The sequence below is a fragment of the Corynebacterium sp. genome, from assembly GCF_030538285.1.
Lineage (GTDB): Bacteria > Actinomycetota > Actinomycetes > Mycobacteriales > Mycobacteriaceae > Corynebacterium.
The window spans coordinates 1-114,161 of the sequence record NZ_JAUNUG010000004.1; the positions used below are offsets into that span (position 1 = coordinate 1).

107 protein-coding genes and 1 pseudogene are annotated in these 114,161 nt (G+C 66.1%); 75 read left to right on the top strand and 33 right to left on the bottom strand.

The genetic code is table 11. The features are described from left to right. The 6 genes and pseudogenes from Q4G50_RS02225 to Q4G50_RS02250 all read left to right on the top strand — a co-directional run. Window positions 1-125, top strand: a pseudogene (locus Q4G50_RS02225) (endopeptidase); the annotation flags it as partial. A 181-nt stretch (window positions 126-306) separates the two neighbouring features. Continuing rightward, window positions 307-1,326: an NlpC/P60 family protein gene (locus Q4G50_RS02230; RefSeq protein ID WP_368660620.1), complete on the top strand. Its 1,020-nt coding sequence runs from the start codon at window positions 307-309 to the stop codon at window positions 1,324-1,326. 14 nt (window positions 1,327-1,340) lie between these two features. Beyond that, window positions 1,341-2,429, top strand: a complete 1,089-nt coding sequence (locus tag Q4G50_RS02235) for a glycosyltransferase family 4 protein (protein WP_303376014.1) — start codon at window positions 1,341-1,343, stop codon at window positions 2,427-2,429. Continuing rightward, on the top strand, window positions 2,430-3,332 hold the full coding sequence (locus tag Q4G50_RS02240; RefSeq protein ID WP_303376015.1) for an ROK family protein: 903 nt from the start codon (window positions 2,430-2,432) through the stop codon (window positions 3,330-3,332). Window positions 3,333-3,335: 3 nt separating this feature from the next. After that, window positions 3,336-4,076, top strand: a complete 741-nt coding sequence (locus Q4G50_RS02245) for a 1-acyl-sn-glycerol-3-phosphate acyltransferase (RefSeq protein ID WP_303376016.1) — start codon at window positions 3,336-3,338, stop codon at window positions 4,074-4,076. A gap of 69 nt (window positions 4,077-4,145) precedes the next feature. Beyond that, window positions 4,146-5,315: an acyltransferase family protein gene (locus Q4G50_RS02250; protein WP_303376017.1), complete on the top strand. Its 1,170-nt coding sequence runs from the start codon at window positions 4,146-4,148 to the stop codon at window positions 5,313-5,315. On the opposite strand, the gene Q4G50_RS02255 is transcribed toward Q4G50_RS02250, so the two are convergent. Next, a complete protein-coding gene (locus tag Q4G50_RS02255) occupies window positions 5,243-6,415 on the bottom strand; it encodes a glycosyltransferase 87 family protein (protein ID WP_303376018.1) in 1,173 nt (390 codons plus the stop codon). The genes Q4G50_RS02250 and Q4G50_RS02255 overlap by 73 nt on opposite strands. Before the next feature lie 63 nt (window positions 6,416-6,478). On the opposite strand from Q4G50_RS02255, the gene Q4G50_RS02260 reads away from it, so the two are divergent. Together Q4G50_RS02260 and Q4G50_RS02265 are read left to right on the top strand one after the other, a co-directional pair. After that, complete coding sequence (locus Q4G50_RS02260; protein ID WP_303376019.1) at window positions 6,479-6,988, top strand: polyadenylate-specific 3'-exoribonuclease AS; 510 nt, start codon at window positions 6,479-6,481, stop codon at window positions 6,986-6,988. A 23-nt stretch (window positions 6,989-7,011) separates the two neighbouring features. Further along, window positions 7,012-8,400, top strand: a complete 1,389-nt coding sequence (locus Q4G50_RS02265) for a class II 3-deoxy-7-phosphoheptulonate synthase (protein WP_303376020.1) — start codon at window positions 7,012-7,014, stop codon at window positions 8,398-8,400. A 69-nt stretch (window positions 8,401-8,469) separates the two neighbouring features. Here Q4G50_RS02265 and pknB read toward each other — a convergent pair whose 3' ends face one another. Further along, window positions 8,470-10,590 carry a Stk1 family PASTA domain-containing Ser/Thr kinase gene (pknB, locus tag Q4G50_RS02270; RefSeq protein WP_303376021.1) on the bottom strand — a complete coding sequence of 707 codons (2,121 nt, stop codon included), beginning with the start codon at window positions 10,588-10,590 and terminating at the stop codon, window positions 8,470-8,472. Between the two features lie 62 nt (window positions 10,591-10,652). Between pknB and Q4G50_RS02275 the strand changes: the two genes are divergently transcribed. Beyond that, window positions 10,653-11,021: an Rv2175c family DNA-binding protein gene (locus Q4G50_RS02275; protein ID WP_368660621.1), complete on the top strand. Its 369-nt coding sequence runs from the start codon at window positions 10,653-10,655 to the stop codon at window positions 11,019-11,021. On the opposite strand, the gene Q4G50_RS02280 is transcribed toward Q4G50_RS02275, so the two are convergent. The 3 genes from Q4G50_RS02280 to Q4G50_RS02290 are packed head-to-tail and all read right to left on the bottom strand — an operon-like array spanning window position 10,924 to window position 14,131. Next, window positions 10,924-12,429, bottom strand: a complete 1,506-nt coding sequence (locus Q4G50_RS02280; protein WP_303376022.1) for an alpha-(1->6)-mannopyranosyltransferase A — start codon at window positions 12,427-12,429, stop codon at window positions 10,924-10,926. The genes Q4G50_RS02275 and Q4G50_RS02280 overlap by 98 nt on opposite strands. A gap of 4 nt (window positions 12,430-12,433) precedes the next feature. Then, window positions 12,434-13,525, bottom strand: coding sequence for a polyprenyl synthetase family protein (locus Q4G50_RS02285; protein ID WP_303376023.1), 1,092 nt, complete (start codon window positions 13,523-13,525; stop codon window positions 12,434-12,436). A gap of 30 nt (window positions 13,526-13,555) precedes the next feature. After that, complete coding sequence (locus tag Q4G50_RS02290; protein WP_303376024.1) at window positions 13,556-14,131, bottom strand: GNAT family N-acetyltransferase; 576 nt, start codon at window positions 14,129-14,131, stop codon at window positions 13,556-13,558. 203 nt (window positions 14,132-14,334) lie between these two features. On the opposite strand from Q4G50_RS02290, the gene Q4G50_RS02295 reads away from it, so the two are divergent. The 23 genes from Q4G50_RS02295 to Q4G50_RS02405 all read left to right on the top strand — a co-directional run bounded on the left by Q4G50_RS02295 (window position 14,335) and on the right by Q4G50_RS02405 (window position 40,212). Next, window positions 14,335-14,766, top strand: coding sequence for an SAV_6107 family HEPN domain-containing protein (locus Q4G50_RS02295; protein ID WP_303376025.1), 432 nt, complete (start codon window positions 14,335-14,337; stop codon window positions 14,764-14,766). A gap of 84 nt (window positions 14,767-14,850) precedes the next feature. After that, window positions 14,851-15,237 (top strand): DUF3040 domain-containing protein, encoded by a 387-nt coding sequence (locus Q4G50_RS02300; protein WP_303376026.1) that lies wholly within the window; start codon window positions 14,851-14,853, stop codon window positions 15,235-15,237. A gap of 366 nt (window positions 15,238-15,603) precedes the next feature. Continuing rightward, the gene (mraZ, locus tag Q4G50_RS02305) at window positions 15,604-16,038 is read left to right on the top strand and encodes a division/cell wall cluster transcriptional repressor MraZ (RefSeq protein ID WP_303376027.1); all 435 of its coding nucleotides are present in this window, start codon (window positions 15,604-15,606) and stop codon (window positions 16,036-16,038) included. Window positions 16,039-16,194: 156 nt separating this feature from the next. Beyond that, on the top strand, window positions 16,195-17,208 hold the full coding sequence (gene rsmH, locus Q4G50_RS02310) for a 16S rRNA (cytosine(1402)-N(4))-methyltransferase RsmH (protein ID WP_303376028.1): 1,014 nt from the start codon (window positions 16,195-16,197) through the stop codon (window positions 17,206-17,208). Next, window positions 17,205-17,972 (top strand): hypothetical protein, encoded by a 768-nt coding sequence (locus Q4G50_RS02315; protein WP_303376029.1) that lies wholly within the window; start codon window positions 17,205-17,207, stop codon window positions 17,970-17,972. Before rsmH ends, Q4G50_RS02315 begins: the two co-directional genes overlap by 4 nt. A gap of 151 nt (window positions 17,973-18,123) precedes the next feature. After that, complete coding sequence (locus Q4G50_RS02320; protein ID WP_303376118.1) at window positions 18,124-19,983, top strand: penicillin-binding protein 2; 1,860 nt, start codon at window positions 18,124-18,126, stop codon at window positions 19,981-19,983. Window positions 19,984-20,006: 23 nt separating this feature from the next. After that, window positions 20,007-21,488 carry a UDP-N-acetylmuramoyl-L-alanyl-D-glutamate--2,6-diaminopimelate ligase gene (locus Q4G50_RS02325; RefSeq protein ID WP_303376030.1) on the top strand — a complete coding sequence of 494 codons (1,482 nt, stop codon included), beginning with the start codon at window positions 20,007-20,009 and terminating at the stop codon, window positions 21,486-21,488. After that, window positions 21,485-22,972: a UDP-N-acetylmuramoyl-tripeptide--D-alanyl-D-alanine ligase gene (gene murF / locus Q4G50_RS02330; protein ID WP_303376031.1), complete on the top strand. Its 1,488-nt coding sequence runs from the start codon at window positions 21,485-21,487 to the stop codon at window positions 22,970-22,972. The genes Q4G50_RS02325 and murF overlap by 4 nt, the downstream gene beginning before the upstream one ends. Before the next feature lie 13 nt (window positions 22,973-22,985). Next, window positions 22,986-24,095, top strand: coding sequence for a phospho-N-acetylmuramoyl-pentapeptide-transferase (gene mraY / locus Q4G50_RS02335; protein WP_303376032.1), 1,110 nt, complete (start codon window positions 22,986-22,988; stop codon window positions 24,093-24,095). Beyond that, entirely contained in the window at window positions 24,092-25,423 is a 1,332-nt protein-coding gene (gene murD / locus Q4G50_RS02340; protein ID WP_303376033.1) for a UDP-N-acetylmuramoyl-L-alanine--D-glutamate ligase, read from the top strand. Before mraY ends, murD begins: the two co-directional genes overlap by 4 nt. After that, a complete protein-coding gene (locus Q4G50_RS02345; protein ID WP_303376034.1) occupies window positions 25,420-26,763 on the top strand; it encodes an FtsW/RodA/SpoVE family cell cycle protein in 1,344 nt (447 codons plus the stop codon). Before murD ends, Q4G50_RS02345 begins: the two co-directional genes overlap by 4 nt. Before the next feature lie 3 nt (window positions 26,764-26,766). Beyond that, complete coding sequence (gene murG, locus Q4G50_RS02350) at window positions 26,767-27,852, top strand: undecaprenyldiphospho-muramoylpentapeptide beta-N-acetylglucosaminyltransferase (RefSeq protein WP_303376035.1); 1,086 nt, start codon at window positions 26,767-26,769, stop codon at window positions 27,850-27,852. Next, the gene (gene murC, locus Q4G50_RS02355) at window positions 27,852-29,270 is read left to right on the top strand and encodes a UDP-N-acetylmuramate--L-alanine ligase (protein ID WP_303376036.1); all 1,419 of its coding nucleotides are present in this window, start codon (window positions 27,852-27,854) and stop codon (window positions 29,268-29,270) included. The genes murG and murC overlap by 1 nt, the downstream gene beginning before the upstream one ends. Beyond that, entirely contained in the window at window positions 29,271-29,930 is a 660-nt protein-coding gene (locus Q4G50_RS02360; RefSeq protein ID WP_303376037.1) for a cell division protein FtsQ/DivIB, read from the top strand. A gap of 122 nt (window positions 29,931-30,052) precedes the next feature. Beyond that, window positions 30,053-31,198 carry a cell division protein FtsZ gene (gene ftsZ, locus Q4G50_RS02365; RefSeq protein ID WP_303376038.1) on the top strand — a complete coding sequence of 382 codons (1,146 nt, stop codon included), beginning with the start codon at window positions 30,053-30,055 and terminating at the stop codon, window positions 31,196-31,198. Between the two features lie 10 nt (window positions 31,199-31,208). Continuing rightward, window positions 31,209-31,934, top strand: a complete 726-nt coding sequence (gene pgeF, locus Q4G50_RS02370) for a peptidoglycan editing factor PgeF (protein WP_303376039.1) — start codon at window positions 31,209-31,211, stop codon at window positions 31,932-31,934. After that, on the top strand, window positions 31,931-32,593 hold the full coding sequence (locus Q4G50_RS02375; RefSeq protein WP_303376040.1) for a YggS family pyridoxal phosphate-dependent enzyme: 663 nt from the start codon (window positions 31,931-31,933) through the stop codon (window positions 32,591-32,593). Before pgeF ends, Q4G50_RS02375 begins: the two co-directional genes overlap by 4 nt. 57 nt (window positions 32,594-32,650) lie before the next feature. After that, complete coding sequence (locus Q4G50_RS02380) at window positions 32,651-33,130, top strand: cell division protein SepF (RefSeq protein ID WP_303376041.1); 480 nt, start codon at window positions 32,651-32,653, stop codon at window positions 33,128-33,130. 89 nt (window positions 33,131-33,219) lie between these two features. Then, window positions 33,220-33,513 (top strand): YggT family protein, encoded by a 294-nt coding sequence (locus tag Q4G50_RS02385; protein WP_303376042.1) that lies wholly within the window; start codon window positions 33,220-33,222, stop codon window positions 33,511-33,513. Between the two features lie 169 nt (window positions 33,514-33,682). Next, complete coding sequence (locus Q4G50_RS02390; protein ID WP_303376043.1) at window positions 33,683-34,606, top strand: DivIVA domain-containing protein; 924 nt, start codon at window positions 33,683-33,685, stop codon at window positions 34,604-34,606. A gap of 256 nt (window positions 34,607-34,862) precedes the next feature. Beyond that, entirely contained in the window at window positions 34,863-38,030 is a 3,168-nt protein-coding gene (ileS, locus tag Q4G50_RS02395) for an isoleucine--tRNA ligase (protein ID WP_303376044.1), read from the top strand. Continuing rightward, window positions 38,030-38,839: a DMT family transporter gene (locus Q4G50_RS02400; protein WP_303376045.1), complete on the top strand. Its 810-nt coding sequence runs from the start codon at window positions 38,030-38,032 to the stop codon at window positions 38,837-38,839. The genes ileS and Q4G50_RS02400 overlap by 1 nt, the downstream gene beginning before the upstream one ends. Further along, entirely contained in the window at window positions 38,836-40,212 is a 1,377-nt protein-coding gene (locus Q4G50_RS02405; protein ID WP_303376046.1) for a DNA polymerase IV, read from the top strand. The genes Q4G50_RS02400 and Q4G50_RS02405 overlap by 4 nt, the downstream gene beginning before the upstream one ends. Here the strand turns inward: Q4G50_RS02405 and Q4G50_RS02410 are convergent. Both Q4G50_RS02410 and Q4G50_RS02415 read right to left on the bottom strand, forming a co-directional pair. Beyond that, entirely contained in the window at window positions 40,209-41,618 is a 1,410-nt protein-coding gene (locus tag Q4G50_RS02410) for an HNH endonuclease signature motif containing protein (RefSeq protein WP_303376119.1), read from the bottom strand. The genes Q4G50_RS02405 and Q4G50_RS02410 overlap by 4 nt on opposite strands. A gap of 94 nt (window positions 41,619-41,712) precedes the next feature. Further along, entirely contained in the window at window positions 41,713-42,630 is a 918-nt protein-coding gene (locus tag Q4G50_RS02415; RefSeq protein ID WP_303376047.1) for an asparaginase, read from the bottom strand. Window positions 42,631-42,720: 90 nt separating this feature from the next. On the opposite strand from Q4G50_RS02415, the gene Q4G50_RS02420 reads away from it, so the two are divergent. Continuing rightward, a complete protein-coding gene (locus Q4G50_RS02420) occupies window positions 42,721-43,308 on the top strand; it encodes a hypothetical protein (protein WP_303376048.1) in 588 nt (195 codons plus the stop codon). On the opposite strand, the gene Q4G50_RS02425 is transcribed toward Q4G50_RS02420, so the two are convergent. Then, the gene (locus Q4G50_RS02425) at window positions 43,309-44,970 is read right to left on the bottom strand and encodes an ABC-F family ATP-binding cassette domain-containing protein (RefSeq protein WP_303376049.1); all 1,662 of its coding nucleotides are present in this window, start codon (window positions 44,968-44,970) and stop codon (window positions 43,309-43,311) included. Window positions 44,971-44,979: 9 nt separating this feature from the next. Next, window positions 44,980-45,912: a hypothetical protein gene (locus tag Q4G50_RS02430; protein WP_303376050.1), complete on the bottom strand. Its 933-nt coding sequence runs from the start codon at window positions 45,910-45,912 to the stop codon at window positions 44,980-44,982. Window positions 45,913-45,972: 60 nt separating this feature from the next. On the opposite strand from Q4G50_RS02430, the gene lspA reads away from it, so the two are divergent. Genes lspA through Q4G50_RS02450 form a run of 4 tightly spaced genes read left to right on the top strand, consistent with a single transcriptional unit; the run spans window position 45,973 to window position 48,505 of the window. After that, window positions 45,973-46,473, top strand: a complete 501-nt coding sequence (gene lspA, locus Q4G50_RS02435) for a signal peptidase II (RefSeq protein WP_303376120.1) — start codon at window positions 45,973-45,975, stop codon at window positions 46,471-46,473. Continuing rightward, window positions 46,470-47,393 carry an RluA family pseudouridine synthase gene (locus Q4G50_RS02440; RefSeq protein WP_303376051.1) on the top strand — a complete coding sequence of 308 codons (924 nt, stop codon included), beginning with the start codon at window positions 46,470-46,472 and terminating at the stop codon, window positions 47,391-47,393. Before lspA ends, Q4G50_RS02440 begins: the two co-directional genes overlap by 4 nt. After that, entirely contained in the window at window positions 47,390-47,947 is a 558-nt protein-coding gene (locus tag Q4G50_RS02445) for a hypothetical protein (RefSeq protein ID WP_303376052.1), read from the top strand. The genes Q4G50_RS02440 and Q4G50_RS02445 overlap by 4 nt, the downstream gene beginning before the upstream one ends. A gap of 9 nt (window positions 47,948-47,956) precedes the next feature. Further along, window positions 47,957-48,505: a GNAT family N-acetyltransferase gene (locus Q4G50_RS02450; RefSeq protein ID WP_303376053.1), complete on the top strand. Its 549-nt coding sequence runs from the start codon at window positions 47,957-47,959 to the stop codon at window positions 48,503-48,505. Here Q4G50_RS02450 and rarD read toward each other — a convergent pair. After that, window positions 48,444-49,319: an EamA family transporter RarD gene (gene rarD / locus Q4G50_RS02455; RefSeq protein WP_303376054.1), complete on the bottom strand. Its 876-nt coding sequence runs from the start codon at window positions 49,317-49,319 to the stop codon at window positions 48,444-48,446. The genes Q4G50_RS02450 and rarD overlap by 62 nt on opposite strands. 75 nt (window positions 49,320-49,394) lie before the next feature. Between rarD and dnaE the strand changes: the two genes are divergently transcribed. Together dnaE and Q4G50_RS02465 are read left to right on the top strand one after the other, a co-directional pair. Then, the gene (dnaE, locus tag Q4G50_RS02460) at window positions 49,395-52,955 is read left to right on the top strand and encodes a DNA polymerase III subunit alpha (RefSeq protein WP_303376055.1); all 3,561 of its coding nucleotides are present in this window, start codon (window positions 49,395-49,397) and stop codon (window positions 52,953-52,955) included. A gap of 28 nt (window positions 52,956-52,983) precedes the next feature. Beyond that, window positions 52,984-54,180 (top strand): cobalamin-independent methionine synthase II family protein, encoded by a 1,197-nt coding sequence (locus tag Q4G50_RS02465; RefSeq protein ID WP_303376056.1) that lies wholly within the window; start codon window positions 52,984-52,986, stop codon window positions 54,178-54,180. Between the two features lie 48 nt (window positions 54,181-54,228). On the opposite strand, the gene Q4G50_RS02470 is transcribed toward Q4G50_RS02465, so the two are convergent. After that, window positions 54,229-54,573 carry a hypothetical protein gene (locus Q4G50_RS02470; RefSeq protein WP_303376057.1) on the bottom strand — a complete coding sequence of 115 codons (345 nt, stop codon included), beginning with the start codon at window positions 54,571-54,573 and terminating at the stop codon, window positions 54,229-54,231. A 67-nt stretch (window positions 54,574-54,640) separates the two neighbouring features. Beyond that, on the bottom strand, window positions 54,641-56,275 hold the full coding sequence (locus Q4G50_RS02475) for a choice-of-anchor I family protein (protein ID WP_303376058.1): 1,635 nt from the start codon (window positions 56,273-56,275) through the stop codon (window positions 54,641-54,643). Between the two features lie 156 nt (window positions 56,276-56,431). On the opposite strand from Q4G50_RS02475, the gene ilvA reads away from it, so the two are divergent. After that, on the top strand, window positions 56,432-57,727 hold the full coding sequence (gene ilvA, locus Q4G50_RS02480) for a threonine ammonia-lyase IlvA (protein ID WP_303376059.1): 1,296 nt from the start codon (window positions 56,432-56,434) through the stop codon (window positions 57,725-57,727). A gap of 24 nt (window positions 57,728-57,751) precedes the next feature. Here the strand turns inward: ilvA and Q4G50_RS02485 are convergent, their stop codons facing one another. The 4 genes from Q4G50_RS02485 to treZ all read right to left on the bottom strand — a co-directional run bounded on the left by Q4G50_RS02485 (window position 57,752) and on the right by treZ (window position 61,828). Further along, window positions 57,752-58,528 (bottom strand): hypothetical protein, encoded by a 777-nt coding sequence (locus Q4G50_RS02485; protein ID WP_303376060.1) that lies wholly within the window; start codon window positions 58,526-58,528, stop codon window positions 57,752-57,754. Window positions 58,529-58,703: 175 nt separating this feature from the next. Next, entirely contained in the window at window positions 58,704-59,417 is a 714-nt protein-coding gene (locus Q4G50_RS02490) for an AAA family ATPase (protein ID WP_303376061.1), read from the bottom strand. Then, window positions 59,414-60,109, bottom strand: a complete 696-nt coding sequence (locus Q4G50_RS02495; RefSeq protein ID WP_303376062.1) for an AAA family ATPase — start codon at window positions 60,107-60,109, stop codon at window positions 59,414-59,416. Before Q4G50_RS02495 ends, Q4G50_RS02490 begins: the two co-directional genes overlap by 4 nt. After that, window positions 60,110-61,828 carry a malto-oligosyltrehalose trehalohydrolase gene (gene treZ / locus Q4G50_RS02500; RefSeq protein ID WP_303376063.1) on the bottom strand — a complete coding sequence of 573 codons (1,719 nt, stop codon included), beginning with the start codon at window positions 61,826-61,828 and terminating at the stop codon, window positions 60,110-60,112. It lies immediately after the preceding gene. 41 nt (window positions 61,829-61,869) lie between these two features. Here treZ and Q4G50_RS02505 point away from each other — a divergent pair, with 41 nt between their 5' ends. Genes Q4G50_RS02505 through Q4G50_RS02515 form a run of 3 tightly spaced genes read left to right on the top strand, consistent with a single transcriptional unit; the run spans window position 61,870 to window position 63,111 of the window. Next, window positions 61,870-62,502 carry a YigZ family protein gene (locus tag Q4G50_RS02505; protein ID WP_303376064.1) on the top strand — a complete coding sequence of 211 codons (633 nt, stop codon included), beginning with the start codon at window positions 61,870-61,872 and terminating at the stop codon, window positions 62,500-62,502. A 10-nt stretch (window positions 62,503-62,512) separates the two neighbouring features. Continuing rightward, on the top strand, window positions 62,513-62,746 hold the full coding sequence (locus Q4G50_RS02510) for a hypothetical protein (protein ID WP_303376065.1): 234 nt from the start codon (window positions 62,513-62,515) through the stop codon (window positions 62,744-62,746). A 2-nt stretch (window positions 62,747-62,748) separates the two neighbouring features. Further along, on the top strand, window positions 62,749-63,111 hold the full coding sequence (locus tag Q4G50_RS02515; RefSeq protein WP_303376066.1) for an RNA-binding S4 domain-containing protein: 363 nt from the start codon (window positions 62,749-62,751) through the stop codon (window positions 63,109-63,111). On the opposite strand, the gene Q4G50_RS02520 is transcribed toward Q4G50_RS02515, so the two are convergent. The 8 genes from Q4G50_RS02520 to Q4G50_RS02555 form a co-directional block, all read right to left on the bottom strand. After that, window positions 63,108-63,890: a PrsW family intramembrane metalloprotease gene (locus tag Q4G50_RS02520; protein ID WP_303376067.1), complete on the bottom strand. Its 783-nt coding sequence runs from the start codon at window positions 63,888-63,890 to the stop codon at window positions 63,108-63,110. The two genes, Q4G50_RS02515 and Q4G50_RS02520, sit on opposite strands and share 4 nt — an antisense overlap. Next, complete coding sequence (locus Q4G50_RS02525; protein ID WP_303376068.1) at window positions 63,887-64,435, bottom strand: hypothetical protein; 549 nt, start codon at window positions 64,433-64,435, stop codon at window positions 63,887-63,889. The genes Q4G50_RS02520 and Q4G50_RS02525 overlap by 4 nt, the downstream gene beginning before the upstream one ends. Before the next feature lie 47 nt (window positions 64,436-64,482). After that, the gene (locus tag Q4G50_RS02530) at window positions 64,483-65,472 is read right to left on the bottom strand and encodes an LLM class flavin-dependent oxidoreductase (RefSeq protein ID WP_303376069.1); all 990 of its coding nucleotides are present in this window, start codon (window positions 65,470-65,472) and stop codon (window positions 64,483-64,485) included. A 34-nt stretch (window positions 65,473-65,506) separates the two neighbouring features. Then, window positions 65,507-65,632 (bottom strand): hypothetical protein, encoded by a 126-nt coding sequence (locus Q4G50_RS02535; protein WP_303376070.1) that lies wholly within the window; start codon window positions 65,630-65,632, stop codon window positions 65,507-65,509. A 47-nt stretch (window positions 65,633-65,679) separates the two neighbouring features. Continuing rightward, entirely contained in the window at window positions 65,680-66,687 is a 1,008-nt protein-coding gene (locus Q4G50_RS02540; protein WP_303376071.1) for a GTP pyrophosphokinase family protein, read from the bottom strand. Continuing rightward, window positions 66,680-69,169: a malto-oligosyltrehalose synthase gene (treY, locus tag Q4G50_RS02545; protein ID WP_303376072.1), complete on the bottom strand. Its 2,490-nt coding sequence runs from the start codon at window positions 69,167-69,169 to the stop codon at window positions 66,680-66,682. The genes Q4G50_RS02540 and treY overlap by 8 nt, the downstream gene beginning before the upstream one ends. A gap of 46 nt (window positions 69,170-69,215) precedes the next feature. After that, complete coding sequence (locus Q4G50_RS02550) at window positions 69,216-69,767, bottom strand: hypothetical protein (protein WP_303376073.1); 552 nt, start codon at window positions 69,765-69,767, stop codon at window positions 69,216-69,218. A gap of 68 nt (window positions 69,768-69,835) precedes the next feature. Continuing rightward, complete coding sequence (locus tag Q4G50_RS02555; RefSeq protein ID WP_303376074.1) at window positions 69,836-70,864, bottom strand: hypothetical protein; 1,029 nt, start codon at window positions 70,862-70,864, stop codon at window positions 69,836-69,838. Between the two features lie 68 nt (window positions 70,865-70,932). Between Q4G50_RS02555 and Q4G50_RS02560 the strand changes: the two genes are divergently transcribed. Beyond that, window positions 70,933-71,289: a helix-turn-helix domain-containing protein gene (locus Q4G50_RS02560; protein WP_303376075.1), complete on the top strand. Its 357-nt coding sequence runs from the start codon at window positions 70,933-70,935 to the stop codon at window positions 71,287-71,289. Window positions 71,290-71,292: 3 nt separating this feature from the next. Here the strand turns inward: Q4G50_RS02560 and glgX are convergent, their stop codons facing one another. Further along, window positions 71,293-73,746, bottom strand: a complete 2,454-nt coding sequence (glgX, locus tag Q4G50_RS02565) for a glycogen debranching protein GlgX (protein ID WP_303376076.1) — start codon at window positions 73,744-73,746, stop codon at window positions 71,293-71,295. Between the two features lie 39 nt (window positions 73,747-73,785). After that, window positions 73,786-74,322, bottom strand: coding sequence for a TetR family transcriptional regulator (locus Q4G50_RS02570; protein WP_303376077.1), 537 nt, complete (start codon window positions 74,320-74,322; stop codon window positions 73,786-73,788). Between the two features lie 92 nt (window positions 74,323-74,414). On the opposite strand from Q4G50_RS02570, the gene Q4G50_RS02575 reads away from it, so the two are divergent. The 3 genes from Q4G50_RS02575 to nadC are packed head-to-tail and all read left to right on the top strand — an operon-like array spanning window position 74,415 to window position 76,423. Next, the gene (locus Q4G50_RS02575) at window positions 74,415-75,056 is read left to right on the top strand and encodes a hypothetical protein (protein ID WP_303376078.1); all 642 of its coding nucleotides are present in this window, start codon (window positions 74,415-74,417) and stop codon (window positions 75,054-75,056) included. Further along, on the top strand, window positions 75,057-75,551 hold the full coding sequence (locus tag Q4G50_RS02580; protein ID WP_303376079.1) for a hypothetical protein: 495 nt from the start codon (window positions 75,057-75,059) through the stop codon (window positions 75,549-75,551). Then, window positions 75,548-76,423, top strand: a complete 876-nt coding sequence (gene nadC, locus Q4G50_RS02585) for a carboxylating nicotinate-nucleotide diphosphorylase (protein ID WP_303376080.1) — start codon at window positions 75,548-75,550, stop codon at window positions 76,421-76,423. Before Q4G50_RS02580 ends, nadC begins: the two co-directional genes overlap by 4 nt. Here the strand turns inward: nadC and Q4G50_RS02590 are convergent, their stop codons facing one another. Continuing rightward, window positions 76,424-77,500, bottom strand: a complete 1,077-nt coding sequence (locus Q4G50_RS02590) for a YbjN domain-containing protein (RefSeq protein ID WP_303376081.1) — start codon at window positions 77,498-77,500, stop codon at window positions 76,424-76,426. 82 nt (window positions 77,501-77,582) lie between these two features. Here Q4G50_RS02590 and hisD point away from each other — a divergent pair, with 82 nt between their 5' ends. The 14 genes from hisD (at window position 77,583) to pyk (ending at window position 89,275) form a co-directional block, all read left to right on the top strand. Further along, entirely contained in the window at window positions 77,583-78,887 is a 1,305-nt protein-coding gene (gene hisD, locus Q4G50_RS02595) for a histidinol dehydrogenase (protein WP_303376082.1), read from the top strand. Then, entirely contained in the window at window positions 78,888-79,994 is a 1,107-nt protein-coding gene (locus tag Q4G50_RS02600; RefSeq protein ID WP_303376083.1) for a histidinol-phosphate transaminase, read from the top strand. Further along, a complete protein-coding gene (gene hisB / locus Q4G50_RS02605) occupies window positions 79,987-80,589 on the top strand; it encodes an imidazoleglycerol-phosphate dehydratase HisB (RefSeq protein ID WP_303376084.1) in 603 nt (200 codons plus the stop codon). The genes Q4G50_RS02600 and hisB overlap by 8 nt, the downstream gene beginning before the upstream one ends. 4 nt (window positions 80,590-80,593) lie before the next feature. Next, entirely contained in the window at window positions 80,594-80,770 is a 177-nt protein-coding gene (locus tag Q4G50_RS02610; RefSeq protein ID WP_303376085.1) for a hypothetical protein, read from the top strand. A gap of 24 nt (window positions 80,771-80,794) precedes the next feature. Next, window positions 80,795-82,027 carry an MFS transporter gene (locus Q4G50_RS02615; protein ID WP_303376121.1) on the top strand — a complete coding sequence of 411 codons (1,233 nt, stop codon included), beginning with the start codon at window positions 80,795-80,797 and terminating at the stop codon, window positions 82,025-82,027. 107 nt (window positions 82,028-82,134) lie between these two features. Continuing rightward, a complete protein-coding gene (hisH, locus tag Q4G50_RS02620) occupies window positions 82,135-82,770 on the top strand; it encodes an imidazole glycerol phosphate synthase subunit HisH (protein ID WP_303376086.1) in 636 nt (211 codons plus the stop codon). An 18-nt stretch (window positions 82,771-82,788) separates the two neighbouring features. After that, on the top strand, window positions 82,789-83,529 hold the full coding sequence (priA, locus tag Q4G50_RS02625) for a bifunctional 1-(5-phosphoribosyl)-5-((5-phosphoribosylamino)methylideneamino)imidazole-4-carboxamide isomerase/phosphoribosylanthranilate isomerase PriA (RefSeq protein WP_303376087.1): 741 nt from the start codon (window positions 82,789-82,791) through the stop codon (window positions 83,527-83,529). Next, on the top strand, window positions 83,529-84,320 hold the full coding sequence (locus tag Q4G50_RS02630) for an inositol monophosphatase (RefSeq protein WP_303376088.1): 792 nt from the start codon (window positions 83,529-83,531) through the stop codon (window positions 84,318-84,320). The genes priA and Q4G50_RS02630 overlap by 1 nt, the downstream gene beginning before the upstream one ends. Window positions 84,321-84,336: 16 nt before the next feature. Beyond that, window positions 84,337-85,101, top strand: a complete 765-nt coding sequence (gene hisF, locus Q4G50_RS02635) for an imidazole glycerol phosphate synthase subunit HisF (RefSeq protein WP_303376089.1) — start codon at window positions 84,337-84,339, stop codon at window positions 85,099-85,101. Continuing rightward, a complete protein-coding gene (gene hisI, locus Q4G50_RS02640) occupies window positions 85,098-85,451 on the top strand; it encodes a phosphoribosyl-AMP cyclohydrolase (protein WP_303376090.1) in 354 nt (117 codons plus the stop codon). The genes hisF and hisI overlap by 4 nt, the downstream gene beginning before the upstream one ends. Window positions 85,452-85,453: 2 nt before the next feature. Then, entirely contained in the window at window positions 85,454-86,071 is a 618-nt protein-coding gene (locus Q4G50_RS02645; protein ID WP_303376091.1) for a TIGR02234 family membrane protein, read from the top strand. A gap of 57 nt (window positions 86,072-86,128) precedes the next feature. Further along, the gene (locus Q4G50_RS02650; RefSeq protein ID WP_303376092.1) at window positions 86,129-86,944 is read left to right on the top strand and encodes an indole-3-glycerol-phosphate synthase; all 816 of its coding nucleotides are present in this window, start codon (window positions 86,129-86,131) and stop codon (window positions 86,942-86,944) included. Window positions 86,945-86,967: 23 nt separating this feature from the next. After that, window positions 86,968-87,825, top strand: a complete 858-nt coding sequence (lgt, locus tag Q4G50_RS02655; protein ID WP_303376093.1) for a prolipoprotein diacylglyceryl transferase — start codon at window positions 86,968-86,970, stop codon at window positions 87,823-87,825. A gap of 10 nt (window positions 87,826-87,835) precedes the next feature. Then, a complete protein-coding gene (pyk, locus tag Q4G50_RS02660; protein ID WP_303376094.1) occupies window positions 87,836-89,275 on the top strand; it encodes a pyruvate kinase in 1,440 nt (479 codons plus the stop codon). A 68-nt stretch (window positions 89,276-89,343) separates the two neighbouring features. Here pyk and Q4G50_RS02665 read toward each other — a convergent pair whose 3' ends face one another. From Q4G50_RS02665 to Q4G50_RS02680, 4 genes are all read right to left on the bottom strand, one after another. Then, window positions 89,344-91,728, bottom strand: coding sequence for a glycogen/starch/alpha-glucan phosphorylase (locus Q4G50_RS02665; protein ID WP_303376095.1), 2,385 nt, complete (start codon window positions 91,726-91,728; stop codon window positions 89,344-89,346). Between the two features lie 99 nt (window positions 91,729-91,827). Then, window positions 91,828-93,081, bottom strand: a complete 1,254-nt coding sequence (locus Q4G50_RS02670) for an amidohydrolase (RefSeq protein ID WP_303376096.1) — start codon at window positions 93,079-93,081, stop codon at window positions 91,828-91,830. Window positions 93,082-93,117: 36 nt separating this feature from the next. Next, window positions 93,118-94,446, bottom strand: a complete 1,329-nt coding sequence (locus tag Q4G50_RS02675) for an HNH endonuclease (protein WP_303376097.1) — start codon at window positions 94,444-94,446, stop codon at window positions 93,118-93,120. Window positions 94,447-94,563: 117 nt separating this feature from the next. Beyond that, window positions 94,564-95,889: a DUF4921 family protein gene (locus Q4G50_RS02680; RefSeq protein ID WP_303376098.1), complete on the bottom strand. Its 1,326-nt coding sequence runs from the start codon at window positions 95,887-95,889 to the stop codon at window positions 94,564-94,566. A gap of 30 nt (window positions 95,890-95,919) precedes the next feature. Between Q4G50_RS02680 and Q4G50_RS02685 the strand changes: the two genes are divergently transcribed. Then, window positions 95,920-96,300, top strand: coding sequence for a hypothetical protein (locus Q4G50_RS02685; RefSeq protein WP_303376099.1), 381 nt, complete (start codon window positions 95,920-95,922; stop codon window positions 96,298-96,300). Here Q4G50_RS02685 and Q4G50_RS02690 read toward each other — a convergent pair. After that, window positions 96,270-97,358 carry a glycerate kinase gene (locus Q4G50_RS02690; protein ID WP_303376100.1) on the bottom strand — a complete coding sequence of 363 codons (1,089 nt, stop codon included), beginning with the start codon at window positions 97,356-97,358 and terminating at the stop codon, window positions 96,270-96,272. The genes Q4G50_RS02685 and Q4G50_RS02690 overlap by 31 nt on opposite strands. A gap of 141 nt (window positions 97,359-97,499) precedes the next feature. On the opposite strand from Q4G50_RS02690, the gene gdhA reads away from it, so the two are divergent. From gdhA to mutM, 5 genes are all read left to right on the top strand, one after another. Further along, window positions 97,500-98,843, top strand: coding sequence for an NADP-specific glutamate dehydrogenase (gene gdhA / locus Q4G50_RS02695; RefSeq protein WP_303376101.1), 1,344 nt, complete (start codon window positions 97,500-97,502; stop codon window positions 98,841-98,843). 63 nt (window positions 98,844-98,906) lie between these two features. Further along, a complete protein-coding gene (locus tag Q4G50_RS02700) occupies window positions 98,907-99,611 on the top strand; it encodes a DivIVA domain-containing protein (RefSeq protein ID WP_303376102.1) in 705 nt (234 codons plus the stop codon). 13 nt (window positions 99,612-99,624) lie between these two features. Then, a complete protein-coding gene (locus Q4G50_RS02705) occupies window positions 99,625-100,131 on the top strand; it encodes a DUF177 domain-containing protein (RefSeq protein ID WP_303376103.1) in 507 nt (168 codons plus the stop codon). Further along, entirely contained in the window at window positions 100,128-100,880 is a 753-nt protein-coding gene (gene rnc / locus Q4G50_RS02710; protein WP_303376104.1) for a ribonuclease III, read from the top strand. Before Q4G50_RS02705 ends, rnc begins: the two co-directional genes overlap by 4 nt. After that, window positions 100,864-101,670 (top strand): bifunctional DNA-formamidopyrimidine glycosylase/DNA-(apurinic or apyrimidinic site) lyase, encoded by an 807-nt coding sequence (gene mutM, locus Q4G50_RS02715; RefSeq protein ID WP_303376105.1) that lies wholly within the window; start codon window positions 100,864-100,866, stop codon window positions 101,668-101,670. The genes rnc and mutM overlap by 17 nt, the downstream gene beginning before the upstream one ends. Here the strand turns inward: mutM and Q4G50_RS02720 are convergent. Further along, window positions 101,667-102,212, bottom strand: a complete 546-nt coding sequence (locus Q4G50_RS02720) for a TetR/AcrR family transcriptional regulator (RefSeq protein ID WP_303376106.1) — start codon at window positions 102,210-102,212, stop codon at window positions 101,667-101,669. The genes mutM and Q4G50_RS02720 overlap by 4 nt on opposite strands. A 71-nt stretch (window positions 102,213-102,283) precedes the next feature. Here Q4G50_RS02720 and Q4G50_RS02725 point away from each other — a divergent pair, with 71 nt between their 5' ends. The 8 genes from Q4G50_RS02725 (at window position 102,284) to Q4G50_RS02760 (ending at window position 114,150) form a co-directional block, all read left to right on the top strand. Then, window positions 102,284-103,210, top strand: coding sequence for an NAD-dependent epimerase/dehydratase family protein (locus tag Q4G50_RS02725; RefSeq protein WP_303376107.1), 927 nt, complete (start codon window positions 102,284-102,286; stop codon window positions 103,208-103,210). A 52-nt stretch (window positions 103,211-103,262) separates the two neighbouring features. Continuing rightward, entirely contained in the window at window positions 103,263-104,735 is a 1,473-nt protein-coding gene (locus Q4G50_RS02730; protein WP_303376108.1) for a sodium:alanine symporter family protein, read from the top strand. Beyond that, window positions 104,732-105,013, top strand: a complete 282-nt coding sequence (locus tag Q4G50_RS02735; protein WP_303376109.1) for an acylphosphatase — start codon at window positions 104,732-104,734, stop codon at window positions 105,011-105,013. The genes Q4G50_RS02730 and Q4G50_RS02735 overlap by 4 nt, the downstream gene beginning before the upstream one ends. A 4-nt stretch (window positions 105,014-105,017) precedes the next feature. Continuing rightward, window positions 105,018-108,449 carry a chromosome segregation protein SMC gene (gene smc / locus Q4G50_RS02740; RefSeq protein ID WP_303376110.1) on the top strand — a complete coding sequence of 1,144 codons (3,432 nt, stop codon included), beginning with the start codon at window positions 105,018-105,020 and terminating at the stop codon, window positions 108,447-108,449. A 210-nt stretch (window positions 108,450-108,659) separates the two neighbouring features. Next, on the top strand, window positions 108,660-110,420 hold the full coding sequence (gene ftsY / locus Q4G50_RS02745) for a signal recognition particle-docking protein FtsY (RefSeq protein WP_303376111.1): 1,761 nt from the start codon (window positions 108,660-108,662) through the stop codon (window positions 110,418-110,420). A 151-nt stretch (window positions 110,421-110,571) separates the two neighbouring features. Then, a complete protein-coding gene (locus tag Q4G50_RS02750) occupies window positions 110,572-111,831 on the top strand; it encodes an ammonium transporter (RefSeq protein ID WP_303376112.1) in 1,260 nt (419 codons plus the stop codon). Next, window positions 111,828-112,166, top strand: a complete 339-nt coding sequence (locus Q4G50_RS02755) for a P-II family nitrogen regulator (protein WP_303376113.1) — start codon at window positions 111,828-111,830, stop codon at window positions 112,164-112,166. The genes Q4G50_RS02750 and Q4G50_RS02755 overlap by 4 nt, the downstream gene beginning before the upstream one ends. Continuing rightward, window positions 112,150-114,150: a [protein-PII] uridylyltransferase gene (locus Q4G50_RS02760; protein ID WP_303376114.1), complete on the top strand. Its 2,001-nt coding sequence runs from the start codon at window positions 112,150-112,152 to the stop codon at window positions 114,148-114,150. The genes Q4G50_RS02755 and Q4G50_RS02760 overlap by 17 nt, the downstream gene beginning before the upstream one ends. Window positions 114,151-114,161 lie beyond the last annotated feature (11 nt).

Sequence of the window (114,161 nt, forward strand, 5' to 3'; positions counted from 1 at the left end):
GTGGCGCCTCCCACGTCGGCATCTACGTCGGCAACGGCATGATCATCGACGCCCTGAACTCCGGCACCCCGGTCGGCGAGCGTCCGCTGCACTTCCAGCCGATCCACTCTGCAGTCCGCTTCTAAGCAACTGCCGCCGAAAGCCCATCCCATACTGGGTGGGCTTTTGCAGTTTTTCCGCCTGCTCAAACCACAGTAGTCACAATGGTCACTAATGGTGTCCAGGATGTTTACTCAGTTGTTGTTAAGGGTCTATAGTTGTCGGTGGCTATACTCCGGCCACCGTTTTTTTCGCGAAAGAGTGACCTTGCGTTTTCTTCCTGGTGTGACCCGCTCCCTCCGTATCACCGCCGCCAGCGTGCTCGGCGCGGCCTTTGTCGGTTCCACAATCCTCGCGCCGCAGGCCGTGGCCGTTGATGTGGAAGAGCTCATCGCCTCCATGGAGGAGGTCTCCCACGAGGCCACCGCCAAGAGCGAGGAAGTTAAACAGCTGGAACTGGACATCGAGGTTGGCCAGGGCCGCATTGATGAGCTGAAGTCTGAGGCCGATCAGGCACGAGACAGGGCCGAGCGGGCCCGCGCAGACCAGCGCGCCTTCCAGCTGGAGGTCAACGATCTCGCTGGCGCGAAGTACCGTGCCCTCATGGTCGACCCCGTCACCAACGCGATCGCCGCTGCCAACCCGCAGAATGCCATCGACCGCACCGCCTACCTGGCGACGCTGACGCGGAACACTGAACGGGCCGTCGATAAGCTCGCGGAAGCGACCGCCGACGCTGGACGTGCCCACAACGATGCCTCCCGCAAGGTGGCCGAGGCCAACTTCAAGCAGTCCCAACTGGAGAAGCAGCACCAGCTGCTCGCCCTGGAGCAGGAGGAACTGCAGTCGCAGATCCGGGCGATTGAGGAGCAGGTCGCCACCCTCGATCCCGCGGCGCGTGCCCTGTGGGAGAACAAGAACAATCCGCTGGCGCCGATCTCGTTGACCGGTGACGGGGCTGTGGGGGCCGCGCTGAGCAAGCTCGGCTCCCCGTATGGCTGGGGCGCCACCGGCCCGAACCAGTTCGACTGCTCGGGCCTGATGGTGTGGGCCTACCAGCAGCAGGGCAAGAGCATTCCGCGCACCTCGCAGGCGCAGCTGGCGGGTGGCACCCCGGTGTCGCGCGCTGAGCTGCAGCCGGGTGACATCGTCGGCTACTACCCGGGCGTGACGCACGTAGGAATGTACATCGGTAACGGCCAGCTGGTGCACGCCTCTGATTACGGCATTCCGGTGCAGGTGGTCTCCGTGGACTCCATGCCGTGGGCGGGCGCGGTCCGCTACTAGTACGATTCGGACTCATGTCCCGGACCCTGCTGGTCACCAATGACTTCCCTCCGACGGTCGGGGGGATTCAGTCGTATCTGCGCGATTTCCTGGCGGTGCTCGACCCGGAGGAGGTCGTGGTGTTCGCCTCCACCCAGGACGCTGTGGCTGCCGCCGAGTTCGATGCTCAGGCCCCCTACCGTGTCATCCGTTGGCCGCGCCACGTCATGCTGCCCACGCCGACGACCGCGGCGGCGATGGGGCAGATCATCCGGGAGCTGGATGTCAACACCGTGTGGTTCGGGGCAGCCGCCCCCCTGGCGCTGATGGCCCGGGTGGCGCGGGAGGCGGGTGCCACCCGCATCATCGCCAGCACCCATGGCCATGAAGTGGGCTGGTCCATGCTGCCGGGCGCGCGGCAGGCACTGCGGCGTATCGGGGATCACGCCGACATCATCACCTATATCTCGGATTACACGCTCCGGCGGATCCGTCGCGCTTTCGGCCCCGGGCCTGAGTTTTGCCATCTGCCCTCCGGCGTTGATGTCGAGTGGTTCCGTCCCGTCCCGCGCCCCGCCGGCCCGCCCACCGTCATCTGCATTTCGCGGTTGGTGCCACGCAAAGGCCAGGACATGCTCATCCAGGCCTGGCCGCGCGTTCTGCAACATCACCCGGAGGCCCGCCTGATCATCGTCGGTTCAGGTTCCTATGAGCGGCGTTTGCGTAAGTTGGCGGCCCCGCTTGCCGACGCCGTCGTCTTCACCGGCCCGCTACCCACCACCGAACTGCGGGACCGTCTCGCCTCGGCCGATGTCTTCGCCATGCCCGCCCGCACTCGCGGCGGTGGGCTTGACGTGGAGGGCCTTGGCATCGTCTACCTGGAGGCGCAGGCATGTGGGGTGCCCGTTATCGCCGGCGATTCGGGTGGCGCACCGGAGACCGTCACCGCGGAGACGGGCATCGTCGTCGACGGCCGGGACCTCGACGATCTCACCGCCGCGTTGCTCACGCTTCTCGACGACCCGCAGCAAGCCGCCGACATGGGGGAGGCGGGGCGTCGATACGCGGTCGGCGAGTGGTCCTGGGACCTCATGGGCCAACGGCTAAGGGATATACTTCTTTAAATGAATACGGTGGGTTTCGATATCGGCGGTACACAATGCCGCGCGGCCGTGGTCGACGCGGCGGGTCACGTCCTGGATCGCCGGGCGGTGCCCACCCCAGGAACCGTCCACGAGTTGGACGACACCATCGCCGGGATGCTCGCTGACCTGTGCACCACCCATGACATCGACGCGGTTGGCCTGGCGGTCGCCGGATTTCTTGACTCCGAGCGTGAGATCGTCCGCTTCGCCCCGCACCTGCCGTGGCGCGACGCCCCGGTCCGTCGGGATCTCTCGCAGCGACTGGGACTGCCGGTGGTCCTGGAACATGACGCCAACTCCGCCGCCTGGGGTGAATACCGTTTCGGCTCCGCCCGCGATGCCGATACGTGGGTGTTTTTCGCGGTCGGCACCGGCATCGGCGCGGCGCTCATGATCAACGGACAGCTTTTCCGTGGGGCGCACGGCACCGCCCCGGAATTCGGGCATCTCACCGTCGTCCCCGGGGGGCGCGTGTGCTCGTGCGGGAAAGCCGGTTGCCTCGAGCGCTACGCCTCCGGCACCGCCCTGGCAGACACGGCCTTCGAAAATGGTTTGCCCGCGGGGCTCAGCGGCCAGGCGATCATGTCCCTGGCCCGCTCCGGCGATGAGCGGGCGCGAGCGGTACTTGATGATTTTGCCCGCTGGCTGGGCCAGGGCCTGGCGATGGTCACGGACGTGCTTGACCCGGAGCTCATCGTCCTCGGTGGGGGAGTGGTCGCCGACGCTGATCTCTTCCTGCCCGCCGCCTGCGCCACGCTGGGGCAGCGTGTGGTGGGTGCCGGGCATCGCCCGTTGCCGGTCGTGGGAACCGCAAAGCTGGGGGCCGACGCGGGTATGATCGGCGTGGCAGATTTAGCCCGCACCGAGACGCAAGGGGAATGAGCGATGGAAAAAAAGTGGTACTGGCTGTACAAGAACGTCCTCATCGGTCCCTTCCTCCGCGTGTGGAACCGGCCGGTCATTGAGGGTGTGGAGCACATTCCGGCGGAGGGCGCGGCCATCGTCGCCTCCACCCACCAGGCCGTCATGGACTCATTCTTCTTCCCGCTCATGAGCCCGCGTCGGATCACCTTCCCGGCGAAATCCGAGTACTTCACCGCCCCCGGCCTGAAGGGGCGCCTGCAGAAGTGGTTCTTCACCTCCATCGGTCAGATCCCGGTGGACCGTGGTTCCGCGAACGCCGGTGACGCTACCCTCAACGCCGCCCGCACCGTGCTCGGCCGCGGCGATGTGCTGGGCATCTACCCGGAAGGCACCCGCTCCCCGGATGGGCGGATCTATAAGGGGCGCACCGGCATGGCGCGCATCGCCCTGGCCACTGATGCCCCGATCGTGCCTGTCGCCATGATCGGTTCGCGTGACGCCAACCCGATCGGCACGTGGATCCCGCGGCCGGCGAAGGTGCGTATGAACGTCGGCGAGGCCATCGACGGCCGCGCCTATGTCGAGTCCCTGGGCATCGACCCGGATTCCCGCGATGCCGCGCGCCCGCTCACCGACCACGTCATGGCGGTGCTCACTGAGCTGTCGGGTGAGCCCTACGTGGATATGTATGCCTCCGAGGTGAAGGATTCCCTGACTGCAGGCCGCGGTTGGCCTGCCGGCGCAGAGCCAACCCTTGGTTAATTGCCAGGTCACCTATATAATCGAGCGCTGGGTTAAAAACCGCTGCGCGAACGGGATGAGGTGAGGCACGTGTCAGCACCTGTCATCTCTGCGCCGAAAGCCCGCATGCGCTGGCCAGATGTGGCCAAGGGCCTGTCGATTATCGGAGTTGTTCTGCTGCATGTCAGTCTCGCCGTACCCGAGGGTATGGAGACGGTGGCGGCGAACATCAACCGCATCCTCGACCCCCTGCGCATGCCCCTGTTCTTCATGGTGAGCGGGTTCTTCTCCGCGAAGGTGTTCGGTTTCACATTCCGGCAGCTGTTCCTGCGTCGCCTGTGGTTTTTCCTGGTGCCATATCTGCTGTGGGTGCCCATCGAACTGTGGTTCAAATTCCGCGAGTGGCAGATTTTTGACGGCAAAGAGATGCCGGGGCTGGGTACCTATCTCGCGCACATTATTGAGGGCCGGAACATGTACTGGTTCCTCTATGCCCTCGTACTGTTCAACATCGTGCTGTGGGCCACCCGGAAACTGCCCTGGTGGGCGGGGATTCTCGTGGGTTTCGCACCGTTGCTCATCCTGCCTTTGCACACTGATCAGCACATGATCGGCAAGGCGGTGTTGTACCTGCCGGCTTTCCTGCTGGGTGCGCATTTCCGCCGGCACATCCGGCATTTCGCGGAGACGGCGACCAGCCTGCGTCACCTCACCCGCGCGACGATCCTGTATGCCGCCGGTTTCACCGTGGCGGCCGTGTGGGCGTGGTGGAACACCGTGAATGATGTGTTATTGCCCTGGCCCCTGCCTTTCGCCGAGACCGTCGGCTACATCGATCTGCGTCTGCTGGTCAACTCCGTGGTGCAGTTGCTCATGCTGCCGATGGCGGTGTTGGTGGCGGTGCTGCTGGGCCGGACCCCAATCGTGGCCGATGTGCTGGCCTTCCTCGGCCGCCACACCCTGGTCATTTACCTGGGCCATCCCATCGCCCTGACGGTGCTGTACCACTACAACATGCGCGAGTGGCAGCTGCCGATTGCCCGCGGTGCGGAGAACATGCTCCATGACACCGCGCTGTGGATGGTCGCCGGTCTGCTCATTTCCGCGATCGGCTCCTATGGTCTGTGGTTGATCACCCGCGTCCCGTACTTGCGGTGGTCGATCATGCCCCCGCTGGTGGAGGGTGCTTATCGACGTCCCGCCAGCACCCGCGGCGAGATCGTCGCCGCGACGACCACCACGAGTGTCACCACGAGATAGCTCGTGCCGATGATCTGGGCCCACCAGGCCCAGTCGTGTTCGGCGCCGTGCGAATGCGGGAGGGTCCAGTGCGGGGCGATAAACGCTGCCGCTGCGACCACAGCCCCGAGGACGCGGTAGCCGCCGGCCAGCAGCGTGATCGCGATGGGAACCAACCACACCCAGTGGTGGGACCAGGAGATGGGGGAGCACACCAGCGCCACGGTCGACGCCAGCAGCACGGTGGCCAGCATCGTCTCAGCCCGCCACATGGCCCACACGATCAGGCCCAGCGCCACGAGAATCAGGCCCAGCCACAGCAGGGAATCGGCCCGCTCTCCGGGTTCGGCCAGGCGGGTGAGCACACCGCGGATCGACTGGTTGGAGGCATAAGCCTCCCCGCCGATGCGCCCGGTGTCCGCCAGGGTGCCAAACCAGTATGTCCACGAGTTCCCCCAGCTGAGCAGGGCGGCCAGCAGTGTGAAACCTACCCCGGAGACAAACGTCACGGCCGCGTCGCGCCAGCGGCGCCGGACCAGGAAGACGAGGATGAACACCGCCGGGGTGAGTTTGATGGCGGCGGCGAAACCGATGAGCACACCACGGGGCAGCCTCGTGCGGCGGGTCAGGGTGTCTGCCAGCACCAAGGCCATGAGGACGATGTTGATCTGCCCGAATGCGAGGGTCTCCCGTACCGACTCAGTCAGCAGCGCTAGAGGAAGAAGCCAGGTGGCGAGGGTGCGGCGGTCGGCGTCGATAAGCAGCGGCGCCGCATGGCGCAGGACGATGCCGATGCACCACCACAGCAATACCACGGAACCCAGCGTCCATAACACCAGACCAACCGTGTACGGCAGGACCGCCAGGGGAATAGACAACATCGCCGCCAGCGGGGGATAGGTGAACGGCAGGACGATGTCATCGGCCTTACCCACCACATAATCCTGTGTGTACAGGTTCTCCCCGGCCAGGAAAGCCTGTGCCCCCTTGCGGTAGACATCGAGGTCAGTGGCGTAGCGGAAGCCAGTCTCCAGATCAATGAGCCACGGCAGGGTAGCACCGACCGCAGCGAGCAGAGACAGGACCGTCAACACACGGCGGGTAGCAGGAGGGATGTTCACCGCAGAGAGTCTAATGAGCACCTGGTCACAGGTATCGTCAGGGGGGCGGGTTAGTCTGGTCACGTGCGCTACTTCTACGACACCGAGTTCATCGAGGACGGGGAGACCATCGAACTGGTCTCCATCGGCATCGTCGCTGAGGACGGCCGCGAATACTACGCGGTGTCGACCGATTTCGATTCCTCCCGGGCCAACGCCTGGGTCCGTGACAACGTCCTGGACAAACTGCCCAACCCCGGGGCCGACGTGTGGCGTTCCCGCGAAACCATCCGTACCGAAGTACTCGAGTTCCTCACCTCCCGGGACGGAGACGTCGAGCTGTGGGCCTGGGTCGGTGCCTACGACCACGTCGTCCTGGCCCAGCTGTGGGGCGATATGGCGGGCCTGCCGCGCGCCATCCCGCGCTACACCCGTGAGCTCAAGCAGTACTGGGAGATGGCCGGGAAACCGCGTCTACCGAAGAGCCCGGATTCCTCCCATGACGCGCTTGTCGACGCCCGTCACAACCTCGAGAAATTCCGCATCTGCACCCGCGAGTTGCCCCTGGGACGGGGGAATAGGGTCGAGATGTAGACACCCGTGCTATGAATACGGGTATGAGTTGGACTGTTGACATCCCCAAAGAGGTTCTCCCCGACCTGCCGCCGCTTCCCACCGGCCTGCAGGAGCGGTTCGAGGACGTAATTTCCCGCGAGGCGAAGCAGCAGCCCAGCTGGGACCGTAACCAGGCGGAGACCGTCCGCAAGATCCTCGAGTCGGTGCCCCCGACCGTGGTCGCGCCGGAGGTCACCGAGTTGAAGAAGCAGCTTGCTGACGTCGCGCTGGGCAAGGCCTTCCTCATGCAGGGCGGTGACTGCGCCGAGACCTTCGAGTCGAACACTGAGCCGCACATCCGCTCCAACATCAAGACGCTGCTGCAGATGGCGGTCGTCCTCACCTACGGCGCCTCCACCCCCGTGGTCAAGCTGGCCCGTATCGCCGGCCAGTACGCTAAGCCGCGTTCCCAGGACCTCGACGAGAACGGCCTACCGAACTACCGCGGTGACATCGTCAACGGTGTCGAGCCGACCCCGGAGGCCCGCCGCCACGACCCGGCCCGCATGATCCGCGCCTACGCGAACTCCTCCGCCGCCATGAACCTGGTGCGCGCCCTCGTCTCCTCCGGCACCGCGGACCTCAACCGCGTCCACGAGTGGAACCGCGAGTTCGTCGCGCAGTCCCCGGCCGGCGCCCGCTACGAGGCCCTCGCCGAGGAGATCGAGCGTGGCCTGCGCTTCATGGACGCCTGCGGAGTCCACGACGACTCCCTGCGCACCTCCGACATCTTCTGCTCCCATGAGGCCCTGCTCGTCGACTACGAGCGGGCCATGCTACGTCTCCACGAGGACGAGGACGGCGAGACCCGCCTCTACGACCTCTCCGCCCACCAACTGTGGATCGGCGAGCGCACCCGCGGCATCGAGGACTTCCACGTCAACTTCGCCGCGCTGATCGCCAACCCCATCGGCATCAAGATCGGCCCGTCCATCACCCCGGAGGAGGCCGTCGCCTACGCCGCGAAGCTCGACCCCAACAAGGAGCCGGGCCGTCTGACCATGGTGGCGCGCATGGGCCACGATAAGGTCCGCACCGCACTGCCACCGGTCGTCGAGGCCGTTGAGGCCGCCGGACACAAGGTCATCTGGCAGTCCGACCCGATGCACGGCAACACCTTCACCGCCTCCAACGGCTACAAGACCCGCCACTTCGACAAGGTCATCGACGAAGTCCAGGGCTTCTTCGAGGTCCACCGCCAGCTGGGCACCCACCCGGGCGGTATCCACATCGAGCTCACGGGTGAGGATGTCACCGAGTGCCTCGGCGGCGCCATGGACATCACCGACGTGGACCTGCCGGGCCGCTACGAGTCCGCCTGCGACCCGCGCCTGAACACCCAGCAGTCCCTCGAGTTGGCGTTCCTGGTTGCGGAGATGCTCCGCAACTAGTTCCCCGCTTATCGACGCCGCCTTCCCCTCCACGGGGAGGCGGCGTCTGGCGTTGCGCTGAAGGGGTGCCTAGGTGGTGAGGCGGACTGTGGAGTCGATGCGGGCGTCGTCGCCGGCTTCGGGGCGCTGGCGGGTGACTACTGCGCCGTCGGTGCCGCCGCGGGCTTTGAGCCCGACGGCTTCAAGGGCCTCACTGGCCTGTTCGGTGGTCATGCCGACCACGCTGGGGATGGTGACGCGCCCGGCGAGGGTGAGGGTGATCTCGGCGTCCTCGGGGTCGATGGTTTCACCGGCGGAGGGGCTGGTGCGGACCACGGTGTAGGGGCTGGCGCCCACGGCGCTGCGGTCGCGGCGGGTGTCGTCGACGGTGAACCCGGCGTCGGTGAGGGTGGCGGTTGCCTGTTCCTCGGTCATTCCCTCGACGTCAGGGACGGTCAGGCCGCTGTTGACCACGAGGGTGACTTCGCTGCCGCGGGTGAGGGTGGTGCCGGGATCGGGGGAGATGTCGAGGATCTGGTTGGCGGGGACGTCGGCGTCGAAACGCCGCTCTATGTTGGCGATGGACAGTCCCAGCTCTGCGAGACGGGCTTCGGCGGTCGCCAGGTCGGAACCCACGACGGAGGGGACCTGGATGGGCTCGGGCCCCCGGGAGAGATGCACGGTGACGGTGGTGCCGATCTTCACGGCTTCCCCGGCAGCGGGATCGGTTTCGGCGACGCGTCCCTCGGCGACGTCCTCTGACCAGACGGGGTCTCCGGTGGCGACTTTAAGGGTGCGGTCCTCGGCTGCGGCCTGGTAGGCGAGGACATCCATGCCGTGGGGCTCTGGCACGGTGGGGCGGCCCTGGGAGACGAGGACTGTTACCTCGTTGCCGCGGACGGTCTTTTCGCCGTCAGCGGGTTCAGTGCCTGCGCTGTGATCGGCGGGGACGTCGTCGTGGTAGATGATCTGGGTGACGGGCTGGAAACCGGCCTCCTCGACGGAGGTGATGGCGGTGGCCCGGTCCATGCCGAGTACCTGGGGGATTTCGCCGTAGCGGCCCGATCCGAACCACCAGGCGCCTACGGCGATGGCGGCGGTGAGTAGAGCAACCACCACCAGCCAGGCCACCAGCCCCACTCTGGAGCGGTTGCTCACGGGCGGGTCAGCGGGCTCGGCGGGTTCCTCCGCGGGAAGGCGGGCGGGGACGGGGGCCGGGGGTTCTGGTTGGAGTGCCTCGTGGACGCGGGTCTCAGTGGGGGAGGGCTCTGTGACCTCCGTGACCATGGTGGGCGGGCCGACCAGGTCGGTGATGTCGGTAGGCACGGCGGCCGCGCGGGTGGCTGCGGAGTTCTCCGGGACGGGGACGGTGAAGGCGGGGAGTTCCAGTTCACCGGCGACGTCGTCAAGCGCGGCCAGGAACTCGGCGGCATCCGTGAAGCGATCCTCCGGATCGCGGGAGGTGGCGGTGGCGACGAGGGCGTCGATAAGCGGGGGAACGCCGGAAATACGCGAACTCGGGGCGGGAACATCATCCCGCAGACGCGCATAAGCGTGGTCGAGGGCGTCGTCGCCGGAAAACGGGGTGACGCCGGTGAGGAGCTCGAACAGTACGATGCCCGCGGAGTAGACATCCGAGGCGGGCGTGATGTCGGAGCCGTCGACCTGTTCGGGGGACAGGTAGGCGGCGGTGCCGACAATCTGGGAGGTGGTGGTCGCAGCGGTGGCCGCGCGCACCAGGCCGAAGTCCGCGAGCTTAACGCGGTGATCGGCGTTGATGAGCACATTGTCCGGCTTGATGTCGCGGTGCACCAGCCCGTTGGAGTGGGCGACGGACAGGCCGGTAAGCACCGAGCGCATCACCGCGGCGGCGGCATGCGGCGGCATGGGCCCACGTTCAGCGAGTAGCTCCCGCAGGGTGCCGCCGGTGATCAGCTCCATGATGAGGAACAGGTGGTCACCGTCGGAACCGAAGTCGTAGACATTGACCAGGTTAGGGTGATTGAGCTGGGCCATGGCGCGCGCTTCCCGGCGGAAACGCTGCCGGAAGACGGGGTCTGCGATGTACTTCTCATCGAGCACCTTGGCGGCCACCGCGCGGCCCAGCCGGAGGTCCACGCAGCGCCAGACCATGGACATTCCGCCGCGCGCGATCGGGTGATCGATGCGGTAACGGTCCTCGAGGAGGTCTCCCACTGCCAGTTGAGCCATGGGTTCAGTATGGTCCACTCGCGGGTGCACATGCCAACGCTGGCGGTAGAGTGGACGCCGTGATTGACAATGACATCCCCCTGGAGACCTTGCTCGCCGACGAACCCATGCTGACCCTGCCGGAGACGGCGGACCGTCTCGGTGTGGTGATCACTCGCGTCCACGACCTGCTCAGCGCGAATAAACTCATCGCCTACGTCATCGACGGCAAGCGCCACGTCCCGGAGGCGCTGTTCCACGAGGGATCGGATTCGACCGGCAAGTTCGTGCCCGGACTGATCACCTTGCTTTCCGACGGTGGCTACACCGACGAGGAGATCCTGCGCTACCTGTTCACCGCGGATGAGACTCTGCCGGGGCGGCCGGTGGATGCGTTGCACGGCCAGCTGGCGCGTGAGGTGCTGCGTCGCGCGCAGGCGATGGCGGTGTGAACATCCACGAGGTGAGCACCCAGGCCAGGACGAACACGCCGGCCATCCACCACGTGTTGTAGAGCTGGTGGTTGCCTGATCCTGTGAAGGACAAGGTGACCACGATGGAGGCGCCGACAGCCAGGCGCTGCACCCAGCCGGGCGGGCGCACCGTGCCGACGAGGGTGATCACCGAGGCGTAGTACCAGGGCAGCGTCACTGAGTTGAATACGAAAGCCACCTGGTAGGCCACGGCGCTTCCTGCGATGGCGCGCCGGGAATTCTGGCGGAACAGCCACCACACGACGACCAGGCCGGCCAGCATGGCCACCATCGAGATGCTGCGCAGCGCTCCGAGCGCCTGGTTGTACTCGAAGCTGGGGTCCAAGACCTGCACCACCCACGTCACCCAACTGGCGAGCAGGGAGGGCAGTGCCAGGGGATTGATCACCTTCGAGTTGCCGGAAATCTCGGACAGCCAACCCCACGAGGAGCCCGACAGCCACGTCACGGCGGCGACCACCCCGAGGGTCTCCACCAGGCCGATGAACCCGGTGAGCAGGAATGCCAGGACCCGGTGCATGCGACGGGAGTAGTGGTGGGTGGCCAGCCACACGACAAACGGCAGCGCGATGGCGGCGGTCGCTTTGAGGGAGACTGCGACGGCGATGAGCGCCACGCCCAGTACGAAGCGCTTACGCAGGCAGGCGAGTAGGCCGATGCTGACCAACCCCACCATGACCGATTCGTTGTGCATGCCGCCGATCATGTGGAGGATCATCACGGGATTGGCCACACCCAGCCACAGGGCGAAGGCAGGATCCCCGCCGAGCTCGCGCGCGATGCGGGGTACCGCCCAGGCGATGGCCACGAATCCCGCTACGGAAATCAGTTTGTAAACCAACACCCCGGCGGTGACGTTGTCGCCGACGAGCCGGGTGACCCCTTCGCCGATCCACAGGTGCAGTGGGCCGTAGGGGGTGGTGGTGTTGCGCCAGTCGTGGGAGACCTCCAACAGGAAGGGGCCGGGGTTGACGGCCGCGCCCTGCGTGTACGGGTCGAAACCGTCGCGCAGCATTGCGCCTTGCATCAGGTAGGAGTAGACGTCGCGGGAGAGCATCGGGGCGGCCAGGAGGAGCGGAATCGTCCAGGCCCACAGGGCTTTCTGTACCCGCTTCTCGACGCCCACCTCCCCCCGCAGCACGTGCCGTCGCCCGAGGATGACCCATCCGGCGAGCAGCAGCAGGATGCCACACCAGATGACCACGTTGGAGATACCCGCCCCGCGCCCGTAGGCGAGGAAATCAAGGTTGAGCGCCTCCAGGACACCGCCGCGGTTGCGGGTGGCGCCGCCGCCGAAGGATCCGAGCAGTAGTAGCACGGAGCCGATGATGCCGAGGGGGAGCGCGCCGGGGATGCGGATGGTCATGGTCTTAAGCGCGGCGGGCGGTGGCGCGATAGGCCAGGTCGGTGAGGGTGGCGGTGACCTCCGGCGACGTGCCAGCGGCGGCGAGGTGGGCGAGACCGGAGGTGGTCAGGGCGTCGATACGCTCCTCGATGGCTTCGACGGCGCCAGTCTCGGCGATGATCTGCGCCAGGCGGGCGATGGCTGTGGGGTCGGAGGTGGCGCCGATGCCGCGGCGGAGTTCGGCGGCGGCGGCCGGGTCGCGCTCGTCAGCACGCTGCAGGGCGGTGGCCAGCAGGACGGTGCGCTTGCCTTCCCGCAGATCATCACCTGCAGGCTTGCCAGTCACGGCGGGGTCACCGTAGACGCCGAGCTGGTCGTCGCGAAGCTGGAAAGCGATGCCGATGTCATGGCCGTAACCGCGGAAGGCGGCGATGGTGGCGTCGTCGGCGCCAGCGATGGCCGCGCCCAGGTGGAGGGGGCGTTCGATCGTGTAGGCGGCGGTTTTGAAGCGGTTCACGGAGTCAGCCAGCTCCACGTTTTCATCGGCGGAGGCCTCCAGGGCGATATCCAACAGCTGCCCGCCGATGACTTCCGTGCGCATTGCGCGCCACGGCTCGCGGGAGCGGCGCAGCGCGGCCTCGGACAATCTCGCGTCCTGGAGCATGTCTTCTGCCCACACCAGTGCCAGGTCGCCGACCAGAATGGCGACTGACTCACCGAAGTGTGCCGAGTCACCCGCCCAGGCCTGCCCGCGGTGATGCTTTTCGACGCTGCGGTGCACCGTCGGATTCCCGCGCCGCGTGTCTGAGGCGTCGATAATGTCATCGTGGATGAGGGCGCAGGCCTGGATGAACTCCAGCGACGCCGCGGCGCGGAGCATGGCGGCCGGGTCCTCGCCCGAATCCAGGCCGCCCCCGCCGACGAAACCGGCCCAGGCAAAGAGCGGGCGGATGCGCTTGCCACCGTCGAGGACGAAGGACTCCAGGTGGGAGACCGCCTCGGTGACCGGGGCGCCGATGGCCGCCACCTGGCTGTGTCGCCTGTCGATGAACCGGGCGAGTTCCGCGCGGGCTGCAGCGGGGATCTGGTCGAGAGTCGGGATCTGGGGGTTGCTCACGCTTACCCACGATACCCAGTGGGAGGGCTACTACTTCACCGTGGTGGCGCCGGGCAGGGGCAGGGGCAGCGACAGAACCGCGAAGGGGCGGCCGTCACCGTCGAAGTGAAAGTGCCGCAACTCGTCGGAAAAGCCCATCGACCGGTACAGACCGAAAGCGTTGTTGGCCTCATCGTCGACCTCGGGGGTGGAGAGCAGGGCATAGGCCGCCGGCGCCAGCCACAACAATTCGGTGAGAAGTAGCCGGCCGATACCGCGGCCCTGCTGATGCGGGCTGACGTGAATCTCCGCGACCTCAAAATAATCCCGCATGAGCATAAGTTGGCGGGTGTCGGGCCCGCCGGCCTCGCGGAAACCGCGTCGGACCTGGCGGTCCCACCACATGTCCGGGGCCCCGATATACCCATAAGCGATACCGAGGACCTCGTCCTGTTCGAGGGCGGCAAGGGCGGTGAACCCGGGTTGCATGATCTCTTGACGCCATACATTGATCCGACCTGCGCGAATGCTCGGGTCGTAGCCCATCGCCTCGATATAGAGGTCGACGAGCTGCGGGGCCAGCACGGCGAATTCTGGTCCGGACAACCGGCGGATCTCCAACGTCACACCACCACTGAACCAGAAACGTGCTACCCGGGTATATGCCGGAGGGGAGAGTCTTTCGAACGTCGGGGCTGGTGTGTGGGAGAAAGTGCAGGAAGGGTATTGACGTGATCGAATGGCTGTTCTATAGTTGGGTTGTGGTGTTCGAGGCTGGTTCTACAGTGAGGGCATCGCAGGCGGAGACGAGTGGAAAGGAGTTGGCTCCGATGGCACAGATCATTTCAGCAACGACCAGGTTCGCAGGATCGGGCGCAGGCACGCGGCAGGCCGACTTCCTCTCCCGGGCGCGGGCCCTACTTGCGCAGGCGGTGGAGCATCGGGCGGCGGGGCGGTGGGACCTCGCGCTGGAGGCGGCTTTCCAGGCGGCGCTACGCACCGCGGGCGCGCGCATCGCCATGTCTTCGGTGTCCTCCCGGCGCCGGCGTCCCACTAGTGCGTGGGACCAGCTGCGATTGGTGGATGAGGCTGGCGAGCGGTGGGCGGACACCTTCGTGCAGTACTCCCGACTGCGGTCCCGGGTGTCTTCCGGGCTGGAGCTGGATGTGGACCATGTAGTGGTCAGCCGGGTACTTGACCTTGCCGGTGAGTTCCTCGCAGAGGTGGAGGGGGAGGTTGGTTGGTTCCCGGCTGCGGCTTAGGTTGGCATTGCCGGGAACAATCCCGTTAGTCTGGGCGTTAAAACAGTAGATAGCTAAAACGCCCAGCGATATCCGGGAGGAAATGTGTCGCTTTCAGAGCAGGAGCAGAAGATGCTCCGGGAGATTGAGCAGTCTCTCCTAGCGGATGACCCTAAGTTCGGGGCGTCCGTCGTCGGCGACCACGGTTCCGGCACCCCAGGACTGACTCTGCGGGGCATCGCATTGGTCGTCGTCGGCCTTCTCATGCTCGTCGGCGGTGTGGCCCTGGCGCAGCAAAGCCTGTGGTTCATCGCGCTGAGTGTGGTGGGATTCCTGGTGATGTTCGGCTCCGGAGTGTGGATGCTACGCGGTGGCGGGTCGGCCTCCGCACCGCAGAAGCCACGTCGCTCCTCCAAGGAACGCAACTCCGATCCCTCTTCCATGGGTAGCCGCATGGAGGAGAGCTTCCGCCGCCGCTTCGAGGAGCGTTAGCCCTCACTTTTTCCAGAACAACCCGTCACCTGATACAGGCGGCGGGTTGTTGGCGATTCTGGGGTGCTCCGTTACTCCCCACTTCTCCCCACCCTGGCCCCCTCGTGGGTGTCCGGTTGGGTAAAAGTCCAGGAAGGTGGCTGGCTTACTACGTTTTGTGACGCGCCGATCCGGGCCAGGGCCCCACTTTCTTTTTGCCCGTTAACCTGCATGTTTTAGGCCCGGGTGGGGATGGTGGGGCGAATGGGGGTTGTCGGTGGGGCAAAGTGGGGTATTGTGGGGCGCAGCGGTGGAGGTGTTCCATCGTGAGAACTGAATTAGGTCTGAAAAGATCCGTGGCGTCGAGACAAGGAAGGTGGACCCGGGATGTTTCTCGGTACCTACACTCCGAAGCTCGACGACAAGGGTCGGCTGACACTGCCGGCGAAGTTCCGCGATGAACTGGCCGGCGGGTTGATGGTCACGAAGGGGCAGGACCACAGTCTTGCGGTCTATCCCCGGGATGAGTTCGCTGAGCGCGTCCGCAAGGCCGCGGCGGTGTCCCGCACCAACCCTCAGGCGCGTGCCTTCATCCGAAATCTGGCTGCCAGTGCGGATGAGCAGCGTCCCGACGGGAACGGGCGTATCACCCTTTCGGCCGGGCACCGCGAGTATGCGGGCCTGACCAAGGAATGTGTCGTCATCGGATCTGTGGATTTTCTCGAGATCTGGGATGCCGAATCCTGGGCCGCTTATCAGCAGGAGACAGAGGCCGCGTTCTCCGCGGCCGACGCAGAAGACGTCCTCGGCGGACTGCTCTGACCTTGAGTTTCCTCAAGGGTGGGGTGGGGTACGTGTAAGGACTCTGCCCGAGGTGATGCTCTGGTGTACTTCCCCGACATCAGATGAACACATCGGGCAGGGCCCTGTACGTGCCCTCCGCTGAGGGCCAATGACTATCTGAAAGGGGGCGCGCCCATGAGTGACATGAGCTTCGACATCACCGACAACCATGGCCACGTCCCCGTGCTGCGTGACCGGATGGCTGATTTGTTGGCGCCGGGCGTCGAGAAGCTCGGCCCGCGTGCGGTTATCGTCGACGGCACGCTCGGCGCTGGTGGGCACACCGAGCATTTCCTGCGCACGTTCCCGCAGGCGCATGTCATCGGCGTGGACCGTGACCCGCGTGCGCTGCGCGATGCCAGCGAGCGACTGGCTCCGTTCGGCGCGCGTTTCATCGGTGTGCAGACACGTTTCGACGGGGTGGGGGAGGTCATCGCCACGGGTGAGGGCCCCATCTTCGACCTGGCCCGCAGTCATGGCATTGCCGGCGCTCTCTTTGACCTCGGCGTCTCCTCGATGCAGCTGGACCAGGTGGAACGTGGTTTCGCCTATCGGACGGACGCCCCGCTGGATATGCGGATGGATCCGTCGACGACGAAGACGGCCGCCGACATCCTCAACACCTACAGCCACGGTGATCTGGCCCGCATCCTGAAGACTTATGGGGACGAGCGTTTCGCCGGGAAAATTGCTTCCGCGATTCTCCGGGAGCGGGACAAGGCTCCTTTTGATACCTCCGCCCGCCTGGTGGAACTGCTCTATGACACCATTCCCGCCGCCACCCGCCGCACCGGCGGGCACCCCGCGAAGCGCACGTTCCAGGCGCTGCGCGTCGAGGTCAACGCTGAGCTGGAGGCACTGGAGCAGGTCCTGCCCATCATTACGGAGCTGCTCGCCGAAGGTGGGCGTGCGGTGTTCATGAGCTACCAGTCTCTGGAAGATCGCATCGTCAAGCAGGCTTTCGCTGAGCTGACCACCTCTAAGACCCCGCCCGGTCTCCCCATGGATCTGCCGGGCACCGCCCCCCGTTTCGCCACGGTCACCCGTGGCGCTGAGAAGGCCACCGAGGCCGAGATCGAGGACAACCCGCGGGCCGCCCCGGTGAGGGTGCGCGCCGTCGAGAAGCTTCCGGAAGGACCCCGACCGTGACTCACACGACTACGCCGACGAAGAGGGAGCGCCGCATGGGTGCCAGCCGAGACTTCACCACCGGAACCGCCGTGCTGGAACGTGAGCAGATCACCCGTTCCTACGCCCCGCCGAAGCAGACGCCTCTGCCGAAGCGCCGCCCCAACCGATTGGGTTCGCGCCAGGTGGTCTCTGTCCGCGGTCGGCGCGTCGCGGAACTAAAGCAGACCCCGCTGCTGGCGAAGCTGTTCAGTATCTCGATCGTCCTGGCGATCGCCGGGGTGGCGGTGGCGATGTGGCTCGCCGGCCTGGCCACCCAGCAGACCTTCCAGATGCAGCTGCTGCAGTCGCAGGACAAGCAGCTGTCCAACCAGCTGGAGACCCTGAACCGGGATCTGGAGAATGTGCGCTCCTCCGCGGAGATCTCCCGCCGCGCCGGTGAACTGGGCATGGTGCTGCCGGCGCAGCCCGGAATTCTGGCTGTGCAGGAAAACGGCGACATCATCGAACAGCGATCGGCGGATCCGGCTGTGCGGCCTATTATTGATGTCAACGGTGCTCCGGTCCGACCGGGGCAGGCGTCGAGTGATCCGGACGCGATCGATGAGCTCGGAGACAACCTCGAGGCGGTGCCGCAGGGCAACCAGCTGCGGTCCCCGGAGGATGTCCTCCTGGATCCCGTGGCGCCGGCCGCCGAGCCGGGTGTGCTGCCGTACGCTCCTAATGTTGAGGACGCAGACACGATCGCAGAGCAAGCTCCGGCCCCGGAGAACAATGACAACTGACAGGTGAGGACGGCCAGTGACACGACCCGGCCCCGGTGGCGTGCGACATAGGACGGGACGAGGAGACTCGTCCCGCCGTTCGTCTTCCCGCGCCTACGCCGAAGCGCGCAACACCCGCCCCTCCCGCCCTGTGCGTGACCAGAAGTCCCTCATGGAGGGGCGTATGCGGATCGTGCTGGGCATTTTCCTGGTTATCGCGCTCGTTCTGGTCGGGCGCCTCGCGTGGGTGCAGGTGGTGTGGGGTCCGGATCTCGCGGCGAAGGCCCAGGAGCAGCGCGCCCGCGTCTACGTCGACCCGGCCCGCCGCGGTGACATCACCGACCGCTGGGGCAACCAGCTGGCTTACACCATGCAGGCCCGCAGTCTCACGGTCTCTCCGGTGCTGCTGCGCAGCGAACTCGCCCAGCAGCAGGACCTTCAGATGCGCGTGGAGGGCATGGCCCGCGCGGATATCGATGCTCAGCTCGACGGCCGCGTCGAGGACATCCTGGTGACCATGTCGGAGGAAATCCCCCGCATGATCGAGGATTCCGGTGCTATCACCGGGGAGGTCAGGTCACAGGACATCCTGGACAAGTTGCAGGCCGAGACCAGCTATGAGGTGCTCGTGCGCAACGTTGATCCGGATGTCGCGGCTGAGATCGCCTCCACCTTCCACGGCGTGGCCGCCGACCACCAGGACATCCGCCAGTACCCCAACGGGGCGATCGCGGAAAACGTCATCGGCAAGGTGTCCATGGATGGGCAGGGACAGTTCGGTTTCGAGGCCTCCGGCGATGCCACCCTGTCAGGTATTAACGGTCGTTCCACGGAGGATGTGTCCACGGATGGGCAGGTCATTCCGGGTACGCTTCGCGACGTCGTGCCCCCGGTCGACGGTGGTTCCGTCGAGCTCACCCTGGATCTGGATCTGCAGACCTATGTCCAGCAGTTGCTGGAGCAGGCGAAAGCCAACTCCCGGGCTGAATCCGCCGAGGCCGTGGTTCTCGACGTCGCGACGGGGCAGGTCCTGGCCATGGCCAACACGGACACCATTGACCCGAACGGCAACATTGAACGCCAGCTGCAGCAGGGCAAGGACTTCGAGAACCAGACCATCTCGCACCCCTTCGAGCCGGGTTCGGTGGCCAAGGTCATCACCGCTGCCGCCAGCATCGAGGAAGGGCTGACCACCCCGGATGAGGTCCACCAGGTGCCGGGCTCCATCCACATGTCGGGTGTCACCGTCAACGATGCGTGGGCGCACGACGAGGTGCCGTACACCACCACCGGTATTTTCGGTAAGTCCTCCAACGTGGGCACGCTCATGCTGGCCGCTCGCCTCGGCGAGGACACCTACGCCGATTATCTGCAGCGTTTCGGGGTGGGCCAGTCCACCGGTATTGAGCTGCCGAACGAATCCCCGGGCTTGCTCCCGGCGCGCGAGCAGTGGTCGGGCGGTACCTTCGCCAACTTGCCGATCGGCCAGGGCATGTCGTTCACCACTTTGCAGATGGCGTCGATCTACCAGGCGCTGGCCAACGGTGGGGAGCGCATTGAGCCCCGCATCATCGAGTCCGTCACCGGCGCCGACGGCGAGGTGACGCAAACCCCGGAGCCGGAGCGCACCCGTGTGGTCAGTGAGGAGACGGCCCGCACGGTCGTCGACATGTTCCGTGCCGTGACCCAGAACGATCCGGGTGGGTTGCAGATGGGCACCGGCCCCAACGGTGCGGTGCCGGGTTATCAGACCTCGGGTAAGACTGGTACCGCGCAGAAGGTTGACCCGAACACCGGTGCCTACTCCAACAGTGCGTACTGGATCACCTTCGCCGGTATCGCCCCGGCCGACGACCCGCGTTTCGTGGTGGCCGTCATGGTCGATGAACCCACTGCCGGTGTGGAGGAAGGCGGCGGGGGCGGTCAGTCCGCTGCGCCGCTGTTCCGCGACATCGCATCCTGGCTGCTCAACCGAGACAACATCCCGGCCTCCCCGCCCATGGAGGACATGCTCATCCTGCAGGCCCCCTGACCCCCTTAGGAGGGAAACGAACCATGACCACTTTGTCCCACCTCGCTGAGATCGCCGGGGGAGAGCTGGTCGGCGCCTTCGGGGTCGACCCGCAGATCACCTCCATCGAGCTGGATTCCGCCCGCCTGGCCGAGACCGGCGCGCTTTTTGCGGCGCTGCCCGGCACCCGCCGGCACGGCGCCGAGTTCGCTACCGACACCCCTGCCACGGCAATCCTCACTGACCGTGCCGGGCACGAATTGCTTATCGACGACACCCGCCCAGTCATCATCGTCGACGATGTTCGCGCGGTCCTCGGGCTTGTCGCCGCTGAGATCCACGGCCATCCCTCCCGCGAGCTGACCCTTCTGGGTGTGACGGGTACCTCCGGTAAAACCACCACGAGTTATCTCCTGGAGCAGGGGCTCATGGCTGCCGGGCATAAGGTCGGGTTGATCGGCACGACGGGTACGCGTATCGACGGCCGCCCCGTCCCCACCTCCCTGACCACCCCGGAGGCGCCGACCCTGCAGGGGTTGTTCGCGCAGATGCTGCGCGAGAAGGTCACTCACGTGGTCATGGAGGTCTCCTCCCACGCCCTGGAGCTGGGCCGGGTGACTGGTACGGAGTTCGATGTCGCCGGGTTCACTAATCTTTCCCAGGACCACCTGGATTTCCATCCCACCATGGAGGAGTACTTCGCGGCCAAGGCCCGCTTCTTCGACCCGGCCTCCCCGCTGGCCGCCGAAAAGTCAGTCATCTGCGTCGATGATGAATGGGGCCAGGCGATGGCGCAGCGCGCCGCCGGGCCTCTTACCGTGAGCACCCGGGGAGTCCAGGCTGATGTCAGCGCCGCGCAGGCGGAGCTGCAGCCCACCGGTGCGCAGTTGGTGGTCATGCATCTGCCGTCCGGCATGCTGGAAGCGAAGCTGCCGCTGCCGGGTGATTTCAACATCGCCAACGCCGCCCTGGCCACCGCCATGGCTTATGCCGCGGGGGTTGATCCCCGTGCCTTTGTCGGCGGCTTCGGCAACGTCGCTGTCCCCGGTCGTATGGAGCGTATCGACGAGGGCCAGGACTTCCTCGCCGTCGTCGATTACGCCCATAAGCCGGCGGCCGTGGCCGCCGTGCTTGATACCTTGCGCAGCCAGGTCAAGGGCCGTCTGGGGGTGGTGGTCGGCGCGGGCGGTGACCGCGACGCCAGCAAACGTCCGATCATGGGTGCGGAGGCTGCCCGCCGCGCCGACCTGGTCATCATCACCGACGACAACCCCCGCAGCGAGGTCCCGGAGACCATCCGGGCCGCCGTCCTAGCCGGAGCCGAGGACGCCGAAACCGACGCGGAGATCCGCGAGATCGGCGACCGCGCCGCCGCCATCGATGCCCTCATCGAGTGGGCGCAGGCCGGGGACGCCGTGGTCGTCGCCGGTAAGGGCCACGAGGTCGGCCAGCTCATCGACGGCGTTGACCACCACTTCGACGACCGAGAAGAAGTCCGCCGCGCACTGAAGGAGAAGAAGGCATGATCCCCCTGACACTCGCGCAGATCGCGGAGATCACCGGCGGTGAGCTGGTCGACGTCGATAAGCCGGAGACCCCGGTCACCGGTTTCGTCGAGTTCGACTCCCGCAAAATCACTCCGGGCGGGCTGTTCCTCGCCCTGCCGGGCGCGCGTGTCGACGGCCACGACTACGCCCGCACCGCCACCGAGGCCGGCGCGGTCGCGGTTCTTGCGGCCCGGCCGGTGGGGGTACCGGCGATCGTCGTGCAGCCGCATGGCCGCCATGACTCCAACGCCGACATCTACGCCCACGACACCGACGGCTCTGCCGCGGCCGTCGTCGCGGCCCTGGCCGCCCTGGCTCACGCGGCGGTCACGCGCCTGCCGGAGCTGACCGTCGTCGGCATCACCGGATCCGCCGGCAAGACCTCCACCAAGGACCTCGTGGCCTCTGTGCTGCGCCAGGCGGGGGAGACCGTCGCCCCGCCCGGCTCCTTCAACAATGAGATCGGCCACCCTTATACGGCGCTGCGGTGCGACGAGGACACCCGTTTCCTTGTCGCCGAGATGTCCGCCCGCGGCATTGGCCACATCGCCCATCTGGCCGAGTCGGTGCCGCCGCAGATCGGGGTGGTGCTCAATGTCGGCTCCGCCCACCTGGGGGAATTCGGTTCGCGGGAGAATATCGCCCAGGCCAAGGGTGAGCTCGTCGAGGCCCTGCCCACCGACGGCGTGGCTGTCCTCAACGCCGATGATCCTTTCGTCGCCGCCATGGCCCCGCGTACCCGGGCGCGCGTGGTCACCTACTCCGCGCAGCAGCGCGCCGACCTGTGGGCCGAGAACATCCGCCTCGACGATGTCGCCCGCGCCAGCTTCACCCTCCATGCCGGAGCAGAGCAGGCGGAGGTGACCTTGCAGGTCTTCGGCGAACACCAGGTGTCTAATGCGCTGGCCGCCGCTGCCGTCGGTCTGGAGGCTGGGCTGAACCTCGCCCAGGTGGCTGCTGGCCTGTCCACACACACCAACACCTCCGCCCACCGCATGGATGTGCAGACCCGCGCTGACGGGGTGACCATCATCAACGACGCCTACAACGCCAACCCGGATTCTATGAAGGCGGGCATCGCCGCGTTGGCGTACACCGCCGCGGCGCGTCGTCACGCGCGTGCCGTCGCGGTCCTCGGAGAGATGGGCGAGCTGGGGCCGGACGCGGTCGAGTCCCACCGGCAGCTCGGCGAGCAGCTGGGCCGCTACCGCGTGGACCACCTCATCGTGATGGGCGAGGGCGCCAACAGTCGCGCCATGGCCACCGAAGCCCGCAATCGGGGTATAACTACTGAGATCGCACACGACGTCGACGAGGCCACCCATCTCGTCGACACCGTGCTGCGCACCCGTCCCCTCGAGTACGGCGAGCCCGGCAACCCGGGCGATGTCGTTCTGGTCAAGGCCTCCAACGCGGTCGGACTGTGGCGGGTGGCGGAACAACTCATCGAGAAGGGTCAATAGGGGCGCATAAGACGTGACACAGATCATCATCGCAGGAATCGTCAGCTTCCTCGTCGCCATCTTCACCACCCCGGTCCTCATCCGGCGTTTCTCCGCCGAGGGCCTGGGCCAGGAGATCCGGGAGGACGGGCCGAAGTCCCACCTGCGCAAGCGCGGCACCCCGACGATGGGTGGTATCGCCATCATCGCCGGCATTGTCGTCGCCTACCTCGTCGTCGGTATCTATGGCCTTCTCATCGGCTCGGGAGGTTTCACCATCTCGGGACTCCTGGTGCTGGGCCTGACCCTGGGCCTGGGTGGCCTCGGTTTCGCGGATGACTTCATCAAGCTGTTCAAGGAGCGCAACCTCGGTCTGAATAAGACCGCCAAGCTCGTGGGCCAGCTGGTGCTGGCGATCGGTTTCGGCCTGCTCATCCTGTGGTTCCCGGATGATCAGGGGCTGACCCCGGGTTCCACGCACCTGTCGTTTGTGCGCGATATCGACACCTTTGACATTGCCTTCGGTGGTTCGATCATCGGCATCGTGGTGTTCCTGCTGTTCATGTACATCCTCATTGCCGCGTGGTCGAATGCCGTCAACCTCACCGACGGCCTTGACGGGCTCGCGGCGGGCACGACCGCCTTCGTCATGGGCGGTTATGCGCTGATCACGTTCTGGCAGTTCCGTAACTCCTGCACCCAGTCGGTGGAACCGGGCTGTTATGCCGTGCGCGACCCCCTGGATCTGGCGGTGCTGGCCGCCGCCGGACTGGGCGCCTGCCTGGGTTTCCTGTGGTGGAACGCCGCCCCGGCGAAGATCTTCATGGGTGACACCGGTTCCCTGGCTCTCGGCGGCCTGGTCGCCGGTCTGTCGGTGGCCTCGCGCACCGAGCTGCTCATGATCATCATCGGCGCCCTGTTCGTCATCGAGGCCGCCTCCGTGGTCATCCAGGTCATCGTCTTCCGCACCTCGGGCAAGCGTTTCTTCCGCATGGCGCCTTTCCATCACCATTTCGAAAACGGCGGCTGGCCGGAAACCACCGTCGTCATCCGCTTCTGGCTCATCGCCGCGATGGCCGTGATGTTGGGAGTGTCCGTCTTCTACGCTGAGTGGCTCAGTGCCACGGGAGTGAGTTTGAGATGATCCACGGAACCGCCCTGATCGCCGGCGCCGGAGTGTCCGGCCGGGGTATTGCCCGCCTGCTCGACGATCTCGGTGTGTCCGTGGTCGTCGCCGACGACAGCGGCGCGGGCATCCCCACCTCTGAGGTCCGGCAGCGCCTTTCCGAGTTCGAGGTGCTGGTCACCTCGCCCGGGTGGCGCCCCGACAATCCTTTGCTTATCGACGCCGCCGCCGCCGGCCTCGAGGTCATCGGCGATGTGGAGCTGTGCTACCGGCTGGATAGGGAAGGCGCGTTCGGCGCCCCGCGTAGGTGGCTGGTGGTCACCGGCACCAACGGCAAGACCACCACGACCGCCATGCTGGCGGCGATGATGCAGCAGATGACACCCCGCGCCCAGGCCGTGGGCAACATCGGCGTCTCTGTCGCCGATGCCTTGAGCGACCCTGAGCGGGTCGAGGTCCTCGTCGCCGAGCTTTCCTCTTTCCAGCTGCATTGGTCTACCGATCTGACCCCGGATGCCGGTGTGCTGCTCAACCTCGCTGAGGATCACATCGACTGGCACGGATCCTTTGTGGCTTATGCCGACGCCAAGGCCCGCGCCCTGCGCGGGCCGGTGGCCGTCGCCGGAATCGACGACCCGGAAGTGCGCGCGGTGTTGGCGCGGGCGGGCGTCGATAAGCATGTCGGATTCACCCTCGGGGAACCGGGCCTGGGGCAGTTCGGCGTGATCGGCGGGCAGTTGGTGGACAACACCGGCGACGCCCCCGTCATCCTGGCGCCTGTCGCGGGCATCCAGCCAACGGGCCCCGCCGGGGTGCTGGATGCCCTGGCCGCCGCGGCCATCGCCCGCAGTCAGGGCGCGCAGCCGGAGCACATCGCCGCCGCGCTTGCAGATTTCCAGGTCGATGGGCACCGCGGGCAGACCGTGGCGCAGGGTGGGGGAGTGGCGTGGGTGGATAACTCCAAGGCCACCAACCCGCACGCCGCCGATGCGGCACTGGCTGGCCTGGATAACGTCATCTGGATCGCCGGCGGCCAACTCAAGGGCGCCGACATAGTTCCCCTTATCCGTGATCACGCTCACCGCATGAAGGGCGTGGGACTCCTCGGGGTGGACGCGCCGCTGATCGCCGCAGCCCTGCGCGAGCACGCCCCCGACCTACCTGTCCACACCGCCACCACCACCGACCCGGCCGCTGCCATGGAGGAACTCGTCTCCTGGGCCGGCGACCTCGCCACCGAGGGCGACACCGTGCTGCTCGCCCCGGCGGCCGCCTCACTCGACATGTACACCGGAATGGCGCAACGCGGCGATATATTCGCTGCGGCCGCAGGAAGGCAGTCATGAGCACCACAACCGGCACTTTCACCCGCTGGCGGGCCGACTGGCACCGCATCCTCGACGCCCGCCCCGGTGTCGACTACTTCATGATCCGCTCCGTCGTCTTCCTCCTGGTGGGCATCGGCGCGGTGATGGTCATGTCCTCGACGATGACATGGTCCGTCCTCGAAGGCGCGACCGTGTGGAACCAGGCGCTACGCCAGTTCATGATGATCGCCGCCGGTCTCATCGCCTTCCTCATCGCGCTGCGCACCCGCCCCGAAACCATCCGCCGGCTGACCCCCTGGCTGCTGCTGGTCTCCTTGGTGCTGCTGGTGGCGGTGCTCATCCCGGGGATCGGCACCGGCCGTCTGGAGGTCGGCTCGCAGTCGTGGATCGTCCTCGGCCCGCTGCGTTTCCAGCCCTCCGAGCTGGCCAAGGTAGCTATCGCCGTGTGGGGCGCGTCCTACCTGGCGGATAAGCGCCACACCACCACGAACATTCGCAGCCCCTTCGTCATCTACACCGCCGTCGCCGCGGTGATGGGCGTGCTCATCGCCGCGCAGGGTGATATGGGTATGGCCGTCAACTTCGGCATCGTCGTCATGTTCACCCTGTTTTTCGCGGGCGTGGATTTCCGCCTCATTATCGCCGCCGGGCTGGCGGCCCTCGGCCTGCTCATCGCCCTGTTCCTCGGTGGCGGTTTCCGCTCCCAGCGCTTCCACGTCTACTTCGACGCCCTGTTCGGGCGATTCGATGACACCCGCGGCACCGCCTTCCAGTCCTATCAGGGCTTTTTATCGCTTGCCGACGGCTCAGTCGCCGGCGTCGGCGTAGGACAGTCCCGCGCCAAGTGGTTCTACCTGCCGGAAGCCAAAAATGACTTCATTTTCGCCATCATCGGCGAGGAACTGGGCCTGTGGGGCGGGGCGATGGTCATCGCGCTGTTCGCCGCCTTGGGCTACTTCGGTCTGCGCGCCGCCCTGCGCGCCCAGAACCAGTTCCAGGCCCTGTTGGCCGCGGCGCTGACCGCCGGTGTCGTCTCGCAGGCGTTCATCAACATCGGTTACGTCGTCGGACTGCTGCCCGTCACCGGTATCCAGCTGCCGATGATCTCGGCAGGCGGTACCTCGACCATCATCACCCTCGGCTCCATGGGACTGTTGGCTTCGGTGGCCCGCCACGAGCCGGAGGCGGTGTCCGCCATGGCCTCCTATGGCCGCCCGCTGTTTGACCGGATGTTCCTGTTGCCCGAACCCGCGGTGCGCCGGCCCTCCGTTCGGCGCGGTGCGGGTGAACGGTTCGGCGAGCCGGTCACTGGTAGCGTCAAGAGGAGAAATCGGCCCCACCACGACAGGAGACGGTGATCCATGTCCGCATCGAATAGGCCCTTGAGCGTCGTTGTGGCCGGCGGGGGTACCGCCGGCCACATCGAGCCCGCTCTGGCGGTCGCGGAGGCACTTGTGCAGCGGCACGGGGCGCACGTCACCGCCCTGGGCACCCCGCGGGGCCTGGAGCGCGATCTGGTGCCCGCCCGGGGCTTCGACCTGGAGCTCATCGCCCCGGTGCCCGTCCCGCGCCGCCCCAGCATGGACCTGCTCAAGCTGCCGTTTCGCATGGTGGCGGCGGTGCGTCAGGCCCGCGCGGTGCTGAAGAAGACTGAGGCCGATGCGCTCATCGGCTTCGGCGGTTATGTCTCCGCGCCTGCCTATCTGGCGGCCAAGTCCCTCGGCCTGCCATTCTTCGTACATGAGGCCAACGCCCGCGCTGGCCTGGCCAACAAGCTGGGCCAGCGCCTGGGAGCCACCAGCTTCAACGCGGTCGCAGGTTCCGGGATGCCCGGTGAGGTGGTGGGCATTCCGGTCCGCGCCGGTCTGCGTGATGCTGATCTCGCGGAGGCCCGCTCCCGCGCCCATGAGCTGTGGGGCTTAGACCCGCAGCGCAAGACCCTGCTGATCACCGGCGGTTCGCAGGGGGCGGTGAGCCTGAACAAGGCGGTCTCTGGGGCGCTGGAAGAGCTCACCCGCGATGTCCAGGTGCTGCACGCCTACGGCAAGCGCAATACTGCCCCCAGCCCGCACGAGCATTATGTGGCGTTGCCCTACATCGATGACATGGCCGCCGCCTATGCTGTTGCGGACCTCATCACCTGTCGTTCCGGTGCCATGACCGTTGCCGAGGTCACCGCCTCCGGTCTGCCGGCCGTATATGTTCCGCTACCGCACGGCAACGGGGAGCAGGCCCTCAACGCCAGCGACGTGGTCGCCGCGGGGGCCGCCCGCCTTGTCGATGATGCTGATCTTGATCCTGCTCGTCTGGTCGCGGAGGTCACCTCGATCCTCGGTGACGATGAGCGCCTGGCCGCCATGCGCGCCGCCGCCCGGGAGCACGCTGCGGGGGATACCGCCGCGCTGCTGGCCGACGCCGTCGCCGCTGTCCGTACTAAGGAGCGTTAATGTCCGTTGACCTAAGCCGCGTTCACCTCATCGGTATCGGCGGTTCCGGCATGTCCGGTGTGGCCCGTATCCTCCTCGACCGGGGTGCGGTGGTCACCGGTTCTGATGTCAAGGATTCCCGCCCGGTGCGCGCCCTGCGTTCCAACGGCGCGCACGTTGCGGTGGGGCATGACGCCGCCAACCTGGAGCTGGCGGGGGAGTTGCCGACCGTGGTCGTGGTCTCTTTTGCGGCTATCCCACAGGACAACCCGGAGCTGGTGCGGGCGAATGAGCTGGGTATCCCGGTGATCAGGCGCTCCGACCTGCTCGGTGAGCTCATGGAGGGCTACCGCCAGGTGCTCTTCGCCGGTACACACGGCAAGACGTCGACGACGTCGATGGCGGTGGCGGCGATGCAGACCGCGGGCATGGATCCGAGTTTCTCCATCGGCGGGCAGCTGAACCGTTCCGGTACTAATGCCCATCACGGCACGGGGGAGTGTTTCGTCGCGGAGGCTGACGAGTCGGATGCCTCCCTGCTGCGTTACCGCCCCGATATCGCCGTGGTGACCAACATTGAACCGGATCACCTTGACTATTTCGGCACGGCGCAGGCCTATCACCAGGTGTTCGATGACTTCGCCGATCAGGTCACCGACACCGGTCACCTGGTGGTCTGCCTGGATGACATTCATGCCGCCGCGCTCGGCGAGCGCGCCCGGAGCCGGGGTGTGAGCGTCTTCGGTTACGGCACCACCGACGCCGCCGCTCTGCACCCGGATATCCCGGTGGGGGCGGAGGTGTTGTCCACCGAGGTCACCGATGCCGGTTCCACGGCCGTGTTGCGTATCGACGACCGCGACATCACCGTTGTCCTGCAGATCCCCGGCCAGCACATGGTCCTTAACGGGGCGGCCGCGCTGTTCGCGGCGCACCTGGCCGGCGGTGACATTGAGCGCCTCGCGGAGGGGCTGAGTGATTTCAACGGCGTGCGCCGCCGTTTCGAGTACCGCGGTACCGGCGGTGGGGTGCGCGTCTTCGACGACTATGCCCATCACCCGACCGAGGTCACCGCTGTGTTGCAGGCTGCCCGCCAGAAGGTGGAGGCAGAGGGGGAGTCCGGGCGTGTCATCGTGGTTTTCCAGCCGCACCTGTATTCCCGGACGATTGAGTTCTCCGAGGAGTTCGCGGCGGCCCTGTCCCTGGCGGATGCCGCCGTTGTCCTCGACATTTTCGGCGCGCGCGAGAAGCCCGTCGAGGGGGTCAGCTCCCGCATCATCACCGATGCCATGACCACTGAGGTGGTCTATGAGCCGGACTTCTCCCACGCGCCTGAGGTCGTTGCTGGGCTGGCGCGTTCCGGTGACCTGGTGCTCACCATGGGTGCCGGCGATGTCACTTTGCTGGCCGGCGAGATTCTTACGGCGCTGGACAGGTAGATGTCACGGAAGAAGATTCTGTTGTCCGCGGCCGGCGTGCTGGCGGTGATCCTGCTGGCGCTTGGTGTGTTGTGGGCTTTCCCGATCCTGCGGGTCAACTCCTATGAGGTGAGCGGGAACGTCCACAGCCCCGAGGAGTACGTGGTGGAGGCCACGGGCGTCGAGCTGGGCGACAACCTGGTTCGCGTGGACGCCGGTTCCGCCGCCCAGGGAGTGGCGGAACTGCCGTGGGTGCGCAGCGCCACCGTCACCCGGCAGTGGCCGGGCACCCTGGGGGTGGAGGTCACCGAGCGCCAGGCGCTGATGTACAGCCGGGAGAGCGACGGTGAGCACCTCATCGACACCGAGGGGCGCCCGTTTGTCATCGACACGCCCCCGGAAGGCGCGATCGAGGTGACCGGGGCCTTGCGGGAGGACCCGGAGGCGTTGGACCTGGTGGCAGATGCGCTCATGGCGCTGCCGGAGCATGTCCGCGCGCTGATCGCGGAAGTGGAGGTGCCGGGGAAGAATGAGATCACCCTGCGCCTGCAGGATGGGCGGACGATCTTCTGGGGCGCGTCGGAAAGCAATCACGACAAGGCCCTGGCGATGCAGACCGTCATTCAACGGGAGGGCGGGCACTGGAATGTGTCCAATCCTGCCCTGGTGACCGTACGTTAAACCTCAGGTTGAGGGTATCGACACGCCCGAAAAATGTTCCCCGAAAACCTCCCGCGGTCACCCATGATGGAGACAACCTCGTTATAGATCACACACTTTCCTGAAAGGCGCGGCCAGAACCTATGACCTCACCGAACAACTACCTCGCCGTCATCAAGGTCGTCGGCGTCGGCGGCGGCGGAGTCAACGCCGTCAACCGCATGATCGAGGAGGGCCTCAAGGGTGTCGAGTTCGTCGCCATCAACACTGACTCCCAGGCCCTGCTCTTCTCCGACGCAGACACCAAGCTCGACATCGGCCGTGAGGCCACCCGTGGCCTGGGTGCCGGCGCCAACCCGGATGTCGGTCGCACCTCCGCCGAGGATCACAAGTCTGAGATCGAGGAGACCCTCAAGGGAGCCGACATGGTCTTCGTCACCGCCGGTGAGGGCGGTGGCACGGGTACGGGTGCCGCCCCGGTCGTCGCAGGCATCGCGAAGAAGCTCGGTGCGCTGACCGTCGGTGTCGTCACCAAGCCCTTCAAGTTCGAGGGCCCGCGCCGCACCCGCCAGGCCGAGGCCGGCATCGAGGAACTGCGCCAGGTCTGTGACACCCTGATCGTCATCCCCAACGACCGCCTGCTGCAGCTGGGGGATGCCTCCCTGTCGATGATGGAGGCGTTCCGCGCCGCCGATGAGGTCCTCCACAACGGTGTCCAGGGCATCACCAACCTCATTGTCACCCCGGGTGTCATCAACGTCGACTTCGCCGACGTCCGCTCCGTCATGTCCGACGCCGGCTCCGCCCTCATGGGCGTGGGCTCCTCGCGTGGCGACGACCGTGTCATGGCCGCCACCCTCCAGGCGATCAACTCCCCGCTGCTGGAATCCACCATGGAAGGTGCGAAGGGACTGCTGCTGTCGGTGGCGGGCGCCTCCGACCTGGGCCTCATGGAGGTCAACGAGGCGGCGACCATCGTTCAGGAGCAGGCCGACGAGGACGCCAACATCATCTTCGGCACGATCATCGACGACAACCTCGGCGACGAGGTCCGCGTCACCATCATCGCCACCGGTTTCGACGCCGCTAAAAACAACCCGCCGCAGTCCGTGACCAAGGAGCCCACCCCGTCCCCGATGGAGGAGCCCGCCCCGCGCGGCCACCTCTTCGAGGAGCGCACCGAGCAGGCCCCGGCCGAGGACACCCGCAGCGGTCTGTTCACCTCCTCCCGCACCCCGCGTCACTCCCGGGATGATGACGATCTCGATGTGCCTGACTTCCTGCGCTAGTCTCTAGGGCATGTCCCTAAGCAGCGCCAACGAGGTCACCCGCCCCGTCCGCATGGTCTTCACCAGCCGTGCGGGCGGGGCGTCCTCGTCCCCCTATGACTCCTTCAACCTCGCCGAGCACGTGGGCGATGACCCGGCGGATGTATCCGCCAACCGCGAGCGCCTGGCCCGGATCCTCGGGCTCGATCACATCGTGTGGATGGAGCAGATCCACTCGCCCCACGTCACGGTCGTCGACGGCCCGCAGGAGGCCGCAGTCGAGGCGAGCGATGCGCTGGTGACGACTCAGCGGGGCCTGGCCCTGGCGGTACTCGTCGCCGACTGCGTGCCGGTGCTGCTCGCCGATCACGTGCACGGCGTGGTGGCTGCCGCCCATGCCGGGCGGATGGGGGCGCGCAACGGCATTGTCACCCGCACCGTGGAAAAGATGATGGAGCTGGGTGCCACCCCGAATTCCATTCAGGTTCTGCTGGGCCCGGCCGCCGCGGGCCGTAACTATGAAGTGCCTGCGGCGATGGCCGCGGACGTCGAGAAGCATCTTCCTGGATCACGGACCACGACGAGCCAGAGAACAACCGGTATCGATGTCCGTGCCGGCCTGGTGCGCCAGCTTATGAGCCTGGGCGTGACCAGCATCGAGGCGGATCCCCGCTGCACGATCGAGGACGAGGACTTCTTCTCCTATCGGCGTGACGGTGTCACCGGCCGCCAGGCGGGGCTGGTGTGGCTGCCATGACGCGTATTGACGATCTGCGTGCCAACCTCGCCGCCGTCCGCTCGCGTATCGACGCCGCCGCCGGCGAGCGACATGTCAGGCTCCTGCCTGTCACCAAGTTCCACCCCGCCTCTGACCTGCAGCTGCTTCTGGAACTCGGGATCACTGACGTCGCGGAGAACCGCGAGCAGGAAGCCCGCGCCAAGGCCGCGGACGTCCCTGACATGCGCATTCACATGATCGGCCAGATTCAGACGAAGAAGGCCAACTCGGTGGCGCGGTGGGCTGCCGCTGTTCATTCCCTCGACTCGGTGCGCCTGGCGCAGGCGCTGGACCGCGGTGTCGCCCTTGCCCTGGAACGCGGCGACCGCAGCACCACTTTGCCCGTCTACCTCCAGCTCTCCGCCGACGGTGACACCGCCCGCGGGGGAGTGACGGAGGCAGATCTCCCTGAACTTATCGACGCCGTCCGCGCTAGCGAGAACCTCGAACTGCGAGGTCTCATGGTGGTGCCCCCGTTGGGGGTGGATCCCGTGCCAGTCTTCGCCCGGGCGCGTGAACTGGCCGCCGGAATGGAGCTGTCCGCCGGCATGTCCGCCGACATGGAAGACGCGATTGGGCAGGGCTCCGATATCGTGCGTGTCGGAACCGATGTCATGGGCCCACGGCCACTAGCGTAAAACCAAAGTCACCGACGATTACCCCGTACCAGCTGCACCAACGGGAGAGGAAACCAAATGTCTATCATCCGGAACGCCAAGGAGTTCTTCGGTCTCACTCCGATTGACATGGAGCACGAGGACGCCTACTACGACTATGACCGCGAGGAGCCCCGCTACCGTTCCAGCGGGTCCGCTGCCTACGCCCCCTCCCGCGACTACGAGCGTGACTACGACCGCGACTACGAGCGTGAGGAGCGCCCCCGCTACCAGCCGGCCCCCAAGATCGTGTCGGTGGAGGTCACCTCCTACAGCCAGGCCGCCCAGATCGGTGAGCCCTTCCGCGACGGCGACGCCGTGGTGTTCGACATGACCCGCATGGAGGCCGGCGACAACAAGCGCATCGTCGATTTCGCCGCTGGCCTGTGCTACGCCCTGCGCGGCAAGATGGTCAACGTGTCCAAGCACCTCGACACCGACCGCACCGTCTTCGCCATCACCCCCGAAGGGGCGGACTTCTCCCAGATTGAGCTGGAGCGCGCCGCGCAGCTGCGCTGACGCGCCGCGCAGCTGGACCAGGTAGGCACCCCGCCAATTCGGCGGGGTGCCTACCTATTTATGTGTCGGTGGCACTAGGCTCGGTGGACGTGAGTCTTCTCGGTACCGTCATTTACTTCGTCCTGCGGGTTTTCGTCCTCATTCTCATCGCGCGCATCGTGATCGAGATGATCCAGTCCTTCTCCCGCCATTTCCAGCCGCCGCGCTGGTTCATCTACATCGCCGAGCCGCTCTTCGTCATCACGGATCCGCCGGTGAAGGCGCTGCGAAAGGTGATTCCTCCCCTGAAAATGGGTGGCGTGGCGCTGGATATGTCGGTGATTGTCCTGTTTATCATTCTTATGGTGTTGCAGATGGTTGTAGTGTCTGTTTTCACTGCTTGAGTGGCCTCGCCGTTCAACCTCCGGTAAAGAATTAGAGTGTCCGTGGTCCTTTCCGCCCCACCCGGGGTTACACTTGACCAAGCACTCAAAGTACGATTAAAAGACATGCATGAATGCGGGTCACACCGCACTGGCCTACCGGGCCACCACACACTCGAAGGGAACGCCAATGCCGCTGACACCAGCTGATGTGCACAACGTCGCTTTCAGTAAGCCGCCGATCGGCAAGCGGGGTTACAACGAGGACGAGGTCGATCAGTTCCTCGACCTCGTCGAAGACACCCTCGCCCAGCTGCAGGACGACAACGACGACCTCCGCGCACGTCTTGAGGAGGGTGGCGCCCCCGCTGCCGCTAGCGGTGTGGACGAGGCCGCGCTCCGCAAGGAGATCGAGGAGAAGGTCCGTAAGGAGTACGAGGCCAAGCTGGCGGATGCCCGCAAGGCCACCGAAAAGGCCGAGAACGACGCCAAGGCCGCCCGCGCCGACCTGCAGAAGGCGAAGGCCGACCTGGACAACGCCCAGAAGCAGGCTGCCCAGCAGCCGCAGAAGGCTGCCGCAGTCGCCGCCGTCCCCGCGGATACCACCCCGGCCACCGCGGACACCCACATGCAGGCCGCCAAGGTCCTGGGCCTGGCACAGGAGATGGCCGACCGCCTCACCTCTGAGGCACAGGCTGAGTCCAAGTCCATGCTGGATGAGGCACGCACCGCAGCCGAGTCCCAGCTGGCCGACGCCGAGAAGCGCGCCGATCAGCAGGTCAACGAGGCTGACACCCGCGCCAAGTCCCTGGTCGCCGACGCTGAGAAGCGCGCCGAGGAGACCACCAACCAGGCGAACTCCCGCGCCGAGGCCCAGATCCGTCAGGCCGAGGAGAAGGCCGCTGCCCTGCAGGCAGACGCGGAGCGTAAGCACACCGAGATCATGGCGACCGTCAAGCAGCAGCAGACTGCCCTGGAGACCCGGATCGCGGAGCTGCGCACCTACGAGCGCGAGTATCGCACCCGCCTGAAGACTTTGCTGGAGTCCCAGCTGCAGGAGCTGGAGTCCCGCGGATCGGCCGCCCCGAGCGCCGACGCAGGCAAGCAGAACTAGCGTCACAGCCAAGAAACTCCCCGCTTCGGCGGGGAGTTTTTTCGCGTGTATAGTGTCAAGACGTAACGCGTTGATCCGGCCATCACCGGGGAGCATCCGGAAGAAAAGCGCACGCTGAGTAGAACCGGACGGGTGGGACCGTGACAGACCTTCACCACGAAAAGAAGTGGGGCACTGGTGAGTGCCCAAGCAGGGTGGTACCGCGCAACTGATGCGTCCCTGCAGTCGCAACCGTAACTCGTGAGTGAAGGAAAAAATGTCCGAGCAGAAGAAGACCGCCGTCGGTGGCGTCTACCCCAAGGTGGACATGACCGGCGGTTCCTCCCGTTTCCCCGACATGGAGCAGATCGTCCTCGACTACTGGAAGCAGGACGGCACGTTCCAGGCCTCGCTCGACCAGCGCGAGGGGTCCAAGGAGTACGTCTTCTACGACGGCCCGCCCTTCGCCAACGGCCTGCCGCACTACGGCCACCTGCTCACCGGCTACGTCAAGGACATCATCCCGCGTTTCCGCACCATGACCGGCCATCACGTGCCCCGCGTCTTCGGTTGGGACACCCACGGCCTGCCGGCGGAGCTGGAGGCAGAGAAGCAGCTCGGCATCACCGATAAGGGTCAGATCGAGGACATGGGTCTGGCAAAGTTCAATGAGTACTGCGCCGAGAGTGTGCTCCGCTACGCCAATGAGTGGGAGGAGTATGTCACCCGCCAGGCCCGCTGGGTGGACTTCGACAACGGCTACAAGACGATGGACCCGGGGTACATGGAGTCCGTCATCTGGGCCTTCAAGCAGCTCTACGACAAGGGCCTGATCTACCAGGGCTTCCGCGTCCTGCCCTACTCCTGGGCCGAGCACACCCCGCTGTCCAATCAGGAGACCCGCCTCGATGACTCCTACAAGATGCGCCAGGATCCGGCGCTGACCGTCACCTTCCCGGTGACCGGTGCCGTCGCCGGTTCGGCCGCGGAAAAGACCCTGGCCGCCCAGCCCCTGCTGGCCGACGCCGCTGCCCTCGCCTGGACCACTACCCCCTGGACCCTGCCCTCGAACCTGGCGCTCGCCGTCCACCCGGACGTCGACTACGCCCTGGTTCGCGCCGACAACGGTGTCTACCTCATGGCCGAACCGCTGGTGGGCACGCTGGCGAAGGAATTCGGTGAGCACGAGGTCGTAGAGAAGCTGTCCGGCGCCTCCCTGGAGGGGCTCCAGTACCAGCCGATGTTCGACTACTTCGCGGATGAGGACAACGCCTTCCAGATCATCCTCGCCGACTATGTCACCGTCGAGGACGGCACCGGTATCGTCCACCAGGCCCCGGCCTTCGGTGAGGACGATATGGAGTCCTGCAAGAAGTACGGCATCGGTGTGGTCATCCCCGTCGACATGGACGGCAAGTTCACCTCCCAGGTCCCGGAGTACGAAGGCCAGCTGGTCTTCGATGCGAACAAGGACATCATCCGTGATCTCAAGGAGCGCGGCCGCGTCCTGCGTCACCAGACCATCGAGCACTCCTACCCGCACTCCTGGCGTTCCGGGCAGCCTCTGATCTACATGGCGCTGCCGTCCTGGTTTGTGCGCGTCACCGAGATCCGCGACCGCATGGTGGAGATCAACCGCGAGGAGATCACCTGGCTGCCGGAGCACGTGCGCGACGGCCAGTTCGGCAAGTGGCTGGAAAACGCCCGCGACTGGAACATCTCCCGTTCCCGCTACTGGGGCTCGCCGATCCCGGTGTGGGTCTCCGACAACGACGAGTACCCGCGTGTCGACGTCTACGGCTCCCTCGACGAGCTGGAGGCCGACTTCGGCGTGCGCCCGACCTCCCTGCACCGCCCCTACATCGACGAGCTCACCCGCCCCAACCCGGACGATCCGACGGGCCAGTCCACCATGCGGCGTGTCCCGGACGTCCTCGACGTGTGGTTCGACTCCGGCTCCATGCCTTTCGCGCAGTTCCACTACCCCTTCGAGAACAAGGAGTTCTTCGAGGACCACAACCCGGCGGACTTCATCGTCGAGTACATCGGCCAGACCCGCGGCTGGTTCTACCTGCTGCACGTCCTGTCCGTGGCGCTGTTCGACCGTCCGGCGTTCAAGAAGGTCGTCGCCCACGGCATCGTGCTTGGCGACGACGGCCAGAAGATGTCCAAGTCCAAGGGCAACTACCCGAACGTCAACGAGGTCTTCGACCGCGACGGCTCCGACGCCATGCGCTGGTTCCTCATGTCCTCGCCGATCCTGCGTGGCGGCAACCTCATCGTCACCGAGCAGGGTATCCGCGATGGCGTGCGCCAGGCGCTGCTGCCGATCTGGAACGCCTACTCCTTCCTGCAGCTGTACTCCTCGAAGCCGGCTACCTGGTCCGTCGACTCCGAGGACGTGCTCGACCGCTACATCCTGGCGAAGCTGCACGACCTGGTGGGCACCGTCCGTGTTTCCCTGGACAACACCGACATCGCCGACGCCACCGACGCTGTCCGCCAGTTCGCCGATGCCCTGACCAACTGGTACGTGCGACGTTCCCGCGACCGTTTCTGGGCTGGTGACGACGAGCACCCGGAGGCATTCAACACCCTCTACACCGTGCTGGAGGTGCTCACCCGCGTCACCGCGCCGCTGCTGCCGATGACCTCCGAGGTCATCTGGCGGGGCCTGACCGGCGAGCGTTCCGTCCACCTGGCCGATTTCCCGGAAGCCGCCGACATCCCGGCTGACGCCGACCTGGTTGCCGCCATGGACGCCACCCGCGGTGTCTGCTCGGCTGCCTCCTCGGTGCGCAAGGCCCACAAGCTGCGCAACCGTCTGCCGTTGCCGCAGCTCACCGTCGCGCTGCCGGATTCTGGCCAGCTGGAGCCTTTCGCCGCGATCATCCGCGACGAGGTCAACGTCAAGGACATCGAGCTGACCTCGGATGTCGATTCGGTGGGCACCTTTGAGGTGGTCGTCAACGCCCGCGCGGCCGGCCCGCGCCTGGGCAAGGACGTCCAGCGCGTCATCAAGGCCGTCAAGGCCGGAAACTACGAACGTGTCGGCGACGCGGTCGTCGCCGACGGTATCGAGCTGCAGCCGGAGGAGTATACCGAGCGTCTGGTCGCCGCGAACCCGGAGTCCACCGCGCGTATCGACGGCCTCGACGGCCTCGTCGTCCTCGACATGGAGGTCACCGAGGAGCTGGAGGCCGAGGGCTGGGCAGCCGATGTCATCCGCGGCCTGCAGGATGCCCGCAAGGCCACCGGCCTGGAGGTCTCCGACCGCATCAACGTCCGCCTGTCCGTCCCGGAGGACAAGCTGGAGTGGGCGCAGCGTCACCGTGAGCTCATCGCCGGCGAGGTCCTGGCCCTGGAGCTGGACGTCACCACCGAGGACCTCGGCGAGGCACATGATGTGGTCAAGGGCGTGAAGGCGAACGTCGTCAAGCGTTGATGAACCTTCGTGCCCCGGCGGTGATGATCGCGTCAGGCGTGAGCCTGTACGCGGGAGCCGCCGTGGCGGTCGGGCTTTTCGACGTCCTACCGCCCGCCATCGTCGCCTGGTTCCGCATATCCGCGGCAGCCGTCATCCTGTTGGTGCTGGTCCGCCCACGTCTGCAGGATTTCCGCAGCGTGCCGGCCCTGGTATACGGCTTGGCAACGATGGGCATGAACATGGCCTTCTACGAGTCCATCGCCCGCCTGCCCCTGGGCACAGCCGTGGCGGTGGAGTTCCTCGGGCCCGTGCTCGTCGCCGCGCTGGGCTCCCGCTCGCTCCGTGACTGGGCCGCACTGGGCCTGGCCACCCTCGGTGTCGTGGTCATCTCCGGGGCGGTGTGGTCCACCGCGGCTGTCGGCCTCGGATTCGCCCTGCTGGCCGGTGGCCTGTGGGCGGTGTACATCCTCATCGGAACGCGCATCGCCACGAGCACTCCGCGCACGTCCATGACCACTGGTTTCACCATGGCCGCCGTGCTGGCCTTGCCTTTCATGGTGTGGTGGTGGCCGGCGGGCGTCGATAAGCCTGCAACGACCTTGTTGGGACTCGCACTCGGACTGGGTGTCCTGTCTGCCGTCATCCCGTACACCCTCGACCAAGTGGTCATGCGGATGGCCGGTTCCGCCTACTTCGCGCTGCTGCAGGCGTTGTTGCCGGTGGTCGCCGCGGTACTCGGAGCCGTGGTGCTGGGGCAGTGGCTGTCGGTGCCCGAGGTCATCGGCATCGTGCTGGTCGTGGCCGCGGTGGCCCTGAGGCGCCCATGACACGCTGGGTACTCCACATCGACATGGATGCGTTCTACGCCTCCGTCGAGCAGCTGACGCGCCCCACACTCCGCGGCCGCCCGGTGCTGGTGGCGGGCGTGTCAGGCAGGGGAGTGGTTGCCGGCGCCAGTTATGAGGCCCGGAAGTTCGGCGCCCGCTCCGCCATGCCCACCCACCAGGCCGCACGGCTCGTCGGCTTTTCCGCCGTACTCGTCGCCCCGCGGCGCCCCGTCTACGCCGCCGCCTCGCGTCGGGTCTTCCAGCTCATCGCCTCCCGCGTCGCGGTGGTCGAGCAACTCTCCATCGATGAGGCCTTCATGGAGCCCGAGGAACTCATCGGCGCCACCCCTGCCGAAGTACAGGAATGGGCCGATGAGCTGCGCCGCCTCATCCGGGAGGAAACTGGACTGCCCTCCTCCATCGGGGCGGGCACGGGCAAACAATTCGCCAAGATCGGTTCCGGGCGTGCGAAACCCGACGGGACGTTCATCATCCCCGGCGACAGACAGCTGGAGATCCTCCACCCCATGCCCGTCAACGAATTGTGGGGAGTGGGTCCTGTCACAGAGGCCAAGCTCGCACAAATCGGGGTGACAACCATCGGGGATCTCGCCGCGCTGAGCCTCCGGGAGGTGGAGATTTCCCTGGGAACCACCATCGGCCCGGCCCTGTGGCAGCTCGCCCACGGCATCGATGAACGGCCCGTGGAACCCCGCGCCGAGGCCAAATCCATCTCCGCCGAGTACACCTATCCCCGCGACCTGACGACCCACCCGGAGGTCGACGCCGCCATCACCCGCGCCGCGGAAGCCGCCCACCGTCGCCTGCTTATCGACGGCCGCGGCTCCCGCACCATCACCGTCAAACTCAAGATGGCGGATTTCCGGATCGAATCCCGCTCCCTGACCCTGCCCTATGCCACCGACAACCTGGAGACGTTGCAGGCCATGGCCTTCCGGCTGGCCCGCTACCCCGACCAGGTGGGGCCGATCCGCCTGGTGGGCGTCGGGTATTCCGGCCTGGAGACCGCCCGCCAGGACGTGCTCTTCCCGGAACTGGACCAGCAGGTGGTGGTGGCTGCGACGGATGATGATTTCGAAACCGGTGTTAGTGACCATGTTGCGGAACCCGTCGTGGAGGTCGCTCAGGAAGACCAGACGGGCTGGAAGGCAACCCAGGACGTGTACCACCCGGAGTTCGGCCACGGTTGGGTGCAGGGCACCGGGCACGGGATTGTGTCCGTCCGCTTCGAGACCCGCGCCACCGGCCCGGGCCGCACCCACACCTTCGATGTTGATGATCCCGAGCTGGTCCCAGCTGATCCGCTCGACAGCCTGGCTTGGGAGGAGTGGCTGGCAGAGCAGGATTTCTAAAAGGGTGGGGGATCATCGTCTTCTCCCGCGGGCTTCTTCCGCCCGATGATCGGTTCGCGCGGCGGGCGGGGTTCCGGCGCCGGCCGCGGCCGGTTCGCCTTTTCGTACTCCTCGAACTTTTCCACCGCGGCCCGGTCCGCCGCATACTGGCGGGCCCGCTCCTTACGCTGCGCGTAGGTGGTCACCCAGTTCTTCTGCCGGGGAGCCAGCGGGCCCTCCGCGAGATCCACCGCGTAGGTGCCGTCGGGGAAGTGCCAGTACACATCACCGGTCACCGGATCGAGCAGGTAGGTGGCCTGCTGGTCCGTCTTCCGGTTGTGATGGTGTCTGCATAACATCACCAAATTGTCCGGGCGGGTGGGTCCACCATCCTCGTAGTTGATCCGATGATCACCGTCGAGGTGCTGGGCCGGGCGGGTGCAGCCGGGCCAGCGGCATCCCCAGTCGCGGCCCAACACGAAGGCTCGGATGCGGAAGGTCATATCGTGGGCCGGGGTCTGTGCGTCCGCTGCCGCATCCATGTCGAGGATGCGGGAGGTCATCTCTTCCAGCAGCGCCGCAGACTTCTCGGTGAGGACGCCGGTGGTGGGGTGGTAGACAGGGGCACCGTCAACATCGCTGGCCTTGTACAGCAGTGTGTTCACCTTGATGTTCGTCGGCTCCACCAGCTGCATCACCATGGCCTTCGCCTGGGAAGTCTCCTTCGAGCTGGCAATCTGGGCGAGCGTGTCAGAGATGAGCGTGCCCGTGACCTGATCGACGGTGAGGGAGAAGTTCATCCGCCCGTCCTCCAGCGTCTCTGTGAACAAGGTTGCGGAAGTGTCATCCTCACTCGCCGGGGGCAGGTGGCGGAGGAATTCGGCCGGGTCATCGCACGGGACAGGGCCTTCTTCCTCCGGCTCCTCCTCTTTCCCCCACGGATCCGGATCGGGGGCCGCGGCTTCCTCTACGCTGCGGATGGTGTTGGTGACGGTGGAAGTGACCGCCCTGACGCTGGGCAACAGCTGCTGCGGGCGGGAGGGAGTGAAGCGCTCCATGAGGTCTTCGTCGAGGCAGCGCCAGAAATACGGGTCATCCTGCAGGGCAATCGGTGCGCCAGCCGCGGCCTTGGCGATGACACCCAGCATGTGCAGGTCGATGATCCAGGTCTCGCCGATGAGAGCCTTGAGCCGTGGCAACTTCTCCAGCGTGTCGAGAGAGAGGAAACGACGCGTGACAAGCCCCTTGGTGAAGGTGGTGTCCCGCTGGATCTGGGTGCACACCACGGTCCAGTCCTGCTCCGAGTCAACGTCTGCCAGCGGGTGCAGCGTGCGCCACAACGCGTACTCCGCCTCCACTAACGCGCGGCGCGCCGCCGAGTACTCACTGTGCGGATTCTCTACCGCCCACGATGCCGGCTGGGACATGGTGTTCACCCCCTCTCATCCTGTCGTCTGTGTGTTCGAAAATGACCCTAGAACACACCCCCGACATTGGGGGTGAAAAGCGGGGGTAGAGGGCTTAAATTAGCAGCTCAGCGACGTCGCTACCGGTCGCCAGTGCCACGATGAGCGCCATGCGCGCCTGCCCAGCCCGCAGATGCTGAGAGCTCAGCGCGCCACGCTCCGAGAGCGTCGCGCCGCCACCGGAACCGCCATAAGACAAAGAGACCTTCCCAGATGGCACACGGGAGGTGATGACCACCGGAATACCAGCATCCAGGGCGTCGGCGACACCGGCGCCCATCTCGGGGCCGATGTTGCCGGAACCCAAAGCCTCCACCACGATGCCGTGGGCGCTGGCGGTGACGGCGGCGTCGATAAGTAAACGATCCGCGCCGGGCCACGCGGCGAGCACCGGAACTTTCGTCCCCTCCAGGGAAGCGACCGGCATGCCGGCCGGACGGCGGACCTCGCGGGGCACGGTGGAGATGAAGGCATCGAGTTCGCTGGTGTGGCGTTTCACCGCGCCGCGCGCCGGGATGGTCCAGCCGCCGAAGGCGATGAGTACGCCCTGGCGACGGGTCAGCGGATCGGCGGCCAGGCGCAGCGCGTCGATGAGGTTGCCGGGGCCGTCGGACTCGCGGTGATCGAAGGAACGCTGCGCGCCGGTGAGCACGACCGGGCGCTCATCGGTGTGGAAACAGTCGAGGGCGAAAGCGGTGTCCTCCATCGAATCCGTACCGTGGGTGACCACCACGGCATCGATCGCAGGGTCGGCGAGGGTCTCATGGACCGCGGCGATCAGGCCGTCGAGCTCCCCGAGGGTGATCGCTGAAGAATCGAGGAGGGTGAGATCGCGGACGGTGACGTCGGCGGTGATGTGTTCGGAGACGGCGTCGATAAGCTGGCGTCCACTGATCGTGGGGCGGAGAGCACCGGAATCATCGGTGGTGCAGGCGATGGTGCCGCCGGTAGTGAGCAACGCGATACGGGTCATGGCTCCAGCGTGCCACAACAGCTGTTGTCACATCCCCCACACGTGTACCATCAATCCAGATACGCCCCCACTACAGGAGAGTTCTTTCCCGTGAAGCTGACCAAGATGACCGCCATCACCGCCGCACTCGGAGCAGCACTGGCCCTGACCGCCTGTGGCGACGGGGACGGCGACAACAACGGCACCACCACCGAGACCACCGCCGCCACCACCACGGAAACCACCGAGGCGGCGGCCGCCCCGGCGCTGCCCAGCGCCGATGACCTCAACGCCATCCTCACCAAGGCCACCGACCCGAACGTCCCGCTGGAGGAGAAGGTCAACACCGTCCAGGGCGGCGAGAACGCGCCGGAGCTCTTCGAGGTCATGGCCAACTCCCAGGCTGAGTCGGGCGCCCAGTTCCAGGTGGTCAACCCGGTGCTGCCGGGCTATACCCCGGATTCCGTGCTGGCCTCGGTCAACTTCACCCTCCCGGACTCTGAGGCCCAGCCGGCCGAGAACGTCGAGTTCATCTACGAGGATGACACCTGGAAGCTGTCCCAGTCCTGGGCCTGCACCCTGATCACCAACACGGTTGCACCGGAGCAGGTCCCGGCCATGTGCCACGAGTTCAACCCGGCCCCGGCCGAGGAGGCCCCTATCGAGGAAGCCCCGGCTGAAGAGGCCCCGGTCCAGTAACTAGTCGTCCCGGCGGCCCGGCAGGGAGAGCACCTGGCCGCGGCCGTCGGTACGCACCGCCCAGCGACGGCGGATCCACCGGTCATGGGTGGCCATAAGCACCGTGCCCGGGAATGTCGTCAACGCCTCCTCGAGTTCCTCCGCGAGGGCGAGGGAGAGGTGGTTGGTGGGTTCGTCGAGAAGCAGGATGTCCGGCGGTGACGCCAGGATGATGCCCAGCGACACACGGCGGCGCTGACCCAGCGACAGCTCACCCAGGGGGCGGGCGGCGGTCTCCTCGTTCATCAGCCCCATGTCCACCAGTGACGGGGATGTCGGCGGCACCTTCTCCGCGAAGATCTCCTCCGCAGTCTTACCCAGGTCGATCCACTCATCATCCTGGCTGAGACGGCCGATGACGACATCCTCCGGGATGCGCAGCTCGCCCGCGGTGATCTGCCATTTACCCTCCACCACCTTGAGGAACGTCGATTTGCCCGCCCCGTTCGGGCCTTCGATGAGCCAGTGCTCGCCGGGGTTGATCTTGATGCTCAGCGGGCCCAGCCGATCACCCACCCAGATCTCCTTGGCATACACCGCGGGCTCACCCAAAGAAGCGGAGGTGTGCTCGGGGATGCCGTGGAACTTCAGGCGGGCCGGCGGCTTCGGCAGCTCATCGCGCTCCAGGGCTTCGAGGCGGTTGCGGGCCGAGCGCAGGCGGTTGCCCACGGTCTTGGCCGCGCGGTCGGCGTAAAACTTGTCGGAGATGCGTGACTCCGATTTCGACGTCTGCTTGTGGAAGACGTCCTCCGCCGTCTGATCAGCAGCCTTCTCCAGGCGCACCCGTTCATGCTCCTGTGCGACGTAAAGTTCCTCCCATCGTCGGCGGGTGTCCTCGCGCCATTCGAGATAGTCGGTGAAAGAACCGGTGAAGACCTGCCCCTGGCGGGTTTCCTCCCCGCCGCCACCCTCATGGCCGAGTCCCGGGTCAAGGTCGACGAGGGAATCGGCGGCCTGGTCCAAAAAGTAGCGGTCGTGGCTGGCCACGAGTACCGGGCCGGTGAACTCCGCCAGTTCGCGGATGAGGAAGTCCACGCCGTCATCGTCGAGGTGGTTGGTGGGCTCATCGAGCACCATCGCATCCACCGGGCGCAGCAGGAGTGCTGCCAGGGTGAAGCGGCGACGCTGGCCACCGGACATATCGCCCAGCGTCGTCTCCAGGGGGACATTTGCCAGGCCGAGGCCCGCGAGCACCGTCGCGATACGGGAGTCCAGCTCCCACACGCCAGCCTGCTCGGCCATCGCCAGGGCCGCGTCGAAAGCCTCCGCGTAAGCGTCCGGGTCTTCCGCCATCTTCTCGGAGATCTCACCGATCTGCTTCTCGACGTCGCGCAACTCCGCCACCGCAGCATCAATCAGGGCCGAAGCCGGAGAGGTGAAAGGCAGCTGCGTTTCCTGCTCGATGAACCCGGTGGTCGGCGGCGTCGTGACGAAACCGACGTCCGGCTCTAGGGAACCGGCGACCAGTTGCAACAGCGTCGACTTGCCGGAACCGTTCTCCCCGATCAGGCCCGTGACCTTCTCGGAAGGCACGGCAAAAGTGATATCGGTGAGCACCCGCCGGGTACCACCCGGGTAGGTGAAGCTCACGCCGTCGAGTTTGATGTGGTGGGGGGAAGCCATGATTGGTTCCTAACTGAATGCCAGCGAGGTCGTCGAATCCTGGACGACGCGGACATCGGAATCGGCGCCGCCGTAGACGACGCGGGTGGTGTAGGAGACCCGGCCGTCGACCGGCAACGGGTTGCCAAGGTCGACGGTGAGCGAGCCTTCGCTCGTGGTGTTGGAGTTGAGGACGTTGAGGGTTTCCCCGTCCTCCATGGTCAGCGCGCCGAGGGAGGGGCGCTGCTGCACGGCGACGTCGAGAAGCACGCGATCGCCGTCGATACTGGTGATGGTGTACGTCGCGGTCTGCAGCAGGGTCGAGTCGCCGGTGACGCGGGTATCCACCGACCAGGTCGCACCCTCGCCGAGGGCCACCTCGGGGAAGATGACCGGCAGACTGAGCAGCTTCATCAGGGCCTGCTCGACCAGTGCCCGCCCGTCGTCGGTGGCCGCCGTGGGGGCGGCGAGGCGGACGGTGGAAACCTGCCCGTCATCGTCCGCGCGCCAGCCGACGCGGAAGCCTTCCGCCGAGTGGACGTCCTCGGCCAACTCCAGGTTGTCGGGGGAGGGGCGGCCCAGGGTGAAGGAGACATCGCGGGTGGCGTCCCGCTCGCCTTCCGCGGGATCAGCGGCAGCGGTGGTGTCACCCTCCATCGGCAGGGTGAGGCGGGTGACATCGCCACCTGCCGGGGCCTGGACATCCACGGCGTCGGCCTGCATGAGGGTCTGGTTGAATCCCTCCGCCACCTCGACGGTGACCGACTGCTCACCAGCCGTGGAATAGGCCAGCACCCGATCGGCGCTGCCCGGATCCTCCACGGTGATACGCGCGGCGTCGACAGGCAGACCGACGGCCGCCTCCGTCTGCGGGCCAGTGTCCTCGCTGGCGCAGGCGGTCAGTGTCAGCGCCGCGGCGGTGAGGGCGGCGGCGAGGGCGCGGGGAAAATGTCGGAACAACACCCCGTCAACGCTACCGCAGGCAGGTCACCGGGTGGACCCGCATGGCCGTGGTGGGGAATGATGGACCGCGTGAGTACCCGAACCTCGAGACCGACACAGCGCAACGTCGCCTTCATGGCGGTGATCATCCTCGTGGTGGCGGCCATTGATCAGGTGACCAAGGCCGTCATGCTCGCCTGGCTGGAACCGGGGGTGCCGGTACCGGTGATCGGAGACTGGTTCCGCTTCTTCCTCCTTTTCAATCCCGGCGCGGCGTTTTCCATGGGGGAGAATTCGACCTGGCTGTTCACCACCATTCAGCTGGCGTTTGTCATCGGTATCGCCATCGCCGCGCCACGCATCCGTGACCGGGGGCAGGCACTCGGCCTGGCTCTCATCGCCGGTGGTGCGCTGGGCAACCTCATCGACCGTCTCTTCCGTGAGCCGGGATTCTGGTTCGGGCACGTCGTGGACTTCATCTCGGTGGGCAGCTTCGCGGTGTTCAACATTGCGGATGCGGCGATCACTATCGGCGTGGCCGTGTTCATCATCGCGATGTTTATTGAGGAGCGGAAGCGATGAGCCGCGAGATCCGCACCCTACCCGTCCCCGAGGGCCTGGCCGGCATGCGTGTTGATGCCGCCCTGTCCAAGCTCCTCGGTATCTCGCGCACCGTCGCCGCCGATCTGGCCACCGCAGGTGACGTGCTTGTCGACGGCGCCGCCGTAACCAAGTCCGACCGCCTCCACGACGGCTCCTGGTTGGAGGTGACGCTGCCGGCCGCCCCCGATCTGACTCCGAAGGAGGAGCTCATCGAGGGGATGGACATTCTCTATTCCGACAATGACATCATCGCCGTGCACAAGCCCGTCGGCGTCGCCGCGCATCCGACCGTCGGTTGGGAGGGGCCCACGGTCGTCGGGGGCCTGGCAGCCGCGGGTTTTCGCATCTCCACTTCCGGCCCGCCCGAGCGCAAGGGAATCGTGCAGCGGCTGGATGTGGGCACCTCCGGGGTCATGGTCGTCGCCGCCTCGGAGCGCGCCTACACCGTGTTGAAGAATGCCTTCCGCGACCGCACCGTGAGCAAGGTCTACCACGCCCTTGTGCAGGGGCATCCGGATCCCTTCACCGGCACCATCGACGCCCCCATCGGGAGGCACCCCTCCGCGGGCTGGCGTTTCGCCGTGACCACCGAGGGTAAGCCGGCGGTCACCCACTACGAGACGATCGAGGCCTTCCGCGAGGCCACGCTGCTGGAAGTCAACCTGGAGACGGGCCGCACCCACCAGATCCGCGTCCACATGTCAGCCATCGGGCACCCCTGTGTCGGAGACCCCATGTACGGTTCGGATCCCGCGTTGTCCGAGCACCTCGGACTGATCCGCCAGTGGCTGCACGCCGTGCGCCTGGGCTTCCAGCACCCCGGCACCGGCAAGTACATGGAGATCGAGGCCCCCTACCCCGATGATCTGGCGCACGCCCTGGAGGTGATCCGCGCATGACCGGCCGCCGTAGTCTCGGGGCCCTGGCTGTCGTGGGGCTCTTAGGCGTGCTCATCCTCGGCTTCCTTGACGACGCCACGCACAAGCCCGTCCCACCGCAGGGCGACATGCTGGGCACCGAGTCCGGGGAAAGCTTCCTCGACTACTCCGATCGCGCCGAAAAGACGCTTCTCGACGCCCCCGACGACCAACCCGTCTACGCCCTCGCTACCTTCGCGGAGAGCCTGACGCCTGAGGAGGCAGGTGAGGTGCTGGCCGGGACCGAGCGCGTCAACGCCATGGTCGTGGCCCTGGCGGCTCCGTTCCCGCTGCCCGAGCCGGTCACGGGGGAGGATCGCGCGGACGTGTTCCAGCGCGAACTCGACCGCATCGGGGCATCGTTGCAGGGTGTCGGCAATGTTCCTACGCCGGAGCTTATCGACGCCGCCGTCATCCGCGACAACGGCGAAGTACTACGCACACTGTCCGAGCGGGAAGAGATCGCCACCATCGAGGCGCTGCCGGAGGACGCCGCGTGGGGTCGCTTCGGCGTGCGACCGGTGGAAGTGCCGTAGGCTGCGGCCATGCATTTGATCGCACCTACCGCTGATCTTCACTCATCCTGGCTGGCGGCCGCGAAAGAGTGGGGTGGTGAGCATCAGGACGGTGCCGCCATCCACCTGGCACGCCGCTACGGACTGGACCTGAACGACCCCGCCGACTTCGCCCGCTGGGTCGACGCCCTCAACTCCGAATTCGTACCCGAGGGGAGTGTCCCCGCCACGAACTACTGGATGCTCGAGGACGGTGAGTATGTCGGCGCGATCCAGCTGCGCCACACCCTCAACCGCTACGCCCTGGCGGAGTTGTTCGGGCACATCGGCTACGGAGTGCGGCCCACGGCGCGGGGCCGGGGCCTGGCCACCCGCGCGCTACGTGAGGTGCTGGCCGAAGCCCGCGCCCTCGGGCTGCACCGGGTGCTCATGTGCTGCCGGGAGGACAACGCGGCGTCGATAAGCGTCATCCGGAAGTGCGGGGGCGTGCTGGAGAACATCCGGCACGTCGACGAGTTCAGTCTCTCCCACGGGGTGTCGGTGCCGACCTGCCGCTTCTGGATCGAGACCGCCGGGTGAGATCAACCAGGTAGATCGCCACGGCGATCCAGATGATGATGAACCCGACCCAGCGGGCGGGGGAGAGGTACTCCTGGGTGACAAACAGTGCCCACAGCATCTGCATCGTCGGCGTCAGGTACTGGATCATGCCGATCGTGCTCAGCGGCAGCCGCTTGGCGGCCATGCCGAACAGCAGCAGCGGCAGCGTGGTGATCAATCCCGACAGGACGAGCAACGTCGTGTGTGCGGGGCCTTCGGTGAGGAAGGTGCCGTCGATAAGCAGCAGGTAGATCAGCGCCAGCGGGGCAATGACCAGGGTCTCCGCCGTGAGCGAGACGGTCGGGGAGACGGCCACCTGCTTTTTCACCAGGCCGTAGAGGCCAAAGGTGATCGCCATGCCCAGTGCCATGACCGGGGCCTGGCCGGACAGGAACGTCAACTGCAAAACGCCGACCGCCGCGATGACCACCGCCACCGTCTGGTATCGGTTGAGCCGCTCACCGAGAAACACCACACCCAGCAGCACCGATAGCAGCGGGTTGATGAAATAGCCCAGCGCGGCGTCGGCGACATGCCCCGTGTTCACCGCCAGGACGTAGATGCCCCAGTTCGCGGAGATCAACGCACCGGCGGCGACCAGCAGCCCCCACGTGCGCCGAGAGGCCCGCCGCAACTGCCCCCAGCCCTTGAGTACCGTGAGCACCACCGACATGATCACCGCGGTCCACAGGATACGGTGCGCCAGAATCTCCACCGGACCCGCCGGAAGCAGCAGTGGGAAAAACGCCGGGAACAGTCCCCACAGCAGGTAGGCGAGCAGGCCGAAGATCATGGCTGGATCCTACCCTCAAGGTGTGATCTTTTGGGTGGGCACCCCGTATTTGACGCACTGGATAGACTTTCACCCATGGCCAAGAACTCCTCCTTCGTCCACATCCACAACCACACCGAGTTCTCCATGCTCGACGGAATGGCGAAGATCGACATGCTCGCCGAGGAGGTCACCCGGCAGAACATGCCGGCGGTCGGCATCACCGACCACGGCAACATGTTCGGCTCCGACGCCTTCTACCGCGCGATGACGAAGGCGGACATCAAGCCCATCATCGGCATCGAGGCGTACCTGGCGCCGGAGAGCCGCTTCAACAAAAACCGCGTGCGCTGGGGTGAGCCGCACCAGAAGTCCGACGACGTTTCCGCATCCGGTGCCTACCTGCACCAGACGATGATCGCGGAGAACGCCACCGGCCTGAAGAACCTGTTCTATCTCTCGTCGATGGCTTCCTATGAGGGCCAGCTGGGCAAGTGGCCGCGCATGGACGCCGAGCTCATCGCCGAGCGAGCCGACGGCATCATCGCCACCACCGGCTGCCCCTCCGGCGATGTGCAGACCCGCCTCCGCCTGGGGCAGTTCGACCAGGCGCTGGAGGCCGCCGCGATGTGGCAGGACATCTACGGCAAGGAGAACTACTTCCTCGAGCTCATGGATCACGGCCTGCACATCGAGCAGCGCGTGCGCCGGGAGCTGCTGGAGATCGGGCAGAAGCTCGACCTGCCGCCGCTGGTGACCAACGACTGCCACTATGTCCTTGAATCCCAGGCCCAGGCGCACGAGGCGATGTTGTGCGTGCAGACCGGCAAGACGATGAATGACCCGGACCGTTTCAAATTCGACGGCACCGGCTACTACATCAAGACCGCCGCCGAAATGCGCGCGCTTTTCGACGACATCGTCCCCGACGGATGCGACAACACCCTGCTCATCGCCGAGCGGGTGCAGGATTACGGTGAGATCTGGGAGTCCCACCCGCACGACCGTATGCCCATCGCGGACGTCCCGGACGGTCACACGCCGACGACGTGGTTGCACCACGAGGTGATGGAGGGCCTGCGCGAACGCTTCAACGGCGGCGAGATCCCGCAGGACTACATCGATCGAGCGAACTACGAGATCGAGGTCATCGACATGAAGGGGTACCCGTCGTACTTCCTCATCGTCGCCGAGATCATCAAGCACGCCCGCTCGATCGGCATTTGGGTGGGCCCGGGTCGTGGTTCCGCCGCCGGCGCGCTCGTCGCCTACGCCCTGACCATCACCAATATCGACCCGATGGAACACGGTCTGCTCTTCGAGCGATTCCTCAACCCGGAACGACCCTCGGCACCCGATATTGATATCGACTTCGATGATCGCCGCCGCGGCGAGATGATCCGCTACGCCGCCGAACGCTGGGGCGAGGACAAGATCGCCCAGGTGATCACCTTCGGCACGGTGAAGACGAAGCAGGCGCTCAAGGACTCCGCGCGCGTGCAGTTCGGCCAGCCTGGTTACCAGATGGCCGACCGCATCACGAAGGAGCTGCCGCCGCCGATCATGGCGAAGGACATCCCCCTGTCCGGTATCACTGACCCCGAGCATGATCGCTACAACGAGGCCGGCGCGGTACGCACCCTCATCGAGTCAGACCCGGACGTGCGCAAGATCTATGAGACGGCCCGCGGCCTCGAGGGAGTCGTCCGCCAGGCGGGTGTCCACGCCTGTGCGGTGATCATGGCGTCCGTGCCACTGCTGGACCATGTGCCGATGTGGAAGCGCCCTGCCGACGGTGCACTGATCACCGGCTGGGATTACCCGGCGTGTGAGAACATCGGCCTGCTGAAGATGGACTTCCTGGGGCTGCGCAACCTCACTGTCATCGGTGACGCGCTGGCCAACATCAAGAAGAACCGCGGCATCGACCTCGACCTGGAAAACCTCGCCGTCGAGGACACGGAAACCTACGAACTGCTGGGCCGCGGCTCCACCCTGGGCGTGTTCCAGCTCGACTCCGGCGGCATGCAGGAACTGCTCAAGCGCATGCAGCCCACCGGCTTCAATGACATCGTTGCGTCGCTGGCGCTGTACCGACCGGGCCCGATGGGTGTCAACGCCCACCTCGACTACGCGGACCGTAAGAACGGCCGCAAACCGATCGAGCCGATCCACCCGGAACTCGGCGAGGCGTTGGAGGACATCCTGGAGGAGACCTACGGTCTCATCGTGTACCAGGAGCAGATCATGCGTATCGCGCAGAAGCTCGCGAACTACACGGCCGGTGAAGCAGACGGTTTCCGTAAGGCCATGGGTAAGAAGAAAGCGGAGGTCCTGGAGAAGGAGTACGCGAAGTTCTCCGAGGGCATGATCTCCAACGGTTTCGGCAAGGAAGCCATCAAGGCCCTGTGGGACACGATCCTGCCCTTCGCGTCCTACGCGTTCAACAAGTCGCATGCCGCAGGCTACGGCCTGGTGTCCTTCTGGACGGCCTACCTCAAGGCCCACTACGCCCCGGAGTACATGGCGGCACTGCTCACCTCGGTGGCGGACAAGAAAGACAAGTCCGCCATCTACCTCGCGGACTGCCGCCACCTGGGGCTCAAGGTGCTGCCCCCGGATGTCAACGAGTCGGAGAATGACTTCGTGGCGGTCGGCGAAGACATCCGTTTCGGTCTCGGGGCGATCCGCAATGTCGGTCATGAGGTGGTGGACTCGATCGTCGAGACGCGGCGCACGAAGGGCGCGTACACGAACTTCTCCGATTATCTGGAGAAGATCGACCTGCTGCCCTGCAACAAGCGCATCACCGAATCCCTCATCAAGGGCGGTGCCTTCGACTCTTTGGGCCACCCGCGCAAGGGCCTCATGCTCATCCACGAAGACGCCGTCGATTCCGTCCTGGCGACGAAGAAGGCCGCCGACAAGGGCCAGTTCGATCTTTTCGCCGGTTTCGGTGCGGAGGAGGATGCCGCCACCAGCGTCTTCGCCATTGACATCCCGGAGGACAACTGGGACCGCAAGCACGAACTCGCCCTGGAACGCGAGATGCTCGGGCTCTATGTTTCCGGCCATCCGCTCGACGGCTACGAGGAGGCCCTGGAGGCGCAGACCGACACGGCGTTGACCACCATCCTCGGCGGGGAGATGCGCAACGGCGCCGAGGTGCTCATCGGCGGCATCATCTCTGCGGTGGACCGGCGCTTCTCCAAGAAGGACGGCTCGCCGTGGGCGATTGTCACCATTGAGGATCATAACGGCGCACAGGTGGAACTCCTGGTCTTCAACAAGGTGTATGCACTGGTCAGCTCATCGATCGTGGAGGACAACATCATCCTGGCCAAGGCGCATGTGTCCATCCGCGATGACCGTATGTCACTATTCTGCGATGACATCAAGGTCCCGGAACTCGGGCCCGGCAACGGGGCTGGCCTGCCCCTGCGTCTGACGATGCGCACCGATCAGTGCACGATGGAGACGATCGCCAAGCTCAAGAACGTGCTGGCAGCGAACCAGGGTGACTCGGATGTCTACCTCAAGCTGGTCAATGGCGAGGAATCGACGATGATGATTCTCGGCGAGCACCTGCGCGTGGATCGTTCCGGTTCGCTCATGGGTGATCTCAAGGCCACCTTGGGGGCAGGCATCCTCGGCTAAGTCCAGCTAATGTATTACCATCTGCTGCATGACCAACAAGATCCGCACCACCCATGTCGGCTCCCTGCCGCGCACCCCTGAGCTTCTCGACGCCAACCTCCGCCGCGCAGAACTGAGCGACGAGCAGTTCCACGAGATCCTCCAGACCGCCGTCGACGAGGTCGTCCGCCGCCAGGTGGACATGGGCATCGACATCATCAACGAAGGCGAGTACGGGCACATCACCTCCGGCGCCGTCGATTACGGCGCCTGGTGGAACTACTCGTTTACCCGCCTCGGCGGGCTGACCATGACCGATGAGGATCGCTGGGCCAGCCAGGAAGCCGTGCGCTCCACCCCGGGCAACATCCAGCTCACCTCTTTCTCTGACCGCCGCGACCGCGCCCTGTTCAACGAGGCTTATGAGGATCCGGAGTCCGGCATCTTCGCTGGCCGCGCCAAAGTGGGCAACCCCAAGTTCACCGGCCCCATCACCTACATCGGCCAGGATGAGGTCGACGCCGATGTCCAGCTCATGCGCAAGGCCATGGATGCCGCGGGTGCACAGGACGGTTTCGTGGCCGCTTTGTCCCCGGGGTCCGCTGCCCGCCTGAAGAACGAGTACTACGCCACCGACGCCGAGGTCGTGTGGGCCTGCGCCGACGCCATGGCCCAGGAGTACAAGGCGATCACCGATGCCGGTTTCACCGTCCAGCTCGACGCCCCCGACCTCGCCGAGTCCTGGGACCAGATCAACCCCGAGCCGACCCTCGACGATTACCGCGACTGGCTGCGCACCCGCGTCGACGCCATCAACCACTCGGTGCGTGACATCCCGAAGGAGCAGACCCGTCTGCACATCTGCTGGGGTTCCTGGCACGGCCCGCACGTCACCGACGTCGAATTCGGCGACATCATCGAGGAGATCCTGCGCGCCGAGGTCGGTGGCTTCTCCTTCGAGGGTGCCTCCCCGCGCCACGCCCATGAGTGGCGTGTTTGGCAGGAGCACCAGCTGCCGGAGGGTTCCCTGATCTACCCGGGGGTCATCTCGCACTCCACCAACGCCGTGGAGCACCCCCGCCTGGTGGCCGACCGCATCATTCAGTTCGCGGAGGTCGTTGGCCCGGAGAACGTCGTCGCCTCCACCGACTGTGGTCTTGGCGGTCGCCTCAACCACCAGATCGCGTGGGCGAAGCTGGAGTCCCTCGTCGAGGGCGCACGCATCGCCAGCGAGGAATTGTTCTAGGAAAAGCGAAAAGGCCCGCATGGTGCGGGTCTTTTTGCTTATCGACGCCTAGCGGATACCGAACTGCTCGAGAGTGGCGCGGAGCTGGTCGACGCCGCCCGGGATGAACGGCAGGACGATGACCAGACCCTGGGTGATGGCCGCACCGACGGCGAAGACTGCCTCGGCGATGGCGAGGTAGCCAGCGGTCTCCTCGTCGATGACCATCGACTGGGCCCAGCCCGGCAGGTCGTTTTCACCGGTGGTATTGCTGTCATCGGTGGAGGAGACGGAAGAGGTGGAGGACAGGGACGCCGAGGTGTCGGCGCCCTCCTCGGCCTGCACGGGGGTGACCAGGGCGAGGGTGGTGCTGGTGGCAGCAACCAGGGCGACGGCGAGGCGGCGACGGATCACGGGGGAACTCCTTGAGCGGTTGAATAGCTGATCGTTGATGAACTTAGCAGTGTTCGCGGTGGACGGTCTAGCGGGAGGACAGGGAAGAGCCGGAGGAACCGGATCCCGCGGGGGTCTCAGCGACGTCAATCTCGAACACCGTGGTGGTGCCGGAGACCTCGTTGCCCACGACGAGCAGGTTCTTGCTGTTCGGGGAATCCGCGGCCGGGATGAACACCAGGCCCTCCGCTCCGAGGTCGCCGCTGTTGTCGGAGAAGTCTCGGTTGTTGACGTAGGTGACAAACTGCGCGGCAGACGGGTTGCTCACGTCGTAGACCATGACGCCACCGACGCGCTCCAGGCCGATGAAGGCATAGGTGCGGCCGTTGATCTCGCCCAGCGCCACGCCCTCCGGCTCCGGGCCCTTGTCGTCGGAACGGCCCTCGAAGTTGGCCTCTCGGTGGTTGGAGTTGAAGTACTCCGGGCTGGTCTGTGCGGTGATGCGCTCGAACTGGTCGTCGGAGTTGAACACGCGCTGGCCGTTGCCGTCGACGATGGAGAAACCGCGGGCGCCGAAGGAATAGATCTCGTCGTGGCACTCGCCCTCGGCGTTGTAGCCGTCGGCGGTGGTGACGGTCAGACGGCCCAGGTTCTCGTCCTTCTGCAGCTCGGCGATCTCCTCAGTGCTCATGTCGTTGAAACCCTCGCACAGGGTGAGATGCTTGACGCGGGCTTCCTCGGAGTAGCCATCCCAGTCGCGGGCATCGCCCTCGTTGGCGGTGACGATGTAGGTGGCGCCGCCCACCTGGTAGGAGGCGATGGAGTCGGGCTGCAGGAAGCCCTTGATCGGCCAGGTGTCGATGTTGATCTTCCCGTCGCGGTCAGAGACATCCAGCGGGACGACAGAGTGGTCGACGGTGCCCAGCGGCCAGATGTCGGTGACGGTCGCGGATGCGATGTCGACGACGGCCAGGGCGTTGTTCTCCTGCAGGGAGACATACGCGGTGTTGCCCTGAACGGTGATGTACTCCGGCTCCAGGTTCTGGGCGACAGTGCCCTCCGGCCCAAAGATACGGACCCCCTCCGGCAGGGCGCCCGGCTCGTTGTAGGCGCGGAAATCGGCGGTGCGGACATCATCCTGGGATGCTGCGGCGATATCAGCAGGCAGGGCCACCACGGAGACGGAGCCCTCCGGGTCGACCGAGTAGTCCTCGGCCGGCTCACCCTCGTTGGCGACGAGCGCGTACTTGCCGTCCTCAGTGATGGTCACCATATCCGGGAGGGAACCGACACCGACGGTGCCGAAGGTCTCCAAGGTGGCGGCGTCGAAAAAGAGCAGGGAACCGGGGGCGGTCTTGTCGTTGGCGGGTTCGACGGTGGCGACAGCGAGGCCGTCGGCGCGCACGGCCACAGAGTTGATGACGGTGTTGTCGCCAGCGTCGACCGAGTCGACCTTCTTCGGTGCGGTCGGATCAGAGATGTCCAGGACGTCGATCTGGCCGGACTGCGCGTTAACGGTGAGGACCCGCTGGGTACCAGCGTGGTAGTCGACGATCTCGGCGGCGGAGGCGTCGAAGATCCCGGTCTCGTAGCTGCCGATCGGGGTGATGCTCAGCGCTGCACCCGGCGCGGAGTGGACAATCTGGGCCTGGGCCGGGACGAACAGGGACAGGCTGGTGGCGACAGCCGCGCACAGGGCGACGGCGGAACGGCGAAGCGACAAGGGTCTTCTCCTGAATTCACGATGAACAAATACGAAGAGTCATGGTGGCCCAGTCACGTAACTGCTCAGCTAACATCCGACCACCTCCGGGTGAACACTGCATGAAGCAGGCCGCGAGGGATGTGTTCGGGAAGGAGAGGACTACACTGTTTCGACATGAGTGACACCCCGGCATCCGTGACCACCTTTGAGCCTGTCCACGCCTCGGACATTCAGCTGGCCCAGGCCCGGATTTCGTCCGTCATCGCGCCGACACCGCTGCAGTACTGCCCGCGCCTGTCCGAGGAGACCGGCTGCGAGGTCTACCTCAAGCGCGAGGACCTGCAGGATGTGCGCTCCTACAAGATCCGCGGTGCGTACTACGCGATTGCCAATCTGGATGATGCCCAGCGGGAGGCCGGCATCATCGCCGCCTCCGCCGGAAACCACGCGCAGGGCGTGGCCTATGCCTGCCGCACCATGGGCATCCCGGGGCGCATCTACGTGCCGGTCCAGACACCGAAGCAGAAGCGGGACCGTATCGCCGTGCATGGTGGGGACATGGTGGAGCTTGTCGTCACCGGTAACAATTTCGATGAGGCCGCCGAGGCCGCGCGTGCCGACGCCGCCGAGCGCGGCGCCACCATGATCGAGCCTTTCGACGCCCGCGACACCATCATCGGCCAAGGAACCGTCGCCGCGGAGATCCTCACGCAGCTCAGTTCCATCGGTAAGTCTCTCGACTCCATTTTCGTCCCTGTCGGTGGCGCCGGTCTGCTCGCCGGCGTCGCCTCCTACCTGGCGGACCTGGCGCCGCGGACCGCGATCGTGGGCGTCGAGCCCGCCGGTGCCGCCTCGCTGCAGGCCGCTTTGCGTGCCGACGGCCCCGTCACCCTCGATACCGTCGACCCCTTCGTCGATGGTGCCGCCGTGAAGCGCATCGGCAACCTCAGCTACGAGATCGTCGAACGCAACCAGGGCCGCACCCACGTCATGGATGTTTCCGAAGGTGCCGTATGTACCGAGATGTTGGAGCTGTATCAGAATGAGGGCATCATCACCGAGCCCGCCGGGGCCCTGTCCGTCACGGGCCTGAAGGAAATGAAGATGCAATCTGACTCCGTCGTGGTGTGCATCATCTCCGGCGGCAACAACGATGTGCTCCGCTACGCCGAGATCATGGAGCGCTCCCTCGTGCACCGCGGACTCAAGCACTACTTCCTGGTGAACTTCCCGCAGGAACCCGGCCAGTTGCGCCACTTCCTCAACGACATCCTCGGCCCCGATGATGACATCACCCTATTCGAGTACCTCAAGCGCAACAACCGCGAGACCGGAGCCGCTCTCGTCGGACTCGAGCTCGGCCGGGCGCGCGACTTCGACCCGCTTGTCGAGCGCATGAACGCCTCCCGCATCGACTGCCAGCATCTCAAGCCGAACACCCCGGAATACGAGTACCTCGTCAACACCTAGGCGATGAAGGGGAGATTTGGGCGGCTACGAAAATTTACGGGAGTCTAGAAATCCCTTCGCAGACTGCGAAATCGGAGGAAGGGTGGCGGGCAGTTCCGTGCCGTCGAGGACAGTCACATGGGAGTGCTCACTAATACGGTCAAACCATTGAGAGGAATCATCCCGGTGGGTCAGTCCGCGGCGGTAGGCAAAAGCGACAATGTCGGGCGCCCATAGTAGGTTCTCATCGGATGGGCTGGCGTGGAGGTGCTGGATATAAGTCGGGATTCTTTTCGATGCCCGAAGCTCCTTGAAGTCGCGGCGATCGCGATTGTCATTAGCTCCTTTGTTGGATCGTTCAAATATCACTGCCCTGAGGTCCTTCACTCCATCCGACAACTGACTCACCAAATGGCGCAGGCAGTTACTACGGGCTTCCAGCCGCTGGTTCTCATGGGTGGATTCCAAGGGTACTTGCGTGACCAGGAGACTGACATCATCGTGATCGTGGAAGTAGTCAAGTAGGCGCGTGAAGATCTCTCTCCCCTCGGGAGTCTGAACTGCGTCTGTACTGTGCCAGTGGGAAGATCCCACAATCCCCCTCAGATCTTCCCGGACATCTGTGATCTCCCTACCGCGGTAGATGGCCGCACGCATTGTATAGAAGCCCGGGGCCTCGCCTCGCTTTTCATCGTCGGACGGCCTTGTGCTATCGAATGTTTCATCGAGGTACGCGACTACTTGTTCTTCACCCAGATGGGAGTAGAGTTTGGATAGCACAGGATTCTGGCGATGCTGCATGGGACTAAGAATGGCATACATGCCGCGTGGTGGTAGCCGGGAGAGAAGCGCCCCTGTTCGGGGGTGGTTTCTGTTGACTGCTGTAGCCGTCGCTCTTATGCTTGGTGCCGAGCAAAGGAAGCGGATCGAACCTTGGAAGAGGCCGAAAAGTTTCCCGGCCCCAGACCGACCTACGGGCGGCTGGGGTTGCTTACTATTAAGGCGAAGTCACGTCGATCATGTAGTCGGCGATGCCGTGCGGATCGGCGAGGAAGTCTCGTAGAGCTCGGTAGGAGGTCGTCTCCTGCACGCCGATGTCTTCGAGGATGCCGCCGTCAGCGGTGAACTCGTAGATCCGCGCGCCGGGTAGGGCCAGCAGTACGGGGGAGTGGGTGGCGATGATGAGCTGCGCACCCGCTTGCGCGATCTGATGCAGTTCGGCGAGCAGTGTCATCTGGCGGATGAAGGAGAGTCCGGCTTCGGGCTCGTCGAGAAGAAACAGGCCCGCGCCGTGGAAGCTGTCCTGCACGATACGCAGGACCGATTCACCGTGGGAGAGGGCATAGAGATCGGTGTCGTGGGTGAGGTTGAACTGGCTGGCCACCCCGTAGTGGGCTTCGGCGCGCAGAAAGTGACCGTTCATCGCGCGCGGGCCACGCAGCAGGGTGGCGGCGTGGCGGAGCGGATTCTCCCGGCCGCCCGGCGCATCCCCGAAGGCCCCTCCGTGGGCGTTGAAACCCGCGCTCACGGCGATGCCCTCCAGGAGCGTTGACTTGCCGACGCCGTTCTCGCCGGTGAACAGGGTGATGGGTTGGCGGAGGTTGAGCCCGGAATCGCGAAGCAATGCCCGGAAGGCGGGGACGTCGTCGATCCAGGGCGGCCCGTCGGGGTGAAATGCGGGCCGGTAGCTGTGGACGAAGAACTTGCTCATGATGTCAGGTACTCCGTGGTGCCGATTGGGTCCGCAACAAACTCCCGCGCCGCGCGGAAGGCCTCAGTGTCTTCGAGCTGGCGTTCGTGAATGCCCATCGCGTCGACCTCCAGGATCTGGGCACCCGGGAGGGCCAGCAGGATGGGGGAGTGGGTGGCCATGATGATCTGGGATCCGCGATCCGCCAGATGCCACAGGCGGCCCAGCAACTCCAATTGGCGCAGATTCGACAGCCCGGCCTCAGGCTCATCGAGGATGAACAGCCCACCGCCGTGGAAACGACGCTCCACCAACGACATGATTGACTGGCCGTGGCTCATGTCCAGCAGGTCGGGAAGCGGAGAGTCATCCAGGCCCGCGTACCACTGAGCCAGGTTGAAGAATGATTCGCCGCGGAGGAAGAAGCCGTCCGGGGCGTTGTGACGCCGCAGCGTGAGGTACTCGTTCAGCGGGGACACGGAGTTGTCCTCCACCTGCATCCTCGCGTGGCGCGACCCGCCCTCCGCGTTGAAACCGCTGCCCACCGCGAGGGCCTCCACCAACGTGGATTTGCCGGCCCCGTTCTCCCCGGAGATGAGTGTCACGGGTGCGGTGAACTCCAGTGGGGCCTGCAGGAGGGCACACACAACCGGAAGTGCCCGCAGCCAGGAGGGGTGGGGCGGGGCGTCGAGGAGCGCGGCGCGGAGGAACATCTAGCGGCGCACGAGCGCGAACTCCCAGGGGCCCAGGCGCGTGTCATCGAGGCCGACCTCGGGGGAGGTAAAGGAGTAGATGAGCTCGCCGCCGAAGGGCGCAGTCACGTCCGCGTCGGAGAGGTTGGCCACTAGCAGGACATCATCCCATCCCATGGCCAACCACCCCTCGCCCGTCTCGACGAGCAGCTGCGAGAGGTCGGCGCGGGACAGGCCCAGCTCTCGGCGCAGGCGCAGCAGCTGCGTGTATGTGGCGTGGATCTCCTGCTGCTCCGCACCGAAATCCCAGTCCAGCTTCGAGGCCTCGAAGGTGGCGGGATCGGCCGGATCAGGGACCTCAGCATGGTCCCAGCCGGAACGGGCGAACTCACGCTTGCGGCCCTCGGAGGTCAGGCGGTTGAGGTTGTCGTCGGTGTGTGAGCAGAAGAAGGCGAAAGGTGTCTGCGCGCCGTATTCCTCACCCATGAACAGCATCGGGGTGTACGGCGAGCAGTAGATCACCGCGGCCTTGAGTATCTGCTGTTGCGGGGTGAGATTCATCGACGGACGGTCGCCCGAGGCACGGTTGCCGGTCTGGTCATGGGTGGTGGTGTAAGTGACCAGGCGGTGGGCCGGGATCGAGTTCACGTCGATGGGGCGGCCGTGGTGCCGTCCGCGGAAGGAGGAGTAGGTGCCGTCGAAGTAGAAACCGGCGCGCAGGGTCTTGGCCAGGGCGTCCAGCGAGCCGAAGTCCTCGTAGTAGGCGTGGTTCTCACCGGAGACGACAGTGTGCAGCGCGTGGTGGATATCATCCACCCACTGGCCGGCCAGCCCGTAACCGCCGCCGTCGCGCCCGGTGATCAGGCGCGGATCATTCATGTCCGATTCGGCGATGATGTAGCGCGGCACACCCGTACGGGCCGTGACGTCATCGGCGACGTCCTGGATCTGCTCCATGATCGAGTAGGCACCGGTGTCATCGAGGGAGTGGACGGCGTCGAGACGCAGGCCGTCAATGCGGTAGTCATCCAGCCACAGGCGCACCGCGTCGAGAATGAACGCGCGGACCTCATCGGACTGCGGCCCGGAAATGTTGACCACCTCACCCCAGCCGGTGGAACCACCCGCGGTGTAAGGGCCGAACATACCGTTGTAGTTGCCGTCGGGGCCGAAGTGGTTGTACACGACGTCGAGGATGACGCCGATGCCGACGGCATGCGCGGCGTCGATAAGCTTCTTGAGACCCTCCGGACCGCCGTAACCTGCGTGGACGGCATGCCAGGTGACACCGTCATAACCCCAGTTGCGCTCGCCGCCGAAGGGCTGGACGGGCATGAGCTCAATGGCGGTGACCCCGAGATCCTTGAGGTAACCCAACTTCCCGATCACCCCGTCGAACGTCCCCTCCGGGGTGAACGTGCCCACGTGCAGTTCGTAGATGACCTGCCCCGCCAGCGGACGCCCCGTCCACTCGGCGGCCCAGTCGAAGGCCGGATCAACCACTTCGCTTAAACCGTGGACACCGTCGGGCTGGGCCTGGCTGCGCGGATCGGGGAGGGGCTTGGACCAGTCGGTGCCGTCGAAAAGCTCGAAACCATAGCGCATCCCCGGCTCCGCGATGCGGTCGGCGACCCACCACCCGCCGGAGGATTCCTGCATGGGGATCTCTGCATCAGCGAGGCGGAGGCGGACATCCTGGGCGAAGGGGGCCCACACGGAAAACGGTTCATGCGCAGTCATGCGTTCCAGGCTATCGGAAAGCCCGGCTATTATCAGACCTCATGCAGTACCAGACGCCCGCCGCCGGTCAGACCTGGAGCCACGAATGGGAGGTCAAAAGGTCCCGTTTCCTCTCCCTGGTGCGACGCACACCGGATGAGCAGGCTGCCCGCGACTTCATCGCGCAGGTGCGCGCGGACTACCCCGATGCCCGGCACCACTGCAGCGCCTATCTGTTGCACATTGAGGGCGCGAATCCGATCGAACGTTCCTCGGACGACGGCGAGCCCTCCGGCACCGCCGGTCGGCCCATGCTCGATGTTCTCAAGGGTTCCTCGCTTTACGACGCCGCCGTCGTCGTCGTCCGCTGGTTCGGCGGCATCAAGCTCGGGGCGGGTGGGCTGGTGCACGCCTACTCCCAATCCGTCGGCGACCTGCTGCCCCAGGTGCCCCGTGTCACCCGCGCCATCCGGGAGCTTTATCGCATCGAGGTCCCGCACGCCGACGCCGGTCGCCTCGAATCGGAGCTACGCGCCCGCGGGGTGTCGATCACTGATACCGGCTACGGCACAGCAGTGACCTACACGCTGGCGGTGGAACCCGGCGGGCGGGAGGAACTGGAATCCACCCTCGCCGCGTTAACCTCCGGGGCAGTGCTCCCCAGTGAGGCGGGCACCGCTTGGGTCGAGTACTAGGATGGGGCCCATGACAATGCAGCGACGCCCCAACAACCCGATCGAACTGCGCAAGCAGGCTGTCCGCAAGTACACCCGCAACGCCGCGGTCGCCGTCGGTGGCGGTGTGATCGGCGGTGCCGCACTTGCCCTGCTGTTTACCAGCTGGACCTGGCTGGTGATCGGGCTGGTCGTCGCCGTGGTCGGTGGCTTCTACAACTGGAGCAAGGTGCAGAAGATCGTCAACCACCGCGACAACTACTGATCATGTCCGTCCGCATCGACGTCTGGGTGTGGGCTGTCCGGATCTTCAAGACCCGTTCTGACGCCGCCGCGGCCGTCCGCGCCGGGCACGTCAAACTCAACGGCGTGGCAGTCAAACCCGCCCAGCAGGTGGTCCCCGGGGACCGGGTCCGCGCGTGGGTCAACCACCGCGAACTTCAACTGGAGGTGGTGGACACCCCACGCAAACGCGTCGGCGCACCCATCGCCCGCACCTGCTACCTCGACCACTCCCCGCCGCCCCCGCCGAAGGAGATCCTGGCATCCCAGCCGCGCCGTGACCGCGGGGCCGGCCGCCCGACGAAACGGGAACGCCGCGAACTCGATCGGCTGCGCGGGCGGGACTAGACCATCCTGCGTGCCGCGACCCAGCAGGCGATGAGCGCGCCCAGGTACGCCGGCCACATGATGATGATCGCCCAGACGCCCGGCCAGTCGTAGTTCCACGCAAAGTGCATGAGGAAGGCGATGGTCGGCCCGCCGAGGCCGTAGAGCCAGCGTTGGGAGGTGCGCAGCCGGGGGTGCAGGAGTGCCAGGCCGATACCCAGGCCCGCGACCCCGGAGAAGAACACGTGCAGGCCCGGACCGGCGATGGCCCGGATGAACCACATGGTCAGCAGGCCATCGACATCGGAGTTGGCATCTTCGAGAGCTCCGGCCGCGCCGTACTGGACGGTTTCGATCAGCTCGAAGCCGAGACCGACGAAGATGCCCACCAGGAGCCCATCCCAGGGACGGTTCCACAGGCGGGGCAGAGCCAGCAGGATGAGCGCGATGCCGAGGGATTTACCGATCTCCTCCGGCCATGCCCCGGCCAAGGAAGCCTCCGCCGCCTCCCAGCCCAGGGCGGTGGCGATGGTGGTCAGCGATTCACCGGAGGCCAGGATGAAGGCGAAAGACCCGAAGGCACCCCAGGCGAGGGGGAGCAATGGCCAGGCGCCGGCCGGGCGCCACAACACCGAGCGACGCATCAGGGCCCACACCACGGCGATGAGGGCCGCGGAGATAGCGAAACCCACCAGGAGAGACAGCGGGGTGGCGCTGGCGAAGACGCTCAGTGTCACCACGTTGATGGCCGCCCCGATGACGATGATGAGGCCGAGGAGGAAGAAGGCTACACGGCTCATGGGACCCTCCGGAGATCGGCAAGCAGGGCGGCGGTGGTCTCCGTGACCTGGTTTTCCGGGCCAGAAAGCACCGCGACGAGCGCGTTCGACGTAGCCGGCTCGCCGAGGACGATGACGCTGTAGGACTTGTTCCCGTCGGTGGTGGGACCACCAGTCCAGGCGGGCAGATCCTCGTCGGTTCTCGCGCGGACCATCTCGGGAGGGGTGGCCTGCGCGAAGGTGGCGGCGCGGATGGCGCGGACGCCGAAACGGGGCAGATCCTCCACTTCTTCTGCGGAGCGGGTGACCACGGTGACATCCCCGCAGCTGAACTCGTGGGCGCCGATGGTGAGGGAGGCACGGCGCTCGCAGCTACGGGGTGCGGTGGCGCGCAGGGCGGGATCAGCCCCGCCGAGAGTGATGATGTCAACGCTTTCCAGCGCGAGAGGCTCGTCCTGCGTGGTGAGGCCGGCGGCAAGCCCGAGTGGCAGCAATGTCGCAGCAAGCGCCAGGCCGGTGGCCGCCACAAGAGCGCGGGCGGCCGAAGGTGGAGTGGATACAGTCACCGGATCATGAAACCACTACTGTGGTCAGGCCGCAAAAACGCGGAAGATCATACGAGCAGCTCCCGCACCCGGGGAATGACCTCCTCGCCGTAGAGACGGATGGTCTCCAGATTGTGCTCGTGGGAGGTCGGGCCGTTGGCGTACTTGAGGGTGAAGCGGTCCAGCTCCAGGGCGCGGACAGTATCGGCGATCTTGCGGGCCACGGTCTCCGGGGAACCGACATACAGCGCACCGTGGTGGACTTCCGCCATGAACTGCTCCGCCGAAGGGGCCGACCAACCGCGTTCGGCGCCAATGCGGCGGTGGGCGGCCAACCAGTGCTCGTAGAGACGCTCTTGGGCCTCCGCGTCAGTGGGGGCGATGAGCCCGGGGGAGTGCACGCCGACCACGCCGCCGGGGATCTCTCGGCGGTAGAGGTCGACGAAGGGGCGGAAGCGGCGGGAGGAACCGCCGATGATGGCCAGCATGAGCGGCATGCGGTGGCGGGCGGCGCGCAGCACCGACTCGGGGGAACCACCGACGGCGACCCATACCGGCAGCTCCTCCGCCAGCGGCGGGTGGAGGTGGTCGACACCGCGGTCCCAGTTGATGAGATCGCCGGTGGAGGCGGCGTCGAGAAGCGTGCGCATGAGTGCCAGCTTGTCCTCGAAAAGACGCTCGTAGTCGGCCAGGTCATAGCCGAAGAGGGGGAAGGACTCGATGAAGGAGCCGCGGCCCAGGGTTAATTCCGCCCGTCCGGAGGACAGGGCCTGCAGGGTGGAGAAGCGTTCCATGATGCGCACCGGATCATCGGAGGACAACACGATGACGGAGGTGGTCAGGCGGATGCGTTCGGTGCGTCCGGCGATGGTGGCCAGGACGATGTCGGGGGCGGAGACGGCGTAGTCATCGCGGTGGTGTTCGCCGATGCCGAAGACATCGACGCCAACGCGATCGGCCTCGACAGCTTCCGCGACCACGTTGCGCAGAACTTGGTCGGGGGCGACGCCGTTGACGTCACCGAAAGTGTCGAGGCCGAAAGTGAGGTGGGAGTTCATGCCGACGATGATACGTCAACAACTCCCGGGGGTGCTACCACAGACCCCAGTTGGCCGGCGGGAAATCAATACCCAGCGGACGGAAGAAGTTCGCGACCGTCAGCGCCCACACGTGGATGGCATCAGCCAGCTGGGGGAAATCTTCGCGGATGGACGACATATGATGGTGCTCCTTGATCGACGGGGCATAAGGGGACTCTGCTCATGTTACTGGTTGAGTATCCGCGCGGCGCGCATGAGTTTCAGGCGGCGCGCCAACTGCGTCGGACGCTGCACCGGGCGCACCCCGATCTCTCCGGTCCGACGGATGTGCTCCTGGCCGTAGCGGCGCAGCAGGAGATCGTCGATAAGCCTGATCTGGCCCGGATGAAAACGATAACGCAGGGCACGGTGCACGGCGTCGATATCGGAATCGTCGAGCAACGCCGCCAACTCCTCCACCGTGGTGATGCCGTCGGCGGCGAGGATCTCCGCCAGGAAACGGTAATTCTCCGAACGCGAACGCGGGAAACGATTCCCCAGCAGCATCGCCAGCACACCCGGCAGGGTCTCCGGGGTGAGGTCCACATCCGCCGGGGAGGAATCCTCCGTGACCTGGGACGCCGCGATCTGGTCGAATTGCTGGTCCGCCAACTCGATCAGTCCCGCAGCCAGGGCGAAGGCACGGTCCACCTTCGGGTCCAGCTCCTCGGTACCCCGCTTGTAGCGGACATCATGCTCGAACTCCGCCCAGGCGTGCTGCAGGACCGTGCGGATCTGCACCTCGAAGCTCACGCCCTGGTAGTCGGCGAGCTCCTCGATATCGGTGGAATTCTCATCGACAGTGAGGATGAGGTGATGCGAGCCGTAGCCGAAACCACCCGCGATGCGGGTCTCCGCGGTCTTGTCCACCGAGCGCTCCACCGTGAAAGACTGCCGTAGCACGTCGATGGCCACCGGGATCTCCGTGGAGTGGAACGTGGTCACGCGCACGCCGATGAGATCGTGGATGTCCTCCCACGGCTCCGGATACATCCATTCGCCGTTCGCACGCTTCTTGTAGGCCTTCGCCTTCAACGAGGGCCAGTCCTTCACGCGGGCGACCACCCGGTCATAGGTCACACCGGCGTCAGCGAGCAGGTCCTCCACCCCGGCGGCGAAATGCTCCGCCGCATCCGGGTGGGCGCGGACCCACTCGTGGTAGCGGCTGCCCAGCCGCGCCATCCGATCAGACATCCTGCTCCACCGGCTGCCGCACCAACAGTGCCGCGGGGAACATATCGAGCACCTGCGCCAGCGGAACTGTCTCGGAGAAGGTGCGGCCGGTGAGACGATCCAGCCACCTGCCCTCCGGGAGGGTGACGGTGGTGTCATTCCAGCCACCCCGGCGCTCCAGGTCCAGCGGGCGGCGGGTGGCCAGGGTGATTACCCCGACGCCGGCCTCGCCCGTGGTGCCCGCCGCGCCGCGGGCCTGGCCGATGAGGTGGGACTCCTCCGCGCCGACGGCGAACACGGCCTGCGTGTCTCCATTGACGAAGTACTCCGGATGCTCGGCGCGCACCTTCAGGCCCTCGTGGACGAAGTGCAGCTTCGCGCGATCGCCGTAGAGATCCAGGTGCGGGTAGTCACCGGAAGTCTCGGACTGGGCTTCTGCCTCCGCGGCCAGATCCTGCCAGTCCACGCCGTCGGCGAGGATATCCAGGGTCTGCTGGCGGGCGGTGTAATCCACGAAGCGGCGGTTGTCGGGGTCGACGAGGGAGTCGTCGAAGAATTCGGTGCCCTGGTAGATGTCCGGGATGCCGGGGCCGGTGAGCTGCAGCAGCTTGCGCCCCAGGGAGATACGGTTCGCGCCGCGGGCCAGGGGGGCGACGAACTCGGTGATCATGGAGGTGACGGGGCCGTCGAAAAGCACATCCACCCAGTCGAGGACTGCGGTCTCAAAAGCCTCATTCGGAGCAACCCACGTGGTGTGCACGCTCGCCTCGCGCAGCGCCTTGGTCACATACCCGTGGAAACGCTCGCGCAGGGAATCGGTGATCTGCCCGTCCGCCGGCCACACACCCAGCAGGTTCTGCAGCAGGAAATGCCCGGTGCCGGAGTCGGGGGCCGGCACCACGGAGGTGACGCGGTGCACGAGCTCAGAGAAGTCCGAGGGACGCTCGGTGAGCTCGATGATGCGGGAACGCACGTCCTCGCCGCGCTTGGTGTCATGGGTGGATAGAGTGGTCATCGCCTTCGGCCACAGGCGGGCGCGCTCCTGCTGCAGCAGGTGGAACTCGGCCGCCGAGACGCCGAAACGACCCGGCGCGCCGCCCACCTCCTGCAGAGCCACCAGGCGGCAGGCGCGGTAGAAGGTGGTGTCCTCCACGCCCTTGGCCATGACGGCACCGCAGACCTGCGCGAAACGGATCTTGGCCTCGGCGTTGGCGCCCAGGGCGGCGACGATGAGGTCCAGGGCATCCCGGCGCGAGGGGAATCGGCGCGACATCTCCGCCACGACGGTGGCCGTCACGCGCGAGAGCGAGAGGTAGTCCGCGCGGTAGACGGGCATGGCGGCGACGAGCTCGGTGATGGTGGTGATGAGGTCTTCCTCTGCCACACCCGAGCCGGCGGTGGAGAAGTTATCGCGGCGCATGGCGCGGGCCAGGCGTCGGATCTCGGCGGCGAGTTCCTCCTGGGCGACCTCGCGCTTGAGCTGATGCATGGTGACGTCGATGGCGGCCTCGTCCCACGTGGAGCCCGATTGCTGCAGGGCCAGCATGGACAGTGAATCCTCCGCCTCCCGGGCGATGAACACACCGTCGAGCTCGCGCAGGGCGTCGTAGCCGGTGGTGCCGTCGACCGCCAGACGCGGGTCGAGGGTCTCATCCACCTCGAGAATCTTCTCCACCACCAGCCAGCGCTCCGGGCCGACCACATCACGGAGTCGGTTGAGGTAGCCGAAGGGGTCGGACAGGCCGTCCGGGTGGTCGACGCGGACGCCGTCGATAAGATCCTCGGCGATGAGCTGACGCACGATGCGGTGCGTGTGCTCGAACACCATCGGATCCTCCTGGCGGATGCCGGCCAGCCCGTTGACGGAGAAGAAACGACGGTAGGAGATGACGCCGTCGCGCCAGTACATCAGCCGGTAGCTCTGCTGCTCGTAGACTTCTGCCACGTCGTCGTCGAGGGTGACGTCATCGCCGACGGGGAAAAGATGATCGTAGTAGGCCAGCACGATCTCCCCGTCGACCTGGCGCAGCTCAAGCTTGTCGATGTCTTCCGGCGAACCCAGCACGGGCATTCCCAGCTTTCCGCCCGCACCGTTGTCGGCGTGCCAGTCGATGTCGAAGTAGTGCTCATACTCCGAGTCCTGCCCGTGCTTGAGCACGTCCCACCACCACTTGTTCAGGCGCGGGTTCTCCACGCCGAGGTGGTTGGGCACGATATCGATGATCAGGCCCAGCCCCGCCCCGTGGGCCGTCGCCGCGAATTCCCGCAGCCCTTCGATGCCGCCGAGCTCGGGGTTGATCTCGGTGGGGTCGGTGACGTCGTAGTTGTGGCTCGACGTGGGATCCGCGGTGAAGATGGGGGAGAGGTAGATGTGGCTGACGCCGAGCGCCTTGAGGTAGGGGACCTGGGCGGCCGCCTCGGCGAAACCAAAGGCCCGCCCCGAGGGGTCCGCCTCTGGCCCGCGTAGTTGCAGACGGTAGGTGGCGGTGATCGGACGGCGCATGGGACTCCTCAGAATTCATTGGATGCAGGAAAGTGCACTCCACAGCTTAGGCGGGTGCGGCGACCTGCGTGCGGGTCGACACAGCCACGGGGAAGCCGTGGCGTTGGTATACCGCCTCCGGCGGATGCTTATCGACGCCCCCCTTACCCACCGCCACCAGTCCATCGGCAGGGAGGTAGCGCCACACCACCGGCCCGCCGAGTAGCTCGGCGAGGTGATCATCAAGGATGCGGAAGGTACGGGGGTGCGCCAGCCAGCTGGTGGCCGGCGCGCCGGGCAGGGCGACCTGAAGGCCCGCGGCACCGGCACCAAGCAGGTGGTGGGCCGGGCGGGTGCGGACGTTGATGCCCTCGGGTGTGCGGGCGCGCTCAATGAGGTTGGAGGCGGAGAGTTCCCACGCTCCGTGGGCGGAAAGGTGCAGCTCTGACAAACCGCGGTAGCTGATGTCGGCGCCGCCACAGGTGAAGGTGGCGGACAGGTCACGGGATAGGGAAATGGAGGCGATGGTATCGCAGAAGCCGTCGTCGGAGAGGCCACGGTGGCGCAGCCAGGAGGCGGGGCGGAGGGCGGGCAGCAGGTCGGTGGGGTCCAGGGGCACGGGCGTTCCTTTCAGTCCAGTGTCACCACTGTTGGACTTCGAAAAGGGGCCCGCGGTTCCCTCCTGCCCTAAAACGGGGGTTGTTCCTCGTCCTCGGCGGTGAGCCCCAGCACGGCGATGAGCTGCTCGCCAGTCCAGATTTGCAGGGCCTGGCCCTGGTCGATGAGCTCCTCGGCGCGCTTTTCCTTCGAGGTCTTGGTGGCCCACGTGCCAGCGACCAGGATGGTGGTCTTCTTGGTCACGTTCTTACCGATGTCCGCGCCCAGATCAGCGATCGCCGACCACAACCGCCCCTTGTCGAAGGGTTCGAAATCGCCGGTGAGGGTGACGTGATGGCCGAACAGCGGGTTGGTGGGATCCGCGTCCGGGTTGGCCTGCGGGATGACATCCGGGGTGGCCACCGACTGCCAGGGCGCGCGCCGGGTGGGTTTCTTCTCCTCCGGGGCCGGCGCGGGGGCGGGGGCCAGGGCAGTACGCAGCACCGGCCACACGCGCTGGGCGTTGAGAATGCCCAGCGACAGGCCAGCGGCCCGGAACGTCTCCTCCACCGGCCCCGTGACCTGTGCGGAACCCGTGGCCCGCTCCAAACTCAGCGTGCACCCGAACTCGAACTCCGGCACTTCTTCCCCGGCGGCCAGAAACGCGTGGCGCAGCGCGATCATCACCATCTGTGCGTCATGGGCCAGCACCGGTAGATCACCCACAAACGAGGCAACCTCACCCAGCTGAAGCTCGCGTTCCTCCACCGCCTCGCCGTTGTGCAAACGCACCGCGTGCAGGCCGTCCAGCACCACCGCATCAAGCCCCGGAACCCCCGAGGTAGCGGGTGCCTCTCCACGCAGGGCCGCCTCCACCGCCGCGACAAATTCCTTCGCCTCCGCGGCCTGGCCGGGGGCGAAAGTGATGACGGTGCCGGGGCCTGCGAGGGTGACGTGGCCGACGTCGATAAGCGAGGGTGGTGTGGAACTGACGCCGGTGACCTGCTCCAACGCAACCTCCACCTCATCTTCGCCGGTGAGCGCGGCGCGTAGCGCCGAATGCGCGATACGGATGCCGGATGTGCTGACAGTGAGCTGGGCGCCGTGGGCCGGGATCACGATGGGACTCCGATCATGGAAGAAAAGCGGGAATGCACGCTCAGTCTACCGGGGTAGAATGGGCGGGCATGGACGGCTGGGTACGCGATGCAGATCCCTTCGACCGCACCTGCCCGAGTAGGCGGTTGCTCGCCAACCTCGCCGACAAGTGGAGCATCCTCATCATCCTCGCCCTCGACGGCGAACAACTGCGCTATCGCGAACTGGAACAGGCGGTGGATGGCATCTCCCCGAAGATGCTCACCCACCGCCTGAAAATGCTTGTCGACGACGGCCTCATCGCCCGCTGGTCCTTCGACACCATGCCCCCGCATGTCGCCTATGAACTCACCGACGCAGGCCGCAGCCTGCTGCCGGTGTTCTACCCGCTCATCGGATGGCTCATCGACCACACGTGGGACGTGGTGGAACACCCCGGGCAGTAGCGCCTAGGCCTCCTCGTCGGTGTACTCGTCGCGCTGGGCGGCACGACGCTTCGCCGCCAGCTGCTCCTCCTCGCTCATGGAGGACAGCAGGGCCTTGTTCTGGCCGGGCTCGATCTCTTCTTCCTCCGCCGGGGTGTCCTCCGGGGTAGCCGTCTCCAGCTCCTCGACGGTCGGCTCCGCGGCGGTCTTCTCGGCGGTGGCGGCGGAATCCGCGGTCACCTTGTCACCGACGACACCGAGATCCTTCTCGCGCTCCGCCTCGTCGACGACCTCCACCGCATCGACCTCTTCGTCCTCGTCGTAGATCGGCGGCTCAATCTGCTTGAGCACCATCGTCGCGCGCGAGGGCACAGTGATGGTGCCCTTCGCCTCGATGACGGAGGCCTCGATCGGGTAGCCGATGTCCTCGGTGGTGTCGACCAGCAGCTGCCAGCGGGCACCGAAGGCGCGCGGCGGCAGGGTGAACTCGATCTCCTCGTAGTGCGCGTTGAACATGAGGATGAAGGAATCGTCGACGATCTTCTGGCCGCGGGCATCCGGCTCCGTGATGGCGTTGCCGTTGAGGTAGACCATAAGGGCCTTACCGAAGGCGAAATCCCAGTCATCCTGCGTCATCAGCTTGCCGGAGGGCACCAGCCAGGCGATGTCACGGTCGCGGACATCGGCACCCAGCGGGCCACCGGCGAGGAAGCGACGGCGACGGAACACCGGGTGACGGCGACGGATGTTGAGCAACCGCTTGGTGAAGGCATGCAGGGAGGAGTTCTCCTCCAGCTGGTCCCAGTCCATCCACGCCAGCTCATTGTCCTGGCAGTAGACGTTGTTGTTGCCGTCCTGGGTACGCGCCATCTCGTCGCCGTGGCTGAGCATCGGGGTACCCAGCGACAGGATCAGCGTGGTGAGGAAGTTGCGGCGCTGACGCGCGCGCAAGGCCAGGATCTCCGGGTCATCGGTCGGGCCCTCGACGCCGTGGTTCCAGGAACGGTTGTGGGATTCGCCGTCCCGGTTGTCCTCACCGTTGGCCATGTTGTGCTTCTCGTTGTAGCTCACCAGGTCGTTGAGCGTGAAGCCGTCATGGGCGGTGATGAAGTTGATCGACGCAGTGGGGCGACGACCGTTGTTGGCGTACAGGTCCGAGGAACCGGTCAGGCGGGAGGCGAACTCACCCAGGGTGGCGGGCTCACCGCGCCAGAAATCACGCACGGTGTCGCGGTACTTGCCGTTCCACTCCGTCCACAGCGGCGGGAAGTTACCCACCTGGTAGCCATCGTGGCCGACATCCCACGGCTCGGCGATGAGCTTGGCCTGGGAGACAACCGGGTCCTGCTGGACGAGGTCGAAGAAGGTGGCCAGACGGTCCACGTCGTGCAGCTCACGGGCCAGGGTGGAGGCGAGGTCGAAGCGGAAGCCGTCGACGTGCATCTCGGTGATCCAGTAGCGCAGCGAATCCATGATCAGCTGCAGGGAGTGCGGATCGCGCACGTTGAGCGAGTTACCCGTGCCGGTGTAGTCCATGTAGTGGTACTTGTCACCGTCGACCAGGCGGTAGTAGGCCTCGTTGTCGATACCGCGGAACATGATCGTCGGGCCCAGGTGGTTGCCCTCGGCGGTGTGGTTGTACACCACGTCGAGGATGACCTCCATGCCGGCCTCGTGGTAGGCGCGGACCATACCCTTGAACTCGGAGACGGCACCGCCGGGCTTACGGGCGGCGGCGTAATCCTGGTGCGGGGCGAAGAAACCGAAGGTGTTGTAACCCCAGTAGTTGCGCAGCCCGAGGTCGCGCAGGCGGTCATCCTGCAGGAACTGGTGCACCGGCATGAGCTCGACGGCGGTGACACCCAGGTCCTTGAGGTAGGAGATGATCGCCGGGTGGGCGAGACCGGCGTAGGTGCCGCGCAGGTTCGGCGGCACGTCCGGATGCGTCATGGTCAGACCCTTGACGTGGGTCTCGTAGATGACGGTCTCGTTGTAGGGGATGCGCGGTGCGCGGTCCGAACCCCAGTCGAAGAAGGGGTTGATGACCACGGACTTCATCGTGTGGCCGAGGCTGTCCTCCTCATTGCGGCCCGATCCCGGCGGGTCGGCGAAGATGTCATAGGAAAACAGCGAGGGGTCGCCGTCGAAATCGCCGTCGAAAGCCCGGGCGTAGGGGTCGACGAGCAGCTTGTTCGGGTCGCAGCGCTTACCGTTGTGCGGGTCGTACGGGCCGTGGACACGGAAGCCGTAGCGCTGGCCCGGCTGCACGCCGGGGAGGTAGCAGTGCCAGACGTTGGCGTGTACTTCTTCGAGGTTGATGCGGACTTCGTTGTCCTCACGGTCGATGAGGCACAGTTCCACCTTCTCTGCGACATAGGAAAACAGTGCGAAGTTGGTGCCTGCGCCGTCGTAGGTGGAACCCAGGGGGTAGGGGTCACCAGGCCAGACCGTGTAAGTGTGCTCGGACTCAGTAGTCATGGTTGCTAATCTTATCTGTTTCCCAGCCGATCTACCGCGTCAGCCACGGCATAGATCGAGACCTGTCAACAAAATTTCCACTCCGCGCCGAAAATCGGCGGATGCCTCGGCCGGTGGTGGGGCCCCGGTGTCGGCGGCGTGTTGGGTCCGCGCCTGCTCAAGGGCGGTGGCGCCGAGGACGAGGTGCAGCAGGGCGGCGGCCCCGATGCGGCGCAGGTCACCATCCCCGGGCAGGGTGATTTCCAGCTGCTTCTCGACGTCCCCGCGCGTCCCCGAATCCGGTTGCGCCAGCGCCGCAGCGACAAGTTCCGCACCGTCCCGGCGCGAGAGCATGCATTCGCGCAGCAGGTCAGCCAGGGCGGCAGTGGTGTCGGGAGCGGCGTCCGCGAGGACGGGGGCGAGGATCTCCTCCGCGATGGCTGTAATGAGTTGCTGCTTGTTGGCGATATGCCAGTACAGAGCCCCCGGGGCCACATTGAGTGAGGTGGCGACGCGTCGCATGCTCATGTCCGCCAGGCCGTAGGTATCCAGAATGTCGACGGCGGCGGCGATGATCGCGTCCCTGCTCAGCTGCACGTTCGCCGAGCTTACCTGTTACCCAGGCCCCCGGGTTGCTAGAGTTGCCCCCAAGATCCACCCACAATCTTCCGGCAGGAGACCTCACAGCTGTGAATGTGAAGAAGACCATCGCATCGATCGCCCTCATCGTCCCGTTGACGTTTGTTGCGGCATGCGGATCCGGGGATTCCGAGGACACCACCACGAGTGTCATCCCGCAGAGCACCGTCACCTCGACCAGCGCGGTGGAAACCTCCACGGAGGAGACCACCACCACCGAGGAGACAACGGAGACCACCACGGAGGAGACCGCCACCGAGGAGTCCGCCGAGGAGCCGCAGGCTGCCGCCGGGGACCCGCTGCTGGACGAAGCCTACGACGAGCCGGAGCCCATCCAGGGTGGCCATGAGCCGAGCGAGGCCGAGCGCGCCGAGATCGAGCAGCTGGTCCGCGGTATCTACGAGGTGGATACCTTCCACCAGATGCTGCGCTACCTCCCGGAGAACACCTGCAACGAGGTTATCGCCCAGCAGGGTGGCGCCGCCGCCATGGACCTGACGGGTATCCCCGATTACCCGCTCAACCAGATGCCGCAGTTCGCTGGTTCGAACCCGCACATCGAGTCGATCACCGACATGCAGGTCGACGGCAACCGGGCTTCCGCCGTGGTCACCGCCGTGTCCGCCGGCCAGCAGGAGACCCGTACCCAGCGTTACCTGCATGAGGACGGTCGCTGGAAGTTCTGCGCCTAAATGGCAATTTCCCGCAATGTGGGGACCGCGGCGGGGATCGCCGCGGTCTCCCTTCTCGTCTACAGCGCCGTCGGCGCCCTCTGGGGGTTGCTGCGTCCGGCGTACACCGGCACTCTCGCCGAGGGTGGACAGGTGCTTATCGACGCCGCCGCCAACATCGAGTTCACCTCCTTCGGCAGCTTCGTCGCAGCCACCGGGCTGCTGGCGGTCATTGTGTCCTTGTGCGTCTATGTGCTCTCCCCGGCCACCCGGGGCCCTGCCATGTTGTGGTGGCTCATGGCGGTGGCGGCGGTGTCGGCCTATGCGTTCCTGGAGGTGGGCACCGTTACCGCGGGGTTGCTGCACGATATCGGTGATCCCCATCAGTTGGCCGAGGGGGATCGGGTGAGCATCGTGCCGGGACTGTCCCCGGGGGTGGGTTGGCTGGTCGCCCCGTTTCTGGCGGCCCTGGCCTACTGGTGTTCTGCCCTGGTGACCCCCGGCGATACAGTATGAGCATGACGCCAGATTTCCCCACCGTCGACCTTGACCCGGAGGATGTGGACCGTCTCATCGCGCAGGCGCTCGATGAGGATCTCACCTATGGTCCCGACATCACCAGCCGCGCCACCGTGCCCGCCGGACACCGCTCCAGCGCCCGGATCGTGCCGCGCCAGCCGGGCACCATCGCCGGTCTTTTCGTCGTCGACCGTGTGCTGCGGCAGGTGGCGACCATGGATTTCCGCGTTGAGGAGCTCGTTTCCGATGGGGACCGCGTCCACCCGGGGGACACGGTCGCCCGCATTGAGGCCGGTACCCGCGACCTGCTCACCGCCGAGCGCACCCTGCTCAACCTGCTCACGCATCTGTCCGGTATCGCTTCGGCCACCGCGCAGTGGGTCGATGCCGTCGACGGCACCGCAGCCCGCATCCGCGATTCCCGCAAGACCCTGCCCGGTTTGCGCCAGCTGCAGAAATACGCGGTCACTGTCGGCGGGGGACTCAACCACCGCCTGGGCCTCGGCGACCGCGCGTTGATCAAGGACAACCATGTCATCGCTGCCGGGGGAGTGTTGAATGCCTTCCGTGCGGTACGCGAGCACTTCCCGGACAAGTGGTGCGAGATCGAGGTGGACACCCTCGAGCAGCTCGACCTGTTGTTGCCGGAGCACCCGGATGAGATTCTGCTGGACAACTTCGAGCCGTGGATGGTGCAGGTGGCGGTGCAACGCCGTGACAAGATCTCCCCGGACACCCTGCTCGAGGCCTCCGGCGGCCTGACCCTGGATGGCGCCGCCGATTACGCCCGCACCGGCGTGGACTACCTCGCCGTCGGCTCGCTCACGCACTCCGCCCCGGCGCTCGACCTGGGGCTGGACTTCGACTAGTTAGTCCGGCCAGGCCACGGCGGATTCGCCGGTGGCGTCGGTGCTGATCTCATCGATCGCGTGCAGCACCTGGTTGATGGCCACCGCCGTGTTGTGCTCCAGCTGCACGTCGCTGAAGCCCTCCCGGACGGGGGCGGTGAACTCCACCCGCACCTGCAAGCCATCATCATCTTCGTGGCAGAACGCCTTCGTGGTGGTGTTCGCCTCGTTCCAGTCATTGCACAACAGGAACATCCGCAGGAAATCTGCGTCCGGGTCCATCCCCGGGTCCCAATGCCCCTTGACCAGGTAGCTGGGCCCGTTATCCAGGAAGAAGCCGAAGAGTATGTCATTGATCCAGGCGATGACGACATCCTCATCGCCGTGGGTTTTGCCGATACCTAGCCCGGCGAGCGTCTCCCGCACCCGCTCCAGGGTGACATCTTCCGGATGGGTCTGGGGTTCAGGCGCATCCTCCCAGTCATGCTCGGTGCTCATGGTGGCGGAGTACTCCTCATCGGTGTCACGGGGGTCGATGTCCTGCCGGCTGCGGCGGTGGTCGAGGTCGCGGAGGCGCACCACGTCGTCGTCAAGCTCATTGACACCGACGTGACGATCCCGGGGGAGCGGGCCGGACAACGCCGCCGTGTCCTGCTTCCGGCGCTGTGCGACGGTGTCTTCCGAATCGGGCATGGCCAGCTCGGGGAGATCCTCCACCAGGTGATCGACGGCCAGGCGGGCGGTCTCCATGGACAGACGCACGAAATCCGCCAGCTGGGCCGGGGTGCTGCCGGCCGCGAGGAGAAGAGCAGAACGGGCATGGAGGCTCAGCGAGCCGTCGTCGCCGACACGCAGAGACATGGTCGGGCCGAGGCGTTCGTGATTCCACGTGGTGATGGTGCGCGCCAGAAAGCCCGTCTGTTCCATGCCGACCTGGGCACGCAGTGAGGTGTCGAAAACCAACGCGAGAGGATTGCGTTCATCCAGGTAGGCGGTGACAATGTGGTCGTGCCAGGGGAAGACGAGGCGGTCAGCGCCCACGTAGCAGTGAAATCCGAATGACTCGGCGGCGACGTATACCTCGGTCAGGGTGACCATCCGGCTGACACCTCCAGAAAGTGTTCGGGTCCGTACGTCCTACAATAGGGCAATTAAGAGCCGACTTAGGAGACTTTTCACGATGCTCAACGTCATCGACCTGCGCGGTCGTACCCCGTCTACCAGCGAGCTGCGGCGCGCCCTGCCGCGTGGCGGCACCGATGTCAATGCGGTGCTGCCCACCGTGGCCCCCATCGTGGAGGCGGTGCGTGAGCGGGGCGCGGCGGCGGCGTGCGAATACGGGGAGAAATTCGACGGCGTCACCCCGGCTTCCGTGCGGGTGCCGGCGGAACTGCTGGCGCAGGCAGTGGACACCCTCGACGACGATGTCATCGAGGCGATGCAGGAGGCGATCTCCCGCGTGCGGGCGGTCCACGCCGAGCAGAAGCCGGTCTCCCACACCACCACCCTCACCGAGGGGGCAACTGTCACCGAGGTGCACATCCCCATCGAGCGGGTCGGTCTCTACGTGCCCGGCGGCAAGGCCGTGTACCCGTCGAGCGTCATCATGAACGTCGTGCCCGCCCAGGAGGCCGGGTGCTCCTCCCTGGTGGTGGCGTCCCCGCCGCAGGCCGATCACGATGGCTGGCCGCACCCCACTATCCTCGCCGCCTGCCACCTGCTGGGCATCGATGAGGTGTGGGCCGTCGGCGGCGCCCAAGCCGTCGCACTCATGGCTTATGGCGATGAGGATCTGGAGCCGGTGGACATCATCACCGGGCCCGGCAACATCTTCGTCACCGCCGCCAAGCGCCTGGTCAACGGTGTCGTCGGCATTGACGCGGAGGCCGGCCCCTCGGAGATCGCCATCCTCGCCGATGATTCGGCCGACCCGGTCTACATTGCCTATGACCTCATCTCCCAGGCCGAGCACGATGATCTGGCGGCGTCCGTCCTCATCACCGATTCGGAGGAGTTGGCGCGCACCGTCGACCGCGAGATCGACGAGCGCTACACAGTCACCCGCAACGCCGAGCGCGTCGCCGGGGCGCTCCAGGGCCAGCAGTCCGGCATCGTGTTGGTCGATGACCTCGAGCAGGGCATCGCCGTCGCCGACGCCTATGCCGCCGAGCACCTGGAGATCCACACCGAGAACGCCCGCGAGGTCGCCGAGCGTATCCGCCACGCCGGCGCTATCTTCGTCGGTTCCTACTCGCCGGTCCCGCTGGGTGACTACGCCGCGGGCTCCAACCACGTCCTGCCCACCTCCGGCACGGCGCGCTTTTCCTCCGGCCTGTCCACCCACACCTTCCTGCGCGAGGTCAACCTCATCGAGTACGACCGCACCGCGCTCAAGGAGATCGGTCCGCACATCATCGCGCTGGCCGACGCCGAGGACCTCCCGGCCCACGGTGAGTCCATCCGCGCCCGATTCGAGGTGATGTAGGTGACCCGCCTGAATCTGGACCAGCTGCCCCTGCGCGAGGAACTGCGCGGGAAGTCGCCCTATGGCGCACCGCAGCTCGATGTTCCCGTGTGTCTCAACACCAACGAGAACCCTTATCCTCCCTCGCAGGCGCTCATCGATGACCTCGTGGAGGCTGTCACCAAGGTCGCCTCCGAGCTCAACCGCTACCCGGACCGCGATGCCGTGGAGTTGCGCACCCAGCTCGCCGACTACGTCACCGAGCGCACCGGCGTTGCGGTGGGCGTGGATAACCTGTGGGCCGCCAACGGTTCCAACGAGGTCCTCCAGCAGCTGCTGCAGGCCTTCGCCGGACCGGGCCGCAAGGCGCTGGGCTTCCAACCTTCGTACTCCATGCACCCGATCCTCTCGGCGGGCACGCAGACGGAGTTCATCGACTGCCCGCGCGGTGCCGATTTCCGCATCGACATCGCCGCGGCGCTGGCCGCCATCGACAAGCACCGCCCCGACGTCATCTTCATCACCACCCCGAACAACCCGACCGGTGACGTCACCTCCCTGGGTGACATCCGCACGCTTATCGACGCCGCCCCCGGCATCGTCATCGTCGACGAAGCTTACGGCGAGTTCTCGCCGTCGCCCTCCGCCGTCACCCTGCTCGCCGAGTACCCGGCGAAGCTGGTCGTCTCGCGCACCATGTCGAAGGCCTTCGACTTCGCGGGCGGTCGCCTCGGCTACTTCGTCGCGGACCCCGCCTTCGTCGAGGCCGTCATGCTGGTGCGCCTGCCGTATCACCTGTCGATGCTGAGTCAGGCGGCGGCGACGGTCGCACTGCGGCACCGGGCTGACACGCTGGCCACCGTCGATAAGCTGGCTGCTGAGCGGGTCCGCGTCGTCGCGGCCCTGGAGGAGATGGGCTACGATGTGGTGCCCAGCGAATCGAACTTCGTGTTCTTCGGCCCCTTCGCCGACCAGCACGCTGCGTGGCAGAAGTTCCTCGACGCCGACGTGCTCATCCGTGATGTCGGGGTCGCCGGCCACCTGCGCACCACCATCGGGCTGCCCGCAGAGAACGATGCGTTCCTGAGTGCCGCCGCCGACGTGATCCAAGGAGAAGAAAGTGACTGACCGTATCGGACGTTCCACCCGGACGACCTCGGAGTCCGACATCAGCGTCGAGATCAACCTCGACGGCACCGGACGCGCCGACATCGACACCGGTTTGCCCTTCTTCGACCACATGCTCACCGCCTTCGCGGTCCACGGCTCCTTCGACCTCACCGTCCACGCTAAGGGCGACATTGAGATTGATGCGCACCACACCGTCGAGGACACCGCCATCGTCATGGGCGCCGCGCTTCTCGACGCCGTCGGCGACAAGGCCGGCATCCGCCGTTTCGGTTCCCGCCAGCTGCCGATGGACGAGACCCTCGTCGAGGCCGTTGTGGATATTTCCGGGCGCCCCTACTTCGTCATGCGTGGGGAGCCGGACCACATGATCTCCGCGGTCATCGGCGGCCACTACGCCACGGTGATCAACGAGCACTTCTTCGAGACCCTGGCTCTCAACTCCCGCATCACCCTCCATGTCATCTGCCACCACGGCCGCGACCCGCACCACATCACCGAGGCCGAGTACAAGGCCGTCGCCCGTGCCCTGCGCGAGGCCGTGGAGATTGATCCGCGTGTCACGGGCGTACCCTCGACCAAGGGAGCTCTGTAAACCGATGGACTCAAGCAGCAACTGGCTGGTGTACCTGCTGTTCATCGTCGCCGGCTTGCTGGTCGGTGCGACCTGGTCGGCCTACCAGTCCGGTAGCCGGCCGTTGACAATATTTCTGGCCCTGTGTGCCGCTGTGGCATTCGTGGGAGCAGTGTTCTGGATGATGGGAGCGATGGAGTAAGTGGCACAGACGAACCTCGACAGCATGTGGAAAGCACCGGGGTTCGTGCCCACCCTTGTCGCGGTCTTCGCGGCCTTCGGTGCGTGGTCCCTGCTGCTACCGGTGATCCCCCTGGCCGCGCTCGACGCGGGTCACTCCGCCACCATCGCCGGTGCCACCACCGGCGTGTTCATGGCGGCGACGGTGATCACCCAGATCTTCACCCCGGCGATGCTGCGCAAGCTGGGCTACAACCCGGTCATGGTGGCCTCTGCTTGCATGCTCGGCGTCCCGGCGCTCGGCCACCTGCTTGACGACGCCGTCTGGGCCCTCCTGCTCTTCTCCGCCCTGCGCGGCATCGGATTCGGCGCGCTCACCGTCGCCGAGTCAGCGCTCATCGCCGAGCTCGTGCCCTCCCGTTTCCTGGGGAAGGCCTCCGGCATGCTCGGCGTGTTCGTCGGCGTGGCCCAGATGCTCTTCCTGCCTTTGGGATTGTGGATGACGGGGCAGTTCGGCTTCGGTTCGGTGTATATCACGGCCGCCGTCGTGGCCCTCATCGCCGCCGTCATGTGCCTGCGTATCCCGCGGATCCGCGCACAGGAAAGGTCGCGTGAGAAGGCGGACGTGTCCATGTGGAAGCTGGTCCTCGTGCCGGCCGTGGCCGTCAACAGCCTGTCGATGAGTTTCGGCGCGGTCTCCTCCTTCCTGCCTGCGGCAGTGCAGGAGCTTGATCCCGTCACCGGTGCCGTCATTGGTGGTGTCATGCTCTCGATCATCGGTGGCGCCGCCATGGCTCTGCGCTACGTCTCCGGCATGGTCGCCGACCGCGTGGGCCGCGCTGGTGTGACCATGATCCCCGGCCAGCTCATGGGTTTTGCGGGCGTCGCGCTCATGGCCCTGGTCATCGCCAATGGCTGGTCCGTGTGGTGGCTGGTGGTGGCCGGCCTGCTGTTCGGTGGTGGTTTCGGTATGGTGCAGAACGAGGCCCTGCTGGAGATGTTCCAGCGTCTGCCCCGCGCCAAGGTCTCCGAAGCCTCCGCCGTGTGGAACATGGCCTATGACGCGGGTACGGGTATCGGTTCCTTCGTCCTCGGCTTCGTCGCCGCCCGCGCCGCCTACTCCGGGGCCTACACCGTGGCTGCGGTCATCGTCGCGATGGGCATCCTGGCCACCGTCATCGACCGCTTCCTCGGCGCGCACCGCGTCACCGAGCACAACAACATCCGTACCCGCCTGCGCCAGATCCACGTGCCCCGTCGTCCCAGGCGCCGGAGGTGAGCCTGATTTTCTTACATCAGGATTTTGGTGACCTGCGGAAACGCGGTCCAGCTTCTTCTCCAGTGTGAGATTTTCAGGCGTTCACTCCGAGGACTACACTTTCCCCCATGGCAAAAACCGTCGCTCTCCTCGACTACGGCTCCGGCAACCTCCGTTCCGCCCATCGGGCACTGGAGAAGGTCGGGGCCGAGGTTACCGTCACCTCGGACCCGCAGATCGCCACTGAGGCCGCCGGGCTGCTGGTCCCCGGCGTCGGCGCTTTCGCCGCCTGCATGGCCGGTCTCAACGCCGTCCACGGGGCGCGCATCATCGGCCAGCGTCTCGCGGGCGGACGCCCGGTGATGGGTATCTGCGTCGGTATGCAGATTCTTTTCGACGAAGGCGATGAGCACGGCGTCCACTCCAAGGGCGCGGGGGAGTGGCCGGGCGCTGTCGAGCGGATCCAGGCCGACATCCTGCCGCACATGGGCTGGAACACGGTCACCCGGGACGCGGACTCGCAGATGTTCGCCCAGCTCTCCGATGAGGAGCGCTTCTACTTCGTCCACTCCTATGGCGTGCGCGAGTGGACCCTTAAGACCGATGACCTGACCACCCCGCCGTCCGTTGCCTGGGCGCAGCACGAGAACGACCGTTTCGTCGCCGCCGTGGAGAACGGCGCGCTGTGGGCCACCCAGTTCCACCCGGAGAAGTCCGGCGATGCGGGCCTGCAGTTGCTGTCCAACTGGGTCGACACTCTCTAAAGGTTAGGATTGACAACCATGAGCGATTTCATCCTTCTTCCCGCCGTTGACGTGGTCGACGGCCAGGCCGTGCGACTTGATCAGGGCGAGGCCGGCACCGAGAAGTCCTACGGCTCCCCGCTGGAGGCCGCGTTGGAGTGGCAGGCGCAGGGCGCTCAGTGGCTGCACTTCGTCGACCTGGACGCCGCCTTCGGCCGCGGCTCCAACCACGAGCTCATGGCGGAGATCACCCGCCAGCTGGACATCAAGGTCGAGCTCACGGGCGGTATCCGCGATGACGCCTCCCTGGAACGGGCACTGGCCACCGGTGCCACCCGTGTCAACATCGGCACCGCCGCCCTGGAGAAGCCTGAGTGGATCGCCGAGGTGCTCGCCTCCCACGGGGATAAGGTCGCGGTCGACATCGCCGTGCGTGAGATCGACGGCGAGTGGCGCACCCGCGGCAACGGTTGGGTCTCCGATGGCGGCGACCTGTGGGAGGTCCTGGAGCGTCTCGACGCCGCGGGTTGTTCCCGCTTCGTCGTCACCGACGTCTCCAAGGACGGCACCCTCGCCGGCCCCAACGTCCAGCTCCTGCGGGAGGTGGCCGCGGCCACCGACGCAAAGATCGTCGCCTCCGGCGGTATTTCCGTGCTTGACGACGTCGTCGAGCTGGCCCAGTACGTCGACGAAGGCATCGATTCCGCCATCATCGGCAAGGCCCTCTACGAGGGACGATTCACGCTGCGGGAGGCACTCGCGGCCGTCGATAAGCAGTAGTGATGGACGCCCGGGAACTGCTCGCTGTCGCGGAAGCGGTGTGCGACGACGCGGAGACGATGTTTATCGCCGGCGTGGGATCCGACCCTGCCGCGATGAAGGACCCGGGCGATTTCGCCACCGAGGTCGACCTGGCGATCGAGGCTTATCTGCGCCAGTCACTCACCCAGTTCACCGGCATCCCCGTGCTGGGGGAGGAGGCCGGGGGCAGCTACAGCCACGACGCCGTGTGGATCGTCGACCCCATCGACGGCACCGCCAACTACGCCGCAGGCAACCCGATGTGTGCGATCCTCATCAGTTTACTTATCGACGACCACCCCGTCGTCGCCCTCACCTCCATGCCTTTACTCGGCCGTCGCCTCACCGCCTACGAGGGCGGGCCGGTACGCCTCAACGGCCGGCCCATCACCCCGCTGAGCGAGGCTGACCAGCTCGTCGCCCAGGTCGGTTTCTCTTCGGTGGCCTCCCAGGTGCGCTCCCAGTTCCCCTCCCTGCTGCGCCAGGGCCTGCTCGCGGAGTTGTCCGCCACCTACCTGCGGCCGCGCATCACCGGCTCCGTCGGCGTTGACCTGGCGTTCACGGCGCAGGGCATCTTCGGTGGGGCGGTGAGTTTCTCCCCGCACGTGTGGGACAACGCCGCTGGCGTCATGCTCATCCGCGCTAACGGCGGCGTGGCCACCGACATTGAGGGAAACGAGTGGACCCCGCGCTCCATCGGTGTGGTGGCGGGTACCGCGCGGGCGCACGAGGCCATCATGAGTACGATGGATGGGATCCTCAATTCCTGACACTGAAAGGGGCGTCATGGCCGTCGCCATCCGCGTCATCCCCTGCCTGGACGTCGACAATGGTCGCGTGGTCAAGGGCGTCAACTTTGCCAACCTCCGCGACGCCGGCGATCCCGTCGAGCTGGCCGCCCGCTACAATCAGGAAGGCGCCGATGAGCTCACCTTCCTCGACGTCTCCGCCTCCAAGGACGGCCGCGGCACCATGCTTGAGGTGGTCAAGCGCACCGCCGAGCAGGTGTTCATCCCGCTGACGGTTGGCGGCGGCGTGCGTTCCGTCGAGGACGTCGACCAGCTGCTGCGCGCGGGTGCCGACAAGGTCTCCGTCAACACCTCCGCCATCGCCCGCCCGGAACTGCTCCGCGAGCTGGCTGACCAGTTCGGCTCCCAGTGCATTGTCCTGTCCGTCGACGCCCGGCGTGCCGCCGAGCAGCCCTCCGGCTTCGAGGTGACCACCCACGGCGGCACCAAGTCCGCAGGCCTGGACGCCATCGAGTGGGCGAAAACCGGTGAGAAGCTCGGCGTCGGTGAGATCCTGCTCAACTCCATGGACGGCGACGGCACCAAGGACGGCTTCGACCTGGAGCTTTTGCGCCTGGTCCGCGAGGCCGTCACCGTCCCCGTCATCGCCTCCGGCGGTGCCGGCGAGGCCGAGCACTTCCCGCCCGCCGTCGACGCAGGCGCCAACGCCGTGCTCGCCGCCACCATCTTCCACTTCGGTGAGGTCACCATCGGCGAGGTCAAGGACGTGCTCGCCGAGGCGGGTCACGAGGTACGCCGATGAGCAACCCGGCCGACTATGAGCTCGACGCCGACATCGCCGCCCGCCTGAAACTTAACGACGCCGGCCTGTTGCCCGCAATCGTCCAGGCCGACGGCACCGGCGAGGTCCTCATGATGGCGTGGATGGACACCCACGCCCTCGCCTACACCCTGGCCACCCGCCGCGGCACCTACTATTCGCGTTCCCGCGACGAGTACTGGATCAAGGGCCTGACCTCAGGCCACACCCAGGAAGTCACCGGCGTGCGCCTCGACTGCGACGGCGACACCGTCCTGGTCACCGTCGAGCAGGTCGGCGGCGCCTGCCACACCGGCGACCGCACCTGCTTCGACGCCGACGAGCTGCTGTAATCATGAAGAATCTGCACCGCTATTCCGCCCTCCTGCTCGCCCTCGCTGCGCTGATCCTCTGGGCGGGCTCCCGCATGCCGTGGATCAACGCCGTGACGTTCGACGACAAGTCCGGCGACGCGACCCACGCCGTCATCGGCGGACTCTGGTCCACCGAGCAGACCGCCGTGGCGTTGCTGCTGCTGGCCGGGGCCGTCGCCGGGCTTGCTTTGCGACGCACCGGCCGCCGCATCATCGGCATCGTCTCCGCACTCGCCGGCATCGGCGCCTCCTGGGCACCGCTGGGCCTGCTCGCCGGGGAACCCGATCCGCGCCGCGTGCATCAGCTGCTGTCCACGGGTGATGAGACCGTCATCTCCTCCTGGGCCGAGATCGCCGGGCTGGACGTCCACACGGCCGGCCCCGCCGTCGCCATGCTGGGCGCAGCACTCGCCCTGTTCGCCGGCGTGCTCCTGGCCATGCGCCCGGGCACGGATTCGGCGAAGATGAACCGCTACGAGAAGAAGCGCAGCCGCGAGGCCAAGATCGCCGAGGATCTCGAGGCGGAACCCGACTCGGGGCGCGTCATGTGGGACGCCCTCGACGCCGACATCGATCCGACGGACACAACCCGGCCCTGATTTCATCGTGAGCAATGTCACGGGATAACCTGAATAGGATCTCGATGGGAGGTGCCGATGAGCGCACGCGACCGGCTTGTCGCCAGCGTCCTCAAGGACGTCGCCGCGCGTGAGGCCGTGGTCTCATTCAAGGAGATCAAGGCCCGTTCCCGCGACACCGACAACACCCGCGACGGTTTCCACGCCCTGCTCCGCAACGGCTGCAGCGTCATCCCGGAAATCAAGCGCGTTGTGCCCGGAAAGACGCTTCTCGACGCCCCCGACACCGACACCTCCGCCATCGCCCACCTGGCCCACGAGTTCGAGCAGGGCGGGGCCCACCTCATCGCCTGCCAGACCGAGCGACTGCGCTTCCACGGCTCACTGCACGACATGCGGGCCGCCCGCGCCGCCGTGGACGTGCCCATGTTCTGCCGCGACATCATCCTCGACCCCTACCAGATCCACGAGGCCCGCTGCTACGGCGCCGACCTGGTTCCCCTGCAGGTCGAACTCCTCGACCAGAACCGTCTGGTCTCGCTGCTCGACCGGATCGAGTCCCTCGGCATGACCGCCGTCCTGGAGGTCCGCAGCCCCGCCGAGGCCGACCGGGCCATGGACGCCGGAGCGCGGGTCGTCGCGGTGAACGCGCGACCGCTGGTGGGCGGGGACGTCGATAAGCAATTGTTCGCCGACATCTCCCCGGGCCTGCCCGAGACCACCGTGCGCATCGCCCTATCCGGGGTCCATTCACCGCGGGACCTGCTCACCTACGCCGCCGCGGGTGCCGACGCCGTCGTCGTCGGCGAGGAACTCATGATGGCCGAGGACCCCGCGCGGCTCACCCGGATGCTTGTCGCCACGGGACAGCATCCCTCCTGCCCCTCCCGCTAGGGACTCTGGCACACTGTTGAATCGTGCAGACCACTATCCTCGCGAACATCCCTTCCCCGCCTCAGGGCGTGTGGTACCTCGGCCCGATTCCGCTGCGCGCCTACGCGATATGCATCATGATCGGCATTCTCCTCGCCCTGTGGGTCACCCACCGCCGCTACACGGCGCGCGGCGGTTCCGCGGACATGGTGTGGGACGCGGCGATCGTGGCCATCCCCGCCGGCATCATCGGTGGCCGGCTCTATCACGTGATCACGGACGCCGATAAGTACTTCTGCGAGACCTGCAACCCCGTCGACGCCCTCAACGTCACAGCCGGTGGTCTGGGCATCTGGGGAGCCGTCGCACTCGGCGCGGTCGGCGTGGCGCTGCTGTTCCGCTGGAAGAAAATCCCCTTGGCGCCCTTCGCCGACGCCGTCGCGCCCGCCATCATCCTGGGTCAGGCCGTCGGACGCCTGGGCAACTGGTTCAACCAGGAGATCTACGGCCGCCCCACCGACGTTCCCTGGGCGCTGGACATCTACTACCGCGTCGACGGCAACGGCGAATTCGCCCCGTTGACCGGCACCTCGACGGGCGAGGTCATCACCTCTGTCCATCCGACGTTCCTTTACGAGCTGCTGTGGAACCTGCTCATCTTCGCCCTGCTCATTTGGATCGACCGCCGCTTCAAGCTGGCGCCGGGCTCCATCTTCGCCCTCTACGTCGCCGGCTACACGCTGGGCCGCTTCTGGATCGAGCTGATGCGCGATGACTCCGCCACCATGATCCTCGGACAGCGCGTCAACACCTGGGTCTCCGCCATTGTGTTCCTCATCGCAATCGGGGTGTTCTGGTGGCTCCAGCGACGCCGACGCGCTGTCGTCAAGGAAACAGAGTAGGTTGGTAGCCGTGTCTAGACGAACCAAGATTGTGTGCACCCTCGGTCCCGCCGTCGCCTCCAAGGACGCCATTCGGCGCCTCGTGGAGGACGGCATGGACGTCGCCCGCCTGAACTTCTCCCACGGTGATCACCCCGATCACGAGCAGAACTACAAGTGGGTCCGCGAGGCCACCGATGTCACCGGCCGCGCCGTCGGCATCCTCGCTGACCTGCAGGGACCCAAGATCCGCCTCGGCCGCTTCATCGACGGAGCCACCGTCTGGGAGACCGGCGAGGTCGTCCGCATCACCGTTGACGATGTGGAGGGCACCCACGACCGCGTGTCCACCACCTACAAGAACCTCGCGCTCGACGCCAAGCCCGGCGACCGCCTGCTTGTCGACGACGGCAAGGTCGGCCTCACCTGCCTCGAAGTCAACGGCAACGACGTCGTCTGCGAGGTCACCGAAGGCGGCCCCGTCTCCAACAACAAGGGCGTCTCCCTGCCCGGCATGGACATCTCTGTCCCGGCCCTGTCCGAGAAGGACATCGCCGATCTCGAGTTCGCCCTTAAGCTGGGTGTCGACTTCATCGCCCTGTCCTTCGTCCGCTCCCCGGCAGACGTCGACCTCGTTCATGAGGTCATGGACCGCGTCGGCCGCCACGTGCCGGTCATCGCCAAGCTGGAGAAGCCCGAGGCCGTCCACGCCCTCGAGTCCATCGTCCTCGCCTTCGACGCCATCATGGTCGCCCGCGGTGATCTCGGCGTCGAGGTTCCCCTCGAGCAGGTCCCGCTGGTGCAGAAGCGCGCCATCCAGATCGCCCGCGAGAACGCCAAGCCGGTCATCGTGGCCACCCAGATGCTCGACTCCATGATCGAGAACTCCACCCCCACCCGCGCCGAGGCCTCCGACGTGGCCAACGCCGTCCTCGACGGTGCCGACGCCGTCATGCTCTCCGGCGAGACCTCCATCGGCGTTGACCCGCACAACGTGGTGCGCACCATGGCGCGCATCGTCACCCAGGCGGAAACCGACGGCCACGTGCCGCCGCTGAGCCACGTCCCGCGCACCAAGCGCGGCGTGATCTCCTACTCCGCCCGCGACATCGCCGAGCGCCTCAACGCCCGCGCACTGGTCTGTTTCACCACCTCCGGTGACACCGCCCGCCGCGTGGCCCGCCTGCACTCGCACCTGCCGCTGCTCGTGTTCACCCCACACCAGGCCGTCCGCTCCCAGCTGGCGCTCACCTGGGGCGCCGAGACCTTCCTCTGCGCCCAGGCCCGCTCCACCGACGACATGATGGCCGAGCTCGACCGCTCCCTGCTCGCCATGGATGACTACCACCGCGACGACATGATGGTCGTCGTCGCCGGCACCCCGCCCGGAGTCTCCGGCAACACCAACATGATCCACGTCCACCTCCTGGGCGAGGACACCAGCTCGCCGACTGCCACGACGCGGAAGTAACGCGGGCGTCGATAAGCGAAAAGGAAGCGGCGGAGAGGATATCCTCTCCGCCGCTTCCTGCGTGCGTACTACTTGGTGATCGGGGTCGGGTCGAGCTTCCAGACCTCACGGGCGTAATCGCCGATGGTGCGGTCGGAGGAGAAACGGCCCGAGGCGCAGATGTTCACCCAGCACATCCGTGCCCAGTGCTGGCGATCTGCGACATAGTCGGCGGCCATGCGGTCGCGGGTCTCGCGGAAGTCCGCGAAGTCACCGAGGACGTAGTAGACGTCCGGGGTCTCCCAGCCGCCGCCGTCGAGAAGCGAGGAACGGATGTCGTGGAACTGGCCGGTGCCGTTGTCGTCCAGGGTGCCGTCGATGAGCGCGTCGAGGGTGCGCTTGAGGCCCGGGACGGTCTCGTAGGCGTGCCACGGGTTGTAGGTGGCGCGCAGCTCCGGCAGCTCCTCCTCGCGGGCACCGAAAATGTAGGCGTTGTCGTCGCCCACGGAATCGTGGATCTCGACGTTCGCGCCGTCCATCGTGCCCAGGGTGAGAGCACCGTTCATCATGAACTTCATGTTGCCGGTACCGGAAGCCTCCTTGCCGGCGGTGGAGATCTGCTCGGAGACGTCGGTCGCCGGGATGATGCGCTCGGCGGGGGAGACGTTGTAGTTCTCCACGAAGACGACCTTGATGGTGTCGTTGACCTCCGGGTCGTTGTTGACCACGTTGGCGATCTCATTGATCAGCTTGATGATGCCCTTCGCGCGGTAGTAACCCGGGGCAGCCTTCGCACCGAAGATGAAGGTGCGCGGCGGGACATCGGTGAGACCGTCCTGCTTGATCCGCAGGTACAGGTCGAGGATGTACAGGGCGTTGAGCAGCTGACGCTTGTACTCATGGAGACGCTTGATCTGGGTGTCGAAGATCGAGTGCGGATCAACCTCGATGCCCTGACGCTCCAGGATCCACTCGGCGAAGTCAGCCTTGTTGGCCTCCTTGATGTCGAGCAGCTCCTGCATGACCGCCTCATCGTCGCCGTAGTGGGCGATCTCCTTGAGCTTGTCCATGTCGGTGACCCACTCATCAGAACCGACCAGGCGGGTGAGCAGGTCGGACAGACGCGGGTTGCACATCTTCAGCCAACGGCGCGGGGTCACACCGTTGGTCTTGTTATTGAACTTCTCCGGCCAGATCGCGTGCCAGTCGCCGAGGGTGTCACGCTTGATGATCTCGGTGTGCAGCGCGGCGACACCGTTGATGGAGTAGGCGGCGTAGCAGGCGATCCACGCCATGTGGACGTGACCGTCCTGGACCGGGGCCATACGGTTGATGGTCTCCTCGTCCAGGCCGCGCTCGCGCAGGTCATCGCGGAAACGACGGTCGATCTCGACGGTGAGCTCCCACACGCGGCCGAAGAGCTGTTGGAAGATCGAGACGTTCCACTGCTCGAGGGCCTCCACCAGCACGGTGTGGTTGGTGTAGGCGAAAGTTTTGGTGACGATGTCCCAGGCATCCTCCCAGGTCATCTCGTGCTCGTCGAGCAGCAGACGCATGAGCTCCGGAATGGCGAGCACCGGGTGGGTGTCATTGAGCTGGATGGAGTTGAACTCGGCGAAAGACGCCAGGTCACCGTGGTTCTCCAGGTGCGACTCGATCATCGCCTGCAGGGAAGCGGAGACGAAGAAGTACTGCTGGCGCACACGCAGCACCTTGCCGGCGTAGGTGGTGTCGTTCGGGTAGAGCACGCGGCACAGATCCATGACAGCCTCGCGCTCGACGATGGCGTCGGTGAAGCGCTGGGAGTTGAAGGCGTCGTAGTCGAACTCCTCCATCGGCTCGGCCTTCCACAGGCGCAGAGTACCGACGTTGTCAGTGCCGTAGCCCGTGATCGGCATGTCATAGGGCACCGCGCGCACGGTCATGTCATCGAACTGGACGATGCGCGGCTGCTCCTCACGGCGGATGTAGAACGGGTAGCCGTTCTCCTTCCACGCGTCCGGCTTCTCCGTCTGGAAACCGTTGTCGAAGGCCTGCTTGAACAGCCCATAGCGGTAGAGGATGCCATAGCCGGTGACCGGCAGATCCTGGGTCGCGGAGGAATCCAGGAAGCAAGCAGCGAGGCGGCCGAGGCCACCGTTGCCCAGGGCAGCGTCATTCTCCGCCTCCAGCACGTCACCGAGCTCATGGCCCAGTTCACGGACCGACTCGGCGGCTTCCTCGACCATCTCCAGGTTGGTGAGGTTGTTGAGCAGAGCACGACCCATGAGGAACTCGGCCGAGAAGTAGTGCTGCTGGCGGACGCCTGCGTAGGCGGCGGTGGTGGCCTCCCACTTATCGGCGATCTGCTCCATCACGCCGCGGGACAGGCCGAACCAGAACTTGTAGTCGGTGGCACTCTCCGGTGAGGCGCCAGATGCTGCGCGGACATGGCCGCCAACGGTCGTGTTCAGCGCGGGCAGGGTGTCGCTCATGTGGATTGCTCCTGGATGGTTGTTAATAGGCAACATGATTCAGGGCTGCCTCAGACAGCCGCTTGTCCCAGCATATAGGCAGGCAGGTTGTTCCGCGCCTCAGCGTCCGAGATACGTCAATACACCAGCGGCAGCCGCCTTGGTGGTGGCGTCCACCGTGGGCTCATACTCGGGAAGGAAGGTGTTCATGTGGTTCACAGGAACATCCTGTTTCACCCGATTCTCCGCGACTGCCTTATCCCACAGAGCCTGCGGGGTGCAGCCCACCACCCAGTACATGTAAGGAGCGCCGAAGGCCAAGGGGATGTTCGCGAAATCCTCCGACACCGTCGTGCGCTTCGCGTCCACCGAGTCCGGGCCGAAAACCTTATTGAAAATCGGCCGGACTGTGTCGAACACGCCCTGATCATTATCGACGAGCTCGCCGTGGCCGAAGAATTCGAAGGTCGGCTCGTCCTCGCTTCCCGACGCCACGCACTCCGCCTCCACGACCCGCCTAATGGCCGCGTACACACGGCGCTTCGTGGTCTCATCGTAGAAACGGCAGTTGAGGATCAGCTCAGCCGAATCCGGAATGATGTTGTTGGTGGTGCCGGCGCGTAGCGAACCCACCGAGATCACGGCGAAATCATTCGGGTCAACGGCCCGCCCCACGATGCCCTGCAGGCGGATGACCACCATCGCGGCGATGTACGTCGGATCCACCGCGTTATGCGGCATCGAACCATGGGCCGACTTGCCCGGGATGGTGATCCGGATTGAGTCGCACGCAGCGAACTGGGGGCCCGGCATGGTCTGCACCTGCCCGGCACGGCCCGGCATGATGTGCTGGCCCAGGCACACGTCGGGGCGGGGGATGCGGGTAACCAGGCCATCAGCGACCATGGCAGCCGCACCCTCACCCGTTTCCTCCGCCGGCTGGAACAAGGCAATGAAAGTGCCGGACCAGGACTCCCGGTGGGCGTCAAGCAGCGCGCACGCACCGAGGAGGGCAGTGGTGTGCATGTCGTGGCCACAGGCATGCATGACCCCCGTCTGCTTCCCGTCCGCCGTCGGGCGCACCCGCGTGGAGGCGAAGGGGACTCCCGTTTCCTCCTTGATGGGCAACGCGTCAAAATCTGCGCGGAACAAGGCGGTGGGTCCGTCGCCATTGCGGAAGATGGCGACGATGCCATAACCACCGATGTGGGTTTGCACTTCACAGTCGAAGTCCGCGAGTTTGCGGGCGATCTTCTCCGCGGTCTCATACTCATGGCCGGACAGCTCCGGGCGCTCGTGCAGATCCTCGTAAAAGGACTGCTGCCAGGACAGATCGGCGGAATGTTGGGTGAGTAGGCGGGAAATGTCGCTCATGGGGTGTTTCTTCAGACTCCTCAAGGGGGTTGATGATCATTCGGGTTCAACTCTAGTGGACAGGTCAAGGGGGTCAGATGCGCGCACGTGCGCGCTTTCGGGGAACACAGGATCGTCGAAGGAGTGCGCGTGCTCCCACGTGTTGAGCAGGTGCTCATCGCCGCGCGGGACCGGGCCGGCGAAGTAGCTGTCGGAGTTCAAGCCCATGAACTCATCCGGGATCGGCGGTTGGTGGTGCGCGGAGGTCCAGGATTCTCCGCCGGGGAAACGGAAGCGCAGCAGGGCGGGGTCAATGTTGTCGGGGACGATCGTGAGCTCACCGCTGGTGATCATGGCGTGGTGCGTTGAACACAGGGGTATGAGGTTGTCCAGGTCCGTCGTGCCTCCGGAGGCCCAACCGACGATGTGGTGGAACTGCAGCCAGCGGGTGTGGCCGCATCCCGGGGTGGCGCACCGGTGGTTCCAGCGGGTCAACAACGCCTTGGCCTGGGCGGCACCAACCAGGCGGGAGCTGCGCCCGAGGTGGAGGATGCGCCCGCCGGCCCCGCGGATCTGGATGGAAAGGAAGCCGTTGATGATGCTGCGCAGCAGATCCCGGCCCTCTGCGGCCGGCTGGAAGGGGAGACGAGCGGTGTCATCGGTGTCGACGATGATGTTGACCTGCGCGCCAGGCGCCGTAGTGGAGGCCGTGGGGTTGGCGCGGGCCAGATTGATCAGTTGGCGGAAAGAGCCGAACAGGCTGGTGGCGACGGGCACGCCGAAGCGAGTGTTGGATGAGTCCGGTCCCTCCGGCTTTTCCTCCTTCTCCTTATCAGCGGAGAGTTCGGCGGCCTTGAGCCCCGCGAGGAACTCGGCGCCGACCTCCGGGTCGAGGGTGCCCCACAGCTTGACCTGGCCGGTATCGGGGCACACGGTGACCGAGAGCTTGTTCGCCGGGCGGGGTTTAGGCCCGCCGACGCGAGGCTTACCGGCCAGCAGGGATTCCAGCTCCGTGACGGTGTGGAGGCGGGCGAGCTCGACGAGCTCATGCTCGTTATCAAGGGTCAGGTACTTCAGCAGCAGCCGAACTTTGGAGTAGCTGACGTCACCGCGCAGAAAGGCCTCGGTGAGGTAGAAGAACGCCCGGATCTTGCGGCCCACGTTGAGGTACTCCTGGGCGGCGCGCGGGGATATGCCCTGGGTGCGCACCATCCAGGCGGTGGTGTTCGAAGCGCCGTGCGAACGAGCGAGGTCGCGGAAATCAAACTCGGCGACGGAGGTGATGAAGGCGGCCTTGGAGCGGGTCAGTGTCTGGTTGGCGGTGGTGATGGATGCGGTTAGGGTGTGATCGTCGAGTGTGGATAAGTCCGTGCTGGTAGCCAGCATGATGTCCCCCGGATATGTCGAAGTTGTGTTCGATAATTTCGACAGTAGCATGCCTGTTCGACATTACGCAAGGGGTAGTTTTGTGCACGGAAAAAGCGCGCACGTGCGCGCTTTTCGTTAGTGCAACAACGGGTTGTAGAGCAGGGAATTGCGCTGCGCGGAGCACTCGGTGGCGATCTTGATGTCCTGGGCGATTTTCCCTTCGTCGCGAAGCTGGTACATCGCGGACACCATCCGGTCGCGCACATTGTCCGGGGACAGCGTGTTGACGAAGATCTTGGTGCCACCCTCGAAACCGGCGAGCGTCGATACGCGCCACTTGATGTTCACCCGCCAGGGCATGGGCAGATCAAGGTCGACGGGACGGTGGTGCCATTCCTCATTGACGGCCACATCCGGGCCGGTCGCCGCGTGACAGGCGTGGATGAGGTCGCTCATCGCGCGGATCTCATCGTTGGACTGCAGCCACGGCTCAGGCGTCGCCGAGCGGGAGTAGATCGTCAGGGTGGGGTAGCGGTGCCCGAATCCGGCGTGGACGACGGCGTGCTCATTCTCCGCGATGATGAGGTTGCGGTACCCGGCGTAGTCCACACCCCACTCGTTGTAGATGTTGTGGTTCATACGGAGGCGGGCGATCTCCAGCTCGGCCTGGACGGAGCGGGCGTCGATAGCCACCAGTTGCTTGTGCAGATGGTCGAAGGACGCACCCGCAGGCGCCAACCAGTTCTGGAAGGCCGCGACGTACGGGGCGTAGCGGTTGCGCTGGTAGAGATCGTCGATGCCATCAATGGTGAACAGCGTGAACGCGAAGTGCTCGTCAGGGGTCAACGTGCCGGAGGCGGCCAGTTCATTGTCGTGGGTGGCTTCGTCGGTGAAGTGACGGCGCGCGATGATGACATCGTGCCCGCCGCCGAAATAGGCGGGGACGTAGTCGAGCAATTCCTCTTCGCTGAGGTCAGCGGACTTGCCGCCGGCGGTCAGACGCGTGCGGACAATGTCCAGGACGTGGGCGCGGCCTGCCGGATCCGCTAGGTAGGTGGCCATGCGCTGCGAGGACTCGGCGTCCATTTCGTAGCCGTAGTTCTTGGCCCAGTAGTCGTAGGAGATGATCTCGAAAAGGTTGGGGACGCGGCGGAAAGCGGGCACGGTGTCGTCGAGTTCATGGGGGAGCAGGCCGTGCAGGATCTTCCACTCGGAGCCTTCGCGGACCATGCGCGCTTTCTCGGGCGGGGTGGCCAGTGGGGTGGCGGCGCAGAATGCGCAGCGGTGCTCGCGGTCGTGCGGGCCCAGCGGTGCCGGGTCGACGGCGGGCTTGGACAGGGGCCGGTTCCCGCGGCCGGGTACGGTCCATACCTCGGTTCCGGAGAACGGGTTGACCTGTTTGATCGTGCCGTCGGCCATGATGGTGATGGGATCGCGGTGAGCATTGGCGGGAAGGTTCATACACACCAGGTTATTGGCTAGTCTTTCCTCATGCCTGCAATCCAGTTCGATGTCCTCATTCCCGACTCCGCCGCCCTTGAGCTCCAGGGGATCTTCGAGAATGCGATGGCCAAGCTTATCGACGCCGGCAAGCTCACCGCCGCGACCGTCACCCACGATCACACCCCCACGTTGTACGAGGGCGTCGAAGAAGGCCTGCGGGAGGACCGCGATGATCTCCACGACGCGCAGGTCCACCGCTACCTCATCCGCGTGGAGGGCCAGACCGGTTCCATGAACCAGCTGGCCATGGTCCTGTCCCGCTTCCTCACCCCGCAGGCGGACCTACCGCGGGACGCCGTGCTGCTCGAGCAGGAGCGGAATTACGAGGTCGACGCGACCTACCCTTGGGCGGTGGAGATTCGCAGGTAGTCGGCGGCGATCTGGGCGCCGGCGTCGAAAAGCTGCTTCTCGACGTCGCGTGGCTCACCCATCGCCACCGTGAGAACGTCCCCGCCGGGGTCGACGTCGATACGCCCGGCCACGATGCCGAGCGTGGCGTCGGTACCGGAAACGAGGTCCGCCACCGTGCCGACGACCTTGCCCGTCAGCGACTGGGAATCGAAAGCACCCTCGCCGGTGATCACCAACTGAGCCTGCGGGATCGCCTCTGTCAGACCCAGGGCATCGGCGACCAGCGGCGCGCCGGGCAGGACATGGATGTGATCGGACGTGCCGTGCAGCATCGTCGACAACCAGTACAGGCCCACCGGGACCGCGCCGGCGGCGCCGAAACCGGGGGTCTGCGGGTCGATGCCGAGTGTTTCGGCGGTGTGGGTGAGGGCGGCGTCGAGAAGCAAGACATCCTCGGCGGACGCACCTTTCTGCGGCGCGTAGACGGTGGCAGCCTCGGGGACGGTCGCGGAGACATCGGTGAGCAGCACCCACTCGAGCGCGGCGGCCGGGATGTTGAGCTGCGCGGTGTCGATGCTAGCGAGATCGCCGAGGGAGCCGCCGCCCTTGGGCAGCGAGTAGCCCTCCGCGTTGAGGGGCGTGGCGCCCAGCGCGACGAGGATGCCGGTGCCGGCGTCGGAAGTAGCGGAACCACCCAGGCACAACACGATGCGGGAAGCACCGCGGGTCTGCGCGTCAGCGATGAGCACACCCGTGCCGTAGGTGTCACCGCTCAGCGGAACCTTGTTGTCCGCGACCGCGGGGAGACCGGAGGCGGCGGAGATATCGATATAGGCGGTAGAGCCGTCGAAGACATAGGAAGCCTCGGTGAGACGGCCCGCGGCGTCCGTGGTGGGCAAGGTGATCGTCTCGCCGGCGAAGGTGGCGGCCGTGCCTTCACCCCCGTCAGCCATGGGGGCGAGTGTGATCTCGGCGTCCCGGATGATCGAGCGGACACCCTCCCCGAGCAGGTGTGCGGCCTGCTCGGCGGTGGCAGTGCCCTTGAAGGAGTCGGGGGCGATGATGATATGGACCATGGGGCCCAAGTCTAGGGGGTAGGGTGAGTGACGCATTCAACTCGCCGGTGACTTGCATGGACGCCGTCTCGCGTGAAAACTGTTAGCCGTTAGAAAAGCCACCCCCAGGCAGCCCGCGACTGCGGGCCGGAAAGGACTCGTATGTCGATCGACGAGCAGGTCTCCTCCTACTACAACATGCTCCTCAAGCGGAACGCAGGAGAACCGGAGTTCCACCAGGCAGTCGCAGAAGTGCTCGCCTCCCTCAAGATCGTGCTGGAGAAGGATCCGCACTACGCGGACTACGGCCTCATCCAGCGCCTCTGCGAGCCGGAGCGTCAGCTCATCTTCCGCGTGCCGTGGATCGACGACAACGGCGTCGTACAGGTCAACCGCGGCTTCCGCGTCCAGTTCAACTCCGCACTGGGCCCCTACAAGGGTGGTCTGCGTTTCCACCCCTCGGTCAACCTGGGCATCATCAAGTTCCTGGGCTTCGAGCAGATCTTCAAGAACTCCCTGACCGGCCTGCCCATCGGCGGCGGCAAGGGCGGCTCCGACTTCGACCCCAAGGGCAAGTCCGAGCTCGAGGTCATGCGCTTCTGCCAGTCCTTCATGACCGAGCTGCACAACCACATCGGTGAGTACAAGGACGTGCCCGCCGGTGACATCGGTGTCGGCGGCCGCGAGGTCGGTTTCCTCTTCGGTCAGTACCGTCGTCTGGCCGGTCAGCACGAGTCCGGTGTGCTCACCGGCAAGGGTCTCGCCTGGGGTGGCTCCCTCGTGCGCACCGAGGCAACCGGCTACGGCTGCGTCTACCTCACACAGGAGATGATGCGTGCCCACGGTGCCGACATGTCCGGCGCCAAGGTCATCGTCTCCGGTTCCGGCAACGTGGCCATCTACGCCACGCAGAAGGCCCAGGAATTGGGCGCCACCGTCATCGGTATGTCCGACTCCTCCGGCTGGATCCATGCCCCCAACGGCATTGACGTCGAGCTGCTCCGGGACATCAAGGAGAACCGCCGCGAGCGCATCAACTGCTACGCGGAGGAAGCCGCGGGCGTCACCTTCCACGCCGAGGGCTCCATCTGGGACCTCCCGGCCGACGTCGCCCTGCCGTGCGCTACCCAGAACGAGCTCAACGGCGACCACGCCCGCACCCTGGCCGACAACGGTGTTCGCTTCGTCGCGGAGGGCGCGAACATGCCCTCTACCCCGGAGGCCATCGAGGTCTTCCGCGAGAAGGGCATTCACTTCGCGCCCGGCAAGGCCGCCAACGCCGGTGGTGTGGCCACCTCCGCCCTGGAGATGCAGCAGAACGCCTCCCGTGACTCCTGGTCCTTCGAGTACACCGACCAGCGCCTGCACAAGATCATGTCGAAGATCTTCCGCACCATGTCCCGTACCGCCGAGGAGTACGGCCGCGAGGGGGACTACGTCACCGGCGCCAACATCGCCGGCTTCAAGAAGACCGCGGACGCGATGCTCGCCCAGGGTGTCATCTAACATCTGACACTCCATACCTGGCCCTGCCGCACATTCTGTGGTGGGGCCAGTATCGTTTGAGGCATGTATAGAGTCTTCGAAGCCCTGGACGAGCTCAACCAGACCGTGGAGCAGGCCTATGGCGTGCCCATGACCTCCAACTGCATGGTGCCGCGCAACGACACCCTCGCGCTTCTCGACGATCTCCGCAACGCCCTGCCCGTCGAAATCGACGATGCGCAGGACGTTCTGGACAAGCAGGAGGAGATCCTCCGCGGCGCCGAGGACCGCGCCCGCGAGATGATCGCCGACGCCGAGGCTCAGGCCCATGAGATCCTCACCCGCGCGCAGGCCGACTCCGACCACATGGTCGACGACGCCCAGCGCCACGCCACCAACCTCGTCGCCAAGGCGGAGGAGGACGTGGAGCACATGATCACCTCGGCGCGTCGAGAAGCAGAGGACACCGTGCACCGCGCGCAGGCCGAGTCCGACCGCCTCGTGGAGGAAGGCAACGCCTCCTACCGCCGCAGCGTGGACGAGGGTGTCGCCGAGCAGGAACGCCTGGTCTCCGAGGCGGAGGTCGTGCGCCGCGCGAATGAGGAGGCACACCGCATCGTCGATACCGCGCACGCCGAGTCCGAGCGTCTGCGCTCCGAGGCCGACCAGTTCGTCGACGGCAAGCTCTCTGAGTTCGAGGGCGCGCTCAACGAGGTACTGCGCACCGTCTCACGCGACCGCCAGGCCCTGCGCCGGGGCGCGGGTGTGTCGCGGCGCCGAAGTGAGTAGGCTCTGACACGCTATGACTTCACCTTTTGTGTTTCACGTTGCCCGTCTCACCGACTTTGAGCAGCGCACCCAGACCGGCCCCGCCCCCACCCGGATCGGGCCGGAAATGATCGGCATCGCCGAGGGGGCGGAGGTCACCGTCGACGCCTCACTCACCAACCTCGGCGGGGGAGTGCTGGCCGACGCCACCGTCAGCGGCCAGCTCACCGGCCAGTGCGTCCGCTGCCTCAGCGATCTCAACCCGCCGCTGGAACTGCGCGTCCAGCAGGTCTTCTCCGGGGCAGATGACTTCGTCACCGGCGAGGAGGACGAGGAGGGCCAGGTCGAGGAGCTGCCCGAGATCATCGGCGATGAGATTGACCTGCTGCAGGCCGTCATCGATGAGGCCGGACTGACCCTGCCGTTCAACCCGACGTGCGAGGGTGGATGTGAGGATTCCGACACGCCGTCCCCGGATGGGGTGTCCGGCGAGCATAAGCCGCTCGACCCGCGGTGGGCTGACCTGGAGAAATTCCTGTGAGCCGGAAGCGTCGCCTGACCGGCCAGGAGGCGCTCGCCACGGCCTTCTCCGCAGTCGACCACACCCCGCTTCTCGACGCCCTGGGCATCGCGCTGCCCGCGGAGCTCCTGCGTCATGCCCTGACGCACCGCAGCTTCGCCAACGAGAACGGCAACCTGCCCAACAACGAGCGCCTCGAGTTTCTTGGCGACGCCGTGCTGGGGCTGTCCGTAGCCAACCAGCTGTACGTGCAGTACCCCTCGCGGCCGGAGTCGGATATCTCGAAGATGCGCGCGTCGATCGTGTCGCGTTTCGGCCTGGCGGACATCGCCCGGGACATCAACCTTGGTCCGCACATCCTGCTGGGCAAGGGCGAGCTGGTCACCGACGGTCGGGAGAAGGACTCCATCCTCGCCGACACCACCGAGGCCCTGTTCGGCGCCATCTACTTGGAGCACGGTTTCGACGCCGCCCGTGAGGTGATCCTGCGGTTGTTCGCGGAGAAGATTGACGGGGCGTCGGCAAGCAATATCCACCGGGACTGGAAGACGACGCTGCAGGAACGCGTCGCGGAGCTTAAGCTCCCGATGCCGGTGTACGAGGCGACCTCGACCGGCCCGGAGCATGACCTGACGTTTAACGCCCAGGTGAGCGTAAACGGTCGGGTGCTCGGCCAGGGAGTCGGCGGCGCGAAGAAATTCGCCGAGCAGGAGTCCGCCCGCCAGGCGTTCCTGCTGCTGCGGGAGAATCCGCGTGCCGGAACTGCCTGAAGTTGAGGTGGTGCGCCGCGGGCTGGAGGCGCACCTGATCGGCGGCGCTTTCGAGGACGTTGAGGTACTGCATCCGCGCGCCAACCGCGGCCAGGACGTGCCGCTGGCGGACCTGCTCGTGGGGGCGCAGGTGGAGGCTGTGCGGCGACGCGGAAAATACCTCTGGCTCGATCTCGGCGATGACGCACTCTATGTTCACCTGGGCATGAGCGGGCAGATGCTCATCGGGCCCACGCCCTCGAAGCATGTGCGGATCAGGGCGCAGGTCTCGGGCAGGGAGCTCAACTTCGTCGACCAGCGCACCTTCGGCCGTTGGCTGTACACCCCGCAGATTGGTGGAGTGCCGGTGCCTGTCGCCCACATTGCCCGGGACCCGCTGGAGGAGGATTTTGAACGCGTGGCGGTGGCGCGGTTGATCCGTCGCAAACGCTCGGCCATCAAGGCGGTGCTGCTCAACCAGGAGGTCGTCAGCGGCATCGGCAACATCTACGCCGACGAGGCGCTGTGGCAGGCGGGCATCGCGCCGACCAGGAAGGCCTCGTCACTGTTGCAGCGCGAGGCGGTGCTGCTTCTCGACGCCGCCGCCGACGTCATGCGCCGTGCCCTCGCTGAAGGTGGCACCTCCTTCGACTCGCTGTATGTCAACGTCAACGGCGAATCCGGATACTTCTCGCGCTCGCTCAACGCCTACGGGCGGGAGGGCGAGCCATGCCGCCGGTGCGGGACGCCGCTGCGGCGGATTGTGGTGGGCGGCAGGTCGTCGCATTACTGCGGGGAATGTCAGCGTTAGAGCCGGAGGACGGCCTCCACCGCGGCGCGCACCTGCCCAGCCATGTTCGCGTGCGGGCGTTCCAGGTGGAGAAAAGCCAGGCCATGGGCGAGGCCCCACAAGCCGGTGCACAGTTCGGGGGTCGCCTGCTGAGGGAAGAGCTGGCCGAGGGTTTCTTCGAGGAAGGAGTGAAGGCGGGCATCGTTGCCGTTGCTGCAGCCGCCGGCGAACATGAGGCGGAAGACGGCGGGGCGGCGCTGGGCGAAGGCGACGTAAGTGACTCCCAGTTCGGCCATCACTGCTACAGGGTCTGCGCCGACCGGGGAGGCGTCAAGAGTGGCAGTCAGGGCCCGGTGCAGATCGGTGAAGCCCTCGCCGGCGACGGCTGAGTCGAGCGCCTCGCGGTCGGGGAAATGCCGGTAGGGGGCAGTGGGGGAGACGCCCGTGCGGCGCGCCACCGCGCGCAGGGAGAAGTTCTCACCCTCCTCGAGTATGTCGACGGCCGCCCTGATCAGCGCCGCACGCAGGTCCCCGTGGTGGTAGGGCTTCGCGGATGTTGACACTGCTTACTCTTCTCCCTAGTCTGATGTTAGTACTGCTAACATACCGCGTTCGGCGCGAAAGAGAGCCCTCCATGACACAGACCATCCTCGGAGCGAGCGGCCAAATAGCCGTCGAGCTCGCCCGCGAGCTGCACCGCCAGCACACCGATGACATCCGACTGGTCAGCCGCTCGCCGCGCGCGCTTCACCCCTCCGATACCGTGGTCGCCGCCGATCTGCTCAATGCCGGGCAGGCGAAAAGCGCCGTCGCTGGCAGCGACATCGTCTACTTCACCGCTGGGCTGCCCCCGCAGACCGAGCTGTGGGAGCAGCAGTTTCCCACCATGCTCCGCAACAGCCTCGATGCCGCCCGGGAGGCCGGGGCGGCCTTCGCCTACTTCGACAACACCTACATGTACCCCCAGGACGATCGCGTCCAGACCGAGGGCACGCCCTTCGCCCCCGTCGGCAGAAAGGGCCGCGTCCGCGCCGACATGGCGGACATGGTGCTCGCGGAAATGGAGCGCGGCGAGATACCCGTCCTCATCGCCCGCGCCCCCGAGTTCTACGGTCCTGGACGCACGCAGAGCTTCACCAACACACTCGTCATCGAGCGCCTGCGCGCCGGGAAGCGGGCACTGGTTCCCGTCAGTGCCGACCATCGTCGCTCCCTCATCTGGACGCCGGACGCGAGCCGGGCCCTCGCGGTACTCGCTAACACTCCCGGCGCCTATGGGCGGACCTGGCACCTGCCGGTCGACGACACCCGGCCGACTTACCGGGAGATCGTGGGGCTGGCAGCCGAGGCCTTCGGCGCCGATGCCACGTTCACCGTCGTCCCAACCTGGGCTTTCCGTGCCCTGGGAGTGGTCTCTCCGGAAGCCCGGGAGATCCGTGAGCTACTGCCCCGCTACGGCCGGGACAACCTGTTCGATGACTCCGCTTTCCGCACGCGATTCCCTGAGTTTCAGACAACCTCTTTTTCGGAAGGGCTCGGCATCATCGCGCGGGAGGCGTAACGATTCGGTAGCCGATTGTGTCCTGAACCACATATGGCGCTACCTTTAGGGAATGGACGCAATCGAATCGTTCGTCACAGGGACGATCAACGACAATCTCTGGACCGCCGTGCCGTGGGTGCTCATCGCGGCCGGTGTGTACTTCGCCATCCGCACCATCCTCGTGCAGATCCGCATGGTGCCCGACATGTTCCGCGCCGTCATGGAAAAGCCCAATGCCCCGGGCAAGGACCATGATGAGGAATACGGCGGTATCTCCGCCTTCCAGGCCTTCACCATCTCCGCGGCGTCGCGAGTGGGCACCGGCAACATCGCCGGCGTGGCCGTGGCCATCACCCTCGGCGGACCGGGTGCCGTGTTCTGGATGTGGATGATTGCACTCATCGGTGGCGCGACCGCGTTCATCGAGTCGACGCTGGCGCAGCTGTGGAAGACCAAGGACGCTGAAGGTAACTACCACGGTGGTCCCGCGTACTACATGACACGTGGAATGAACGCGCGGTGGCTGGCCATCATCTTCGCGATCTTCATCTCCATCACCTACGGCTTCGTCTACAACGCCATCCAGACCAACTCCATCGTCGAGGCTGTCGGCGGCTCCCTCGAGCGCGACGACAACGGCTTCAAGATGGTCGTCGGCGGTATCCTCGCCCTGCTCACCGCGATGATCATCTTCGGTGGTGTCCGCCGCATCGCCAGCGCCACCCAGATCATCGTGCCGTTCATGGCGGTCGCCTACCTGATCATCGCGATCATCGTCATCGCCCTGCGCATCCAGGAGGTCCCGGGTGTCATCGCTGACATCGTCGGCCATGCCCTCGGTTTCCGGGAGATCGTCGGTGCGACCGTTGGTGCGGCCTTCATGAACGGTATGCGCCGCGGCCTGTTCTCCAACGAGGCTGGCATGGGTTCCGCCCCGAACGCCGCCGCCACCGCCACCGTCTCCCACCCCGTCAAGCAGGGACTGGTGCAGACCCTGGGTGTCTATTTCGACACCCTCCTCGTCTGTTCCATCACCGCCTTCATCATCCTGCTGGGCCAGGATGAGATCGCCTACGGTGAGGATATCCAGGGCGCGGCCCTGACACAGGCGGCCCTCGCCAGCGAGGTCGGTGCGTGGGGCACCCACTTTGTCACCTTCATCCTCTTCTTCCTGGCGTTCTCCTCGATCCTGGGCAACTACTACCTCGCCCAGACCAACATCGAGTACCTCACCAAGTCGAATCTGCTGCTCAATGTCTTCCGCGTCGTGGTCGTCGGCTTCGTCTTCTTCGGCGCCATCGGCTCCCTGCCGCTCGTGTGGGCACTGGGTGACACCTTCGCCGCGACCATGGTGTTCATCAACCTCATCGCGATCATCCCGCTCGGTGGCGTGGCCATCAAGCTGCTCAAGAACTACGGCGAGCAGCGCCGTAAGGGCATCGACCCGGTGTTCCACCGCGACATGCTGCCCGAGCTGAAGAATGTCGAGTATTGGGATGGCTCCGATCCGGTCACCCGCCGCTCCCTCGAGGACCGGGTATGAAACGCCTGATAGCGTTCGTCGACGGTCACGTCCAAGGCGTCGGCTTCCGCTGGTGGGTGCGAGGTGAAGCCACAGAGCTGGGGCTGAGTGGTTCCGCGGAGAACCTTTCCGACGGCCGTGTGCGCGTTGTCCTGGAGGGTGCGGATGACAAGGTCTCTGAGATGCTCGCCCGCCTCGAGGAGCAACCCTCCGCGTACCGACGTCCCGGTCGCGTCGAGTCCGTGTCCCACCAGTGGGAGGAACCTGCCGGGGAGACGGGTTTTGAGGTGTTAACCTGACCGGGTGCACCTGAAATCGCTGACGCTTCGAGGATTCAAGTCCTTCGCGTCCGCGACGACCCTGAAATTCGAGCCCGGCATCTGTGCCGTCGTCGGGCCGAATGGGTCGGGCAAATCCAATGTCGTCGACGCCCTGGCGTGGGTCATGGGCGAGCAGGGGGCGAAGACCCTGCGCGGCGGCAAAATGCAGGACGTTATCTTCGCCGGCGCGGGTGACCGCAAGCCGCTGGGCCGGGCGGAGGTGACGCTGACGATTGACAACTCCGACGGGGCCCTGCCCATCGACTACACCGAGGTGTCTATTACCCGTCGCATGTTCCGTGACGGTGCGGGTGAGTACGAGATCAACGGGGCCCGCGCCCGCCTCATGGACATCCAGGAACTGCTGTCGGATTCGGGCATCGGCCGGGAGATGCACGTCATCGTCGGGCAGGGGCGCCTGGCGCAGATTCTCGAGTCCCGTCCGGAGGAGCGCCGCGCCTTCATTGAGGAGGCGGCGGGGGTGCTGAAGCATCGGCGTCGTAAAGAAAAGGCGCAGCGCAAACTCGTCGGCATGCAGGCCAACCTCGATCGCCTGCAGGATCTCACCGATGAGCTGGGTAAGCAGCTCAAGCCCCTGGCCCGGCAGGCGGAGGCCGCGCAGCGCGCGCAGACCGTGCAGGCCACGCTGCGCGACGCCCGCCTCCGCCTCGCCGGCGACCGCGTCCACCGCCTGCGCCGCGACTTTGAGGACGCCGACCGCCGCGCCCGCCTGCTGGCCGAGCAGGTGGAGGAGCTCACGGAGCTGCTGGAGGAGGCGAGCGGGCAGCAACTGGAGATTGAGACCGAGCTGGAGACTCTCATCCCGCAGGCCGATGCCGCCCAGCAGTTGTGGTTCACTCTCTCCACCCTCGCCGAGCGTGTCTCTGCCACGGCCCGCATTGCGGCCGAGCGGGCGTCCAACGCGGATGTCGTCGCCTATCACGGACCGGACCCGGAGGCCCTGGAACGCCGCGCGGAGCAGGCCGATGAGGAACTCGCGGAGCTCACCGAGGCGGTGGAGATCGCCGCTGAGAGGCTGGAGTCGATCCGGGATGAGGTGTTCGAGCGCGAGGAGGCGCGTCGGGAAGCGGAAGCTGAGCACATGGCGCAGGTCCGCGCCATCGCCGACCGCCGCGAAGGCGTCGTCCGCCTCATCGCCGCGGAGGAGTCCCTGGCGGGGCAGGTGGCGGCCGCCGAGCAGGAGATCGCCCACCAGGCGGAAACCCTCGCGGAGACCTTGGAACGCACGCGGACCGCGCAGCGGGAGGCCGAGGAGGTCGTGGGGAAGATCCGTGACCTCAAGTCCGAGCGGGCCCCTCTCGAAGACGCGCACGTGCGCGTCGCCAGCGAGGCCGGCGCCGCCGACAAGCGTCTTGATCAGCTGCGCGATGAGCAGCGCGAACGCGAGAGGGCGGTGTACTCGCTGGAGTCGCGCATCGAGACGCTGCGCCAGAATGTGCCTGTCGCCGCCGCCGACCTCGACTGGCCCGGCCTGGCCACGCTGCTGCGCACGCAGCACGCCGCTGCTGTGTCGGCGGCGCTCGGCGCGCACGCGGAAGCGCTGGTGGGGACGGTGAGTGAGGGGGTCGTCGATAAGCTCGCCGGGGTGTCGCGCACCGTCCTCATCGACGATGCCACGCGCGGCGACTCCTGGCGCCTCGACGCGGATCTGCCTGCCGGTGCCACGTGGCTGCTCGATCACATTGATGCTGACGCGGCGGTCGCCCGCACGCTCAACCGCCTGCTTGCCGACGTCGCCCTCGCCCCCGATTTCACCGCCGCCCGCGCCGTCGTCGATGCCGATCCGCGCCTGCGCGCCGTCACACCCGAGGGTGTGCTCGTCGGCGAGGGCTGGATTCAGGCCGGGCAGGGGGCGGTGTCCCCGGTCGAGGTCAGCACCCAGATCGCCGATGCCGAAACAGAACTTATCGACGCCCGCGCCATCCTCGAACAACTCTCCGGCACCCTCGAAGGCGCCCGGATTGCCGCCGAAGAATCCCGCGTCGACGCCGCGGCGAAGAAGGCCGCCCTGCGCGAGCACGACCAGGCGCTGACCGGTTGGGAACGCGACCTCGCGCGCCTGCAGAAGCAGTACGAAGCGAACAAAGCCGAGCACGAACGCGCCGCCGAACGCGCCATGAGTGCCGACGCGCGTCTCGCTGACCTGCGGGACCAACTCGACGAAGCCCGCGACCGGCTGGCCCGCGTCGAGGATACCGACGCCCCGGAGGAGCCCTCCACGCTGGCCCGCGACGAGGCGAACACCGCCCTCGCGCAGGTCAAGGCGATGGAAATGGAGGCGACTCTCGCGCTGCGCACCGCCGAGGAACGCGCCGGGCAGGCCACCGGCAAGGGCGAGGGGCTGCGCCGCCAGGCCGCGCACGAGCGGCAGGCGAAAGCACGCCACGACGAGACGATGCGGAAGAGGCGGGAAGCGGCGGAGCTGGCGGGCGTCGTGAAGCAAGGCGCGCTTGATGTGGCCGTGCGGGTGGCGGACGCGACGGAGCGGGCGGCGTCGCAACGCGATGACCTGGCACGACAGCGCGCCGAACTAACTTCCCGCCTGTCGCGCGCGAAGGACAAGGTGTCTGCTGCGCGCCAGCAACTGGGCCGCCTCACCGACAACGCCCACGCCGGCGACATAGCGCGCACCCAGGCGCAGGTGCGTATCGACGAGGCGGAGGCCAAGATCGTCGAGCAGCTCGGTCTGTCCACCACCGACCTCATGGCTGACTACACCCCCGACGACGACTTCGACCGCGCGGCCGAGGAGAAGCGCCTCGCCCAAGCAGAGAAGGACCTGCGCGCGCTGGGCAAAGTCAACCCGCTGGCGCTCGAGGAATTCAAGGCCCTTGAGGAACGCTACGAGTTCCTCTCCACCCAGCTCGACGACGTCATTCAGGCACGCAAAGACCTCAGTGGCGTCATCGACGAGGTCGACGCCCGCATCCTCCAGCTATTCACCGACGCCTGGGTCGACGTCGAGGCGCAGTTCCCGCAGGTCTTCCAGACACTGTTCCCCGGCGGCGAAGGCCGACTCATCCTCACCGACCCCGACGACATGCTCACCACCGGCATCGAGGTCGAGGCGCGGCCCCCGGGCAAGAAGGTCAAGCGCCTGTCGCTGCTGTCGGGTGGCGAAAAATCATTGACGGCGCTGGCGATGCTGGTGGCCATCTTCAAGGCGCGACCCAGCCCGTTCTACGTCATGGACGAGGTCGAGGCCGCGCTTGACGACGTCAACCTCCGCCGCCTCATCGCCCTCTTCGAGGATCTGCGCAAGGACTCCCAGCTCATCGTCATCACCCACCAGAAGCCGACGATGGATGTCGCCAACGTCCTCTACGGCGTCACCATGCGCGGCGACGGCGTCACCCGCGTCATCAGCCAACGCATGAGCCCGGCGACTGCCTGAGAAATGCGCGCACGTGCGCGCACGTGGGGTGGGGTGCCAAGGGAGCCACTGCGCATGGGTATTTCTGCTGTGCATATGCACAGTGCATCTGCACCAACGTGGGGTTGTTGATGGGCGAACAAGCGCGCATGTGCGCGCATTTCAACGCGCAGGAGGGGATTGCATCAGTCCAGCGTGAATATTCGGGCCCATGCTGACACTATGGAGACCATGAATACGACTTATCTGATCATCGGCATTGCGGTAGTTCTGATTCTGCTGCTCATCGTGCTGGTCGTCGTGGGACTCAACCGCAAGAAGTCTAAGACGGTCAGCTTCGAGAAGAAGGAAGACGACGCTCCTAAGGAACTCACTCAGCAGGAGAAGTCCGGTAACTACCAGGCCACCGGCGGATTCAATTTCGCGCCCGCAAAGGCCGACGAGCGTGAGCCCGAAATCCTCGAAGGGCAGCGCCTTGCCGAGCCTGAGCAGCCTGTCGAGCAGCGAGACAACCTCACCGAAGCTGCCGAAGCTCAGGAGCTGAAGTACGTCGAAGAACAGGAGCCGATCGTGGAGCCGGAGCCGGTTGCCGAGGAGCCCGAGCTCGCCACCGAGCAGGAGCCGATCGCGGAGCCCGCAATGGAGGAAGAACCGGATGACCTGCCGCCGCATGAGGAGCCGGTCATCCCGGGGCCCGCGGAGGATCCGGAGCCTTTCGAGCATCAGGAAGCCGCGTTCACCCTCGGCGCAGCGGACATCGCGGACGACCCAGACGCCGAACTGCAGCACGAGGACATCGAGGTCAGCGAGCCGGTCGCGGAGACTCTGGCGGAGATTGCGGAGGATCCGCAGCCGGAGCCGGAGCTCGATACGCAGGAAGAGGTCGAGCAGGAGACCGGGACCCAGGAGCTCGTGGAGGAGCAGGAGCGCGTCGAGGAGGAGGCCACTGAGGCCGCTGCTGCGGCATCCGTCACCGCGGGTGCCGTCGAAGCGGCGCTGGAGCAGACGGAGGTCCCGGACAAGGTCCCAGCCGACACCCCGCCCCCGGCGGAGGTCGAGGATATTGCCCCGGCGGCCGGTCGTATCGGTCGGCTGCGTGGTCGCCTGTCGCGTTCGCAGAACGTCATCGGCCAGGGTGTGCTCGGTATTCTCACTGCGGGTGACCTCGATGAGGACGCGTGGGAGGAAATCGAGGACACGCTGCTCATGGCGGACCTGGGCACCACGGTGACCATGAACGTCGTCGACTCGCTGCGGGACAAGATCGCCGAGCGGGGTGTGTCCAGCGAGGCGGAGGCCCGCACCATGCTGCGCGAGACCCTCATTGAGGCGTGCCACCCGGAGATGGATCGTGCCATCAAGGCGATGCCGTACCAGGGCAAGCCGGCCGTCATTCTCGTGGTCGGTGTCAACGGCACCGGCAAGACGACCACCACGGGCAAGCTGGCGCGTGTGCTGGTGTCCATGGGGCACAAGGTGTTGCTGGGCGCGGCGGATACTTTCCGTGCGGCGGCGGCGGATCAGTTGGAGACCTGGGGGCGCCGTGTCGGTGCCACCACGGTGCGGGGCGCGGAGGGGGCGGACCCGGCGTCCGTCGCCTTCGATGCGGTGGCCAAGGGTGTGGAGGAGCAGGCGGATGTCGTGCTCGTCGATACCGCGGGTCGTCTGCACACATCGACCGGTCTGATGGATCAGCTGGGCAAGGTTAAGCGCGTCGTCGAGAAGAAGGCCGTCGTGGACGAGGTCATCCTCGTGCTCGATGCGACTGTCGGCCAGAATGGTCTGACGCAGGCGCGCGTGTTCCGGGATGTCGTGGACATCACGGGCGTGGCGCTGACCAAGCTGGACGGTACCGCGAAGGGCGGCATAGTCTTCCAGGTGCAGGAGGAATTGGGCGTGCCGGTCAAGCTCGTCGGCCTGGGCGAGGGCGCGGATGACCTGGCGCCCTTCGAGGTTGAGGGCTTCGTGGATGCGTTGTTGGGTACGAAGTAAGCGTCGATAAGCAATCAAGCGGCCTGCGGGCCGCTTTTTTGTTGCCTGCATCACAGTATATCTGCAACGCTATAGAAAATGTTTCTATAGCCCTATAGTTAGCGCTGTGAGTGCGAACCTGTCGCATTACAGAAACTAGGAGGGCTGTCCCATGAACTCTGACGCCGGATGGATGCTGACATCGGCATCCCTGGTACTCCTGATGACTCCCGCGCTGGCGCTGTTTTACGGCGGCATGGCGGGACGCAGGCAAGCACTGAACATGATGATGATGTCGTTCGGCACGCTCGGCGTGGTCACCGTCGTCTACATCCTGTGGGGCTGGTCAATGTCCTACGGCGATCGCTCCATCGCGGGCCTCGTCGCTGACCCGACCCAGTACTTCGGGCTGAAAGACATGCTTATCGACGCCCCCGGCCCCAACGGCTACCCTCTCGGCATCGACGTCGCATTCCAGCTCACCTTCGCCGTCATCTCCACCGCACTCATCTCCGGCGCGCTCGCCGGCCGCGTGAAGTTCACCACCTGGCTGGTGTTTTCCGCACTGTGGGCCACCTTCGCGTACTTCCCGCTCGCGCACATGGTGTGGGGCGGGGGACTGCTTTCGCACTCGGCGGAGGGCCTGGCCGCGCTGATGTTCGGCACCACCGGCGGGGAGGCGACCGTGGCACCCATCGATTTCGCCGGAGGCACTGTCGTCCACATCTCTGCCGGCACCGCAGCCCTCGTGCTCGCTCTCATGGTGGGCAGGCGTGGGGAGGTCGCCTCCCGACCGCACAACCTGCCGCTGGTCATGCTCGGTGCTGCCCTTCTGTGGTTCGGCTGGTTCGGCTTCAACGGCGGCTCCGCTTTTGCCGCCGACGGGCTCGCCGGCCTGGCATGGCTCAACACCACCGCCGCCGCGGCTGCCGCGATGCTCGGATGGGTGCTCGTCGAGCGCATCCGCGACACCCGGCCCACCTCGCTCGGCGCCGCCTCCGGCGTCGTCGCCGGCCTGGTGACCATCACCCCGGCCGCTGGTGCGCTCACCCCGGTGAACACCCTGGCACTCGGCTTCATCGGCGGCATCCTCGCCTGCCTTGGCGTGGGACTGAAATACCGCTTCGGTTACGACGACTCCCTCGACGTCGTCGGCGTCCACCTCGTCGCCGGCCTGTGGGGCACCATCGGTCTCGCCTTCTTCGCCCAGGGAGTCGACCACCTGCGATTGCTGGTGGTGCAGATCGTCATCGCGGTCGTCGCCATGGTCTTCTCCGCGGTAGTCACCTTCATCATCGGCCTGGCGCTCAAGGCGAGCATGGGCTGGCGCATCAACCCGGAGGACGAGTTCGGTGGCATCGACCTCGCCGAGCACCGCGAGTCCGCCTACGATGACAGCCCCGCCTCCTCCGCACTAGGATCTACCTCATGAAACTCGTCACCGCAGTGATCAAGCCCTTCACCCTCTCCGATATCCGGGAAGCGCTCGAAGCACTGGACGTCGGCGGGCTCACCGTCACCGAGGTGCAGGGTTACGGCCAGCAGCGCGGACACAGTGAGGTCTACCGCGGAGCCGAGTACGCCACCGACTTCGTGCCGAAGGTCAAGTTGGAGATCCTCCTGGCCGATGAGCAGGTCGACGACGTCATCGACGCCATCACCCGCGCCGCCTACACAGGCAAGATGGGTGACGGCAAGGTGTGGGTCACCCCGGTGGAACGGGTCATCCGTATCCGCACCGGCGACCACGATGAATCTGCTCTCTGACCTGCCCGTCCCACCCGGTTGCGCCCTCGTGGCCACCGGGTCTCTGGCACGCGGGGAGTTGGCACCCCACTCGGACCTGGATTTGCTTCTGCTGCATCCGGAAGGGAAACAACCGGACGTCGAGAAGCTCTGGTATCCGCTGTGGAACAGCGACTATCGCGTCGATCATGCCGTGCGCACGCCCGCCGAGTGCGCGGGGATGATGAGCGCGGACTCCACCGCCGCGCTGGCGCTGCTGGAGATGCGGCACCTGGCCGGGGACGCCGAGTTGAGTGCGCGGACCCGCGAGATGGTGCTGCGTGAGTGGCGCGTGGAAATCCACCGCAACTTCAACGCCCTGGTCGCCACCGCCATCGCCCGCTGGCGCCGCTCCGGATCCGTGGTCGCGATGACGCACCCGGACCTGAAGAACGGCCGCGGAGGCCTGCGCGATCTTGATCTCATCCGCGCGCTGGCACTTGCGCAGCTGTGTGATGAGCCGCCGCTCGCCGCCGAGCGACAACTGCTTCTCGACGTCCGCGCCCGCCTCCACACCCACGCCCGCCGACGCCGCGACATCCTCGACCCCGAATTCGCCACCGACATCGCCGCAGATCTCAGGTTGGCTGATCGACATGAACTCTCACGTCACGTGGCCGCCGCGGCTCGGCGTATCGATGCCGCCGTCACCAATGCCCTGGCCACCGCCCGCGGGGTGCTCGGTGCGCGGGTGCGCGGGGAGCGGCGCCCGCTCGATGTCGACGTCGTCGACGACGGGGGAGAGATCACCCTCTCACGCCACCCGGACCTGGGGGATCCCGCGCTGCTGCTGCGCGTCGCGGCGGCCGCGGCCCGCACCGGCCTGCCCGTCAGCGGGCACACGTGGGCGCGCCTGCACGAGGTTCCCGATGTGCCCGAGGTGCTGCCTGCGGCAGCCGCCGAGGACTTCTTCGCGCTGCTCACCCGTCCCGAGGTGATCAACGATCTGGATGCCCACGGTCTGTGGACCCGGCTGGTGCCCGAATGGGAGCACATCCGCGGGCGCATGCCCCGCGAACGCACACACATCCACACGATTGATCAGCACAGCATCGTCACCGTCGCGCACTGCGCCGCCGCCGGCGTCTCCGTCGCCCGGCCCGACCTGCTGATGCTCGGCGCGCTGTTCCACGACATCGGTAAGGGCTACGGCCGCCCGCACGAACAGGTGGGCGCCGAGTTCGTCGCCCGCATGGCCGCCCGCCTCGGCCTCCACCTGCCCGACCGCTCCCGCGTACAGACGTTGGTCGCCGAACACACCACCATCGCCCGTCTCGCCGCCCGCCACGACCCCACCGCCGACACCACGCTCGACATGCTTCTCGACGCCGTCCACTACGACCGCGACACCCTCGACCTCCTCGAGGTGCTCACCGAAGCCGACGCGAAAGCCACCGGGCCCGGCGTGTGGAACTCCCGCCTGGAATCCGGGCTGCGCATGCTGGTGCAACGCGCCCGACAGGCACTCGACCTGGCGGCGCCGCTGCGCCCCCACATCCACACCCCGGAAGGCGTCCTCCTGCGACGCGACGGGGACCTGGTCACCATCACCGCCCGGGGGGAGGACCCGCAGGGGTTGCTGGCCGTGCTCGCCGCCAAGGCCTGGAAGCTCACCGCCGCACGGATCGTCGGGGGGCATGCGGAATATGATGCCCGCCCGACCGTCGAGACGCTCGCAGAACTTGACGAAGCCGCCTTCATCCAGGCCCACAAATCCGGCGTACACGCGAAGGCCCCCGCGCCGGGCCCCGCCCCGACGTGGGTGTCCTGGCACGGGCAGATCCTGGAGGTGCGCACCACCGTGCGGGTCGGCGCCTTCGCAGCGCTGCTGCGCGTCCTGCCGGAGGCAGAGTGGCTGTCCATGACCACCCCGGGCGCGACAATGATCGTCCAGGCCGCTTTCACCGGCCCCGTGGACCGCCGTAAGGTGGACAGGGATGTGACCCGCGTGCTGGGCAACGGTTAGCATGGGGGAGT

Bases quoted from the DNA above. Each gene is read 5' to 3' on its own strand.
- treZ (WP_303376063.1), bottom strand. From the start codon at position 61,828: ATGACTGCGCATGAACCGTTTTCCGTGTGGGCCCCCTTCGCCCAGGAT.
- Q4G50_RS02755 (WP_303376113.1), top strand. From the start codon at position 111,828: ATGAAACTCGTCACCGCAGTGATCAAGCCCTTCACCCTCTCCGATATC.
- Q4G50_RS02690 (WP_303376100.1), bottom strand. From the start codon at position 97,358: ATGGTCCATATCATCATCGCCCCCGACTCCTTCAAGGGCACTGCCACC.
- treY (WP_303376072.1), bottom strand. From the start codon at position 69,169: ATGCGCCGTCCGATCACCGCCACCTACCGTCTGCAACTACGCGGGCCA.
- Q4G50_RS02465 (WP_303376056.1), top strand. From the start codon at position 52,984: ATGACCAACAAGATCCGCACCACCCATGTCGGCTCCCTGCCGCGCACC.
- Q4G50_RS02610 (WP_303376085.1), top strand. From the start codon at position 80,594: ATGGACTCAAGCAGCAACTGGCTGGTGTACCTGCTGTTCATCGTCGCC.
- hisI (WP_303376090.1), top strand. From the start codon at position 85,098: ATGAGCAACCCGGCCGACTATGAGCTCGACGCCGACATCGCCGCCCGC.
- Q4G50_RS02665 (WP_303376095.1), bottom strand. From the start codon at position 91,728: ATGAGCGACACCCTGCCCGCGCTGAACACGACCGTTGGCGGCCATGTC.
- Q4G50_RS02345 (WP_303376034.1), top strand. From the start codon at position 25,420: ATGAGCACCACAACCGGCACTTTCACCCGCTGGCGGGCCGACTGGCAC.
- Q4G50_RS02485 (WP_303376060.1), bottom strand. From the start codon at position 58,528: ATGTATGCCATTCTTAGTCCCATGCAGCATCGCCAGAATCCTGTGCTA.
- Q4G50_RS02700 (WP_303376102.1), top strand. From the start codon at position 98,907: ATGTATAGAGTCTTCGAAGCCCTGGACGAGCTCAACCAGACCGTGGAG.
- Q4G50_RS02725 (WP_303376107.1), top strand. From the start codon at position 102,284: ATGACACAGACCATCCTCGGAGCGAGCGGCCAAATAGCCGTCGAGCTC.
- gdhA (WP_303376101.1), top strand. From the start codon at position 97,500: ATGTCGATCGACGAGCAGGTCTCCTCCTACTACAACATGCTCCTCAAG.
- Q4G50_RS02245 (WP_303376016.1), top strand. From the start codon at position 3,336: ATGGAAAAAAAGTGGTACTGGCTGTACAAGAACGTCCTCATCGGTCCC.
- Q4G50_RS02415 (WP_303376047.1), bottom strand. From the start codon at position 42,630: ATGACCCGTATCGCGTTGCTCACTACCGGCGGCACCATCGCCTGCACC.
- rarD (WP_303376054.1), bottom strand. From the start codon at position 49,319: ATGATCTTCGGCCTGCTCGCCTACCTGCTGTGGGGACTGTTCCCGGCG.
- Q4G50_RS02390 (WP_303376043.1), top strand. From the start codon at position 33,683: ATGCCGCTGACACCAGCTGATGTGCACAACGTCGCTTTCAGTAAGCCG.
- Q4G50_RS02560 (WP_303376075.1), top strand. From the start codon at position 70,933: ATGGACGGCTGGGTACGCGATGCAGATCCCTTCGACCGCACCTGCCCG.
- Q4G50_RS02530 (WP_303376069.1), bottom strand. From the start codon at position 65,472: ATGAACTCCCACCTCACTTTCGGCCTCGACACTTTCGGTGACGTCAAC.
- hisF (WP_303376089.1), top strand. From the start codon at position 84,337: ATGGCCGTCGCCATCCGCGTCATCCCCTGCCTGGACGTCGACAATGGT.
- Q4G50_RS02375 (WP_303376040.1), top strand. From the start codon at position 31,931: ATGACGCGTATTGACGATCTGCGTGCCAACCTCGCCGCCGTCCGCTCG.
- murG (WP_303376035.1), top strand. From the start codon at position 26,767: ATGTCCGCATCGAATAGGCCCTTGAGCGTCGTTGTGGCCGGCGGGGGT.
- Q4G50_RS02325 (WP_303376030.1), top strand. From the start codon at position 20,007: ATGACCACTTTGTCCCACCTCGCTGAGATCGCCGGGGGAGAGCTGGTC.
- Q4G50_RS02405 (WP_303376046.1), top strand. From the start codon at position 38,836: ATGACACGCTGGGTACTCCACATCGACATGGATGCGTTCTACGCCTCC.
- ftsZ (WP_303376038.1), top strand. From the start codon at position 30,053: ATGACCTCACCGAACAACTACCTCGCCGTCATCAAGGTCGTCGGCGTC.
- Q4G50_RS02705 (WP_303376103.1), top strand. From the start codon at position 99,625: ATGACTTCACCTTTTGTGTTTCACGTTGCCCGTCTCACCGACTTTGAG.
- Q4G50_RS02680 (WP_303376098.1), bottom strand. From the start codon at position 95,889: ATGAACCTTCCCGCCAATGCTCACCGCGATCCCATCACCATCATGGCC.
- Q4G50_RS02280 (WP_303376022.1), bottom strand. From the start codon at position 12,429: ATGACCATCCGCATCCCCGGCGCGCTCCCCCTCGGCATCATCGGCTCC.
- pknB (WP_303376021.1), bottom strand. From the start codon at position 10,590: ATGGCTCAACTGGCAGTGGGAGACCTCCTCGAGGACCGTTACCGCATC.
- Q4G50_RS02615 (WP_303376121.1), top strand. From the start codon at position 80,795: ATGTGGAAAGCACCGGGGTTCGTGCCCACCCTTGTCGCGGTCTTCGCG.
- Q4G50_RS02590 (WP_303376081.1), bottom strand. From the start codon at position 77,500: ATGGTCACCCTGACCGAGGTATACGTCGCCGCCGAGTCATTCGGATTT.
- Q4G50_RS02400 (WP_303376045.1), top strand. From the start codon at position 38,030: ATGAACCTTCGTGCCCCGGCGGTGATGATCGCGTCAGGCGTGAGCCTG.
- glgX (WP_303376076.1), bottom strand. From the start codon at position 73,746: ATGACTACTGAGTCCGAGCACACTTACACGGTCTGGCCTGGTGACCCC.
- murC (WP_303376036.1), top strand. From the start codon at position 27,852: ATGTCCGTTGACCTAAGCCGCGTTCACCTCATCGGTATCGGCGGTTCC.
- Q4G50_RS02675 (WP_303376097.1), bottom strand. From the start codon at position 94,446: ATGCTGGCTACCAGCACGGACTTATCCACACTCGACGATCACACCCTA.
- nadC (WP_303376080.1), top strand. From the start codon at position 75,548: ATGAGCATGACGCCAGATTTCCCCACCGTCGACCTTGACCCGGAGGAT.
- hisH (WP_303376086.1), top strand. From the start codon at position 82,135: ATGGCAAAAACCGTCGCTCTCCTCGACTACGGCTCCGGCAACCTCCGT.
- dnaE (WP_303376055.1), top strand. From the start codon at position 49,395: ATGGCCAAGAACTCCTCCTTCGTCCACATCCACAACCACACCGAGTTC.
- Q4G50_RS02295 (WP_303376025.1), top strand. From the start codon at position 14,335: ATGGCACAGATCATTTCAGCAACGACCAGGTTCGCAGGATCGGGCGCA.
- Q4G50_RS02535 (WP_303376070.1), bottom strand. From the start codon at position 65,632: ATGTCGTCCATCCGCGAAGATTTCCCCCAGCTGGCTGATGCCATCCAC.
- Q4G50_RS02730 (WP_303376108.1), top strand. From the start codon at position 103,263: ATGGACGCAATCGAATCGTTCGTCACAGGGACGATCAACGACAATCTC.
- pgeF (WP_303376039.1), top strand. From the start codon at position 31,209: ATGTCCCTAAGCAGCGCCAACGAGGTCACCCGCCCCGTCCGCATGGTC.
- murD (WP_303376033.1), top strand. From the start codon at position 24,092: ATGATCCACGGAACCGCCCTGATCGCCGGCGCCGGAGTGTCCGGCCGG.
- lspA (WP_303376120.1), top strand. From the start codon at position 45,973: ATGGACCGCGTGAGTACCCGAACCTCGAGACCGACACAGCGCAACGTC.
- Q4G50_RS02760 (WP_303376114.1), top strand. From the start codon at position 112,150: ATGAATCTGCTCTCTGACCTGCCCGTCCCACCCGGTTGCGCCCTCGTG.
- Q4G50_RS02670 (WP_303376096.1), bottom strand. From the start codon at position 93,081: ATGAGCGACATTTCCCGCCTACTCACCCAACATTCCGCCGATCTGTCC.
- Q4G50_RS02360 (WP_303376037.1), top strand. From the start codon at position 29,271: ATGTCACGGAAGAAGATTCTGTTGTCCGCGGCCGGCGTGCTGGCGGTG.
- Q4G50_RS02645 (WP_303376091.1), top strand. From the start codon at position 85,454: ATGAAGAATCTGCACCGCTATTCCGCCCTCCTGCTCGCCCTCGCTGCG.
- rsmH (WP_303376028.1), top strand. From the start codon at position 16,195: ATGAGTGACATGAGCTTCGACATCACCGACAACCATGGCCACGTCCCC.
- Q4G50_RS02425 (WP_303376049.1), bottom strand. From the start codon at position 44,970: ATGGCTTCCCCCCACCACATCAAACTCGACGGCGTGAGCTTCACCTAC.
- Q4G50_RS02240 (WP_303376015.1), top strand. From the start codon at position 2,430: ATGAATACGGTGGGTTTCGATATCGGCGGTACACAATGCCGCGCGGCC.
- Q4G50_RS02685 (WP_303376099.1), top strand. From the start codon at position 95,920: ATGCCTGCAATCCAGTTCGATGTCCTCATTCCCGACTCCGCCGCCCTT.
- Q4G50_RS02490 (WP_303376061.1), bottom strand. From the start codon at position 59,417: ATGAGCAAGTTCTTCGTCCACAGCTACCGGCCCGCATTTCACCCCGAC.
- Q4G50_RS02450 (WP_303376053.1), top strand. From the start codon at position 47,957: ATGCATTTGATCGCACCTACCGCTGATCTTCACTCATCCTGGCTGGCG.
- ilvA (WP_303376059.1), top strand. From the start codon at position 56,432: ATGAGTGACACCCCGGCATCCGTGACCACCTTTGAGCCTGTCCACGCC.
- Q4G50_RS02265 (WP_303376020.1), top strand. From the start codon at position 7,012: ATGAGTTGGACTGTTGACATCCCCAAAGAGGTTCTCCCCGACCTGCCG.
- Q4G50_RS02580 (WP_303376079.1), top strand. From the start codon at position 75,057: ATGGCAATTTCCCGCAATGTGGGGACCGCGGCGGGGATCGCCGCGGTC.
- Q4G50_RS02735 (WP_303376109.1), top strand. From the start codon at position 104,732: ATGAAACGCCTGATAGCGTTCGTCGACGGTCACGTCCAAGGCGTCGGC.
- Q4G50_RS02520 (WP_303376067.1), bottom strand. From the start codon at position 63,890: ATGAGCCGTGTAGCCTTCTTCCTCCTCGGCCTCATCATCGTCATCGGG.
- Q4G50_RS02235 (WP_303376014.1), top strand. From the start codon at position 1,341: ATGTCCCGGACCCTGCTGGTCACCAATGACTTCCCTCCGACGGTCGGG.
- Q4G50_RS02650 (WP_303376092.1), top strand. From the start codon at position 86,129: ATGAGCGCACGCGACCGGCTTGTCGCCAGCGTCCTCAAGGACGTCGCC.
- Q4G50_RS02510 (WP_303376065.1), top strand. From the start codon at position 62,513: ATGACAATGCAGCGACGCCCCAACAACCCGATCGAACTGCGCAAGCAG.
- murF (WP_303376031.1), top strand. From the start codon at position 21,485: ATGATCCCCCTGACACTCGCGCAGATCGCGGAGATCACCGGCGGTGAG.
- ftsY (WP_303376111.1), top strand. From the start codon at position 108,660: ATGAATACGACTTATCTGATCATCGGCATTGCGGTAGTTCTGATTCTG.
- ileS (WP_303376044.1), top strand. From the start codon at position 34,863: ATGTCCGAGCAGAAGAAGACCGCCGTCGGTGGCGTCTACCCCAAGGTG.
- Q4G50_RS02505 (WP_303376064.1), top strand. From the start codon at position 61,870: ATGCAGTACCAGACGCCCGCCGCCGGTCAGACCTGGAGCCACGAATGG.
- Q4G50_RS02380 (WP_303376041.1), top strand. From the start codon at position 32,651: ATGTCTATCATCCGGAACGCCAAGGAGTTCTTCGGTCTCACTCCGATT.
- mraZ (WP_303376027.1), top strand. From the start codon at position 15,604: ATGTTTCTCGGTACCTACACTCCGAAGCTCGACGACAAGGGTCGGCTG.
- Q4G50_RS02410 (WP_303376119.1), bottom strand. From the start codon at position 41,618: ATGTCCCAGCCGGCATCGTGGGCGGTAGAGAATCCGCACAGTGAGTAC.
- Q4G50_RS02495 (WP_303376062.1), bottom strand. From the start codon at position 60,109: ATGTTCCTCCGCGCCGCGCTCCTCGACGCCCCGCCCCACCCCTCCTGG.
- hisD (WP_303376082.1), top strand. From the start codon at position 77,583: ATGCTCAACGTCATCGACCTGCGCGGTCGTACCCCGTCTACCAGCGAG.
- Q4G50_RS02750 (WP_303376112.1), top strand. From the start codon at position 110,572: ATGAACTCTGACGCCGGATGGATGCTGACATCGGCATCCCTGGTACTC.
- Q4G50_RS02515 (WP_303376066.1), top strand. From the start codon at position 62,749: ATGTCCGTCCGCATCGACGTCTGGGTGTGGGCTGTCCGGATCTTCAAG.
- Q4G50_RS02540 (WP_303376071.1), bottom strand. From the start codon at position 66,687: ATGTCTGATCGGATGGCGCGGCTGGGCAGCCGCTACCACGAGTGGGTC.
- Q4G50_RS02320 (WP_303376118.1), top strand. From the start codon at position 18,124: ATGGAGGGGCGTATGCGGATCGTGCTGGGCATTTTCCTGGTTATCGCG.
- Q4G50_RS02440 (WP_303376051.1), top strand. From the start codon at position 46,470: ATGAGCCGCGAGATCCGCACCCTACCCGTCCCCGAGGGCCTGGCCGGC.
- Q4G50_RS02445 (WP_303376052.1), top strand. From the start codon at position 47,390: ATGACCGGCCGCCGTAGTCTCGGGGCCCTGGCTGTCGTGGGGCTCTTA.
- priA (WP_303376087.1), top strand. From the start codon at position 82,789: ATGAGCGATTTCATCCTTCTTCCCGCCGTTGACGTGGTCGACGGCCAG.